Raw genomic sequence first — 113767 nt, forward strand, 5'->3', positions numbered from 1 at the left:
GCAGGGCGCGCTCCGCGAACTCGACGGCGGCGTCGCTCTCGTCGGCCTCGGTCAGGGCGCTCGCGGCCTCCAGCAGTTCGGCGACGACCGTCCTGCCGGCGGGGGCGAAGCTCTCGTGCCAGGCCCGGGTGCGGTCGCGCGGCCCGTCGCCGAGGGCGGCCAGCTCGCGGTGACGGTCGCGCCGATGGTGCGGTTCGAGGCTCCAGTAGTGGTAGGAGCGCAGCAGGGGGTCGTGCATCCGCACCACCTGGCCGTGCACGTCGACGAACCCGGAGTAGAGCAGCTCCTCCAGCGCGTCGATGCGCTCGACGTCGTCGCCCGTCAACCGCCCGACATCGCTGAGGGGAGCCATCGCGACGTCCTCGGCCACGGCCCGGGCGGCGGGGGAGAGCGTGGCCACGCGCACCGCCGAGACCGCCTTCATGGCCCGCGGCGGCCGCATCGGCAGCACGAGGGCCTCACGGCCGGCGATCTGGTCAGGGGTGAGGGCGTGCGCCGACTGCTCGACCACGAGCGGGTTGCCGCCGCTTCGTGCGGCGAGGATCTGCACGGTGCCGGCGTCGGCCGACGGTCCGAGCTCGCCCTGCACCAGCTCGGCCGCCTCGGCGAAGCTCAGCGGGGCGAGCGGCGACTCGCGGAAGGCGAGCATGTGGTCGCGGGCGAGCCGCTGGGCGGTTGCGACGACGCGCAGTCCGGTGCCGGCGAGCCGGCCGGCCATGAAGCCGATCAGGGTCTGGCTGATCTCGTCCATGCGGTCGAGATCGTCGATCAGGACGAGCAGCGGCGGCAGCCCGAGTCCACGGAGCATGGTCAGCAGATCCCGTGCCGCGGCGAAGACCTGCTGCGGCTCGGTGGAGCGCAGGGTGAACCGCCCGGCGAACTCCACCGCCCGGGGATCGTCGATCGACGCGAAGACGGCGGTGAACCCGGAGAGCGGCCAGGCCGACTCGGCGGGATTGGTCTGCACCAGCACGGCGCGGAGCGACGATCGTGCGAGCGCCTCCGTCATCAGCCGCGTCTTGCCGATGCCGTGCTCGCCCGTGAAGACCAGTGCCCCTCCTGCGCTCGACGCCCCGAGACGCGCGATCGAATCCAGCTCGACGGCTCTGGCGAGGAATTGCATGCAGCGCTCCAATCGGTCGGATGAGCGTCACATCGAGTCGAGAGTGCTCCAGCGTCCCCCAGCGAAGTTGTCGACAGTCGTCACGAAGTTTCCGCTATTCTGCTCGCTCGGGCGTGTCGGCGAAAGGAAAACCCAGGTCCTGCACAGAACTGATGTGGAAAACCGCACCGTGCCCGCACTGTTTCCGTTGCGGGAAAGATGCGTGATCGGCCGACTCACCCGCTGTTACCGTCGCCCCTGGAGCGCCCTTCGCGTTCCGCCGTCGTCGCCGCCGCAGGGGGGCCGGCGCCGGCTCCGACGCAACAGGGGGTCGACGATGACCGAGTCCACAATCCGTTCCCGGCGGTTCACCGCCGGCCTGCTCTCCGTCGCGCTGGCCGCGGCAGCCCTGGTGGGCGCCGTGGTCGCCGCGCCGGCCCAACCCGCCCAGGCGGCCGGCAGCACGGTCGTCTCGCTGACCTTCGACGACGGCAACGCCGACCAGCTGGCGGCCGCCGCCACCATGAATGCGAAGGGCCTGAAGGGCACCTTCTACATCATCTCCGGCTACGTCGACCAGCCCGGCTACCTGACCCGGCCCCAGGTGGGAACCATCGCCGGCGCCGGCAACGAGATCGGCGGCCACACGGTGCACCACCTCGACCTGACGACCCTCGGGGCCGACGACGTGAAGCGCGAGGTCTGCAACGACCGCGTCAACCTCACGAACTGGGGCTACCCGATCACGAGCTTCGCCTACCCCTTCGCCTCGGTGAACCCGGCGGTCGAGCAGGCGGTGGCGGACTGCGGCTACAACACAGGGCGCGGTCTCGGCGACCTGAAGACGGCTCCGGGCACCCCCTGCGCCGACTGCGGGGTCTCGGAGACCCTCCCTCCCGCCGACCCGATGCTCACCGCGGCGGCCGACCAGGTCGACAGCACCTGGGACCTGGCCCGTCTGCAGTCCACCGTCACCCGGGCCGACGCGGCCGGGGGCTGGGTGCAGCTGACGTTCCACCACATCTGCGCCTCGGCCTGTGACACCTCACCCGAGAACGCCACGATCAGTGCGGCGCTGTTCGACCAGTTCACCACCTGGCTCGCCGAGTGGCAGGCGGGCGGCAACGGCACGGTAAAGACGGTGCAGCAGGCGGTCGGCGGAGCGGTCAAGCCCGTCGTCGCGGGCCCTCCGCTCGCTCCGGCGCCCGGCCCCGGCGAGAACGGCGTCGCCAACCCGAGCCTGGAGACCCCGGGTGCCGTCGCGAACATCCCGCAGTGCTGGTGGGGCTCGAGCTTCGGCTCCAACTCTCCCGTGTTCAGCACCGTCACCCCGGGCCGCACCGGCGCCACCGCCGAGAAGGTCACCGTCACGAACTACGTCGACGGCGACGCGAAGCTCCTCGCCCTGTTCGACGAATCCGGATGCTCGCCCACCGTCACCCCTGGTGCGACCTACTCTCTCCGGGCGTTCTACATGTCCACCGCGAACACGCAGTTCGCCGTCTACACCCGTGACACCCTGGGCGTCTGGACGTACTGGACGTCGAGCCCGCTGTTCACCCCGGCGACCATCTACACCGAGGCGAACTTCACCACCCCCGCCATCCCCGCCGACGTCACCGGCATCAGCTTCGGACTGAACATCACGGCCAACGGCGAGCTGATCACCGACGACTACGCCCTCTACGACAGCAACGGGGCGCCCCTGCTGGCGATCAGCCCCCTGCTGCCGACCGTGACCGGAACCGCGCAGGTCGGCGCGGTGCTCACCGCGACGGTCGCCCCCTGGGCTCCGGCCCCGGTGGCGCTGAGCTACCAGTGGAAGCGCAACGGAACGGCCATCCCCGGTGCCACCGGGCTGAGCTACGTGCCCACCTCCGCCGACGTCGGAGCGACGCTCACCATCGCCGTCTCGGGCACCAAGGCCGGCTACGCGCCGCTGACCGCGACCTCCGCCGCCACCGCGGCGGTGCAGCCGGCCGACGCGAAGACGGTGCGCTACGACGGTGCCGACCGCTTCGCCACGTCGGCGGCGGTCTCGGCCGGTGTGTTCGCCCCCGGGGTGCCGGTGGCCTACATCGCCTCGGGTGAGACCTTCGCCGACGCGCTCTCGGCCGGCCCCGCCGCCGGAGCGCAGGGCGGCCCGGTGCTGCTCGTCACCAAGAACGCCGTTCCCACGGTGATCGCGGCCGAGCTCGCCCGGCTGAAGCCGGCGAAGATCGTGGTGCTCGGCGGCACCGCGGCGATCGCGGAGAGCGTCGTCACCTCACTGAAGGGCACTGCGCCGACCACCCGCGTCGCGGGTGCCGACCGCTTCGCGGTCTCGGCGGCCGTGTCGAAGGCGGTCTTCGCCCCGAACGCCCCCGTGGTCTACGTGGCCTCCGGCGCGAACTATCCCGACGCCCTGTCGGGCGGCGCCGCGGCCGGGCTGAAGAAGGCCCCGCTGCTGCTGGTGACCCCGACCTCCGTGCCTGCCGCCATCGCGACCGAGCTGGGGCGGCTGAAGCCCGCGAAGATCGTGATGCTCGGCGGCACCGTGTCGCTCTCGCCCGCGGTCGAGAAGGCCCTGAAGGCCATCGCCCCCACGACCCGCATCGCGGGCGCCGACCGGTTCGTCGTCTCGGCGGCGGTGTCGGCGGCGACGTTCACCCCGGGCGTGCCCGTGGTCTACCTGGTGTCGGGTCAGAACTTCCCCGACGCCCTGTCCGGAGCAGCCGCAGCGACCAAGCAGGGCGGACCGGTGCTGCTCGTCACCCGGGACAGCATCCCGGCGGCCGTGAAGGCCGAGCTCGACCGGCTCAACCCGGGCGCGATCGTCATCGTCGGCGGCACCCAAGCGGTGTCGGCGGCGGTGGCCACGGCCGCGGGGTCGTACGTGTCCTGACACGCACGGCTCGCGCGACGCGGCCGGCCGGCGGTCATCCCTGCGGGGGTGCCGCCGGCGTCCGTGCGTCGGGGCCCGCCTCTGCCCGACAGCAGTTGGACCGAGGGCCCCCCGCATGCCAGGATGCTGGTAGCGCTCTCAGCCCGCGTCCACGCCGGATTCAGGGGAACCGGGCGCGAGAGGACCACTGCGTGACCCCCAGCCCTGCCCCGGTCACCGGACGCACCGCCCTCGTGGTCGACGATTCCGCCGACCAGGGTGACCTGCTCCGTCTGCACCTGGAGCGTCTCGGCTACGAGGTCGTCCTCGTCGTCACGGCCGAGGCCGCGATCGAGTCCTACCGCCGGCTGGCTCCCGCCGTGGCGATCATCGACCTCATGCTGCCCGGCATCGACGGCTGGCAGCTGGTGCGCACGATGAAGCAGGAGGTGCCCGACTGCGTGCTCGTGGTCACCTCGGTGCTGGGTCTCGAGGAGTTCCCGATCGTCGACGGCGTGCTGCCGAAGCCGTTCACCGCCGCCGACGTCGCGAGGACGCTCGCACTGCTCTTCCCGGCCGCATCCGCGACCGGCGAGACCGACCACGATGGGGGACAGGGACGATGAAGGTTCTGATTGCCGACGACGACGCCGATCTGCGCGACCTGGTCTCGATAGCCGTCGAGAAGGCGGGCTACGAGGTCGCCGCCGCCGTCGGCGACGGTCTCTCCGCGTGGGAGGCCCTCAAGGCCGACGAGATCGACCTCGCCGTGCTCGACATCTCGATGCCGGGCCTGACCGGCCTCGAACTGGTGGAGCGCATCCGCGCCGACGACGAGCTGCGCGAGCAGCACGTGCTGATCATCACCGCGAACGCCCAGCCGAGCACCGCCGAGGCGGTTCACCTCGCGGGAGCGAACGGCCTGATCACGAAGCCGTTCCAGGTGCGCGAGCTGGTCGACTTCATGCGCGGCGTGGCCGACCGGGTCTGATGGACGGGCAGAGGAACCCGGCGACCGTCCGGGTGGCTGCGTCCGGCGTGTCCGGTCGCCGCCGGGGCGGCTCGTTCGGCTCGTGGTCGCCGCTGCTGAAGCAGGTCGCCGCGCTCGTGGCGTTCGTGCTGGCGAACCTCGTGCTGCTCTCGCCCGTCGTGGTGGAGGTCGTGCCGGCGCTCGTGGTCGCCGCCGACCTGCTCGTGCTGGCCGCCGCGGCGTTCGCCTTCGTGCTTCCGCGCACGCGTCTGTCGCCCGGCTGGGAGCTCGCGGTGCCCGTCGCGACGTTCGCCGCGGTCGCGCTGCTGCGTCTCGGCACCGACGGTCAGGCATCGCCGTTCGGGGCCCTGATGGTCATCCCGCTGGTCTGGATCGCGTCGGAGCCCGGCCTCCGCTCGGTGATCTTCGCCGCCGCGGGTGTGGTGGCGACCATCTCGTTGCCGTTCCTCCTCGGCGTGTCCGTGGTGGTCAGCCCGGCGGATGCCGTGCGCCTGGTCTTCACGCCCGTCGCCTTCACCATCGCGGCCGTGCTGATCAATCAGATCGCCCGGGTCGTGAACCGGCGACTCGTCCAGCTCGAGGAACTCAACGCCGAACGCGACCGGCTCGTCGAGACCCTCGAACGCGCCAACCGTGCGGCCCGCAAGCGCGAGCTGCAGGCCATCAACGCGAACGCCCTGCTCGACGGCGTCTGGAACGACATCACCGGGCACGCCATCATCGGGACCGACGGGGCCGGACTCGTCACCGTCTGGAACCCCGGGGCCGCGTCGCTGCTCGGGTACTCCGCGAAGGAGGCGATCGGGCGCCTGAACATCACCGAGCTGCACCGCCGCGAGGAGCTGCGCGACTTCGAGGGGCTCGTCGGCACGGCCCGGTCGGGTCACCGCGACGTGCGGGACTGGACCTATCTGCGGAAGGACGGCACCGGCTTCCCGGCCCAGGTCTCGATCGCCGAGCGGCTCGACGAGGAGGGGGAGCCGGCCGGTTTCGTCTTCGTCGCCACCGACGAGACCGACGCCAAGGAGATCGAGCGTCTGAAGGACGAGTTCGCCGGGCTCATCTCGCACGAGCTCCGCACGCCGCTCAGCTCGATCCTCGGCTACGTCGAGCTGCTGCGCTCCGACGACGACGAGCCGCTCAGCCGGCTGCAGGAGAAGTACCTCGGCGTGGTCGACCGCAACGCCCGCCGGCTGCTCCAGCTCGTGGGCGACCTGCTGTTCACGGCCCAGGTCGACTCGGGCGGCTTCCGGGTGCAGGCCGTGCCCACCGATCTGCCTGGTGCGCTGCGCGCGGCCCTCGAGAGCGCGCGGCCCGTGGCCCAGGCCGCCGGCGTCGAGCTGCGCTCGGAGATCCCGCCGGGAGCGCTCGTGCTAGGCGCCGATCCCGTGCGGCTCGGTCAGGCCGTCGACAACATCCTCTCCAACGCGGTGAAGTTCACGCCACGGGGCGGTTCGGTCACCGTGGCTCTGGAGACCGGCGCCGACGAGGCGCGGATCGTCGTCAGCGACACCGGGTTCGGCATCGCCGAGCACGAGCTGCACCGTCTCTCGGAGCGCTTCTTCCGGGCGGGCACCGCCACGAAGAACGCGGTGCAGGGCGTGGGGCTCGGGCTCACCATCACCAAGGCCATCGTGACCGCGCACGGCGGCCGCGTCGACATCGCGAGCGTGCTCGGCGAGGGCACGTCGATCACCATCGCGCTGCCGAGGGCGGGCGTCGGTGCGCGCGGCGTCAGTGCGAGTGCCTCCCGGACGTGACGGTCACCGCCCGGAACCCCTCCGGGCCCGCGGCCCGCCAGCGGTGCCGGATGCCGGCGCCGAGGGCCAGCGTGCCGCCGGCGGAGAGCCGATGCACCGTGCCGTCGCCGAGGTCCACCTCGAGCGCGCCCCCGAGCAGGTAGAGGAACTCCTCCTCGTCGTGCGCGGCGAACTCGGCGAAGCGGGGCTCGCCCGCGACCGCCGCCTCACCCACGATCTCGGTCGCGAACAGCCCGCCCGGCAGCTGGGCGAGCTGCCAGACGGTGAGCTCTCCGGGACGACCGGCGGATGCGCGGCCCTCCGCCTCGACGTGCACGACGTCGACGCCGGCCGCCGTGACCCTGCTCCCGGCCGGGCGGGCGAGCAGCGACCCCGACGGCACGCCGAGGGCCTCCGCGAGGCGGGCCAGCGTGGCGAGTCCCGGCCGGGCGTGGCCGCGCTCGACGAGGCTCAGGAAGGGCTGCGACACCCCGGTGGCCTCGGCCAGGCGCACCATCGTCAGCCCGGTGTCCTGCCGCAGGCTCCGGATGCGCGCGCCCATCGCCACGGCGTCGTCATCCAGCGGCCGCGTCGACCGCTCCGCCCCGCCCGTGCTGTTCATCCGCCCGAAACCTCCGGTAACACCGCCGAAAAATATTTATGGCATAAATATAGCCATGCAGCCCCTCCTCTTCGGCATCTTCCAGTACATCGGCCCCAACGGCACCGTCGGTTCGGCGTGGCAGCACCCCGACGACACCTCGGCGGAGTTCACGAAGCTCTCCCACTGGACCGCGCTCGCGAAGAAGTTCGAGGAGGCGCGCCTGGACTTCCTGTTCCTGGCCGACAGCTACGGCTTCCCGGCCCTGGAGGGTCAGCTGATCCCGGCGTCGGTGCGCGAGGGCCGAGGCATCCCGCACGGCGACCCGATGCCACTCGTCTCCGCCCTCGCGGCCGTCACCGAGAAGCTCGGCTTCATCCTGACCACCTCGACGACGGTGGAGCCGCCGGCGGCCAACGCCCGCCGTTTCGCGACCCTCGACCACTTCACCGACGGCCGGATCGGCTGGAACATCGTCACCGGCTCCTCGGGTGCCACCGCCGCGGCCCTGATGGGCAACGAGCTGATCCGGCACGACCTCCGCTACGACATGGCCGACGACTACGTCGACGTCAGCCTCACCCTCTGGGAGAGCTCCTGGGAGGACGACGCGCTGGTGCTCGACAAGGCGGCGGGCGTCTACGCCGACCCGGAGAAGGTGCACCTCGTGCACCACGAGGGTCCGTACTTCCGCACCGACGGCATCCTGAACCTCCCGCCGTCGCCGCAGCGCACGCCGCTGCTCGTGCAGGCGGGGGCCTCCGGTCGCGGGCGCGAGTTCGCCGGCCGCAACGCCGAGGCGGTCTTCGTCGGCGGGGGAGAGCCCGCCACCGTCGCGGCGAACGTGACGGGCATCCGGGAGAGCGCCGTGGCTGAGGGCCGTCCGGCCGACGCCGTCAAGATCCTGGTCGGAGCCCTGTTCATCACGGCGCCGACGAGTGAGGAGGCCTGGGCCAAGCACGCCACGATGCTGGCGATGTCGAGCGACGAGGGGGCGGCCGCGATCTACGCCGGCAACACCGGCATCGACCTGCTGGCGCTCGATCCCGACAAGCCGATCGCCCAGACCGAGACCGAGATGGGGCAGTCGAACCTCGAGCGCTACCTCGGCAAGGACGGCAAGCCGGCGCCGCTCGTGCGCGACATCCTCGAGAACTTCCGGCGCACCGGCATCAACGGCAGCGTGTTCGTCGGCAGCCCCGACGAGGTCGCCGACCAGATCGAGGAGTTCGTCGCCGTGACCGGTGTCGACGGCTTCCTGATCCAGCCGCACCTCACGCCCGAGACCTACGACGACCTGATCGAGCTGCTGCTGCCGGTGCTGCGGGAGCGGGGGCTCGCCCGCGACGAATACGCCGGCGACACCCTGCGGGAGCGGTTCTTCCCCGAGGGCGGGCCGCACCTGCCCGGCACGCACCGGGGACACGCCTTCCGCGCGGGGCGCTGACCGCACCCGGCTGAGCTCTCCGGGGCGAGGCCCGCCGAGACGAGGCCCTACGGCGCGAGGCCCTACGGCGCGAGGCCCTCGAGCACGTCGTTTGACGGTACGAAGAAGGTGGTGCCGGTCACCGGGGTCGAGACGTCGAGCATCCGGTCGTACGAGCCGACGGGGTCGCCCACGTACATCTGGCGCAGCATCTGCTCGATCACCCAGAGCTCGCGGGCGTAGCCGATGAAGTAGGTGCCGAACTCGCCGGCCCCCGGCCGCCCGAACGGCATGTTGTCGCGCAGGATGTCGTGCTCCACCCCGTTCGCGTCGACCACGGTCGCGAGCCCCTTGTGCGACTTGCGTGCTCCGGGCTCGTCCTCCAGCTCGACGTTGTCGAGCTTCGTGCGCCCGATGATCCTCTCCTGCAGCTCGACCGGCAGCGCGTGCCAGGCGTCGAGGTCGTGCAGGTACTTCTGCACGACGACGTAGCTGCCGCCGGCGAAGGCCGCGTCCTCCTCGCCGACGATCGACCAGTGGGCCATGCCGGCGCCCGTGGGGTTCTCGGTGCCGTCGACGAAGCCGAGCAGGTCGCGGGAGTCGAAGTAGCGGAAGCCGGTGGTCTCGTCGACGACCGTGACGGCGTCGCCGAGCTTGCCGAGCAGCAGGCGTTCCAGCTCGAAGGCGAGGTCGGCCCGCTCGCTGCGGATGTGGAAGAGCAGGTCGCCCGGGGTCGAGGGGGCCGTGTGCACCGGACCGCGCACCTCGAAGAAGCGCCGCAGCTGCGCGGGACGGGCATCCTGACCGAAGCGGTCCCAGGCGTCGGAGCCGATGCCGACGTTGCAGGAAAGGTGCCCGTTGAGGTCGCGGAAGCCGACGGCGCGCACGAGTCCGCCGATGTCGGAGATCACGTCCCGCACGCGTTCGGCCGCCTCGTCGCCCTCGGCGATCGAGACCACCAGGAAGATGGCCGAGGTCGACAGGGGCGCGTCGACGCTCTGCGGCTGGATGGGGGTGCGGTCCCACGCTTCGTCGTGCATGCGGAAATCCTATTGGCTTGACATCCGAATACTACCGATATATCGTAAAGCTATCGCGAACAGTCGCGACATTCAGATTTGATCACGAAAGGCGGATGCTCATGCGACGCATTCATCACACCCCCTCCTTCGAGCGCTCTCCCCACGGGCACGGCCCCGGCAGCGGTTTCGGTCCCGGCTTCGGCCCCGGCGGCTTCGGTGGCGGCTTCGGCCCCGGCTTCGGGCCGCGCGGCGGCCGCGGCGGCCGGGCCCAGCGCGGAGACGTGCGGGCGGCCATCCTGTCGCTGCTCGCCGAGTCGCCCTCGAACGGCTACGGCCTGATCAAGGCCATCGCCGAGAAGACCGGCGGAGTCTGGCGCCCCAGCCCCGGCTCCATCTACCCCACCCTGCAGCAGCTCGTCGACGAGGAGCTGATCGTCTCCACCGGAGACGGCCGGCGCACCGAGTTCGAGCTGAGCGACTCCGGGCGGGCCTACGTGGCCGAGCACGGCGAGGAGCTCGAGCGCGCCTGGCAGGCCACCGCCGGCCAGTCGCCCGCCGACCAGGAGTTCCAGGCCAGCGCCGCGAAGCTCCTCGGCGTGCTGCACCAGTTCCGCACGGCGGCCACCGACGAGCAGCGCGCTCAGGCCGTCGAGAAGATCGACGAGGCGCGCCGCGCCCTCTACCTCATCCTGGCCGAGTAGTCGGCGGCCCCAGCTAGGGCATCCTCCCGATGTCCGCCCACCGCCTCAGAGAGCAGTCTCGATCCATCGACAACGATGGAAGGCGGTGGTCCCATGATGATCAGCGAGTACAGCTTCTCCTGGCTGCGCGAGGCCGAGGAGGACAGGCTCCGGCAGGAGCTCGAGCGCCGGCGCGTGATCGCCGAGCGGCTCGAGGAGGCGCGGCACGAGCAGCCGGTCACCCACGGCCGGGCCCGCGACGACCGCCGCACGGCGGGATCGGCACGGGTGTCACCGGCCGGTGGCACGATGTAGGCATGCAGTCCAGCTCGTTGATCGGCCGCGAGGGCGACCTCGCCTCGCTCGAGGCGGCCCTCAGCCGGGCCGTCGCGGGCGACGCCGCGACCGTGCTCGTGGGCGGAGAGGCCGGCATCGGCAAGACGCGGCTGGTGACCGAGTTCGCCGCCCGGCTGCCCGAGGGCACCGTGCTGGTGCGCGGCCAGTGCGTCGACCTCGATCGCGACGCACCGCCCTACGCGCCGCTGATCGCCGCGCTCCGTGCGCTGGTCGCGACCTTCGGCGTCGACGTCGTGCGCGAGTCGGCCGGCCCCGGGCGCGACGCCCTCGCGGTGCTGCTGCCCGAGCTCGCCACCGGGGAGCCGGCGGGCAGCGGAGGGCCCGATCGGCTCTTCGACGCGGTCGCCACCGCGCTCGAGGCCCTGTCGCGCCGGCACGCGCTGATCGTGGTGATCGAAGACCTGCACTGGGCCGACCAGGCCACGCTCGGGCTGCTGCGCTTCCTCATCCGCGTTCTCGAGCGCGCGGGGCTCGTGCTGCTGCTCACCTACCGCAGCGACGAGCTCGGCCGGGGGCACCCGCTCCGGCCCCTGATCGCCGAGCTCGACCGCAGCCGGCGGGTGGAGCGCCTCGAACTGGCCCGGCTCAGCCGCCGGCAGGTTCGCCGGCTGAGCACCGAGCTCCGCGGGGCACCCCTCGACGGGGCCGAGCTCGACGAGGTGGTGCAGCGCACCGACGGCGTGCCGTTCTTCGTCGAAGAGCTGCTGCGCGGTGGCCTCGGCCCGGTCGAGAGCCTGCCCGACACCCTGCGCGAGCTGCTGCTCGCCCGCTACGAACTGCTCGCCGACCCCACCCAGCGGCTGCTGCGCCTGATCGCCGCCGGGGGAGTGCGGGTCGAGCACGAGCTGCTGTCCGCCGTGGCCGAGGTTCCGGCCGAGAGCCTCGACGAGGCGGCCCGCGAGGCCGTGCAGGCCGGGGTGCTGCTCGTCGACGAGACGGCCTACTCCTTCCGGCACGCGCTCGTGCGCGAGGCCGTGCACGACGAGCTGCTGCCTGGTGAGCGCGTGCGCTTCCACACCCGCTACGCCGAGGCCCTCGAACAGCGCTCGGCCACCCCGGGCGCCGACGCGGCGGCGGTCTCCTACCACTGGATGGCGGCGCGAGACCTCCGCGCTGCCTTCACCTCCTCCCTCGCAGCCATGCAGCAGGCGCGGCAGAGCTTCGCCAGCGCCGGGGCGGCCCGGCTCGGGGAGCGAGCGCTCGAGCTCTGGGAGCGTGTGCCCGACGCCGAGCAGCTGGCCGGCCGCAGCCGCATCGAGCTGCTCGCCGAGACGGCGTACGCCCTCCGCGACGCGGGCGAGAGCGAGCGGGCAGGCGACCTGATCGACGAGGCGATCGCGGCCTCCTCGCCCGAGCGTGCCGAGGAGTACGCACGGCTGCTGCGCGGCAAGGCCTCCTTCCTCGCCAACATCGGCGAGACCGGGTCGATCGAGCTGCTGCGGCGGGCGCTTGACGTGCTCGAGGGGCGGCCGCGCAGCGTGCTGCGGGCGAACGTCCTCGGCGAGCTCGCCGCGCGGCTCATGCTGGCCGCCTGCTTCGGCGACGCCGTGCAGACCGCCGACGCGGCGTTCGCCGAGGCCGAGGAGGTCGGGTCCCGGCCGCGCATGTCGGTCGCGGCGAACATCCGGGGCATCGCCCGCGTCGCCGCCGGCGACGTCGACCGGGGGCTGGCCGATCTCGAGCTCGCCGGCGGTCTGGCCGACGGCGACGACTCGGCGGCCATCCGGCACCTGATCAACGCCTCCGACGCGCTGAGCCTGCTCGGCCGCTACGAGGAGGCCGTGCAGGTCGCCGAGAGCGGGGTCGAGCAGGCCAGACTGCGCGGGGTCGAGCGCACCTCCGGCGCCATGCTGCTCTCCAACGTCGCCGCGCCGCTGTTCGCACTCGGGCGCACGGCGCGGGCCGACAAGGTGCTCGACCGTGCGCTCGAGCTCGACCCGCCCATCGGCTTCAGCGCCCACCTGCAGCGCCTCAAGCTGCAGTCCACGCTCTGGTCGGGCGACGTGCAGCGTGCCGACCGCCTGCTGCGCGGCTGGCGAACCGGCCTCGGGCTGCAGCGGCGCATCGAGGTGCAGTCGCAGCTCGGGCTGGCGGCGGTCGCCGGAGAGATCGCCCTCGAGAACCGCGCGGTGTCCGAGGCCTGGGCCGAGGTGCGGCTCCTGCTCGAGCCCGGCCGGCGCGGCTTCGCCGCGTACGACCTGCCGCTCGCCGCCATCGCGGCCCGGGTGCTAGCCCGGGCCCGGGCGACGGGCACCGCGCTCCCCGACGATCCCGCCGAGGCCGAGCGGGCGCTCCGCCGGGTACTGGCGGGCGCTTCGTCGTGGCCGACCGCCGCGGTGCACGTCGCCGTCGCCGAGGCCGAGCTCGGCGGTCCCGACGGGGCGGGCTCCGAGGTCGCCCTGTGGGAACGCGCGGCCGAGCCCGCCCTGCACCGTGCCGGGGCGCCGGCCGCCCTGCGCCCCTACGCCCTGCTCCGCTTCGCCGAGGCACTGGCGGGGGAGGGCGGGCGGGCCGAGGCGCGCCTGCGGGCCGAAGAGGCCCGCTCGTCCGCCGCCGCCATTGGGCTCGGGCTCGTGGTGCAGCGCGTGTCGGAGCTCGAGCGGCGGATGGGGCTGGTCCGTCCGTCCGGCCGTCCGGCGGCCGGTCCGGCAGCCGGTTCGCCCGCCCGCGGTGTCGAAGACGATCTCACCGATCGCGAGCGGCAGGTGCTCGAGCTGCTCGCCCGGGGCCTCAGCAACCGCCAGATCGCCGAGACGCTGTTCATCAGCGCGAAGACCGCGAGCGTGCACGTGTCGAACATCCTGCGCAAGACGAACACCTCCACCCGCACCGAGGCGGCGTTCCTGGCGCGCTCCTTCGCGGGTCGCCGAGCGATCTAGGGCAGATGCCCGATGAGGGGCGGCCGCCTCAGAGCGCACGCTCGGGAGACCGGTTCGACTCCTCCCGAAGGCAGGTCCCCCATGATCGTCGTCACCATCGTCCTCGCCGGCCTGATCGTCTGGGCCGTCGGCGCCACCGTCGTCGTGCTCCGGCGCGACGGCTACCGTCCCGCGCCCGCGCAGACCGACGAGCCGAGCTCGTCGAGCACCGCGAACGGCGCCTCGATGTGGGCGAAGTGGCCGGCCGTCCCGACCACCGTCACCGACGAGCCGGGCATGAGCCGGTCCAGGCGGCTGTCGTCGGCCTCGGCCGAGAACGCGTCCCGGCTGCCGCGCAGCACGCGCACCGGAGCCGTGATGCCGGCCCACCGGGCCGGGTCGTAGCCGGCCGCCACCCGGGCGGCGATCGTGAACGCCTCCGGCCTGACCTCGCGGGCCAGGGCCGACGCGACGCCGGGCGGGATCTCGGCGGGGCGGGCGAACAGCGGCGCGACCACGGGGCGCAGCACGTGCATCCGGTCGAGCCCTCGCAGCAGCAGTGAGGCGGTGCCGCCCGCGCGGGAGAAGGCGGTCATCACGCCGAGCAGCCCCACGAAGGCGGGCTCCCGGCCGAACCAGCGGAGCGGGTGCCGCGCGGCCTCCATCAGCGACGGACCGGTGGGGGAGACCACGACGACCGACTCGGTGCGGGCCGGATCGCGGGTGGCGAGCTGCAGGGCGATCAGCCCGCCCATCGAGTGGCCCACGAGGTTCCAGGAGCGGTAGCCGAGGGCCTCCACCGCATCCCGCACCGCGCCGGCGTAGGCGTCGGCGGTGAGCGCCGATCGGCCGTTCGACAGGGGCCGATCGGGCAGCGGCGAGTCGCCCCAGCCCGGCAGGTCGACCACGACGAGGTTCGCCGGGCGGCAGCCCTCGGCCGCTGCGGCGAGGAGCAGCGGGGTCCACGTCGTCCACGACCCCGCGGCACCGTGCAGCAGCACGGTGGCCGGGCCGTCGTCGCGACGCTCACCGGCGTGCAGCACCACGGGACCCACCCGCGTGCGCACCTCCCGGCGCCGCAGCCCGACCCGGGCGGGGTCGAGGACGAGCTCGAAGGGTGCATAGACCTCGCGGAGGGACGACGATCGCGATGGTGCCACTTCGTTTCTTCGGAGCGGGGCACGGATCGGATTGGCGGAGCGACTAGCGTAGATGGACGACCGGCCGGAGGCCCCGGCATCCTTCCGACGATCGGAGCCCGCGTGCGACGTGCTGCCGCCCTCGTCCGACTCGCGGTGGCGGTCGTCGCGGTGGTGGCCCTGGTCTTCGACGTCGAGTACACGCTGGGCTTCAGCACCTTCTCGACGGTGAACTACTTCCTCTACTTCACCTTCCAGAGCAACGCCGTGAACGTGCTGGTGCTGGCCGCGTCGGGCGTCGCGATGCTGCGGCCGGGGCGCGCACGCCGGCGCGGGGGCGTCTCGGCGTGGGCGGGGAGCATCCGGGGCATCGTCACGACCTACGTGATCGTCTCGGGCATCGTCTTCGGCACCATCGTCACGCAGGCGTCGAGCCACCAGTACCGCATCGAGGTGCCGCTCTCCAGCCAGGTGCTGCACTTCTGGATCCCGGCGTACCTCGTCCTCGACTGGATCGTCGGCATCGGCCGGCCGCGCCTGCTCTGGCGCACGGTGCCGATCTCGCTCGGGTTCCCGATCGTCTGGGGAGTCTTCACACTGATCCGAGGCTCGATCGTCGGCTGGTACCCGTACTTCTTCCTCGACCCGAGCCAGGTCAGCCCGCCCGAGTTCGTGTTCTACGCGGGCATCGCGCTCGCGCTGTTCGCCGGCATCACGGCGCTGCTCGCCTGGCTCAGCCGGCTGCCGTCGGCTCCGGAGTGGCGGTCGCGGTGGCTCCGGCGGCGGGGTCGATGAACGGCACGAGGGTCGCCAGGGCCGCCTCGACGAACTCGCCGTCGCCGAGGGCCGCACCCACCGGCACATCGTCGGCCGCGGTCAGCCCCACCAGGATCGCCTGACCCGTCGAGGGCAGCAGGTTGATCCACTCGGCCACCACGGCGGTGTCGTCGATCACCGAGAGCACGGTCGCGTCGGTCGACCAGAACGGCTCGTCGAAGCGCAGCCAGAGCTGCTCCAGCTCACCCACGCCCAGGGCGTCGATCGCGTCGAGGGTCGGCTGTGGCAGTGCAGGGGCGAACTCGATCGCCCCGGTCTTCAGCACGCCTAGCGGCACGGTGACGACGACCCGGTCGACGTTCAGCGACTCGCCGCGGCCGAGCCTGAGGCTCACGCCGTCGTCGTCGTAGCCGATGCGGATGACCGTGCTCGAGAGCACCACGTCGAGGTCGTCGAGGGCGGCCTCCACGATCGCGTCGAGCCCGCCGACAACGAGCCGCGGCGTGTCGGGGTCGGTGTCCGACCCGTCGGCGCCCCCGGCCGACGCGGGCTCGGCCACCCCGTAGGACGCCGAGAGCTCGAAAACGGTCGCACCTGCGCGGGTGGCCACGGCGGTGTCGAGGTAGTGGGCGAGCCGGTCGGCGGGGGAGACGCCGTCGGCGTCCGGCTCGGTGGGCACGTCCTCGGCGCCCGACGCCGACAGCGCCGAGGCCAGCGAGACGTCGGCCGCCTGGGAGCGGGCCCACGCCACGGCGGCGGCCACCGCATCCGGCCCCACCGTGCTCGGCGGGTCGACCTCGCCCGAGGCCGTGCGCACCTCGGAGACGCTCGCGAGGCCCAGGGTGTCGACGTCGGACGCGAGCAGCGCGTCGTCGAGCGCCGGACCGGAGACCGTCGGCGATCCGAGCTCGACCGGGAACGGCCATCCGCTCTCCGTGCGGGTCAGGATGCGCCCGCCCACCCGGTCCCGCCCCTCGAGCACGACGACGTCGAAGCCGGCGTCGGCCAGCGCCCGGGCGGCGGTCGCCCCCGCGAGCCCCGCGCCGATCACGGCGATGCGCTCACCGTCGTCGGCGATCGCACGCACGCGCTCGGCCGCTGCAGCACCCGACTCGAGGGCTCCCTGCAGGGTTCCCGGATGCTCCGACGCCACGGCCTCACCCGCGAAGACGACCCGGTCGCCCACGGTCTCGCGGAGCGTCGCCCGGTCGCCGGGCCCCGCGCCGACCGGCGTGCTGCTGAACGAGCCGAGCGAGAACGGGTCGGAGGACCAGGAGCTCCGGAGGTAGGCGGCCGGGCGCGGGACGGGGGAGAGCGGCGTCGGCGCGAGCGACGCCGAGGGCGACGGCGTCGGCCGGGGGGCGTCGGGAGTGCAGGCCGTCAGGGCGGCCAGCGACAGGGCCGACACGGCCCCTGCGAGGAAGGTTCGTCGCTCGATTGCCAATTCTGCGGTGCCGTTTCTGCTTCGGTGAGCCCGTGCGGTCACCTCAACGTTAGCCGACGCTGTAATGATGGGGAGATGATCTCCATCGAGCTCGCCCGCGCGCTCCGCACCGCCGGGCTCCGCTGGCACCCCCGCTCGGGCGACGGCTTCGTCATCGAGACGGCCGAGGCGGGCGGCGAGGTGTACACGGTCAGCGAGATGACCGTCGAGGTGCACGAGCATCCGGGCGGAAGCCTGATCGGCTTCAACGGAACCACGGAGTGGGCGCTCGACTCGGTCGACCTCGGCGACACGCTCTGGCTGCCGCGCGAGGACCAGCTCCGGGAGCTGCTGCGCGACGGCTTCGTCTCGCTCACCACCGAGCGGGTCGACGGCGACGCGCTCTACCTCGTGACCGCCGTGATCCGGGGCGACGAGCGCCGCTACGAGGCGCTCAGCGCGGCCGACGCCTACGGCGAGGCTGTGCTCGACCTGATCGTGCGCAGTCTGGTGGCTGACGACGAGGCGGGTGTCGGCGGGGAGTCATAGGGTGAAGGGATGACGGAGAACACAGTCCCCACAGTCACCCTGAACAACGGCACCACCATCCCCCAGCTCGGCTTCGGCGTCTTCAAGGTCGATCCCGACAAGACGAACCGCGTGGTGCGCGACGCCCTCGAGGTCGGTTACCGCCACCTCGACACGGCCCGCATCTACCACAACGAAGAAGGCGTCGGCCGGGCCGTGCGCGAGTCGGGCATCGCCCGCGACGAGCTCTTCATCACCACCAAGCTCTGGAACGACGACCAGACCCGTCCGGCCGAGGCCTTCGAGAAGAGCCTCGCCCGCCTCGGCACCGACTACGTCGACCTCTACCTCATCCACTGGCCCACCCCCGAGCGCGACACCTACGTCGACGCGTGGCGCGGGCTGATCGAGATCGCGCAGTCCGGCCGGGCCAAGGCCATCGGCGTGTCCAACTTCACGATCGACCACCTCGAGCGCCTGATCGCCGAGACCGACGTGGTGCCGGCCGTCAACCAGGTCGAGCTGCACGTCGACTTCCAGCAGGCCGAGCTGCGGTCGTTCGCCGCCGAGCAGGGCATCGCCATCGAGGCCTGGGGCCCGCTCGGCCAGGGCAAGATCAACGAGTCGCCCGAGCTCGCCGCCATCGCCGAGGCGCACGGCAAGTCGGTGCCGCAGACGATCATCCGCTGGCACCTCGACATCGGCGACATCGTCATCCCGAAGAGCAACGACAAGGGCCGCATGGCTCAGAACTTCGACGTGCTCGACTTCGAGCTGTCGGCCTCCGAGATCGCCACCATCGCCACGCTCGACCGCGGCGAGGACGGGCGCAACGGCACGAACCCGATCGAGTTCAACTAGCGGTGTCGGCGCTCGTCCTGCGGGGGAACCACGGGACGAGCGCCGACGTCGTCCGGCGATAGGCGTCGTACTGGGGGTACTTCCCGCGGGAGATGCTCTCGGTGAAAATCGTCGAGCCGATGAAGACGACGGTCAGCAGCAGGGGCCCGAGCGCCGAGAACTGCAGCACGGTGCCGGCCGCCACGGCGCCGACGCCGAAGAAGAGGTACCACTGGGCCAGCTCGAAGAAGTAGTTCGGGTGCCGGCTCAGGCGGAAGAGCCCTCGGGTCAGGAACGGCTTGTCTCCGGTCGCTTCCCCGGCCGTTCCAGCCGCGTGCTTCCGAAGATGGAAGCGCCACTGCTGCTCGTCGGCGATCGTCTCGCCCACGAGCGCGGCGGCGAACAGCACGAGCAGCACGATGTCCAGCAGCCCGAACGGGGTCGCGCGATTCTGGTAGGCGAAGTAGGCCGGCATCGCGATGAGCCACAGCACGAGGTTCTGGAAGCCCGCGATGAACAGCAGGTCGAACACCTGGAAGGCGGGGGCGGGCATCCGCTTCTTCAGGATGCTCCAGCGGTAGTCCTGGCCTCCTCGGCCGTAGCCGCCCTTGCGCGCGAAGTTGAACGTCAGTCGGGCGCCCCAGAGCGTCACGACGGAGGCCATCAACATCAGCCGCAGATCGGTGAAGCCGGTCGCGCCCGCGAATATCCAGACGTAGAGCACCGGGACGATCGACCAGATCCGGTCGACCCAGGAGTACTCGCGCGTCACCAGGGAGAGCACCCAGGTGACCAGCACGCTCGCGATCAGCACCCAGACCGAGGCCATCAACGGGATCATGCTCGAATAGTAGGGCACCCGCGGCCGCCCGCTCGGAGAATTCGCGGGTTCTGCACCCCTCCCCATCGACTACGCTGGACGGAGCAAGGAGGGCAGCAGGATGACGAGCAACGTGAACGACGACCGCACGACCCGGATCACCGTGCCCACTCCGACGGGTGACACCACTCTCTCGCTGACCGGTGAGTTCGCCGCGCAGCTGGCCGCGCTCGAGGGCGGTGTGAGCGGCGAGGAGCTCGACTCCATCGCGGCGCTGCCGTCGGGTTCGGCGCTGCTGATCGTGCGCCGCGGCCCCAACGCGGGCGCCCGGTTCCTGCTCGACACCTCGACCACCACGGTCGGCCGGCACCCCAACGCCGACATCTTCCTCGACGACGTCACCGTCTCGCGCCGGCACGCGGAGTTCTCCCGCCACGGCCACACCTTCATCGTGCGCGACCTCGGGTCGCTGAACGGCACCTATGTCGGAGGCGCGCGGGTCGAAGAGGCGCTGCTCGACGACGGGGCCGAAGTGCAGATCGGCAAGTTCCGGCTCACGTTCTACCCGTCGCGCATCGACGTCGTCACCGCCGCGGGAGAGTAGTGCCGAACGCCGCTCCCGCGCCCGGGCAGCAGCCCGCGGCGCCGCTTCTCGGCATCGGTCAGGTGCTCGCGAGGCTGACGACCGAGTTCCCCGACCTCACCCCCTCCAAGCTCCGCTTCCTCGAGGAGCGCGGGCTCGTGCATCCGGCCCGCACCCCCTCGGGCTACCGCAAGTTCTCGCAGAACGATCTGAGCCGGTTGAAGCTCATCCTCACGATGCAGCGCGACTGCTACCTGCCGCTCGCCGTCATCAAGGACTACCTCGCCGACGTCGACGCCGGGTTGAACCCTCCGATGCCGGGCGCGGCGCTGCCGGGCGGCGCCTCCATCCTGCAGACGGGGCGGCGGCTCAGCCGCGAAGAGCTCACCCGCGAGGCGGGCGCGACGCCGATGCTGGTGCAGGATGCGTTCTCGGCCTCGGTGATCACCCCCGCCGAGACCTATGGCGAGGATTCGCTGATCGTGCTGAAGGCCCTCGTCGAGCTGCAGCGCAGCGGCATCGAACCGCGGCACCTGCGCGGGTTCCGGCAGGCGGCGGAGCGCGAGCTCGGGCTGATCGAGAGCGCTCTGATGCCGGTCGCGCGACGCCGCGATCCGTCGAGCCGCGTCAAGGCGGCCGAGCTGGCCGTCGAGATCGCGGGGCAGCTCGAGGTGGTGCGGTCGAGCCTCATCCGCTCGGCGCTCAGCCGCATCGTCCCGTGACACGATCCGGTCACGATCTCTCGCGCCGGCGCGACACGCCGGGGCTGCAAACGGCGCGGTCGTTGCCCCGGGAGGTCTGCGTCGATAGCGTTGACGTGATGCATCCGGTTCCGGGTGCGCCCGACGACGGAAGGCCCCGATGAGCGAGCTCAGCCAAGGCGACGATTCTCGCTACGACCTCGGCCTCCTGTTCACCGACGGACTGCCCGACCTCGACGACGCGAACGGCTACCGCGGCGCCGTCGCGGCCCGCGCCGCCGGTATCACCTACCGTCAGCTCGACTACTGGGCGCGCACCGCGCTCGTCGAGCCCACCGTCCGCGGAGCGGCCGGATCCGGCTCGCAGCGCCTCTACGGCTTCCGCGACATCCTCGTGCTCAAGCTCGTGAAGCGCCTGCTCGACACCGGAATCTCGCTGCAGCAGATTCGCACGGCCATCAACCAGCTGCGCGAGTCGGGCATCAACGACCTCGCTCAGACGACGCTCATGTCCGACGGCGCCAGCGTCTACCTCTGCACCTCCAACGACGAGGTCATCGACCTCGTCAGCCGCGGCCAGGGCGTCTTCGGCATCGCCGTCGGCAAGGTCCTCCGCGAGGTCGAGCACTCCCTCGTCGACCTCGACTCGGTCGTCACCGACCCGGCCGACGAGCTCGCGGCTCGCCGCGCCTCCCGCAAAGCCGTCTGAGCCGGTTCCCGCCTTTCCTGCCGTTCAGACGACGGTGGTGAGCACTCCGCCGTCGGCCCGGAGCGCTGCTCCGTTCGTGGCCGATGACCTCGGGCTCGCCAGGTAGGTCACCAGTGCCGCGATCTCGGACGGTTCTATGAACCGCTCGAGCAGCGACGTGCGGTTCTCGGCGGCGATCGCGGCTTTGAGGTGCCCGGCCGGTACACCCTGGCCGCGCGCGATGCGGTCGACCGCCTGGGCGACACCGTCGGAGTAGGTGGGGCCGCCGAGAACGGAGTTGACGGTGACCCCGGTTCCGCGCGTGAGCTTCGCCAGGCCGTTGGCAACGGCCAGCTGCGCCGTTTTCGTGGCGCCGTAGTGCACCATGTCGGCCGGCACGTTCACGCCCGACTCGCTGCTGATGAAGAGGATCCGGCCCCAGTCGCTCTCGAGCATCCGGGGCAGCAGATGCCGGGACAGCACCACCCCGCTCATCACGTTCACGCCCGAAGTAGCGTCGCCACTCCTCGTCCAGGACATCGTCGAAGGCCGCCACCTCGAACAGCCCGACGTTGTTCACCAGGATGTCGACCTCGCCGAGCGCGCCCAGGAGCCGGGCCACCTCGTCGGGACGCTGTATCGAAGGATGATCGACGACACCTCGTCAGGTGAGCTGGCCGGCGACGACCTGCAGACATGGGCCGGGCTCGCCACCCTGCTCGAATGGCTGCCGTCCGCGCTCGACGCGCAGCTGCTGCGGGACTCGGGCATCACGCATTTCGAGTACGGCATCCTCTATGCACTGGCGGAGGCCGACGAGCGCACCCTGCGTATGAGCGTGCTCGCGGGATTCGCGAACAGCTCCTTGTCGCGACTGTCCCGCGCCGTCACCCGCCTCGAGAATCGCGGCTGGGTCACCCGCCACCCCGACCCCGCCGACGGCCGCTACACCCTGGCCGTTCTGACGGCGGCCGGTGTGGAGACCTGCGCCCGGGCCACTCCCGGCCACGTGCAGACCGTGAACCATCTCGCCCTCGACCGCCTCACGGCCGCCCAGAAGCGCCAGCTCCAGGCCATCACCCGTCGCATCCTCCCCGCCATCGCCCCCGACACGGGGTGGAAGCCACCGACCGCCCACGCGGCCCGCGACTGAGCCCCCGACGCGGCCGGCTAGGCCTTGAGGTCGGCGTATTCGCCGACGCGGCCCGTGCGCATGACGCGCTCGAGGAGGAGGTCGAAGTTGCGGGCCATCTCCTGGGCTCCCTCGCCCGGCCAGACGTGCAGGGGCTTGGCCGCGCCCTGGGCCTGCTGGAGGGAGGTGCGCTCGGGCAGCTGGGGCGAGAGCACCAGCGGGCCGAACATGTCGCGGAGCTCCTTGATGCGGAACTGGTGCTCGAGCGACTGCGACCGCACGCGGTTCACGATGATGCCGAGGGGCTGCAGACGGGGGGAGAGGCCGCGGCGGATCTCCTCGATCGCGCGCAGGGCGCGGTCGGCGGCGGCCACCGAGAACAGGCCGGGCTCGGTCACGACCGTGACGCGGTCGGATGCGGCCCAGGCGGTGCGCGTGAGCGCGTTCAGCGACGGGGCGCAGTCGATCAGCACGAGGTCGTACTCGCTCTCGACGGTGGCCAGGGCCTCCTCGAGCTTCCAGATGTCGCGGATCGACGGGTGCGGACCGTCGAAGTTGAGGGCGGAGGGGCTGCCGATCAGGACGTCGATCTTGCCGCCGCGGTCTTTCGTCCAGCCCGAGGGGGCGATGGCCGCCCGCACGACCTTCTCCTTGGGAGAGGCCAGCACGTCGGCCACGTTGAGGTGGCCGGCGACACGGATGTCCATGCCGGTGGACACGTCGGACTGGGGGTCGAGGTCGACCACGAGGGTGCGGAGACCCTTGGCGAACGCGGCGGAAGCGAGCCCGAGCGTCACTGTGGTCTTGCCCACACCCCCCTTGAGGGAAGAGACGCTGAGTACATGCACAGTCGACAACGTTACCTTCACTAGGCTTTGACTACCTAACTGTTCGCTGTACGCGCATGCGCCTCGAAAGGTCTCCATGTTCACGAAGATTCTGGTCGCCAATCGCGGGGAGATCGCGATCCGCGCTTTCCGGGCCGCGTACGAGCTGGGTGCGAAGACCGTCGCGGTGTTCCCGTACGAGGATCGCAACTCGATGCACCGCCTCAAGGCGGACGAGGCGTACCAGATCGGTGAGGTCGGGCATCCGGTGCGCGCCTACCTCGACGTGAGCGAGATCATCCGGGTGGCGAAGGAGTCGGGCGCCGACGCGATCTACCCCGGCTACGGCTTCCTGTCGGAGAACCCCGAGCTCGCGAAGGCGGCCGCCGAGAACGGCATCACGTTCATCGGCCCTGGCGAGCACGTGCTCGAGATGGCGGGCAACAAGGTCACGGCGAAGGAGCACGCGATCGCGGCGGGGGTGCCGGTGCTGAAGTCCTCGCCGGCGACGACCGACCTCGACGTGCTGATCGCCGCGGCCGACGAGATCGGCTTCCCGGTGTTCGCGAAGGCCGTCGCGGGCGGCGGCGGGCGGGGGATGCGCCGGGTCGAGACCCGCGAGGAGCTCCGGGGTGCGCTCGAGGCCGCCATGCGGGAGGCCGACAGCGCCTTCGGCGACGCCACGATGTTCCTCGAGCAGGCGGTGCTCAGGCCCCGGCACATCGAGGTGCAGATCCTGGCCGACTCGACGGGGGAGACCCTGCACCTGTTCGAGCGCGACTGCTCGGTGCAGCGCCGCAACCAGAAGGTCGTCGAGATCGCCCCGGCGCCGAACATCAGCGACGAGCTGCGCGAGGCCCTGCACGCGGATGCGATCACGTTCGCGAAGTCGATCGGCTACGTGAACGCGGGCACGGTCGAGTTCCTGGTCGACACTGTCGGCGAGCGGGCCGGTCAGCACGTGTTCATCGAGATGAACCCGCGCATCCAGGTCGAGCACACGGTCACCGAAGAGGTCACCGACGTCGACCTCGTGCAGTCGCAGATGCTCATCGCCTCCGGCAGCACCTTCGACGAGCTCGGGATGCACCAGGACGACATCGTGCTGCACGGCGCCGCCCTGCAGTGCCGCATCACCACGGAGGACCCGACCGCGGGCTTCCGCCCCGACACCGGCAAGATCGCCGCCTACCGCTCGCCGGGCGGCGCGGGCGTGCGGCTCGATGGCGGCACCGTCGACGTCGGCGCGCAGATCTCACCCCATTTCGACTCGATGCTCGCGAAGATGACCTGCCGCGGCCGCGACTTCCCGGCCGCCGTGCGACGGGCGCGCCGCGCTCTGGCGGAGTTCCGCATCCGGGGCGTGTCCACGAACATCCCGTTCCTGCAGGGAGTGCTCGACGATCCGTCGTTCGCCGCCGGCGACCTGAGCACGAGCTTCATCGAGGAGCGGCCGCAGCTCTTGGCCGGGCATCCGTCGAAAGACCGGGGCACGAAGATCCTGAACTGGCTCGCCGACGTCACGGTGAACCAGCAGAACGGGCCGCGCACGGTGACCGTGCATCCGGTCGACAAGCTGCCCGCCGTCGATCTCAGTGTTCCCGCCCCCGCCGGCAGCCGGCAGAGGCTGCTCGAGCTCGGCCCGGTCGGGTTCGCCGAGGCGCTGCGGGCGCAGACCGCCCTCGCGGTGACCGAGACGACGATGCGGGATGCCCACCAGTCCCTCCTCGCGACCCGCGTGCGCACCCGCGACCTCGTCGCGGTCGCGCCCTACGTCGCCCGGCTCACCCCCGAGCTGTGGAGCGTCGAGGCGTGGGGCGGCGCGACCTACGACGTGGCGCTGCGCTTCCTGGGGGAGGACCCGTGGGAGCGCCTCGCCGTGCTGCGGGAGGCCCTGCCGAACGTGGCGATCCAGATGCTGCTCCGAGGCCGCAACACCGTCGGCTACACCCCGTACCCCACCGAGGTGACCGACGCCTTCGTGCGCGAGGCCGCCGCGACCGGCGTCGACGTCTTCCGCATCTTCGACGCCCTCAACGACGTGAACCAGATGCGCCCCGCGATCGAGTCGGTGCTCGCCACCGGCAGCACGATCGCCGAGGTCGCCGTCTGCTACACCGGCGACCTCCTCGACCCGGCCGAAGACCTCTACACCCTCGACTACTACCTGCGCCTGGCCGACGAGATCGTCACGGCCGGCGCGCACGTGCTGGCGATCAAGGACATGGCGGGGCTGCTGCGCCCGGCCGCCGCCGCGAAGCTCGTGTCGGCCCTCCGGGAGCGGTTCGACCTGCCGGTGCACGTGCACACGCACGACACCGCGGGTGGGCAGCTCGCGACGCTGCTCGCCGCCAGTGCGGTGGGCGCGGACGCGGTCGACGTGGCCAGCGCACCGATGGCCGGCACCACGAGTCAACCGAGCGCATCCGCTCTGGTCGCCGCGCTCGCCCACACCGAGCGCGACACCGGTCTGTCGTTGAGGGCCGTGAGCGACCTCGAGCCGTACTGGGAGGCCGTGCGCCAGGTCTACCGCCCGTTCGAGTCGGGCCTCGCGGGCCCCACGGGCCGTGTCTACAACCACGAGATCCCGGGCGGGCAGCTGTCGAACCTGCGTCAGCAGGCGATCGCGCTGGGTCTCGCCGACGACTTCGAGCGGGTGGAGGACCTGTACGCCGCCGCGAACAAGATCCTCGGCCGCATCCCGAAGGTCACCCCCTCGTCGAAGGTGGTCGGCGACCTCGCCCTGCACCTCGCGGCGGTGAAGGCCGACCCGGCCGACTTCGAAGAGAACCCGGGCAACTACGACATCCCCGACTCGGTCGTCGGCTTCATGGCCGGCGAGCTCGGCGAGTTGCCCGGCGGCTGGCCCGAGCCGTTCCGCACCAAGGTGCTCGCGGGCCGCGACGTGAAGGTCGGGGTCACCCCGGTCGACGACGCCGACCTGGCCGCGATCGCTCCGGATGCCGACGGCCGCGAGCGGCGTGCGACCCTGAACCGGCTGCTGTTCCCGGCCCCGACCCGCACCTTCGAGCAGCTGCGCGAGCTGTTCGGCGACCTCTCCGTGGTCGACACCGTCGACTACCTCTACGGCCTCCAGCAGGGCACCGAGCACGTGGTCGAGATCGCCCGCGGCGTGCGCCTGTTCGTCGGCCTCGAGGCCATCGGCGAGGTCGACGAGAAGGGTGAGCGCACCGTCATGACGACCTTGAACGGCCAGCTGCGCCCGGTGAACGTGCGCGACCGTTCGGTGAAGGTCGAGACCAAGACGGCCGAGAAGGCGGATGCGGCCCAGCCCGGGCAGGTGCCGGCTCCGTTCTCCGGCGTCGTCACCGTGAAGGTCGCGGTGGGCGACACCGTCGCCGCCGGCGCCCCGGTCGCGACCATCGAGGCGATGAAGATGGAGGCCGCGATCACCACCCCGATCGCCGGCACCGTCTCCCGCCTCGCCATCCCCACCACCCAGCAGGTCGAAGCCGGCGACCTGATCGCCGTGGTGACCCCCGCATCCTGAGCACCCACCCCCGTCATCTTCGAAAGAGAACCACCGCTGTGACTGTTCGCGAGATCCGCCTGTTCGGCGACCCCGTGCTGAAGACCGTGTCCGACCCGATCGTGGAGATCGACGACCGGGTGCGCGCCCTCGTCGAGGACCTGCTCGACAGCGTGAAGGTGCCCGGCCGGGCCGGTGTGGCCGCCGCGCAGATTGGGGTCAACCTCCGGGCGTTCAGCTACAACGTCGACGGTCAGGTCGGGTACATCCTGAACCCCGTGCTCGTCGAGACCTCGGGCGAACCCGAGCTCGTCGACGAGGGCTGCCTCTCGGTGCCCGAGCTCTGGTTCAAGACGAGCCGGTACCCCTACGCGAAGGCGCGCGGCATCGACCTCGACGGCAACGAGGTCGTCGTCGAGGGCACGGGCGTGCTTGCGCAGGCGCTGCAGCACGAGACCGACCACCTCGACGGCCTGCTCTACCTCGACCGTCTCGACAAGCCCACCCGCCGCGAGGCCATGCGGCAGGTGCGCGAGTCGAACTGGTTCTGACCGGTGTGGTGCAGGGGCGACGGATGCGCGGCCCCTGCACCGGGGTCTGACGACCCTCCGGCTCAGAACACTGTCCGGCTCAGAAGACCAGGGACTGGCCCTCGGTGGCCGGGGCCGCCGAGTAGATGCCGTCGACGACCGCCGCGTAGTCCTTGAGGATCACGTTGCGCTTGATCGACATCTTGGGCGTGAGGTGCCCGCTGTCCTCGGTGAACTCGTCGGTGAGCACCACGAACTTGCGGATCGACTCGGCCCGCGAGACGAGGGCGTTCGCCGTGTCGACGGCGCGCTGGATCTCGGCCAGCACCGCCGGGTTGACGGCCGCCTCGGTGAGGCTCATCGTCGCATCCTGGCCGTTGTTGTTCAGCCACACGGGCAGCATCTCGGAGTCGAGCGTGATCAGCGCCGAGATGAAGGGGCGCTGGTCGCCGACCACGACGACCTGGCCCACGACCGGGTTCGCGCGGATCGGGTCCTCGAGCACGGCCGGGGCGACGTTCTTGCCGCCGGCGGTGACGATGATCTCCTTCTTGCGGCCGGTGATGGTGAGGAAGCCGTCGTCGTCGAGGGTGCCGATGTCGCCCGTCTTGAACCACTCCCCGTCCATCACCTCGGCGGTCGCCTCGGGGTTGTTCCAGTAGCCCGCGAACACGTTGACCCCCTTGATCAGGATCTCGCCGTCGCCCGCGAGCTTCACCGCGACGCCCGGCAGCGGGGGGCCGACGGTGCCGATCTTGAACTGCTCGGGCACGTTGACGGTGGCCGGCGCGGTGGTCTCGGTGAGGCCGTAGCCCTCGAGGATCTTGACGCCGAGGCTGCGGTAGAAGTGACCGAGGTGGTGGCCGAGCGGGGCCGAGCCCGAGACGGCGTACTTGACGCGTCCGCCCAGGGCGGCCCGGAGCTTGGACAGCACGAGCCGGTCGAGCACGGCGAAGCGCAGCTTCAGCCCGAGCGGCACGTGCCCGGCGTCCAGCGCCTCGGAGTGCTGCACGGCGACCGCCGCAGCGGCCCGGAAGATCTTGCCCTTGCCGCCGGCCTCGGCCTTCTGCTCGGACGAGTTGTAGACCTTCTCGAACACGCGTGGCACCGCGAGCAGGAAGGTCGGCTTGAACGACCCGAGGGCCGGCAGCAGGTTCTTCGTGTTCGACTCGTGGCCGACCTTCACGCCGCTGTACACCGACAGCACCGAGATGAAGCGCGCGTAGACGTGGGCGGTGGTGACGAACAGCAGCGTCGACGACCCGGGCGCGAGCACGTCGGCCATCGAGACCGCGGCGTTGCGGCTCAGCTCGACGAAGTTCGAGTGGGTCAGCACGCAGCCCTTCGGGCGCCCCATCGTGCCCGAGGTGTAGATGAGCGTGGCCAGGTCGGAGCCCTGGGCGAGGTTGCGCCGGCGCTCGACCTCGTCGTCGGACACCGCACCCCCCGTCGCCGCGAGCTTGTCGAGGTCTCCCAGGTCGACCTGCCAGACGCGGGTGACCAGCGGCAGGTCGGCGTGGATCTCGTCGAAGCGGGCGAAGTGGTCGGCCGTCTCGACGATGATGGCGGTCGCACCCGAATCGCTCAGGTTCCACTGCACCTGGGCGGGGGAGGACGTCTCGTAGATCGGCACCAGCACGGCACCGGCGAACCAGGTCGCGAAGTCGATCAGCGTCCACTCGTAGCGGGTGTGGCACATCAGGCCGATCTTGTCGCCCGGCTCGATGCCGGCCGCGATCAGGCCCTTGGCGACGGCCTTCACCTGGGTGAGGAACTCGGCGGCGGTGATGTCGCGCCAACCGCCGTTCTCGGGCACCGCGAACAGCGGCTGATCGGGGGCCTTGCGCACCCGCTCGACGAGCAGGTCGGTGACGTTCGCCCCCGGGTCGGCGGCGACGGCGGCAGGATTCTCGTACTGGTCCACGGCAGCTCCTTCGGTACCGGTCAGGTTCTTCTCCTCTACACTCTACTTGGTGCGCTCGGGGCTTCCCTGGGCGCACGTTTCGCCCGGTCGGAAGGAACCATCCATGCGCGCCATCGGCATCGACATCGGCGGCACGAAGATTGCCGGGGCCGTCGTCGACGAGTTCGGCACGATCGTCAAGCACGACCGCACGCCGACCATCGCGGCCGAGCCGCAGGTCATCGAGGACTCGGTCGTGGCGATGGTGCAGAGCCTGGCCGAGGGCGAGGAGATCGCCGCGGTCGGCGTGGCCGCCGCCGGCTTCATCGACGCCTCCCAGTCGGTCGTCTACTACGCCCCGAACATCAACTGGCGGAACGAGCCGTTCCGCGAGAAGCTGCAGGACCGTCTCGGCATGCACATCATCGTCGAGAACGACGCGAACGCCGCCGGCTGGGCCGAGTTCCGCTTCGGCGCGGGGCGGCTCGTCAGCGACATGGTCATGCTCACCATCGGCACGGGCGTCGGCGGCGCGATCGTCAGCGGTGACCGCCTGTTCCGCGGGGGCTTCGGCGCCGGCGCCGAGCTGGGGCACATGCGGGTGGTGCCGGGCGGTCTGCCCTGCGGATGCGGGGCCCACGGCTGCATCGAGCAGTACGGCTCCGGCCGAGCGCTGCTCCGGCTCGCGAACGAGCTGGCCGACGCGGGCGGCATCGGTCAGGTGCTGGCCTCGGTGCGGCAGCGGAAGGGCGTGCTCACCGGTCAGGACGTCAGCGAGCTGGTGACCATCGGCGATCCCGGCGCCCTGTCCGCCCTCCGCACCCTCGGCACCTGGATCGGCCAGGCCTGCGCCAGTCTCGGCGCGGTGCTCGACCCGCAGCTGTTCGTGATCGGCGGCGGGGTCGCCCAGGCCGGCGACCTGCTGCTCGACCCCATCCGCCAGTCGTTCCTGGAGAGCCTGCCGGCTCGCGGGTACCACCCCGAACCCTCGTTCGCGATCGCCGAGCTCGTCAACGACGCCGGTGTCGTCGGCGCCGCCGACCTCGCCCGTCAGTACGCAGAATCGATCTGAGCGTGTTCTACTTCCTCGCGAAATACCTGCTGATCGCCCCGGTGCTGAAGACGCTGTTCCGGCCCTGGGTGATCGGGCTCGAGAACATCCCGGCCTCCGGCGGCGCCATCCTCGCCTCGAACCACCTCTCGTTCAGCGACTCGGTGTTCCTGCCCGTGGTGGTCGACCGGCAGGTGTCGTTCCTCGCCAAGAGCGAGTACTTCACCGGCAAGGGCCTCAAGGGCTTTTTGGTGCGGCTGTTCTTCATCGCGTCGGGCCAGCTGCCGATCGACCGCGCGGGCGGCAAGGCCTCCGAGGCGTCGCTGAACACGGGCCTCCGGGTGCTGGCGCGCGGCGACCTGCTGGGCATCTACCCCGAGGGCACCAGGAGCCCCGACGCGAAGCTCTACCGCGGCCGCACCGGCGTCGCGCGGATGGTGCTCGAGGCGCATGTGCCGATCATCCCGGTCGCCATGATCGACACCGAGAAGGTCATGCCCATCGGCACGAAGCTGCCGAAGATCCGCCGGATTGGCATCGTCATCGGGGAGCCACTAGATTTCAGTAGGTTCGAGGGACTGGAATCAGACCGGTTCATCCTCCGCTCCGTGACCGACGAGATCATGTACGAGCTGCACCGCCTGGGAGGCCAGGAATACGCGGACGTCTATGCGACTTCGGTCAAGGAGAAACGCGTGCGACCGCGCGCCACCGCCAAATAGATACAGGGAATCCAAACCAGTGGTAGATCCAACAGAGCAAATCGTCGAAGCGGATGAATCGGTGATCGCGGGTCTGGACTATTGGCGCACCCTCCCGGTGAAGCAGCAGCCGTCCTGGCCCGACCAGACCGCCGTCGAGGCCGTCTCGCGCGAGATCGCCACGCTGCCGCCGCTCGTCTTCGCGGGCGAGGTCGACAACCTGCGCTCCCGGCTCGCCACGGCGGCCCGGGGCGAGGCGTTCCTGCTGCAGGGCGGCGACTGCGCCGAGACCTTCGCGGGGGCCACGGCCGACCAGATCCGCGACCGGGTGAAGACCATCCTGCAGATGGCCGTCGTGCTCACCTACGGCGCCTCGATGCCCGTCATCAAGATGGGCCGCATGGCCGGCCAGTTCGCCAAGCCGCGTTCCAGCGACACCGAGACCCGCGACGGCATCACGCTGCCCGCGTACCGCGGCGACATCGTGAACGGCTACGACTTCACTCCCGAGTCGCGCACCGCGAACCCGAAGCGCCTGCTCGACGGCTACCACATGGCGGCCTCGACGCTGAACCTCATCCGCGCCTTCACCCAGGGCGGCTTCGCCGACCTGCGCCAAGTGCACATGTGGAACAAGGGCTTCACCTCGAACCCCGCCAACGTGCGCTACGAGCAGCTCGCCGGCGAGATCGACCGCGCCGTGAAGTTCATGGTCGCGTGCGGAGCCGACTTCGAGGCGCTGAAGCGCACCGAGTTCTACGTCAGCCACGAGGGCCTGCTGTTCGACTACGAGCGGCCGATGACGCGCATCGACTCGCGCACGGGAACGCCGTACAACACCTCGAGCCACTTCATCTGGATCGGGGAGCGCACGCGCGAGCTCGACGGCGCGCACGTCGACTTCCTGTCGCGGGTGCGCAACCCGATCGGCGTGAAGCTCGGCCCGACCACGACCGGCGACGACATGCTGCGCCTGATCGACAAGCTCGACCCCGAGCGCGAGCCCGGCCGTCTGACGTTCATCACGCGCATGGGCGCGGGCAAGATCCGGGATGCGCTGCCCCCGCTGCTCGAGGCCATCAAGTCGAGCGACGCGCTGCCGCTCTGGGTCACCGACCCCATGCACGGCAACGGGCTGACCACGCCGAACGGCTACAAGACGCGTCGCTTCGACGACGTGGTCGACGAGGTCAAGGGCTTCTTCGAGGCGCACCGCGCGGCGGGCACGCACCCCGGCGGCATCCACGTCGAGCTCACGGGCGACGACGTCACCGAGTGCCTCGGCGGCTCGGAGCACATCGACGAGGCCACCCTCTCGACGCGCTACGAGTCGCTCTGCGACCCGCGCCTGAACCACATGCAGTCGCTCGAGCTCGCCTTCCTGGTGGCCGAGGAGCTCAAGGTCTCGAGCGCCGCCCGCGCCTGACCCTCAGGCCCCCGGCGACTTGCCGGAAAACGCCCTTCCGGAGCTCGGATAGGGCGTTTTTCGGCAACTCGCCTGAGGCGCGCGGCTAGAAGACGCTGAAGGAGACCGTGAGGGAAGAGCCTCGGGGGAGGCTCGTGCCCGGCGCCGGGTCGGTGGCGCTGATCTTGAAGGCGTCGGGGAGGGCGTCGGCGACGGCGTTGTAGCGGAGGTCGAAGCCGAGCTCGACGAGCTTCGGCTTGGCGTCGGCCCAGGACTGGCCGACGATGTCGGAGGGCACCGTGACGGGCTCGGGGCCGCGCGAGATGTCGAGGGTGATCGAGTCGCCCTGGTGCACGATGTCGGAGGGCAGCACGGCGTTGTAGACCTGGCCCTCGGGCACCTCCTCGTTGAAGTCGGAGGAGCCCTCGACGCCGACGAGGCCGACGGCCGACAGGGTCGCCTGCGCCTCCTCGAGCGTCTGGCCGATCACGCCGGGCACCGGGCCGAGCGAGACCACGAGCGTCACCGGCTGCTGCTCGCCGTACTCGGCTCCGAGCTGGTTGCCCGCCGTGTCGAGCGCTGCGAGCACGACACCGGCCTCGACGTCGCCGTTGAACTGCGTCTGCGAGTCGGTGTTCGTGAACCCGGCCTCCTCGACGGCGGCGCGCGCCTGGTCTTCCGGGATGCCGGTCAGTGTCGGCACCGCGAGCATCGCGGGCCCGGACGAGACGAGCACCGCGACGCCCGAGCCGGTCTGCACGCTGCTGCCCGAGGCGGGATCGGTGCCGATCACCGATCCGGCCGGAACCGTGGGGCTGGTGGCGGGGGTCTGCGACGCCTCGAGGCCGAGGCCCTGCAGGGTGGCGACCGCCGCATCCGGAGCCTGCGAGCTGACGTCGGGCACGGTGAGCATGGCGCCGGGCCCGGCGGCGAAGTACCAGGCGCCCGTTCCGAGTCCGGCGGCGACGAACAGGATGAGCGCGAACACCCAGAGGCCCCGCCGGCGCCGGCGCGCCGACTTGGTGGCGAGCTTCTGGCGGGTCTCCGAGTGCGAGCCGCTGTCGTTCAGCGCCGCGAGCGAGCCGGGCGAGCCGGGGGCACCGGGCGGGATCGGACCGGTCGGCGGGATGAGCGGCGCACCGTAGGCCGTGGTCTCACCGGTCGCCCCGCCGACCGCGGTCATCTGGCCCGTGCGGCGGCGCGACTCGAGCACCTGCGTCTGCGCGTGGTCGAGGTCGGCGTCGAAGGTCTCGGGCAGCACCACGGTGCGCGCGGTGGAGTTGCCGACGGGCCGCGCCCCGACGATCTCGCGCTCGGCCTCGCGCAGCCGCTCGAGCATCTCGCGCGCGTCGCTCGGCCGATCGTCGGGGCTCTTCGCGGTGGCCCAGAGCACGAGGTCGTCGAGCTGCTCGGGCACGCCGGGCTGCGCGGCGCTCGGCACGGGCATCGGGTCGTTCGCGTGCTGGAACGCGATGGCCATCGGCCGCTCGCCCACGTAGGGCTGCGCGCCGACGAGCATCTCGTACATCATGATGCCGGCCGCGTAGATGTCACTGCGGGCGTCGGCCGTGCCGCGGGTGAGCAGCTCGGGGGAGAGGTAGGCGATGGTGCCGAGCAGGGCCTGGCCGGTCGCGGTGTTGGCCGAGACGGCGCGGGCGAGACCGAAGTCGCTGATCTTGATGCGGCCGTCGTCGGCCAGCAGCACGTTCTCGGGCTTCAGATCGCGGTGCACGATACCGGCCTTGTGGGCCGCGGCGAGGCCGCCGAGCACCGCGTCCATCACGTCGACGGTCTGCTCGGTGGTGAGCTTTCCGTAGTCCTTCAGCAGGTCGCGCAGGGTGACTCCGGGCAGATACTCCATGACGAGGTACGCCATGTCGCTGTCCTGGCCCTGGTCGAAGACGTTCACGACGTTGGGGTGCGCGAGCCGGGCCGCCGAGCGGGCCTCCTGCACGAAGCGCTCCTTGAAGACCGCGTCGTCGGCGAGATGGCCGTGCATGATCTTGATGGCCACCTGGCGCTCCAGGCGCAGGTCGGTGGCGAGGTACACGGTCGCCATGCCGCCGCGCGCGATCCGCGAACGCACCGAGTAGCGGCCGTCGATGAGACGTCCGATCATCGGGTCGGGCGGGGCACTTGTCACAGATCCGAGTCTAGAGAGGGGGGCATCGCCCTGGCCGCATAGACACCGGCCGATCGGGCATCCGGATGCGCATTTTTATGCATTCGTGATCAGACCCGATTGCGGGCGGCGCCCCGGCGCGTGGCAATCTGTACTCGTGACTGATCTGCCCGCCACCGGATGGCTGACCGTTCCCGACCTCGTCGACCTGCTGGGGCTCACGCCGAGCAAGGTGCGGCGCCTGATCGAAGACCATCACCTGGTGGCGACCCGCCGCGACGGCGTGCTCTCGGTGCCCGCGGAGTTCATCCGCGACGGCGAGCCGCTGACCGAGCTGCGGGGCACCATCATGGTGCTCGCCGACAACCGCTACGAGGACGACGAGATCCTGGAGTGGCTGCTCTCGCCGAACGAGCTGCTCGACGCGACGCCGATCGCCGCGCTGCGCGCCGGCCGCAAGGCCGAGGTGCGCCGGATCGCCCAGGCCCAGGACTTCTAGCCGGCCGCGGCCCGCCCGCTACGCCTGCCGGTTCACGAGCCGCTTCGCGAGGCTCGTCAGCTCGGCCTTCGCGGTGTCCCCGAGCGGCGCCCGGTCGAGCTCGTCGAGCGCGGTGCGCAGGCGCCGCGAGATCATGCTCTCGACCTCCGTGACGGCGCCCGTGCCCACCATGGTCTGCTGGAGCATCCTGATCTGCCCCTCGTCGAGCTCGGGGTCGCCGATCAGCTCGTCGAAGAGCCGCCGCGACGAGGGGTCGAGCCGCGAGCGGGTGAGCGAGACGAGCACGGTGCGCTTGCCCTCCCGGAGGTCGTCGCCCGAGGGCTTGCCTGTGAGCTCGGCGTCGCCGAAGACACCCAGCACGTCGTCGCGCAGCTGGAACGCGATGCCGAGCGGGAGCCCGAAGCGCCGCAGCGCATCCGTCTGCTCGGGAGAGCTGCCGCGCATCGACGCCCCGATCACGAGCGGCGCCTCGACGCTGTACTTCGCCGACTTGTAGACGATCACCCGTTCGGCGCGCTCGAGCGAGGTCTCGGGGTCAGTCGTCGCCCAGGCCCGCTCCTCGAGCAGGTCGAGGTACTGGCCGAGGGTGACCTCGGTGCGCATGGTGTCGATCGCCTCCCGTGCGGCGAGGTGGGTCTCGAGCGAGGGGGCGCCGAGCACGGCCCGGGCGATCAGCTCGTCGCTCCACGCGAGCAGCAGGTCGCCCAGCAGGATCGCGCTGCCCTCGCCGAAGGTGCGGCGCGAGCCCTGCCAGCCGCCGTCGGCGTGCAGCGACTCGAAGCGGCGGTGCGCCGAGGGCATGCCGCGCCGCGTGTCGGAGTTGTCGATGATGTCGTCGTGCACCAGCGCGGCGGCGTGGAAGAGCTCGAGGCCGGCGCACAGGTCGACCAGCGAGTCGAGCTCCTTCTCGCCCGGCACGGCCGAGGAGGCGGCGGCGGGGGACACCGCCCGCCAGCCCCAGTAGCAGAAGAGGGCTCTGAACCTCTTGCCGCCGCTGAGAAGATCCCGCGAGAACCGCGAGAAGGGGGCGAGGTCGGGGGCCACACGACCGAGAATGGACTCGCGCGATGCGAGGAACTCCACGATCCGAGCATCGACGAGATTGACTAGGCGCGGGCTTTCCATCACTCGCCTAGCCTAGCTAGACCCCGCGCACTACAATCAGCAAGTATCACGCGTCGGTCCCGAGCCTGAGGTGAAATAGGATGCCGCTTTCGGAGCAAGAACAAAGACTCCTCGATGAGATGGAGCGCAGTCTCTACCACAACGACGCCGACTTCGTGTCGGCCGTCAGCGGGGCGCGAGGCCGACTCAACTACGGCGCGCTCGTGCTGGGAATCCTGGTCGGGATCCTGGGCTTGGGTGTCGTCATCGTCGGCGTGGTGCTGCACCAGCCGCTGATCGGTCTGGCCGGCTTCGTCGCCATGTTCGGCGGCGTGCTGCTGGCCCTGCGACGCACCTCCCGCGGGCCGGCCCCCAAGGCCCCGCTCGGCGGAACCCCCACGGCGGGTCGCGGCGGCGCCACGGCCTCGTCGAAGTCGGGTTTCATGGATCGACTCAACGACCGCTGGGAGCGACGCGACGACGATCGCGGCGAGTAGGGCTCAGCCCTCCCTTTTCCTCCCCTGAAGAAGACCGGCCCTCGGGCCGGTCTTCTCGTTTGTACGGCGACCGGCCCTCGGGCCGGTCTTTTTTTATGCCTGGATGCCCGTCCCGCCCGCCCATCTCCCTCCATTCCCCTCCACCCCGAACTTCCGCACTCTGACGCGGATGTTTTTGCATTTTGGCCCACATTGACCCCGAATGTCGTAGGTATGTGGAAGGGAGTGGAGTAAAGTGGAGGTCAAGCCCACACATTCTGGCCGGAGAGAACGGGGAGGTAGATGTTCCTTGGCACCTACGAACCCAAGCTCGACGACAAAGGGCGCATCATCCTCCCGGCGAAGTTCCGGGACGAGCTGGCCGGGGGCATGGTCGTGACGCGCGGCCAGGAGAACTGCCTGTACGTGTTCTCCACCCGCGAGTTCGAGAACCTGCACGAGAAGATCCGGCAGGCTCCCGTCACCAGCAAGCAGGCCCGCGACTACCAGCGCGTGTTCCTTTCCGGCGCCAGCGCCGAGACGCCCGACAAGCAGCACCGGGTCACCATCCCGGCTCCGCTCCGCAGCTACGCCGGCCTCGACCGCGACCTCGTCGTCATCGGCGTCGGCTCGCGCGCCGAGATCTGGGACGCCACGGCCTGGGCCACCTACCTCGAGGCCCAGGAGGCCGCGTTCTCCGACACCGACGAGGAGGTGATCCCCGGCCTCTTCTGAGTCGTCGTCCCTGACTCCCAGCCGTTCATCGCCCTGGCGCACTTCCCCGGTGCCAGGTCGGACGCCCTGCCGCACTTCCCCGGCGGCAGGTCGGAACGGACGGGGATCAGGGACTGCGAAGCACCGGCCGCATCACCATGACCGACTACTCCGGCATCCACACCTCGGTTCTCCTCGAACGCTCCATCGAGCTCCTCGGCCCGGCCCTCGGCCGTCCGGGAGCAGTGCTCGTCGACTGCACCCTTGGGCTCGGCGGCCACTCCGAGGCGTTCCTCGAGGCCTTCCCCGAGCTGCACCTCGTCGGCCTCGACCGCGACCCGAACGCCCTCCGTCTCGCGGGGGAGCGGCTCGAGCGCTTCTCCGACCGCATCGACCTCGTGCACTGCGTCTACGACGAGATCGACGAGGCCCTCGAGGGGCTCGGCATCGACGAGGTCGACGGCGTGCTGTTCGACCTCGGCGTCTCGTCGATGCAGCTCGACGAGGTCGAGCGCGGCTTCTCCTACTCCAAGGATGCGCCGCTCGACATGCGCATGGACGACACGGCCGCCTTCACCGCCGCCGAGATCGTCGCCACCTACTCCGAGGCCGACCTCCGCCGCATCTTCCGCGACTACGGCGAGGAGAAGCTCGCCGACCGCTACGCGCGCTTCATCGTGCGGGCCCGTGACGAGGCGCCGATCCTCCGCTCCGGTCAGCTGGTCGACATCATCCAGGCCGCCACGCCGGCCAAGTTCTCGAACTCCGGCCACCCCGCCAAGCGCGTCTTCCAGGCCCTCCGCATCGAGGTCAACGCCGAGCTCTCGGTGCTCGAGCGGGCCCTACCCAAGGCCATCGACGCCCTGGTCGTCGGCGGACGCATCGTGGTGCTCGCCTTCCAGTCGCTCGAAGACCGCATCGTCAAGCGCGAGCTCACGAAGCGGGCCGCCTCGACCGCCCCCGCCGGGCTGCCGGTCGAGCTGCCCGAGCACCGGCCCGAGCTGAAGCTGCTCGTGCGCGGCGCCGAGCTCGCCGACGACGACGAGCGTGCCCGCAACCCCCGTTCCATCCCCGTCCGCCTCCGTGCAGCAGAACGAATCAGGAGGATCGCATGACGAACCTGGCCAGTGCATCCATGAGCCGCCCCCGCGCCGCCTTCGCCCAGGCGGTCGCGGTCGAGCCCGACTTCGACCTCGACCTTCCCGGTGTCGGGCACCCGATCGCGCCCCGGCGCATCCAGGTCGTGCCGACCCGCCAGCAGCGCCGGGCCCGCCCGAAGATCGCCTACGCGGCCGTCGTGGTCACCGGGGTGCTCGCCATCGTCATCACCCAGCTCATGCTGTCGATCGGACTCTCCGACGGCGCCTACGAGATCTCCTCGCTGCAGCAGCAGCAGAAGGAGCTCGACCGCACCAACCAGACGCTGAGCGAGCAGTACGACTCGCTGTCCTCGCCGCAGAACCTGGCCGCCAGCGCCGAGTCGCTCGGCATGGTCGCCAACAGTGCGCCGGTCTACCTCCGTCTCTCCGACGGCGCCGTGCTCGGCTCGCCAGTCGCCGCCGGCGCCACGGGCTCCGTCACCGGCGGGCAGTCGCTCATCCCGAACGCCTCGCTGAACCCCGTGACGGGCACCGCGGCGACCCCGGCCGACGCCGCGGCCGCTGCGGCGGCCGGAGCGGCGGCGGATGCCGCGGCCACCGCCGACACGGCGAGCGCGCCTCCCGTGGCCGAGGCCCCGGCCGACGTACCGTGGACGGGTGCTCTTCCCTCCCCGACGACCCGCTGATCCCCGGCGCTCGTGAACACCGCCGCGAACCGCACCACCCGGCGTCGCGCCGCTGTGGCCGTCGTCGCCGTGATGGCCGTCGTGGCGGTCTTCGTGATCCGGCTGGTGAGCATCCAGATCGTGCAGGCCGACACCCTGAACGCCGAGTCGTTCGACAAGCTCTCGGCTGAGACCACCTCCTACGGCCTCCGCGGCGACATCGTCGACGAGGACGGCACGGTGCTCGCCACCACCGTGCTGCGCTACGACGTCACCGCCTCGCCGAAGTCGGTCACCGATTTCGAGCGCACGGGCGACGACGGCAAGACGGTCGACGTGACGGCGCTGCAGGCCGCCGGCGAGATCGCCGCGATCATCGGCCAGACCCCCGAGCAGGTCTACGGCACCCTCACGGCCGACCCCTCCTCGAACCACGTGGTGGTGGTGACGGGCATCGACGTCGACGCCTTCCGCGCCATCCGCGACCTCCAGATCCCGTGGCTGTACTACGAGTCGAATCCCGTGCGCACCTACCCGAACGGCGCCGTGGCGGGCAGCGTCGTCGGTTTCATGGGCGAGGACCCGAACGCCGACGCCGACGCGGCCGACACCGCCGAGAGCGAGGACGAGGTCGGACTCTCCGGCGTCGAGCAGATGCAGAACCAGTGCCTCACCGGCACCGACGGGGTCGAGACCTACGAGCGCGGGGCCGACGGCGTCGCGATCCCCGGCTCGAGCCAGACCGTGGTGCAGGCGCAGCAGGGCGGTACCGCGGTGCTCACCCTCGACAGCGACCTGCAGTGGTTCTCGCAGCAGGCACTGCTGGCGCGCATCCAGGAGACCGGAGCCGCCTGGGGCACCGTAGTGGTGCAGGAGGTCAAGACCGGCAAGCTGCTCGCCGTCGCCGACTACCCGAGCGTCGACCCCAACGACATCGACGCCACGCCGGCCGACCAGCGCGGCTCCATCGCCTTCCAATCGCCGTTCGAGCCCGGCTCCACCTTCAAGGCTCTGACGGCGGCCTCGGTGCTCGACGCCGGTCTCGCGAACGTGGGCACCCAGGTCGAGGCGCCCTTCATCTTCACCGACGCCAACGGCGCGTCGACCCGCGACAGCGAGTTCCACGTCGACCCGCTGCGGCTCACCTTCGCCGGCGTCATGCAGGAGTCCTCGAACACGGGCACCGCGATGCTCGGCGAGCTGCTCTCGAGCCAGCAGCGCTACGACTACATCGAGAAGTTCCACATGACGAAGCCCAGCGAGGTCGGTTTCCCGGCCGAGTCGGGCGGCATCCTCGCCCCGTGGGACGAGTGGGACGACCAGACCAACCTCACCACCACCTTCGGCCAGGGCGTGTCGAACACGGCCATCCAGATCGCGAGCCTCTACCAGACCCTCGGCAACGGCGGCGTGCGCCTGCCCGTGCAGCTGCTCGAGGGCTGCAGGACCGAGGACGGCACGGTGACGGGCGCTCCGGATGCGACGGGCGAGCAGATCGTGCCGGGCACCGTCTCCACCGATGTCGTGAACATGCTCGAGACCGTCGTCTCGGGTGGCTACGCCTCGAAGGAGCTGTCGATCCCGGGCTACCGGGTGGCCGCGAAGACCGGAACGGCGCAGATGAGCGACGGCTCGGGAGCCTACGGCGACAGCTACATCACCTCGGTCGCCGGGCTCGCTCCGGCGGAGGACCCGCAGTACGTCGTTTCGGTCACCATCGCGAAGCCCGTTACCATTGAGTCGGCCCTGGCTGCGGCGCCGGTCTTCCAGAAGATCATGTCGCAGGTGCTGAAGGAGAAGCGCGTGCTTCCCTCCACCGTTCCTTCGCCAGACCTGCCGACGACGTATTGAGCACCAAGGAGACCAGTGGCTGATCGGGGTTCTTCGGCGCTTCGACCCGAGCATCCGATCGAGCGGTCCCTGCCGCATCTCGTGGAGGAGTTCGGCCTCGAGCAGCGCGGCCTGCCCGTCTCCGAGGTCGTGTCGGGCATCACTCTCTCCTCGCACGACGTCGTTCCGGGCGACCTCTACGTGGGCCTCGCCGGCAAGCGGCACCACGGGGCCCGGTTCGCCGAGGCAGCCCGGGAGGCGGGTGCCGTCGCGATCCTGACCGACGACGAAGGCGCCGAGATCGCGGCCGATGCCGGTCTGCCGATCATCGTCACCCCCGAGCCGCGGCTCGCGCTCGGCGAGCTCGCGGCGTGGATCTACCGCACCCGCGAGGAGCCGCCGACGATGTTCGGCGTCACCGGCACGAACGGCAAGACGAGCGTGGCCTACCTGCTCGAGGCGATCCTCCGCCAGCTCGGCGTCGTGGCCGGCATCAGCACCACCGCCGAGCGCCGCATCGGCGACGAGGTCATCGTCTCCAAGCTCACGACCCCCGAGGCCACCGAGATCCACGCGATGCTGGCACGGATGCGCGAGGCCGACGTGCGCTCGGTCGTGCTCGAGGTCTCGGCGCAGGCCATCACCCAGCACCGCGTCGACGGCATCGTCTTCGACGTGGTCGGGTTCACCAACCTCACCCACGACCACCTCGACGACTACGAGACCATGGACGTCTACTACGCCGCCAAGCGGGAGCTGTTCCAGCCCGACCGCGCCCGGCGCGGTGTCGTGATGGTCGACGGCGACTGGGGCGGCCGGCTCGCGCAGGAGTCGCGCATCCCGATCACCACGATCGCCACCGACCCGGCGGCCGACGCGGAGTGGACGCTGACGATCGACGAGGAGCGCCCGGAGCGCACCACGTTCACCCTGCGCGGCCCCGACCACCGCACGCTGACGACCTCGGTGCCGCTGCTCGGCGCCTACATGGCGGCCAACGCGGCCCTCGCCATCGTGATGCTGGTGGAGTCGGGCTTCGACCTCGACGCCATCGCGCACGCGCTGAACATCGCGCACGACGCCGAGGGCACCGAGATCCACGACGACGGCTTCGTCGCGGGCATCGACGTGTACATCCCGGGCCGGGCCGAGAAGGTCTCCGGCGAGTCGGGCCCCATCGTCTACATCGACTACGGCCACAGCCCCGACGCGTTCACCTCGACGCTCGAGTCGATCCGCCGCGTCTCCGACGGCCGCGTCATCATGCTGTTCGGCGCCGACGGCGACCGCGACCCCTCCAAGCGCGAGGAGATGGGCGCGATCGCGGCCCGGCTGGCGGATGCGGTGGTCGTCACCGACTTCCACCCCCGCTTCGAAGACCCCGCCTCCATCCGCGCCGCGCTGATCGCCGGGGCGAAGAGGGCGGTGCCCGACCGCGAGATCCACGAGGTGCCCGACCCGCGGGCCGCCTTCCGCACGGCGCTCTCCCTCGCGGGCGAGGGCGACGTCATCCTCTACGCCGGCCCCGGTCACGAGGACTACCACGAGGTCGCGGGGGAGCGCATCCCCTACTCGGCCCGCGACGACGCGCGCAGTGCGCTGCACGAACACGGATGGCTCTGACGACATGCTCGATCTCACACTGACCGAGATCGCGGAGGCGCTCCAGGGCGAACTCGTGATCACCGACGCGGCCGCCGACGCCGGGTACTCCCCGGCGACGGTGGTGAACGGCACCGTCGACACCGACTCCCGGCTGATCGGCGAGGGTGACGTCTTCGTCGCCAAGCGCGGCGAGTTCGACGACGGCCACCGCTTCGTCGGCGCCGCCGTGGAGTCCGGCGCCGCCCTCGTGGTGGTCGAGCACGCCTTCGCGGACGCCGAGCGCGAGGCGGGCCGGCAGCTGCCCGTCGCCCAGATCGTCGTCGACGACTCGGTGATCGCTCTGGGCCACTTCGCCACGGACGTCGTGAGCCGGGTGCGTGCATCCGGAAACCTGAAGATCGTCGGCATCACGGGGTCGAACGGCAAGACGACCACCAAGAACCTGCTGCGCGCCGTGCTCGAGCGCGTCGGCGAGACCGTCGCCCCGCGCGACTCGTTCAACAACGAGGTGGGTGCGCCGCTGACCATGCTGAAGCTCACGCCGACCACCCGGTTCCTCGTGGCCGAGATGGGCGCGAGCGGGAAGGGCGAGATCACCCGGCTGATCCGCATGGCGAAGCCCGACGTCGGCGTCGTGCTGACGGTCGGCCTCGCGCACGCCGGCGAGTTCGGCGGCATCGAGACGACGCTGGCGACCAAGACCGAGATGGTGATCGACCTCGACGAGAGCGACGTCGCCGTGCTCAACCGCGACGACGCCCGGGTGGCCGGCATGGCCGGGAAGACCCGCGCCCGTGTGCTGTGGTTCGGCCTCGGCGACGACTCCGAGGTGCGCGCCACCGAGATCGAGGCGAGCGCCTCGGGCACGACCTTCATCCTGCACCTGCCCGACGGGCAGTCGCGCCCCGTGCGCTTCGCCGTTCTCGGGGAGCACCACGTGATGAACGCCCTCGCGGCGGCCTCGGCCGCGCACGTGCTCGGCGTCGCCATCGACGACATCGTGGGCGCGCTCGAGACCGTGACCCGCGCCGAGCGCTGGCGCATGGAGGTGATGGGCGGCGGTGACCGCCCCACCGTCATCAACGACGCCTACAACGCGAGCCCCGACTCCATGGCGGCCGCCCTGAAGACCCTCGCCCAGATCGCCGCCCCCGGGCAGCGCACGGTCGCGGTGCTCGGCGAGATGAGCGAGCTCGGGCCGTACTCCGTCGAGGAGCACGACCGCATCGGCCGGATGGTCGTGCGGCTGAACATCGGCAAGCTCTTCGTCGTGGGCGAGGGCGCCCGTGCCATCCACCTCGCCGCCGAGCACGAGGGATCGTGGGGCGGGGAGGCCGTCTTCGCGGCCGACGCCGACGAGGCCTACGCGCTGATCGCCGCCGAGCTGCGGCCCGACGACCTCGTGCTGGTGAAGTCGTCGAACTCGGCGCGCCTGCGCTTCCTCGGCGACAGGATCGCGGAGGCGACGACATGATCACCCTGCTCGCCTCGGCCTCGATCTCGCTCGCGTTCTCACTCTTCCTGACACCGGTGTTCATCCGGCTGTTCAAGCGCTTCGCCTGGGGCCAGTTCATCAACGTCGACACCCCCGACGCCCACCACGTGAAGCGCGGGACGCCCACCATGGGCGGCATCGTGATCATCCTCGCGGTGCTCTTCGGCTACTTCGTCTCGGCGCTGGCCACCCAGGAGATGCCGACGATGTCGGGCCTCCTGGTGCTGTTCCTGATGACCGGGCTCGGCATCGTGGGCTTCCTCGACGACTTCCTCAAGGTGCACAAGGAGCGGAGCCTCGGCCTCACGCCCTGGGCGAAGATCACCGGACAGGTGATCGTCGGCGTCGTGTTCGCGCTGCTCGCGATCCAGTTCCCGAACACCCAGGGCGAGACCCCGGCCTCGACGCAGATCTCGTTCATCCGCGACCTGCCGTTCGACTTCCTGTCGTGGGGCCTCATCGTCGGCACCATCGCCTTCGTCATCTGGATCTGCGTGATGGTGATCGCGACCTCGAACGGCGTGAACCTCACCGACGGTCTCGACGGGCTGGCGCCCGGGTCGAGCATCCTGGCCATCGGCTCGTTCATCGTGATCGGCTTCTGGCAGTTCAACCAGTCCTGCGCCAACGCCACGCTCGACCTCGACGTGCTCGACAAGTGCTACGACGTGCGCGACCCGCTCGACCTCGCGGTCGTGGCGGCGAGCATCGTCGGCGCGCTGATCGGCTTCCTCTGGTGGAACACCAACCCCGCCAAGATCTTCCTCGGTGACACCGGCTCGCTCGCCCTCGGCGGCGCGCTGGCGGCCCTCGCGATCCTGTCGCGCACCGAGCTGCTGCTCATCCTGATCGGCGGCATCTTCGTGATCGTCGCCGGCCAGGTCGCCGTGCAGCTGACCTACTTCAAGCTCACCAAGGGCAAGCGCATCTGGCGGGCGAGCCCGCTGCACCACCACTTCGAGATGAAGGGCTGGGCCGAGGTCACCATCGTGGTGCGCTTCTGGATCATCGCCGGGCTCTTCGTCGCGGGCGCCGTCGGCTCGTTCTACCTCGAGTGGCTCTCCCGATGACCGCGGAGCGCCTCGACGGCCTGACCAGCTGGCACGCCGACTGGAGCGGCCTGCGGGTCGCCGTGCTCGGCCTCGGGATGACCGGCTTCTCGGTGGCCGACACCCTCACCGAGCTGGGCTCCTCGGTGCTCGTCGTCGCCGCGAAGGCGTCGAAGGAGTACTCCGACCTCGTGCCCGTCATCGGCGCCCGGCTCGAGCTGGCCCCGTCGGGTGAGATTCCGGATGCGCTCGTCGAGCACGATCCCGAGCTGGTCGTGGCTTCTCCCGGCTACCACCCCGACGACGCCCTGATCGCGTGGGCCGAGTCCCGCGGCATCCCGGTCTGGGGCGACGTCGAGCTCGCCTGGCGCCTCCGCGACAAGGTCGTGAACCCGCAGACCGGCAGGCCCGCCGACTGGATCGCCGTGACCGGCACCAACGGCAAGACCACCACCGTTCAGCTCACCGCCTCGATGCTGCTGGCCGCCGGGCACCGCGTGGCCCCGTGCGGCAACATCGGCATCCCGGTGCTCGACGCGATCCGCGACCCCGAGGGCTTCGACGTGCTCGTGGTCGAGCTCTCCAGCTACCAGCTGCACTCCACCTCGAGCATGTCGCCCTGGGCGTCGGTCGTGCTGAACGTCGCCGACGACCACCTCGACTGGCACGGTTCGTTCGAGGCCTACGCCGCCGCCAAGGCGCGCGTCTACACGGCCACCCAGGTGGCCTGCGTGTACAACAAGTCCGACGAGCTCACGATGCGCATGGTCGAGGAGGCCGAGGTCGTCGACGGCGCCCGGGCCATCGGCTTCGGGCTCGGCGTGCCCGGACCGAGCGACTTCGGCATCGTCGACGGCATCCTCTGCGACCGCGCCTTCCTCGAGGAGCGCCGCGACTCGGCGCTCGAGATCGCCACGGTCGAGGAGCTCGCCCTGCGCGGACTCGGCGCGCCCCACACCGTCGCCGACGTGCTGGCGGCCGCGGCCCTGGCCCGCAGCTACGGCATCTCGGTCGAGGCCGTGCGCGCCGCCCTCGCCGGCTTCAGCCTCGACCGTCACCGCATCGAGCACGTGGTGAGCGCCGGGGGAGTGACCTGGGTCGACGACTCCAAGGCCACCAACCCGCACGCCGCCGCCGCCTCGATCAAGGCCTACCCCTCGGTGGTCTGGGTCGTCGGCGGGCTCCTCAAGGGCGTCGACATCGACCCGCTGGTCGCCTCCTCGGTGGCCTCCAGCGGCCCCGACGGCACCGCCCGCGTGCGGGCCGTCGTGGTGATCGGCGTCGACCGCAGCGAGGTGCTCGCGTCCATCCGGCGACACGCGCCGGAGCTTCCGCTGTTCGAGGTCGATCACGAAGAGACTGAGGACGTGATGACCGCGGCGGTCGCCCTGGCGGCCGGTGCGGCTCTGCCCGGAGACGTCGTGCTGTTGGCCCCGGCCGCGGCATCGATGGACCAGTTCGCAGACTACGCCGACCGCGGTGACCGATTCGCGGAGGCTGTGCGCAAGCACGTGGGAGGTACAGACGGTGACCACGACGCCCTCCCGGAGCCTCCCGCGGCCCACTGACCGCCCGCGGCTCGACGGCGGCCCCCGTTCGGCCCGCATCTCGCTCGGCCAGGTCTTCACGGCCGAGTCGGGCAACTACTTCCTGCTGCTCGGCACCACGCTCTTCCTGGTGCTGCTCGGCCTGGTGATGGTGCTCTCCTCGAGCTCGATCGACTCCTACGTCGGCCGGCAGGGCTTCTTCGGCGTGTTCTGGAAGCAGGGCATGTTCGCCCTGATCGGCATCCCGCTGATGCTCGTCATCTCACGCCTGCCCATCCGCTTCTTCAAGCGCTGGGCCTGGGTCGCGATCTTCGTGGCGGTCGGCGTGCAGCTGCTCGTGTTCACGCCGCTCGGCATCGAGGTCGGTGGCAACCTGAACTGGATCGGCATTGGCAGCTTCAACTTCCAGCCCTCGGAGCTGGTGAAGCTCGCCCTCGTCATCTGGATGGGCTCGATCCTGACGAAGAAGGAGCCCCTGCTCGGGCAGCTCGGCCACGTCGCCATCCCCATCCTCCCCGTGGCGGGCGGCGCCATCCTGCTCGTGCTTCTCGGCGGCGACCTCGGCACCGTGATGATCATGGCGGGCCTCGTCTTCGGCGCGCTCTTCTACGCCGGCATCAAGCTCAGGATGCTCTTCCTCCCCGTCATCGCCGGAGCCCTCATCGCCGTGGTCGTCGCCTTCTCCAGCGAGAGCCGCACCACGCGCATCATGGCCTTCTTCACGGGCGGCGGGGCGGACTACGAGGGCACCGACTGGCAGGCGCAGCACGGCCTCTGGGCGCTCGCCAGCGGCGGCGTCTTCGGTGTCGGCCTCGGCAACTCCCGCGCCAAGTGGTCCTGGCTGCCGGCCGCCGACAACGACTACATCTTCGCCATCATCGGCGAGGAGCTGGGGCTGATCGGCGCGGTCGTGGTGCTGCTGATGTTCATCGCGCTGGCCATCGCGTTCGTGCGCATCATCCGCTCGTCGACCGACATGTTCTCGCGGGTCGCCACCGGCGCCGTGATGGTGTGGCTGATCGGCCAGGCCTTCGTGAACATCGCCGTGGTGCTCGGCGTGCTGCCCGTGCTCGGCGTGCCGCTGCCGCTGATCTCCTCGGGCGGCTCGGCGCTGCTGACGACCCTCGCCGCGATCGGGATCGTGCTCGCCATCGCCCGCGAGAACTCCCAGGGCGAGCAGGCCGCCCGATGACGACCTACCTGCTCGCCGGCGGCGGCACCGCGGGCCATGTGAACCCGCTGCTCGCCACGGCCGACGAGCTGCGCCGCCGTGAGCCCGATGCGACCGTGCTCGTGCTCGGCACCGCGGAGGGCCTCGAGGCCCGGCTCGTGCCCGAGCGCGGTCACGAGCTGCTCACCATCCCCAAGCTCCCGTTCCCGCGGCGGCCGAACGGAGCCGCCCTGCGGTTCCCGGATGCCCTGCGCCGCACGATCGCGCAGGTGGCCTCACTCATCCGCAGCCGGGGTGTCGACGTCGTGGTGGGCTTCGGCGGCTACGCCTCCGCGCCGGGCTACCTCGGGGCGCGGCGCGCCCGGGTGCCGTTCGTGATCCACGAGGGCAACGCCAAGCCCGGGCTCGCCAACGTGCTGGGCGCCCGCTTCAGCCCCTACGTCGGCGTCAGCTTCGCCGCGACCCGGCTGCCGAACGCGACGCTCACGGGCATGCCGCTGCGGCGCGAGGTGACGGCCCTGGCCGACCCGGGTGTGCGCGCCGCCGCCCGCCTCGAGGCCGCCGCCGCCTTCGGGCTCGACCCCGCCCGGCCGACACTCCTCGTCACCGGCGGATCGCTCGGCGCGCGCCGCATCAACGCGACGGTCGTCGCCTCGGCGCCCGCGCTCGTCGATGCCGGCTGGAACGTGCTGCACATCGCGGGGAACCAGTCCGAGGTCGCCGATCCGGGCCTGCCCGGCTACGCGTTCGTGCACTACTGCGACCGGATGGACCTCGCCCTGGCGGCGGCCGACCTCGCCGTCTCGCGGGCCGGCGGATCGACGGTGTCCGAGCTCGCGGTGGTCGGCGTGCCGTCGGTGCTCGTGCCCTACGCGGTCGGCAACGGCGAGCAGCGCTTCAACGCACTCGACCTCGTGAACGCGGGCGGGGCGAGGATCGTGCCCGACGCGGAGTTCCTGCCCGAGCGGGTCTCCGCGGAGCTCGTGCCCCTGCTCGGCGATCGGTCGCGCATCGATGCGATGGCGGCCGCCGCGCGCTCGGTCGGCATCCCCGACGCGGCCGAGCGGCTCGTGCAGCTCGTCGGACGCGCGCTGGCCGGTGACGGGGGCGGGCGCCGGTGAGCGTAACGTTGTGTCGGATGTCCGGCAGCACCGAACATCCGAGGACCCCGCCCCACCGAGCACTCCGCACCCGATCAGAAAGGGCATGAACCCGTGATCAAGCCCGACCTCAGCCTCCCCATCCCCGAGACGCTCGGCGCCGTGCACTTCGTGGGCATCGGCGGAGCGGGCATGAGCGGCATCGCCCGGCTGTTCCAGGCCGCCGGCCTGACCGTCACCGGGTCCGACCGCAGCGACTCCAAGACGGCGGCGAAGCTGCGCGCGCTCGGCATCCCCGTGGCCGTCGGCCACGACGCCGCGAACGTCGGCGACGCCGACACCCTCGTCGTCACCAGCGCGCTCTGGCCCGACAACCCCGAGTACCTCACCGCGCAGGAGCGCGGGCTGACCGTGCTGCACCGCTCGCAGGCCCTCGCCTGGCTGACCAACCGCAAGCGCCTCGTCGCGGTCGCCGGCGCCCACGGCAAGACCACTTCGACCGGCATGATCGTCACCGGCCTGATCGGGCTGGACGCCGGGCCGAGCTTCGTCAACGGCGGGGTCATCTCCGAGCTCGGCACCAGCTCGGCCTTCGGCGACGGGGAGCTGTTCGTCGTCGAGGCCGACGAGAGCGACGGATCGTTCCTGCTCTACGACACGGCGGTCGCCCTGATCACCAACGTCGACCCCGACCACCTCGACCACTACGGCTCGGTCGAGGCCGTCGAGGACGCCTTCGTGACCTTCGCCGACGCGGCCTCCGAGCTCGTCGTCATCTCCTCCGACGACGCCGGCGCCCTGCGGGTGAAGAAGCGGCTCGCGCACCAGCGCGTGCTCAGCTTCGGCGAGGCGGCCGACGCCGACCTGCGGGTGCACTCGATCCAGACCGACGGGCCCGTGCGCTTCACCCTCGACTACGAGGGCGTCAGCTACCCGGCAGGCCTGCGGGTTCCCGGCCACCACAACGCGATCAACGCGGCCGGCGCGGTCGCCGTGCTGGTCGGTCTCGGCTTCGCTCCGGATGCGGCCATCGCCGCGGTGGGCGCGTTCGGCGGCACCGGCCGGCGGTTCGAGCTGCACGGCATCGTCGGCGGCGTGAGCGTCTACGACGACTACGCCCACCACCCCACCGAGGTCGACGCGGCGCTGACCGCCGCGCGCACCGTCGTGGGCGAGGGCCGGATCATCGCCGTGCACCAGCCGCACCTGTACAGCCGCACGAAGCTGATGGCGGGGGAGTTCGCCGAGACGCTCGAGCGAACCGCCGACTACACGATCGTGCTCGAGGTCTGCGGGGCCCGGGAGGACCCGATCCCCGGCGTCACCGGGGAGCTCGTCTCCTCGCGCTTCGACGACGCCTCGAAGGTCGCGTACGTCGACGACTGGGAGCGCGCCGCCGAGCACCTCGCCGGCGTGGCGCGCCCGGGTGACTTCGTCGTCACGCTGGGCTGCGGCGACGTCAACCTGATCGTGCCGCAGCTGCTCGAGCAGCTGGAGTCCCGCTCGGTCGCGGGCGTCGCCGGGGAGTGAAGCGGCCTCCGGGCATCACCCCGCCCCCTCCACCTCCGCCGCCGGCCGCCGAGCCGCCGGCGGAGCGGCCGAAGCGGGCGCCGCGCGCGTCCCGGGCGACCCCGGACGTCCGTCCGGCGGCCCCGTCGCGCCCATCGCGCTCGTCGGCCCCGTCGCGCTCGTCGGTCGCGTCCGGCGATCCGGACGCGACGGTGCCGATCGACCTGACGCAGCCGATCGATCTCACCCAGCCGCTCGGCCGGACGCGCTCGGTGAAGCTGCCCACGGGGGGCCCCGCATCCACGACCGCGCCGGGCACGGCGAAGCCGGCCTCGCGGCCCGCGCCGGCGACGAACGCCGATGCGAAGCGGCAGCTGCGCAAGGCCACCGCCGCCCGGCGCCGTTTCGAACGCTCCGAGGCCCGCCGGTTCACCCAGCGCTCCCGGCGCCGGCGGATCACCTGGATGATCGTGGGCGGTACGCTCGCGGGCCTCGTGCTCGTCGTGCTGCTCACCGCCTATTCCCCGCTGCTCGCCGTGCGCCAACTCGCCGTCGAGGGCACCACCCGGCTCGACCCCGCGGCCGTCGGCACCGCGCTCGACGACCAGCTCGGCAAGCCGCTCGCCCTCGTCGACTACGGCGCGATCGAGCGCGACCTCGCCGGGTTCCCCTACATCGAGTCGTACTCGGTGGAGGCGCGCCCGCCCGACACCCTCGCCGTGCGCGTCGTGGAGCGTCGCCCCGTCGCACTGCTGCAGACCGCCACGGGCTTCGACCTGATCGACGCGGCGGGCGTCGTCGTGCAGCAGTCGGGGGAGCGCATCCCCGGCTTCCCCGTGCTCGACCTCACCGGCACCGAGATCGGCAGCCCGGGCTTCCAGGCCGCCGCGGCCGTGCTGATGTCGCTGCCCGACACCCTGCTGGCGCAGGTCGACCGGATCAGCGGCACCACGCCCGACAGCGTCACGATGGTGTTCGCCGGAGCCGGCCAGCGGGTCGTCTGGGGCGACGCCGAGGAGAGCGAGCTGAAGGCCCAGATCCTGCAGAAGCTGATCGCGACGCAGGATCCGGCGCTGCCGGTGGAGTACGACGTGTCGAGCCCGCAGAGTCCGGTCATCCGCTGACGGGCGCGGATCCGACGGATCCGATCGCGACACGCGGCGGTATTCGCAGCCGTGGGGAGCATCCTCCCGTAGCGTCGTCGTAGGAAATACATACTCGGAATAACTTTAACTTTCAAGTCGAACTTTAAGGTTCCAGCGGAGGCCGGACGTGACTTCAAACCAGAACTACCTCGCCGTGATCAAGGTCGTCGGTATCGGCGGCGGTGGCGTCAACGCCGTCAACCGCATGATCGAACTCGGGCTCCGCGGAGTCGAGTTCATCGCCATCAACACGGATGCGCAGGCGCTCCTGATGAGCGACGCCGACGTCAAGCTCGACGTCGGCCGCGAGATCACCCGCGGCCTCGGTGCCGGGGCCGACCCGGAGGTCGGCCGTCGTGCGGCAGAAGACCACGCGGAGGAGATCGAGGAGGCCCTCGCGGGCGCCGACATGGTCTTCGTCACCGCCGGAGAGGGTGGTGGAACGGGCACCGGAGGCGCGCCCGTCGTGGCCCGGATCGCGAAGTCCATCGGCGCGCTCACCATCGGTGTCGTCACGAAGCCCTTCGGCTTCGAAGGCAAGCGTCGCGCGGCGCAGGCCGAAGACGGTGTCGCCACCCTGAAGAACGAGGTCGACACCCTCATCGTCGTGCCGAACGACCGCCTCCTGGAGATCAGCGACCGCGGCATCAGCATGCTCGAGGCCTTCTCGACGGCCGACCAGGTGCTGCTCGCCGGTGTGCAGGGCATCACCGACCTGATCACCACCCCCGGCCTGATCAACCTCGACTTCGCCGACGTCAAGTCGGTCATGCAGGGCGCGGGCTCCGCGCTGATGGGAATCGGCTCGTCGAGGGGAGCCGACCGCGCCATCAAGGCCGCCGAGCTCGCCGTGGCCTCGCCGCTGCTCGAGGCGTCCATCGACGGCGCCCACGGCGTGCTGCTGTCGATCCAGGGCGGCTCGAACCTCGGAATCTTCGAGATCAACGACGCCGCGAAGCTCGTGCAGGACGCGGTGCACCCCGAGGCGAACATCATCTTCGGTGCGGTCATCGACGACACCCTGGGCGACGAGGTGCGCGTCACCGTCATCGCCGCCGGGTTCGACGGCGGCGAGCCGAACGCGAACACCCCGGCGGTCGAGTCGCGTCGCGGCAGCTTCGTCGGCAACGCCGAGGAGGTCGACCCGTTCGGCCGCGGCGGCGCCGGCACGGCGACCCTGCGCCGCGACCAGCGCGCCGAGCCCGCCGAGGAGGCGCCCGCCGCCGCCCCCGCCCCGGCTCAGCACTGGTCGACCCCGTCGGCCGACCTCGGCCTCACCGGTGCCGTCGCACTCGACCCGGCCTCGGAAGACGACGACGCCGACCTCGACGTCCCGGACTTCCTCAAGTGACCGACTTCCTCGAGTAGTGACCGAGCCCACTCCCGCGGAGCGGGTCGAGCGCGTCGAATCCGAGATATCGGAGGCGGCGCGCTCCGCCGGTCGTGCTCGCGACGAGCTGACCCTCATCGCGGTCACCAAGTTCCACCCGGCGTCGCTCGTTCGCGAACTGCACGCCGCCGGCCTCCGCGACTTCGGCGAGAACCGCCACCGGGAGGCGCGCGAGAAGGCCGCCGAACTCGCCGACCTCGAGCTCGGCTGGCACTTCGTCGGCCAGCTGCAGACCAAGAAGGCCCGCCAGGCCCGCGAGTACGCCTCGGTGCTGCACTCGCTCGACCGGGAGGCCCTCGTCGACGCCCTGGCCGTCCCCGCCGAGGGCGACGGCCCGCTCGACGCGTTCCTGCAGGTTAACCTCACCGACGACCCCGAGCGCGGGGGAGTGCGGCCCGAGGAGGCGGAGGCCCTCGCCGAACGGGTGGCCGGCGCATCCGGACTGCGCCTGCTCGGCGTGATGGCGGTCGCGCCCCTCGACGAGGAGCCGCGTGCCGCCTTCGCCCGGCTGCGGACGGTCGGCGACCGTGTGCGCACCGTCGTGCCCGAGGCGCGCTGGATGTCGGCCGGAATGTCGAACGACTTCGCCGAGGCGATCGCCGAGGGCGCGACACACCTGCGCATCGGGACGGCAATCACCGGAAATCGCCCGCCCCGCGATTAATCTCGGGGTAGGAAGAACACGCACCCAACCGGAGGTTCCGATGGCCAACCCGCTCCGCAAGACCATGGTCTACCTGGGACTCGCCGACGAGGAGCTCGACTACGAGACTCCCGCCGCCGAGCCGCAGCGACAGGCGCCCGTCGCGCCCGTGCCGCATCCCCAGGCAGCTCCCAGCCAGGCTCCGGCGCCCCAGGCCACCCGCGCCCCGGTCACCCCCCTCCGCAAGACCTCGCACACCTCTCAGACGAAGAATGTGGCTCCTGCTGAAATGAACGAAATCCTCACCGTGCACCCCAAGCAGTACAAGGATGCCCAGGTCATCGCCGAGAACTTCCGCGAAGGCATCCCGGTCATCATGAACCTGTCGCAGATGACGGATGCCGATGCGCGCCGTCTGATCGACTTCGCCGGCGGCCTCTCGCAGGGCCTCTACGGCAAGATCGAGCGCGTCACCAGCAAGGTCTTCCTGCTCTCGCCGTCGCACGTCTCGGTCTCCGGGGACGCCGGTGGCGAGGCCCGTGCGGAGTCGTCCTTCTTCGTCCAGTCATAATTGCTGAGTGGGTTCACTCGTAGCGATCATCGCGACCGTCGTCTATTTCGCGCTGCTGCTGTACTTCTTCCTGATGTGGGGTCGATTCATCCTCGACCTCGTCCGGACGGTCCGCCGTGACTGGCGGCCCACCGGCGCGCTCCTGGTGGTGGCGGAGGCGGCCTACACGGTCACCGACCCTCCCATCCGGTTCTTCCGGCGCATCATCCCGCCGCTGCGCGTGGGCCCCGTGGCCCTCGACTTCGGCTGGAGCATCGTGATGCTCATCGTGATCATCGGCCTCTCGGTCACGGGCTTCCTGCGCGCATCCTGAGGCTCGGCCATGTGCCCCGACCGGGGGCGCATGTAGTCTGAAAGCACTCGCACCGCCCCGATCGACCCGTTCATGGGACGTTCGCCAGGAATGTTGCTACGGTTAGCAACGCGTTATCACTGTCTGTCAGAGCAATAAAGGTGGAAGACCATGGCGTTAACTCCGGAAGATGTTGTTAACAAGAGATTTTCTCAGACCAAGTTCCGTGAAGGATACGACCAGGACGAGGTCGACGACTTCCTCGACGAGGTCGTGGTCGAGCTCCGTCGTCTGACGCAGGAGAACGAGGAGCTGAAGGCCCAGCTCGAGAGCGGCTCCGCTCCCGTCGCCGCCGCTCCCGCCGCTGCGGAGGAGACCCCGGCCCCCGCGCCCGTCGCCGAGGTGCCCGCTCCCGTCGCCGCGGCTCCCGCCGCCGTCCCCGCGCCGGCTCCGGCCGCCGAGGTCGAGGACGAGTCGGTCTCCACGACGAACCTGCTCCAGCTGGCCCGTCGTCTGCACGACGAGCACGTCAAGGAGGGTGCCGACAAGCGTGACGCCCTCATCGCCGAGGGTCACGCCACCGCCGCGCGCATCGTCGCCGAGGCCGAGACCAAGCAGCGCAACGAGCTCGCCCGACTCAACCAGGAGAAGGCCGGCATCGAGCACCGCATCGACGAGCTGCGCACCTTCGAGAAGGACTACCGCGCCGGCCTCAAGAGCTACATCGAGGACCAGCTGAAAGACCTGACCTCCTCGAGCGTCGACAACGAGAAGACCCCGTCCTCCAGCTTCAGCGGCTTTGGCGGATAGTCGGACCCAGAAGGCTCGCCCCCGGGTACTGATCGTTCTGGCGGTCGTCGCAGCTGCGGCGATCGCCATCGATCAGTTCACGAAGTTCCTCGTGGTCTCGAACCTCGAACTGGGTGAGGTCGTCCCCGTCGTGGGCGACCTCATCCAGTTCCGTTTCGTGAAGAACTCCGGCGCCGCCTTCTCGATCGGCAACGCGTACACCTGGATCTTCTCGATCCTGGCGGCCGCCGTCACCGTGGTGATCATCTGGTTCGCCCGCCGCATCCGTTCGCTCGCGTGGGCCTGGGTGTTCGGGCTGCTGCTCGGCGGCACGATCGGCAACCTGATCGACCGGCTGTTCCGGGAGCCCGGCTTCGGCGTCGGTCACGTCATCGACTTCCTCACCATCCCGCTGCTGCCGGCGATCTTCAACGTCGCCGACGTGTGCATCTCGGGCGCCATGGTGCTGTTCCTGATCCTCACCCTCCGCGGGGTGGGGCTCGACGGCACCCGCGGCGAGAAGCCCGCGGTCTCTTCGGAGGCCGAGCCCGAGGCCGGGGCCGAGCCCGAGGCCGCGCCCGGGGCCGACCCTCTGGCCGAGCCGGAGAAGTCGTAGCGATGGAGTCCCGCACCCTTCCCGTCCCCGACGGCCTCGACGGCACCCGCGTCGACGCCGGCATCGCCAAGCTGCTCGGCTTCTCGCGCACCTTCGCCGCCGAGGTCGTCGACGCCGGCAGTGTCAGCGTCGACGGCCGGCCGGTCGGCAAGAGCGACCGGCTGCGGCGCGACACCTGGCTCTCGGTCGAGTGGGCTCCCAAGGAGGAGCCGCGCATCGTGCCGGTGATCGTGCCCGAGCTCGACGTGGTCTACGACGACGACGACATCATCGTGGTCGACAAGCCCGTCGGGGTGGCCGCGCATCCCTCGGTCGGGTGGGACGGCCCCACCGTGCTCGGCGCCCTCGCCGGCGCCGGCTACCGCATCGCCACGAGCGGCGCTGCCGAGCGAGCGGGCATCGTGCACCGCCTCGACGCGGGCACGAGCGGCCTGATGGTCGTCGCGAAGAGCGAGGAGGCCTACACCTGGCTGAAGCGCCTCTTCCACGACCGCGAGGTCGACAAGATCTACCATGCCCTGGTGCAGGGCCACCCCGACCCCTTCGCAGGCACCATCGACGCCCCGATCGGCCGGCACCCGCGGTCCGACTGGAAGTTCGCGGTCACCGCCGACGGCAAGCACTCCATCACCCACTACGAGACGCTCGAGGCGTTCCGGGCGGCGACGCTGCTCGAGATCCATCTCGAGACCGGGCGCACGCATCAGATCCGGGTTCACATGGCCGCCCAGCGGCATCCGTGCGTCGGCGACTCGACGTACGGCGCCGACCCGGTGCTGTCGGCGCGGCTCGGGCTCGCCCGGCAGTGGCTGCACGCGATGCGGCTGGGCTTCGTGCATCCGCGCACCCGCGAGTACGTCTCGTTCGAGAGCCACTACCCGGCCGACCTGCAGCACGCGCTCGACGTCGTGCGAAACGACTAGGCGGCCCCAGGGCTGGCCGGCCTCAGGGCTGGCCGGCCGCAGGGCTGCTCGGCCTCAGGGCAGCAGCACCACGAGCTTCGTCGCCGAGACGCCGGCGCGCATCCGGTCGAGGGCGGGCTGGATGCTCGGCAGCCCGGTTCCCACCACCTCCGCCCGGGGCAGCACCCGGTGGCGGCCCTCGGCGAGGGCGGCCGGGAGATGGTCGGTCCAGAGCATCCGGCCCACCTCGTTCGAGGCGAGCGTGCTGCCCCAGACGAAGCGCGCGCGGATGCCGTGACGGAGGCAGCGCAGCTGGAGCGCGGCGTTGCCCGCGACGAGGCGCGCGATCATGGCGGCGCGGCGGCGGGAGAGGCCAGGACGGCGGGGCTGGTCGAAGAACGAGACCGAGGGGCTGGCGAGGGCGACCCGCTTCGCCCCGGTGGCGGCGGCGATCGCGACGCACGGCTCAGCCGACCCGGTCGCGATGGCGAGTACGCCGGCCACCGGCTGCCCGCCGACGGCCGTGACCACCTTCGCCACCACGTCGCGGTCCCGGTAGTCGATCGTCGCGTCTGCGCCGAGCTCGCGCAGCAGCGCGTGGTTCGCGGGGGAGGCGGTGGCGACGACGCGGTAGCCGGCCGCGACCGCGAGCTGCACGGCGTTCAGGCCGACGCTCGTCGCGCCGCCCCACACCACCACCGTCTCCCCGCGCGGGGTCACCTCGCCGGGTGCGGTCTGCGGATGCGCGAGCCCGAGCTGGTCGCTCTGGAAGAGTGCCACGGCCGCCGTCGAGACCGCGAGGGGCAGCGCCGCCGCGTCCTCGAAGGACGAGCCGGCCGGGATCGGGGCGGTCAGCGCCTCCTCGAGCAGGACGTGCTGCTGGAAGCCGCCCTCTCCGACGTGGTCGCGGCCCTTCTCGATACCCAGGGCGTAGCCGACCACGCGGTCGCCCTTCGCGAACCGAGTCACCCCGGCGCCCACGGCGACCACCTCGCCGGCGACATCCTCGCCGAGTACGGCGGGGGCGTCGAGCCAGCGGTACATCATCCGGCCGTTGGACTGGATGACGGCGTCGAGCGGGTTGATCGCGACGGCGCGCGCTCGCACGACGAGCTGGGTCGGGCCGGCGACCGGGAAGGGCGACTCGCGCACGGTGACATCGGCATAAGGAGTGTCGAGCCAGGCGGCGGTGTTCGGGGGAGTGCTGACGGGCATCCGGTTCTCCAGAGGGGTTCGGTCGAGCGGGACGGGTGATGACATCGCGTGTCATAGACATGATGACACGGAATGTCGTAAAGTGGGCGGATGACGAGATGGGCTCCGGACGCGGCACTGCGGCTGGAGGCGGCGGCGCTCGATCTCGTGGAGGAGCAGGGCTATGCGGCCACCACGGTGCCGCAGATCACGGCACGGGCGGGGCTGACCACCCGCACCTTCTTCCGGCACTTCGCCGACAAGCGGGACGTCTTCTTCCTGCGCGACCGCGAGTTCCCGAGGGTGGTCGCGGAGGCGCTGGAGGACGTGCCCGCCGGGGCGGACGCGCTCGACGTGGTGCGACAGGGGCTCGCCCGCGCCGTATCGCCGCTGGAGGGGTGGCGCGAGCTGATCCTCCGGCGTCGGGCGGTCATCCGGGCGGAGGACCAGCTGCGGGAACGCGAGCTGCTGAAGTCGGCGCACCTCGCCGACGCGATCGCGGGCGGCCTCGTCGCTCGTTCGGTGCCGCCCGGGCGCGCGCGGCTGATCGCCTCGCTCGCCGTGCTCGTGTTCGACCGCTCCCTCGACTCCTGGCTCGACGCACCGCCCGGCCGCCCGCTCGCCGCCGCGGTCGACGCCTCCTGGAACGAGCTCGAGGCGCTGCTCGCGACTCGGGAATGAGCGGGCCGAGCGGCCGGGTCAGTCGGCGGGAGCCGCCGCCGGGGCGGGGTGGGGGACCCCGCCCCAGCGCTGGGCCGTGCGGTGCTCGTGCAGGGCGCGCTCGGCGTGCAGGGCCGGGTAGATGCCGAGGAAGACGGCCATCGGCGCGAGCAGGCGCACGTCGTGGATGCCGTGGGCGGCGTAGGTGCGCTGGAAGCGCTCGACGTAGTAGAGGTAGTCGCGCGGCGAGGAGTCGAGGCGGCGGGCCGACATGCCCACCGTCATCGCCGAGACGTAGCCGACCTTGAGGCCCTTGAGGGCGAGGTGCACGGCCAGGTCGATGTCCTCGTGCATGAGGTCCTCACGGTCGGCGCAGACGTCGCCGCGCACGGCCAGCCAGGCCTCCTTCGTGATCGCCATGTTCGTGCCGAAGAGGAAGACGTAGTCGCCCGCGAGCTTGACCTGCAGCTTCCGGAAGGCGTCGTCGGCGTGGTGGCCGAAGCGCCGCATCGGCATGTCGTAGTACTCGACCGGTCCGCTGGCCGCCACGAAGTCGCCGGTCGAGAAGGCGAGCTGCACCTGCTCCACCCAGTTCGGCGCGAGGGCGGTGTCGGCGTCGATGCGGCCGATCACGGTGCCGGTCGCGGCGTCGAAGCCGGCGTTCCGGGTGGGGGTGATGCCCTGCTCGGCGTCCTGCTCGATCAGCCGGATGTTCGCCTCCGGGAACGCCTGGATCATCGCCTCGACCGCCGCCCGCGTGCCGTCGGTCGAGCGGTTGTCGACCACCACGATCTCGTGCGCGGGCACCGTCTGCTCGATCGCGGCGACGAGGCAGTGACGGATGCCCGCCTCCTCGTTGTACGCGGGGATGACGATCGACACCGTCGGCAGCGCGGCGGCGGGGAGCGGGGAGAGGCTGTCGGTCACGTCGGATCCTTCGATCGGGAGCGGGGCGGGGACGCCGGTCGGTGCCGTCAGTCTGGCAGAGCGCGGGCACCGGGCGACAGGTGCAGATGATCGTTGGGCTGCGAGTGCGCGGGGGCGGGCATCCGGAGCAGTAGCGTGGGCGGGGTGAGCGAGTCGGGCGACCGGATGACGTCGGAGGACGTGAGTGCCCTGGTCGCGCGCCTGACCGACGCCGAGAAGGTCGCGCTGACCGCCGGGGCCGACGCGTGGACGACGGTGGCGGTGCCGCGGCTCGGCATCCCGGCGCTGAGGCTCGGCGACGGCCCGCACGGGGTGCGGCGGCCGCGCGACGGGTCGGGGCTGTCGATGTTCGACTCGCATCCGGCGACCTGCTTCCCCACGGCGGCGGCGCTCGGGGCGAGCTGGGACGAGTCGCTCGTCCGCGAGGTCGGCGCGGCCCTCGGTCGGGAGGCCGCCGCGCACGGCATCGGGGTGCTGCTCGGGCCGGGGGTGAACCTCAAGCGCACGCCGGTGGGCGGGCGGAACTTCGAGTACTTCTCGGAGGATCCGCTGGTCTCGGCCCGGCTCGGCGCCGCCTGGGTCGAGGGCGTGCAGGCCACGGGCGTGGGGGCGTCGCTGAAGCACGTCGCCGCGAACGACACCGAAGAGCGGCGGTACGGCATCGACGTGGTGGTCGACGAGCGGGCCCTGCGGGAGCTGTACCTCGCGCCCTTCGAGCACATCGTGCGCACGGCGCGGCCCGCCACCGTGATGGCCGCCTACAACCGGCTGAACGGCGAGCACTGCACCGAGTCGCGGTGGCTGCTGACCGGCGTGCTGCGGAGCGAGTGGGGGTTCGACGGGGTGGTCGTTTCCGACTGGGGGGCGTCATGGGATCGGGCGACGTCGATCCCCGCGGGCACCGACCTGAGCATGCCGGGGCTCGGCCGGGGCGACGACACCCTCGTGCGGCGGTCGCTGGCGACGGATGCTCGGCCCGGGTCGCTCGGACGGGGTGCGCTCGACGCGGCGGCCGCGCGCGTGCTGCGGCTCGTCACGGCGCACGCCGGCGCGGCGGTGGGGGCGCCGGAGCCCGACCTCCGGGCCCATCACGAGCTGGCGCGGCGCGCGGCGGCGGCGGGCACGGTGCTGCTGCAGAACGACGGGGTGCTGCCGATCCGGGTGGGGGCGAGCGTCGCGGTGATCGGAGCCATGGCGGCCGAGCCGCGCTACCAGGGGGCGGGGAGCTCGCACGTGGTGCCGACCCGGCTCGACACGCTGCTCGACTCCCTCCGCGCCGCGGTCGGAACCTCAGCCGGAGCGGGTGGCGGGGCGACGGCAGCGGGCGGGGTCGGGCGGGGCGCGCATCCGGGAGCCGTGGTGTTCGCCACGGGGTACGACGGGGCCACGAATCGGGCGAGCGACGCGCAGCTGCGGGAGGCGGGGCGGGTCGCCGCCGCGGCCGACGTGGCCGTCGTGGTAGTGGGACTGCCCGAGACCTACGAGACCGAGGGCGTCGACCGCGAGCACCTGCGGCTGCCCGTCGACCACGATCGACTGGTCGAGACGGTGCGGGCGGCGAATCCGCGCACGGTCGTGGTGCTGCAGAACGGGGCACCCGTCGAGCTGCCGTGGCGCCGGGACGTCGCGGCGATCCTCGAGGGCTACCTCGGCGGACAGGCGGGCGGCAGCGCTCTCGCCGAGGTGCTGCTCGGGCTGGCCGAACCGGGCGGACGCCTGGCCGAGACCTTCCCCGAGCGCTACCACGATCATCCGCTCGCCCACCTGCCGAACGGCCCCGCGACCGTCGAGTACCGCGAGAGCCTGTACCTCGGCCACCGCTGGTTCGACAGCGCCGGCGAGGACGTGGCGTTCTGCTTCGGCCACGGCCTCTCGTACACGCGCTTCGCCTGGGGCGAGCCGGTGATCGAGCGGGGCGACGACGAGGTGACGGTGCGGGTCACCGTGACGAACACGGGGGAGCGCGCCGGCTCCGAGGTCGTGCAGCTGTACCTGCACGACGGCTCGGCCGAGACCTTCCGGCCCGAGCAGGAGCTGCGCGGCTTCGCGAAGGCGACGCTCGAGCCCGGAGCGAGCGAGACGCTCACGCTGACGCTCGGGCGCCGCGCGTTCTCGTGGTGGAACCCCTGGGCATCCGCCTGGCAGCTCTCGCCGGGCCCGTTCGAGCTGCGGCTCGGCCGGTCCTCGCGCGATGTCGTGCACCGGCTCGCGATCACGGCGCCGGGCGAACCCGCGCGCCCGGCCGCGCCCGCCGAGGTACCCCGGGCCTACCGTGCGCCGTCACGCGCGCTCGGGTTCCCACGCGCCGACTTCGAGCGGATGCTCGGCCGCTCCCTCCCGCCGAACGACCCGGCCCCGCCCGGCCGTTTCACCCTCGACACTGCTCTGGGCGACATGCAGGGCACCCGCGCCGGGCGTCTGCTGCTCGGCGCCGTGCACTCGCAGGCGCTGAAGACGCTCGGCGCGCCGGACGCCCCCGGCGTGCACGCGGCGGCGGGGGAGGTGGTGGCGCAGCTGACATTCCGGATGCTGCCCACCGTCACCGACGGCCTCCTCGGCCGCCGGCGCACGCTGTGGCTGCTCGGGGTGATGAACGCTCTCAGTCGCGCAGGTCGTCGGGCGCCTTGTCGCCGAAGGGCTGCCCCTCGTCGGGCTCGAGGATCTCGGAGCTGAAGTCGCGCCAGTCGGGCTGCGCGTCGCCGGGGGCGGCGGCGGCGTCGGGCTCGGCGGTGTCCGCGTCGTCGGGGATGCCCTCCTCGAGAATCGCGCCGTCGGGGTCGGGCGAGGCAGGGACGCCCGCGAACTCGATGCCGGTCTGGTCGGGGTCGCTGGGAAGGGACATGGTGTTCTCCATTCGTGGTGGGTGGGAGGTGGTGGTGATCAGTGGGCGAAGGGGAGGGACGCGGCGAGGCGGCGGCCGTAGTCGGAGATCGCCCGGCCCACGGGCAGGCGCTCGGCGTCGTAGCGGGCGAGGGCGCGGCCGAGCGGCAGCGCGTCGAGCAGGGCGCTGAGCGCCATGGCGTCGCCGGCAGCCTTCGCCGCCCCCATCGCCGTGTGCGGGCGCACCACCACGGCGGCGTCGCCGAGGAGCACCACCCGCCCCTGGGTGAGTCGCGGGGGCACGTAGTCGAAGATCGCCTGGAGGAAGGGCCGCGGCTCCGCGGCGACGGCGTCGGCGAAGGGCGGCGGGAGCTCCCGCGTCGCGGCCGAGACGAGGTCGTCGCGGAGGGGCGACGGCAGCTGTCCGGGAGCGAGGGACACGTCGGTGGGTGGGCGGCCGGCCGACTCCATGAGGGCGGCGAGGGCATCCGGAGCCATCGGACGGTACCAGACCCAGTTGTAGCGCCGATCGCCCCGCGTGATCTCACCCGCCGGGCCCGGCACGAGGTAGCCGAGCAAGTGCGAGCGCGGGCCGGTGAAGAAGCCGAAGCGCTCGAGCAGCACCGAGCCGGCGGCGGCGGGCAGCGCCGACTCGGGCACCAGGCCGCGCCAGGTGACATAGCCGGCGGGGGAGTTCGCGGTGCGGCCGGGGGCGACGGCCTCGCGGGCGACGGAGCCGAGGCCGTCGGCGCCGATGACGAGGTCGAACGCCTCGCGCCGGTCGCCCTCGAGCTCGATCACGGCCTGCTGCTCGGTGCCGTGCACGCTGCGCACCCGGCTGGCGAGCCGGTACGCGTCCCTCGGCACGGCGGCGCGGAGCACCTCGTAGAGGTGGTCCCAGGAGAGCTGCGTCTGCGGGGTCGGATCGCGGTGCACCACGCCGCCCTCGCGGTTCAGCGTGATGCGCTCGTGGGCCACCACGCCGATCCGCCCGGCGTCGTCGCGGCCGATCAGGTGCAGCAGCTCGAACAGCTCCTGCTGTGCGACGAGGCCCGCCCCGCGGCGGGCGAGGCCGTGCTCGGAGCGCTCGAGGACGGTGACGCGATGGCCGGCCCTGCTGAGCAGGGAGGCGGCGAACAGGCCGCCGATCGAGCCGCCGACGACCGCGATGTCGAGGCGCGGCGGGGTGCCCGGCGTCGTCGTCATTCCAGTCGGTCGGTGTCGCGGTTCGAGCCGTGGGCGCCGTGGTGCTCGGAGCCGTGGTGCTCGGACCCGTGGTGCTCGGACCCGTGGTGCTCGTGATGCTCGCCGCGTCGTCGTCCGCCGTAGCGCAGGCCCGCTTCGACGGCCTCCTCCTTGGTGCGGAACGGCCCGCTGACCGTGCGGGACTCCCCGGCCTCGCGGTTGTACCAGGAGCCGTCCTGGTGGTAGGTCTCGACGTCGTCCTGCGACATGGTTCCTCCTTCGTCGGAGGCTCCTGTCTACCCCGCGGGACGGGCCGCGTCTTCCGACCGTGGTCGGAAGAGCATGCACACCCCGCCGGGCCGGAGGGAGCGCGCTCTGGACTTCGGGGCCGGCTGTCGCGAAGATCGACGCATGAGCACCGCACGCACCCCCACCGGTCGCCGCGAGCCCCGCGGCGGGGCCGATGCCCTCGTGCTCGAGCGGGCGTTCCCGGATGCGGCCGAGACGGTCTGGGCCGCCATCACCGAGCCGGCCCGCCTCGAGCGCTGGATCGGCACCTGGTCGGGCGACCCGGCCACCGGCACCGTCGACTTCGCGATGACGGCCGAGGGCGACGACGTCGCCGCCGAGCCGGTCGAGGTCTCGGTGTGCGAGACGCCGTCGCGCCTCGCGGTGAGCCTCGGCGAGGGCTGGCGCCTCGAGCTCACGCTCGCGGCAGCCGCCCCGGGCACGGTGCTCACCTTCGCCCACCTGGTCGACGATCCTGACGCCATGGCCGACGTCGGGCCCGGCTGGGAGTACTACCTCGACCGGCTCACGGTCGCCCTCGCGGGCGGCGAGGTGGCGGACATCCGCTTCGCCGACTACCACCCCGCCCAGTGCGACTACTACCGGGAGCTCTTCGCGAGCTGACCGTTTCAGCGCTCAGATCGCAGCCGATGTCGGAGGTGCCGGGTAGGAAGGGATCATGACCTCCGGAGCACGCGCCGCCGACGAGCGCACGCGGTGGGTGTTCGCGGGGCAGCTGGGGCCGCTGTTCGACGACGGGGGGCCCATGATGATCGTCGAGGCGCGGTCGGTCTTCGGGCGGCGGCCGATGCACCGGGCGAAGGCCCATCTGCTGCTCTCGGCGATGCGGCACCGCGCCGCCGAGCTGGGCGAGCGGGTCGAGTACCACCGGGTCGAGCGCTACTCCGAGGCCGTCGACGGCCGTGACGACCTCGAGGTGATCGACCCGACGAGCTGGGCCGCCCGCCGCTTCGTGCGCCGCCGCGGCATCGCGGTGCTGCCGAGCCGGGGCTTCGTCACCTCCGAGGCCGACTTCGCCGTCTGGGCCGCGACGCGGGCGGGCAAGCGGCTGCTGATGGAGGACTTCTACCGCACCGTGCGCGAGCGAACCGGGCTGCTGATGCGCGGCGACCAGCCCGAGGGCGGCCGCTTCAACTTCGACCACGACAACCGCACCCCGCCGCCGAAGAACGCGGCGCGTCTCGGGCTGCCCGACCCGCGGTGGCCGGTCGAGGACGAGATCGACCAGGAGGTGCGCGCCGACCTCGACGCCTGGCAGTGCGACGGCCGCGTCACCCTCGTCGGCGACGACGGGCCGCGGCGCTTCGCGGCCACCCCTGCCGAGGCCGAGCGCGCGCTGGCCGACTTCGTCGAGTCGCGGCTGAACGACTTCGGCCCCTTCGAGGACGCCATGCTCGACGGGGACTGGACGATGGCGCACTCCCTGCTCAGCGCCCCCATGAACCTCGGCCTCCTCGATCCGCTGCAGGTCGTCGAGACGGTCGTGGCCGAATACCACGCGGGCAACGCCCCGCTGTCGAGCGTCGAGGGCTTCACCCGGCAGATCATCGGCTGGCGTGACTACGTCTGGCACCTCTACTGGCACCTCGGCGAGGGCTATCGCACGGGCAGCAACGCGCTCGGCGCGCATCAGCCCCTCCCGGAGGCCTTCCGGCAGCTCGACCCGGCGGCCATCGAGGCGAACTGCCTGCACGAGACCATCGACGGCATGCGGCGGCACGGCTGGGCGCATCACATCCAGCGGCTGATGGTGCTCGGCAACTGGGCGCTGCAGCACGGCTACGACCCGGTCGCGCTGAACGACTGGTTCGTCGACATGTTCGTCGACGGCACGCCCTGGGTCATGCCCGCGAACGTGATCGGCATGTCGCAGCACGCCGACGGCGGCATCGTCGCCACCAAGCCCTACGCCTCGGGCGGGGCGTACATCGCGAAGATGTCCGACTACTGCGGCAGCTGCGTGTTCGACCCGAAGGTGCGGCTCGGCGAGAACGCGTGCCCGTTCACCGCGGGGTACTGGGCGTTCCTCGACCGGGTCGAGCCGCGCATCCGGGGCAACCACCGCATGGCGCAACCGCTCGCGGGGCTCCGCCGGCTCGCCGACCGCGACGCCGTCGTCGACCAGGAGCGTCACCGCGACCGCTGGTGAGCACCTGAGCACGCCGACCCGGTAGCCTCGGCTCAGCGTGCGACGACGGACGATCGAAAGGGACGCAATCGATGACCTGGCCCACCGGTGAGATGCCCGTGCTGCGGATCGAGCCGGGGCGGGTGACGCCCGGCACCGCCGCCGTGCCGCCCGAGCGTGCGGGTGAGGTGCTCGTCGAGGTGGCGTTCCTCGGCATCTGCGGCACCGACCTCGACCTGCTGCGGGGCGACAGTTACTTCGTGCGGGAGGGGCTCGCCGAGTATCCGCTGATCTTCGGGCACGAGTTCACCGGCACGGTCGTCGCCGTGGCCGACGGGGTCGAGGCGGTGGCGCCGGGCGACCGGGTGGTCGGGCAGACCGTCGTGACCTGCGGGGCGTGCACCCCGTGCCAGGCCGGGTTCCGCGACGGCTGCGAGCACCGCCAGGAGGTCGGGCTCGTGGGGCGGCAGGGGGCGGCGGCGCGGTACGTGTCGATGCCGTCCACGTCGGTGACGCGACTGCCCGAGGAAGCCTCGCTCGCGGAGGCGGTGCTGATCGAACCCGGGGTGACGGCGGTGAACGCGGTGCTCAGCACGGGAATCCGCTTCGACGACCGCGTCGCGGTTCTCGGCACCGGCACTCTCGGCCTGCTGGCCCTGGCGGTCGCGCTGCGCGTCACCCCGCACGTCGACGTGATCGGCTCGAGCGAGGCCGGCCTCGCGCTGGCGCTCGAGCTGGGCGCCGAGCGGGCACTGCGAGCGGATGCGGTGGTCGCCGGTTCCTACAGCGTCGCCATCGAGGCGGCCGGCCGGGCGAGCGGGGTGGCGATGCTCGGGCGCATCCTCCGCCCCGGGGGCCGCGCGGCGCTCGTCGGCGTGGTGGCGGGCGGGGTGCCCGACTTCGATCCGGCGCCGATCACGATGAAGGGCCTCACCGTGCACGGCATCTTCCACGGCCTCGACCACTACGGGCGGATGGCCGAGCTGATCGCCACCCCCGGGTTCCCGGCGGCGCAGCTGATCGACCGGGTGCTGCCCTGGCACGAGGCCGAGGCGGCCTTCGCCGCGCTCACCGCGGGGGAGCGTCGCCGCCCGAAGGTGCTGCTCGACCTCACGACGATGCGCTGACGGCCGCGGCGCGCTGGCCGCCGCGGGGTGCTGTCGGCCAGGTTGTACCGGCCGCCGAGATGCGCCGCCCCTACTCCTCGACGGCTCCGCCGAGGCGACGGAGATGCTGGCGGAACGTGAGGCCCGTCGTGTCGCGGTCGTCGAGGTAGGCGGCGAAGCGGGTCTGCTCGCGCAGGGACGTGCCCCCGCGCATCCGCTCGGCCTGGCGCCGCTCGGTGTTGCGGATGCCCGCCGCGACCCCCGCCACCTCGTCGGCGGCCGCGCGCGGCACGAGCACGATGCCGTCGTCGTCGGCCAGTACGAGGTCGTCGACCGTGACGAGGTGCGAGCCGAGCCGCGCCGACACGAGGGCCTCGGGCGCTTGCGGGTCGAGCCGCAGGGGCCCGGTCGGCAGGCTGCCGGCGCTGAACACCGGGAGTCCGATCTCGCGCAGTTCGGCGGTGTCGCGGTGCAGGCCCCAGATCACGATCGCGGCGAGACCCGCCTGCGCCACCTCGAGGGCCACCAGGTCGCCGACGCAGGCCTCGTCGTCACGCCCGCCGTTGTCGACGACCAGCACCTCGCCGGGCCGGGCCAATGTGAGCGCCTCGAGGAAGACGTCGACGCTGCCCGAGTGCCGCACCGGTCGCGCGGGCCCGGCGACTCGGCGCCCCGGCAGCAGCGGCCGGACCCCGGGCGGCGCGCACCGCACCGGCAGCCCGAGCCGCACGAGCGCGTCGGCGACGTGCGCCGTGGTGAGCTGGCCGAATGCGGTGGAGTCGGAAGCAGGGACGTCGTCGACGGCCATCACGGCCCTCCTCGGTTCGCTGTGGTGCGGGGTGCAGGGTGCGCCCACGCTATCGGCCCGCCCATTCCGGACCGGGTATGCAGACCCGATTCAGGATCGGGAAGCGGGGCGGGACCGAGGGTCGCTAACCTGGGGGCACGACGAAGGGCGGTGCGCCGTGAGCGCAGCACAGGACGGCGGCTTCTCGGCCGAGGAGCGCGCGGCGATGAAGAGCCGGGCGGCCGAACTGAAGGCCGAGGCCCGCAGCGGCAAGGCGGCCGAGAAGGCCGCGGCCGACGCGGCGGCGGTCGAGGCGAAGATCGCCGAGATGCCCGAGCCCGATCGGGTGATGGCCGAGCGGCTGCAGGCGCTGGTCGCCGAAGCGGCACCCGCGTTGCAGCCCAAGCTCTACTACGGTCAGCCCGGCTGGGCGAAGAGCGGCAAGGTCGTCGTGTTCTTCCGCAGCGGGCTGATGGACAAGGCCCGGTACTCCACGCTCGGCTTCAGCGAGAACGCGGCACTCGACGACGAGACCGGGCTCTGGCCCACCTCCTACGCCCTCGAGCGCCTCGACGACGCCGCGGCGGCGCGCATCCGCGACCTGATCGTGACGGCGGCCGCCTGACCCCGGGCACCGGGCTGCTCTACCCTGGAGAGGTGGCGCACCGGTGCCGCAGACAGCGACGGGAGAACCATGGCGCACCGCATCTTCCAGACCCCGTTCGCGGCCGTCTACCCGCACTACCTGGCGAAGGCCGAGCGCAAGGGCCACACGAAGGCCGAGGTCGACGAGGTCATCCGCTGGCTCACCGGCTACGACCAGGAGGGCCTCGACCGCGCCGTCGCCGAGCAGACCGACTTCGAGACCTTCTTCGCCGGGGCACCGGCCCTGAACCCGAACGCCGGGCTGATCACGGGCCTGATCTGCGGCATCCGGGTCGAGGAGATCGACGACCCGCTGATGCAGCGGATCCGCTGGATGGACAAGCTGGTCGACGAGGTCGCCCGGGGCAAGAAGATGACCTCGATCCTGCGGAGCTGACCGGGTGACGAACCCCGCCCCGCCGTTCCCCTCCGCCCGCCCCGCCCGTCGCCCGCCGCCCGGCTGGCCGTTCTGGCTCGCCTTCGCGCTGCTGATCGTGCCCGGCCTGATCGCCCTGTCGGCCCTCGGGGGCGCCCACGACGCCGCGGTCGACCGCCTCGCCCAGGTGCGCGACGTGGTCGACCGCGATGTCGTGGTCACCGGCACCCTCGTCGACGTCGAGACGAACTCGGGCCTGCCGACGAACCAGGGCCAGTACGAGGCCGTGATCCCGGATGCGCGGGGCGGCCCCGGCACGACCGTGACGCTCGGTGGCGACGACCACTGGGGCTTCCCGCCCGACCCCGACCACCCGGCACGGCTCGACTTCCTCGTGGTGCTCGACGACCCGCCTCACGCGATCGCGCACGGCCCGGTCGGCACGGTCGCCGCGGTCACCCCCGCCACGGTGGCGGACGCGGAGCAGAGCGTCGACCGCACCCGCGTCGTCTGGATCGTGGCCGTCGTCGTCTTCTGGGCCGCCGTCGTGACGCTGCCCGCGCTGGCGATCCTGTTCTCGGTGCGCCGCCGCCGGGCTCGCGCCACCGGGCGACGGATGCCCGTACCGCGCCTCTGAGGGAGCACCCGCGCCGCTCATCCCTTCGGAAGAATGCCGCGCCGATCCACCCACGGGGCCCGGGCCGCCCCCTACCGTGAGGGCATGCCTCCCGTCATCGCACGCCTCCGCCCCCTGCTCGAACCGGCCGTCGGCCTCGTCTTCCTGCTGCTCTGGATCCAGGCGGAGATCGGCCGGGCGCATCCCACCGGCTCCTGGATCGTGCTCGCCGTGTACGCGGCGGCCATCGCCCTGTCCCGCCTCGCCCCGCTGGCGTCGCTGGCCGCGGTGGCGGCGGTGCCGGTGCTGCAGCTTCTCGGCGTTATGGCGCCGCCGGAGTCGACCACGTGGCCGATCGCGTTCGCCGGGATCGCGGCCGCCTACGCCACCGGCCGCTCGCCCCGAGCCGTCGTGCGCTGGATCGGTCTCGCCGGCGGGGTGCTCGTCTCGGCCGTGCTCGGAGTCGTGCTCGTGAAGGTCGGCGACTGGCGCAGCTGGACGGGTCTCGCCGGAAGCGGCAACGGCTCGGACCTCGGGCCCTCGGGCAACCCGAGCGGCGTGCAGTTCGCGGTGCTGCTGGGCGCGGTCGCCCTGCTCGGCTGGGCGCTGGCCTGGTCGATCGGCCTCGGGCTGCAGCTGGCCGAGCGCCGCCGCCACGACCGGCAGCGGCTGCTCGAGACCGAGCGCGAGCTCGTGACGATCGACGCCGAGCGCCGCAGTGCGCTCGAGCGCACGGCGATCGCCCACGAGGTGCACGACGTGCTCGCCCACTCCCTGACGGTCGTGATCGCGGTGGCCGACGGCGCCCGGTACCTCCGCGAGGCGAAGCCCGGGACCGCCCCGGTGCGCACCGACGATGCCCTGCGCGAGATCGCCGGGGCCGCCCGCTCGGCCCTGGTCGATCTGCGGGGCCTCCTCGAGGGTCTCCGCGACGATCCGGGCGGCGACCCGCTGCAGCCCCGCCCGGCCCTGGCCGATCTCGGCGCCCTGGTCGACCGGGTCGCCGCCACCGGGATGCGGGTGCACCTCGAGCAGCTCGGCGAGCCGCGGCCGCTGACGCCCACGCAGGAGCTCAGCGTCTACCGCATCGTGCAGGAGAGCCTGACCAACGCGTTGAAGCACGGTGGCGCGCATCCGGTGGCCGCGGTGTCGCTGTCGTGGGACGGCGACGGCGACGGGCTGGCGCTGACGGTGGTGAGCCTCGGCGTCCCGGCGCCGGCGGAGGACGGTGCCGCGGCGGTGCAGCGCTTCGGCATCCGGAGCATGCGCGAACGCGCCGAGCTCGCCGGGGGCTGGCTCACGGCCGGCCCCGAGAGCGACGGCGAGTACGTGGTGACCGCCTTCATCCCGCTGGCCGCCGACCGCGAGCCGATCTCGGCGGGCGCGGCGGGGGCGATCGCGTGAGCGCCATCCGCGTGGCCGTCGCCGACGACCAGGAGCTGTTCGTCTACGGGCTCCGCATGCTGATCGAGAGCCAGTCCGACCTCGAGCTGGCGGGCACCGCGCACGACGGTGCCGAGGCGGTCGCGCTCGTCGACCGCACCCGGCCCGACGTGGTGCTGATGGACATCCGGATGCCCGCCCTGAACGGCATCGAGGCCACCCTGCGCATCACGGCCGGCACCGACAGCCAGGTGGTGATGCTCACGACCTTCCAGCAGGAGCAGGCGGTGTTCGAGTCGCTGAAGCACGGCGCGAGCGCGTTCGTGACGAAGGACGTGGCCCCCGAGGTGCTGCTCGACACCATCCGCGCGGTGCACGCGGGCGACGCCCCGCAGTCGCCCGTGACGGGTCAGGGCTCGCTGACCGCTCTGGTGCGCGCTCGGGCCGAGGCGCCGGCGACGGTGACGACGGATGCGCGGCCCGCCCCGCAGGCGCTGGCCGCCCTCTCGCCGCGCGAACGCGAGATCTACCTCCTGGCGGCCACCGGTCTCCGCAACGCCCAGATCGCGGCGGCGACCTTCGTCAGCGAGGCGACGGTGAAGTCGCACATCCGGAGCGTGCTGGCGAAGCTCGGACTGTACTCGCGGGCGCAGATCGTCGTGCACGCCTACGAGCACCGGCTGGTGAGCTGACGGCAGCTCAGACGGCCCAGCCGAGGTCGCGCAGCCAGGCTGCGGCCTCGTCGGGCCAGCGCGACGGCAGGCCCGAGCCCTCGGCGAGTCCCAGACCGTGCGCTCCGGACGGGTGCACGTGCACGGCATGCGGCACCCCCGCCGTGGCGAGCGCCCGCGCGAGGTCGTAGACCGGGCGCACGTCGACCGCCTCGTCGTCGGCGGTGTGCCAGACGAAGACCGGCGGCGAGGCCGGCGTGACCAGCAGCTCGAGCGACGTCGCCTGCCGCAGCTGTTCGGAGGGGTGCTCGCCGAGCAGCACGTCCCGTGAGCCGCTGTGGCTCGGCGCGACCATCGACACCACCGGATAGCAGAGGATCGCGAGGTCGGCGACGCCGCCCGGCTCGCCCTCCTCGGGTGCCAGAGCGGCGAGGCCCGCCGCGTGGCCTCCGGCGCTGAAGCCCAGCACCCCGACCCGTGAGGCGCCGGCCGCCCGCACCCGGCGGATCTCGGCCCGCACGGCCTCCAGCGGCCCGGGATGCTCGGTCAGCACCGGGTACCGGAAGACGCTCGATGCCACCCCGACCCCGCGCAGCCACTCGGCCACGGGCTCGCCCTCGTGATCGGCGAGCATGCGGTAGCCGCCTCCGGGCAGCACGATGACGTGGTTCTCAGGCATCCGACCACGCTAGCCCAGCACCGGACGACGGGGTCCGCATCCGCCCGGGGTGTGCTTCAATGAGATCAGTCGGCGCTGACCCCTGTTCGAGGGTGGCGCCGTCTGCGGACGTCGGTCATCGAAGGGGATGCACGGTGACAGCTTCAGGGGCGGGCGGCTCGGGCCGCGTGGGTCTCCTCGACTTCGTGCGGCGCGCCGGGCAGACGACTCGGCGGTCGATCGCCGAGCACACGGGGCTCTCCCGCAGCGTCGTCGCGCAGACCGTCTCCGAGCTGATCGAACGCGGGCTCCTGGTCGAGCGCAGCCCGGCCGCCGCGACGACACGGGGCCGGCCGACCGCGGTGCTCGAGCTCGCGCGCCAGCCCGGCGTGGTGCTGGCCTTCGACATCGGGCACCGGCACGTCACCGTCGCCGTCGCCGATCTGCACGGCCGCGTGCTGGCCGAGCCCCGGGTCGACCTGGTGGTCGACGACGGCGCGGCCCCGACGATCCGTGCGCTTCGACGGCTCACCACCCACGCGCTCGCCCGAGCGGGAGCCGCCGTCGGCGACGTGGCCGCCCTGGGGGTGTCGTTCCCCTACCCGGTGCTGCGGCCGAGCGGTGCGGTCCGGGCGCCGGCCGCACTGCCGGGCTGGCAGGGCGTGACGGCCGAGACGGTGCGGCCGGCCGGGTTCTCGGGCCCGATCGTCGCCGACAACGACGCCAACTTCGGGGCCTGGGGCGAGCGGATGCGCGGCGGTACGGCCCTCGACGACATGCTCTACGTCAAGCTCGGCGACGGTATCGGCGCCGGCCTCGTGGTGGGCGGGCGGCTGCTCGCGGGAGCGCGCGGCACCGGAGGGGAGATGGGCCACATCCAGGTCGAACCGGGCGGCCTGCTCTGCCGCTGCGGCGGGCACGGCTGCCTCGAGACCGTGGTCGCCGCGAGCCTGCCCGACGAGCACCTCGCCGGGCTCCGGGTCGGGCGCGCCATCGCCCAGCTCTGCACCTTCGTCGACACCTCCATCGTCGTGCTGGGCGGGCGCTTCGGCGCTGCCGGCGGCCCGCTCGTCGAGGGTGTGCGCGAGGCGGTGGCGCGGTTCTCGCCTCCGGGGGAGTCACGGGTCGAGGTGAGGGTCGCCGCGCTGGGGGCGCGGGCGGAGCTGGTGGGCATCGTCGACCGCACGGTGTCGGCGGCCTGGGCATCCGGAACCGCACAGACGGGATCGATGGCGCATTCGTCCTGGGACCGGACGAATTCACCGGCTGTACTGGAGCATCCGTTCAGAGACGAACGGGTGTCGTAGGTCATGAAGGAGTGACAGTGCCCGCAGTCGGTCAGAGGTCCGCCGCTATCCGAGAATCCCGACGTCGGCCCTCGCGCCCCCGGCTCGCCCGCGGTGCTCTCGCCGCCGCTCTCGTCACCGCACTTCTCGGCACCGGCCTCGTCGCCGGCGGTTCCGCCGCGACGGCCGCGGAGCCCGACCTCGCCCGTGCCGGCACCACGACGGCCTCGGCCTCCCAGAACGACAAGGACGGGGACTTCCCGGCCTCGAACGCCACCGACGGGAACGACACCACCCGCTGGGCGAGCGGCAACGGTCCCGACGAGGACACCACCTTCACCGCGAGCCTGACGAGCGACCTCGGCTCGGTGGCGACCGTCAGCGGCGTCACCATCACCTGGGAGGCCGCGTTCGCAGCCGCCTACGACGTGCAGGTCGCGACGTCCGCCCCCGAGGACGAGGCGAGCTGGAGCACCGCCGCCTCGGAGACGGCGGGCGCCGGTGGCACGGAGGAGCTCGTCTTCGACGCCCCCGCCCAGGCTCGGTACGTGCGGCTCGCGATGCTGAAGCGCACCGCCGCCACCTGGGAGGCGCCGGTGCTGCACTGGTACGGCTACTCCGTCTACACCTTCGCCGTGCACGGCACCGTCGCGGTGCCGACCGCCGGCTTCGACCATCAGGCGATCGACGTCGCCGCCGGCTCCGACGCGGCGGTCGACGTCACGGTGAACAGCCCCGCCGACACCGACCAGACCGTGCGTGTCACGAGCGCCGACGGCAGCGCCGTCGCGGGCACCGACTTCACGGCGGTCGACCAGGTCGTCACCGTGCCGGCCGGCGAGACCTCGGCCGCGGTCACGATCCCGACCGTGTCGCAGGGGCCGCTGACGCCCGTGCGCACCTTCACGCTGCAGCTCTCCGACCCGTCGGACGGGATCACGCTCGGCTCGCGGGACACCGCCGTGGTGAGCATCCGCCCCACCGGCGAGCTGCCGAACGACGGCCCCCGCACCGTGCTGCACGACTTCGAGTCGGGCGTGCCGGCCGGCTTCACGACCTGGTCGAGCACGGATGCGCTGAAGCCCGTTCTGACGACGGCCGCCGATGACACCGTGCCCGGCGCCGCCGCGGAGAACCAGGTGCTGGTCGCGACCGTGTCGGGCGAGCCGACCGCGTCGGACTGGTTCGGCTTCACGAACGACACCGCCGCGAGCGACTGGTCGGCCGCGGACGGTTTCGGCTTCTGGTTCCTCGGCACCGGCAGTGACCGCACCCTCGGCTACGAGGTGAAATCGGACGGGAAGCTGTTCGACCGCACCGTCGTCGACGACAGCGTCGGCTGGCGCTGGATCGGCGTGCTGTTCACCGAGCTCCGGGTCAAGGGCTCGCCGGACGACCCGGCGCGCTTCGACCCCTCGGCCTCCACCGGCTTCGCCGTCACCCTCACCGGGCTCGGCGCGGGCAGCTGGGCCTTCGACGACGTCGCCGTCTTCGAACGCGTCACGACCCTCGAGGACTTCCAGGGCGACGTGCCGCTCAGCACCTCGGCCGACCCGATCGGCTTCTTCACCTGGGGCTCCGCCGAGGGGCTCGCCAGCATGGCCGTGACCGCGCAGGAGCGGGGCGACGTGCCCGACAACCGGGTGCTCTCGGGCGACTACCTGATCCCCTCCGGCGGCTACGCCGGCTTCAGCGACAACCTCGCCTCCTCGCAGAACTGGAGCAGCTACCAGGGCATCCGCTTCTGGTGGTACGCCTCCCAGGCCTCGAACCCGGCATCGCCGACCGCCGGCGACGACATCAAGGTCGAGCTGAAGGACGGCGGCCCCGACGGCGAGCACTCCGAGCTCTGGACCGCCACCTTCAAGGACAACTGGGGCAGTTCGACGAGCCGCTGGAAGCTGGTGGAACTGCCGTTCAGCGCGTTCTCGATCGGCTCGTACCAGCCGGGCAGCGCCGAGACCCAGAACGGCTCGCTCGACCTGACGAGCGCCTGGGGCTTCGCCGTCACCTTCACCCCGGGCAAGGCGACCAGCACCGGCTGGGCCGTCGACGACGTGCAGCTCTACGGCACCCCCGAGCAGGCGGCGAACCTCACCGTCGGCACCTCGCAGGCCGTCTACCTGCTGAACCCCGGCGACACCGCCCAGGTGGGCGTGACCGTGTCGACCTCGAACGGCGAACCGCTCGATCAGGCCGTCGCCGTCGACTACGGCCCCGGCGCGGGCACCGCCGAGATCGGCACGCACGTCGCGGAGTTCGGCGGCACCCTGGAGTTCCCGGCGGGAACCGCCTCGGGGGAGACCAGGAGCTTCGACGTGACGGCGCTGCCCGCCGGATCCTCCGGCGACCAGGCCCGCGCGGTGCCGGTGGTGCTGGACGCCGACGGCGCGCAGCTGCCGCCGGACGCGCCGAAGGTCGTCGTGAACGCCTACGGGCTGCCCTACCTCGACGAGTCGCTGCCGACGGCGGCCCGCGTCGACGACCTGATGGGCCGGATGAGCCTGGCGGAGAAGGTGGGGCAGATGGCGCAGGCCGAGCGCCTCGGCCTGACCTCGCCGAGCCAGATCGCCGACCTCGGTCTCGGATCGATCCTCTCGGGCGGCGGTTCGACCCCGGCCGAGAACACCCCGGAGGCGTGGGCCGACATGGTCGACGGCTTCCAGGCGGAGGCGCTGTCGACCGCGCTGCAGATCCCGCTGCTGTACGGCGCCGACGCCGTGCACGGGCACAGCAACGTGCTCGACGCGACGATCTTCCCGCACAACATCGGTCTCGGCGCCACCCGCGACCCCGCCCTCGTGCAGACGCTGGCCGAGGACACCGCGATCGAGACCAAGACCACCGGCGTCAACTGGGCGTTCGCCCCCTGCCTGTGCGTCACGCGCGACGAGCGCTGGGGCCGCAGCTACGAGTCGTTCGGCGAGGATCCGGCGCTCGTGACCGCGTTCTCGGAGGCCGGCATCGTGGGCCTGCAGGGCGAGGATCCGACCGACAAGACCGCCGCCGACGAGGTGCTCGCGACCGCGAAGCACTGGGTGGGCGACGGCGGCACCGGGTACGACGCCTCGAAGGCCGGGAACGGCTACCCGATCGACCAGGGCCTCACGGTCTCGCCCTCGCTCGAGGACTTCATGACGACGCACGTCGACCCCTACCTTCCGGCCATCGCCGCCGGGGTCGGCAGCATCATGCCCTCGTACTCGGGAGTCGACATCGCCGGGTCGGGTGACGTGCGGATGCACGAGAACACCGCCCTGAACACCACCCTGCTGAAGGGCGAGCTCGGCTTCGAGGGCTTCCTGATCAGCGACTGGGAGGGCATCGACAAGCTGCCCGGCGGAACGTACGCCGAGAAGGTCGTGCGCTCGGTCAACTCCGGACTCGACATGGCGATGGCGCCGTACAACTTCGGCGCCTTCATCACGAGCGTGACCGACGCGGTGACCACCTCCCACACGATCGACCAGAGCCGGGTCGACGACGCGGTCCGCCGCATCCTGACCCAGAAGTTCGAGCTCGGCCTGTTCGAGAGCCCGTTCTCCGACCGCAGCGAGGCCGGTGCCTTCGGCGGAGCCGACCACCGGGCCGATGCCCGCGAGGCGGCCGCCGAGTCGCAGGTGCTGCTGAAGAACGACGAGGTGCTGCCGCTGGCCGACGACGCCTCGCTCTACGTCGCCGGCTCCAACGCCGACGACCTGGGCAACCAGATGGGCGGCTGGACGATCTCGTGGCAGGGCGGCTCGGGCCCGACGGCCACGACCGGCACGAGCATCCTCGAGGGCATCCGCGAGGTGGCTCCGGATGCGGCGGTCACCTTCTCGGAGGACGCGTCGGCCCCGATGGAGGCCGGCCAGGTCGGCGTCGTGGTCGTCGGCGAGACGCCGTACGCCGAGGGGCAGGGCGACGTCGGCAACAACGGGCACAGCCTGTCGCTGACCGAGGCCGACCGCACGAGCATCGACCGCGTCTGCGCGGCGATGGACTGCGTCGTGCTCGTCGTCGCGGGCCGCACCCAGCTCGTCACCGACCAGCTCGCCGAGATCGACGGCCTCGTGGCCTCCTTCCTGCCGGGGAGCGAGGGCGCCGGCGTGGCCGACACGCTGTTCGGCGACGTGCCCTTCACCGGGCGGCTGCCGCTCAGCTGGCCGGCGAGCGCCGAGCAGGTGCCGATCAACGTGGGAGACGACGACTACCAGCCGCTCTACGCCTACGGCTGGGGCGAGCGAACGGATGCTCCGCGGGAGCGCCTCTCGGTCCTCGCCGAGGCGCTGCCCGCCGACTCCGCCGCGCGGGCCGCGGTCGAGGCGCTCGTCGCCCTGCCGGTCTGGACCGACGCCGGAGCGGTGATCGACTCCGACGAGGCGCGGGCCGCGGTGGCTCAGGCGGCCGCGGACGCCGCCGCGACGTTGACCGGCACCGCCGCCTTCCCCCAGGCCGATCCGGTGGTCTCGGTGGTGCGCGATCTCGCACAGGCGGCGATCGTCGCCGGGAGCGCGGTGACGGGCGACGCCTCGGCCGCCGTGACCGCCGACGCGGAGCACGTGCTGCTCGGCGGTGACCCGGTTCAGGCCGTGACGCTCCTGGCCTCGGTGTTCGGGGCGACGGTCGTCGACCCCGGTGAGGAGCCCGGGGAGCCGGGTACGCCTGGTGATCCTGGAACCCCGGGGCCGGGCACCGGCCCGGGCCAGGGCCAGGGCCCCGGAACGGGCGGCCCGGGTTCGGGCGAGGCCGGAGGCTCCGGCCCCGGCGGCGGGCTGGCCGCCACCGGGAGCCAGGCGGCCGTGGTCGTGCTGGCCGCGCTGCTGGCGCTCGGTGCCGGAGCCGGTCTGCTGCTGACCCGCCGTCGCCGGCGCCGCGCCTAGGGGAGTACGACGCCGTCGGCGTCGCGCCGGCCGGGCCTAGCCCGCGTCCGGCGCGACGTCGATGAGCACCTTGCCCACGGTGCCCTGCTCGACGGCGTCGTGCGCCTCCGCGGTGCGCTCGAGCGGGAAGCGCGTGAGCGGCAGCCCGTTCTCCTCGCCGACACCGAGGGCACCGTCGGACAGGGCGGCGGTGATGTCCTCCGCGGCGGCGGACAGGGCATCCTGCCCCACCGTGTAGAGCAGCAGGAACTGGTAGCGCGCGTTGATGGCGAAGTGCCCGCGCACGTCGAGGGTCACCTCGTCGCCGCCGTCGTTCGCGTACACGGCGATGCTGCCGTGGTTCGCGAGCACCCGGGAGTTCAGGCCCGCGTTCCGGGCGGGGGAGACCTCGACGACGAGGTCGACGCCGTCGGGCGCGGCCTCGCGGATGCGGTCGGCGGCGTCGTCGGTGCGGTAGTTCACCACGACGTCGGCTCCGGCCGCTCGCGCGAGCTCGGCCTTGGCATCGGAGGAGATGGTGGTGATCACCGTCGCGCCGGCCCAGTGGGCGAGCTGGATGGCGGCGTGCCCCACGGCCCCGGCTCCGCCGGCGACGAGCACGGTGCGGCCGTCCAGCGCGCCGGGGGCGAGCCTCGCGGGGCCGGACTCGTGCACCGTGAGCGCGCGGTGGGCGGTCATCGCCGGCACGCCCATCGAGGCGCCGACGTCGAAGGAGGCGCCGTCGGGCAGCGGCACGACCCGCTCGACCGGCAGCACGGTGAACTCCTGGGCCGTGCCGCCCGGTCGCTGGTGGGCCGAGAGGAACGACCACACGCGGTCCCCGGGCGTGAAGGCGGTGACCCCGGAGCCGACGGCGTCGACGACACCCGCCCCGTCCTGGTTCGGGGTCTGTTCCGCGGCAGCGGCCGCGCCGCCGCCGCTGCGGTTCTTCCAGTCGGTGGGGTTCACGGCCGACACGACCACCCGCACGCGCACCTCACCGGGGCCCGGTTCGGGCACCGGGCGCTCCTCGAGGCGCAGGACGTCGGAGGGGCCGGTCTCGGAATACACGATCGCTCTCATGCCCCCATCCAACTCCTGGACGGGGGTGGTGCATTCCCCGTTCAGGCGGCGCGCAGCACCTGCTCGGCCGAGACGGCCGCCCGGTGCCCGAGACTCCGGAGCGCCTCGGGGTCGCGGCCCATCCGCGAGAGCTGGATCAGCGCCTGCGAGAGCGCGACGATCTCCGCCGCCGACAGCGCGAGCTCGGCTGGGTCGAGCGGTCGTGGAGCGGCCGTGCCGAGGGCGCGGGCGACCGCCGCCTCCATGGCGTCGACGGTGCGGGTGCTGATGGCCGCGATCTCCGGGTCGGTGCCCAGCTCGGAGACGGTGTTGAGCATCAGGCAGCCGCGCCGGTCGGGGTGGGACAGGCAGTCGTCGACGATCGCGTCGAAGTAGGCGGCGACGGTCTCCTCGAGGCCGGGGCGGGGGACGACGAAGACCGACTCGACCACGGCCGCGCGCCGGGTGCAGTAGCGCCGGTAGGCGGCGAGGAAGAGCTCCCGCTTGCTGCCGAAGGCCTGGTAGAGGCTGCCATTGGCGACTCCGGAGGCGGCCGAGACCTCGGCGAGTGAGGCGGCCCGGTAGCCGTGCACCCAGAAGACCTCGATCGCGGCATCGAGGAGCGCCGCCTCGTCGAAGGCCCGAGCCCGTCCCATGCGCCCACGCTACCGGACGCTCGTCGGCCCCTCGTGACGTGCCACGATGGAGTGTGAGCGGGATGGATGTGGCGTGGCTGTCGGCCGACGCCGGGGTCGTCGAAGCGGCGATGGCCGAGGAACGGCGTTCGGAGCGGCCGCGCTGGCTGCCGAACCGCCGGCAGCTGCTGGTGCACGTCAACACCTGCCTGCTGATCTGGTACCTCGCGATCGTCCTGCTCACGGTCGGTGTGCGGGTCGACACGGCCCAGGACGGCACCGTCCGCGTCGCCGACGTCGTCACTCTCGCCGGTGCGGCGATCGTGCTGGCCATCTGGCTCGCCGGCACCGTGCTGCTGCGGCGCTGGGCCGCGCGTCCGCCCTCGGCGCGTGCCCGTCTCGCGGACTGGCGGCGCACGCTCACCGCCCTCGCCAACGGCTTCGAGTCCCGTCCCACCCAAGGCGCCCCCTTCGCGTCGCTGATCACCACCGGCGGCCGACCGCTGGCGTCGGGCGGTCACGGGCGCGCGCCGGGCAGCCGGGTGACCGCGTATCCCCGGTACGTCGCCCCGGGTGCGGAGTTCGGCATCCTGCGTGGCGGCCCCGGGCGATCCGGCGACCACTGGCACTACCTCAGCGTCACGCTGCCGGCTCCGCTGCCGCACCTCGTGCTGGACGCCACGGCGAACGACCACCCGCTCGAGTCCGACCTGCCGACCGGCGTCGACCGCAGTCAGCTGATCCGGCTCGAGGGCGGCTTCGACGAGCACTTCCGGGTGTACTCGCCGGTGGAGTACCGCACGGGCGCCCTCTACGTGCTCACCCCCGACGTGATGGCGGCACTGATCGACCACGCCTCGGACTTCGACGTCGAGATCCTCGACGACCGGCTGGTGATCTTCCGGCCCGGGCCCGCCGACTTCGACGACCCGGCCACCTGGCAGACCGTGGGGGCTCTGCTGGCCGAGGTCGTGCCGCGCATCGTGCGGAAGGCCGAGCGGTTCTACGACGAGCGGGTGCCCGGGCAGGAGACGCCACGGCTGCTCGCCCGCCTCGAGGCCGAGCGCGAGCATCCGGAGCTGCCCTGGATCGAGCCGGTGCCCCGGATCGGCCCCGACGGCCGCCGCCTGGCCCTCCGCGACGGCTGGAGCGCCACGAAAGCGGTCGTGGGCGCCGTCGGCTGGCTCGCCCTGCTCGTGCTGCTCTACCCCGTGCCGGGCGTCTTCGCGTTCGCCGGCCTCATGTCGATCGTCGACGGGCGGTAGCAGACCCGCACAGGTTCGCTCGCGCCCGCCCGGGCCCCCGAAGGGGGAACTGACGCTCGAGCGCAGGTGCCCTATCCTGTGACGAGTCGCGCAGGGGGCGCGCCTTCTCCTGAGAGGCCCGTCATGCCCGAGTGGTACACCCTGGGTGTCGTCGCCCTCGTGATCGTGGCGGTCGTCGTCGTGATCGTGCGATTCCGCGTCAACCCGGTCATCGCGCTCGCCCTCGGCGCCGCCGCGATCGGTCTGCTCACCGGCCTCGGGCCCGTCGACACCGTCTCGACGATGACCCAGGGCTTCGGCGACGTGATGATGGAGGCGGGCATCCTGATCGGCTGGGGCGTGCTGATCGGTGCCATGCTGAACGAGCTCGGAGCCATCACCCGGCTCGTCGAGAGCCTGATGCGGGTCTTCGGGCGACGCGGCATCCCGTACGCCCTGGGGCTGTCGCTGGCCACCTACCTGCAGACGATCTTCGTGGACGTGCTGATCGTGATCGCGGCTCCGCTCGCCCGGCGGATCGCCCCGCGGCTCGGCCGCGTGGGCACCGGCATCGTCGGGGTGACCTTCGCGGTCGGGCTCGAGATGGGCATCGTGATGATGGTGCCCGGCTTCGCCGCGGTCGCCCTCGCGGGCCTGCTCGGCGTGCCGCTCGGCGTGATGATGCTCGGCGGCTTCGCGGTGGTGGCGCCGACCGTGGTGCTGACCATCGTGCTGATGTCGCTGTTCTTCCGGCTCGGGTTCTGGAACCCCGAGCGAGACGAGCAGGTCGTGGTGCGCGACGACGACGAGGCGGTCGCCTCGGTCTCCACCGGGGGTGCGGCTCAGGCGGTCGCGACCGGACACGACCCGTTGGTGAGCACCGAGACGGGATCGGTGCGCACCCGCGTCGGCGGCGTGCCCCGAGGCCCGGCGGGCAGCCGGCCGGTCGACCGCGAGGAGCGCGAGCAGCCTTTGCTGCTGCTGTTCGCCCCGATGCTCGTGGCCCTGCTGCTGATCGCGGCCCAGGCCGTGCTCTCGGTCGCCGGGATCGAGGTGCCGACGATGCAGTTCCTCGGCAGCCCGGTGATCGCGCTGCTGCTCGCCGTCATCGCGACCGGCGTGATCGGGCGGGCCGCCGTCGGCACGAAGCGCATCGAGAAGGCGGTCGTCAAGGGCTTCCAGGACGGCGGCCAGATCTTCCTGCTCACCGGCATCGGCGGCTCGCTCGCCGCCGTGATCGCGAAGGGCGACCTCGGCGCGGTGCTGCAGGGCTACTTCTCGGCGACCTCGTTCGCGCCGCTGCTGCTGGTCTGGGCGATGGCGGCCGTGCTGCACATCGCGGTCGGCTCGGTCACCCTCTCGGCCATCACCGCCGCGGGCATCATCGCTCCGGTGGCGGCGACCATGGGGCTCGACCCGCTGCTGATCGCGCTGGCCGCGGGATCGGGCGCGCTGTTCTGCATCCACGTCACCTCCAACACCTTCTGGCTGCTGCAGACCTTCCTCGACCAGTCGGTGCGCGGCACCCTCAAGACGGTCACCGTGGGCGTCTCGCTCGCGTCGGTGATCGCGCTCGGGATGACCCTGCTGATCTCGCTCGTGCTGCTCTGACCCGATGAGCCGACAGCGCGCGGGGGCGCGTTCCTACTTCGCCGTGCAGGCGGTGGCCGGTGCCGTCTGGTGGCTGATGGTGTTCACCCTGCCGTGGGTGCGGGAGGCGACGCTCGGCGGCCTCGACCCGGTGGCGGTCGCGGTGCTCGACGTGCCGCTGTTCGTCGTCGCCTCGGCCGTGGCCGCCATCGGGCTCCGGGTCGCCGCGGCGATCGCCGCCGGGTGGACGGTGCTCGTCGCCGTCGGTCTCGCGGGCTACGCCACGGCGACGGGGGAGGCGGGCTGGGGCGTCGTCGCCATGGCGCCCGCCGCGGCCGGCTCGGTGCTGGCGGCCTGCGTGCTGGTGCTCGGCCGCGTGCCCACCTCGTGGCTCGTGCGGGGCCCGTTCGCGTTCCACCCGGCCCCGAGCCGCCCCGGCCGGGCCCGCAACGTGCTCACGACCTTCGCCCAGATCGTCGTCTTCTGGGGCGTCTGCCTCGTCGTCCTGCCGCTCGTCGTCGCCGCGCTCGAGGAGCGCTGGCAGCTCACTCCGGCGCTCCCGCCGCTCGCCACCTCGCTCGTGTCCGGCGCGGGCGCCGTGCTGCTGGTTCTCGCCAGCGCCCTCGGCGTCTGGTCGGCGGTGACGATGTCGACCCTCGGCGACGGCACGCCGCTGCCGATGGCCTCGACGAACCGCCTCGTGATCGCCGGCCCCTACCGCTGGGTGCGCAATCCTATGGCGGTCGCCGGCATCGCCCAGGGCGTCGCCGTCGGCCTGCTGCTCTCGTCGTGGCTCGTGGTGGTCTACGCCCTGGCCGGCTCCCTCGTCTGGAACTACGCCATCCGCCCCTTCGAGGAGGCCGATCTCGAGCGGCGCTTCGGTGCCGCGTTCGACCGCTACCGCCGCGCCGTGCGCTGCTGGCTCCCGCGCGTGCCGAGGGCCGCGCGGGAGCCGTCGCCGCCCGCTAGGAGGAGCGGAGCGACAGGTACTTCGCGATGAGCGACTTCGTCGAGGAGTCCTGCTCCTCGAGCGCAGCCTGGTCGCCGTCGACCGCCGGGGCGATCTGCAGGGCGAGCTGCTTGCCGAGCTCGACACCCCACTGGTCGAACGAGTCGATGCCCCAGATGGTCCCCTCGGTGAACACGATGTGCTCGTAGAGGGCGATCAGCTGACCCACGACGCTCGGCGTGAGCGCCGGCGCGAGGATCGACGTCGTCGGCCGGTTGCCGCTGAACACGCGGGCCGGGACGACCGCCTCGGCGGTTCCCTCGGCGCGCACCTCCTCGGCCGTCTTGCCGAAGGCGAGGGCCTTGGTCTGGGCGAAGAAGTTCGCGAGGAACAGCGCGTGCACGTCGGCGCCCGGCGCCACCGCCGCGCCGTCGCCGACCTGGTCACGCAGCCCGTGGGCGGGGTTCGCCACGGCGATGAAGTCGGCCGGGATCAGTCGTGTGCCCTGGTGGATCAGCTGGTAGAAGGCGTGCTGACCGTTGGTGCCGGGCTCGCCCCAGAAGATCTCGCCGGTGTCGGTGGTGACGGGGGAGCCGTCCCAGCGCACGCTCTTGCCGTTGGACTCCATGGTGAGCTGCTGCAGGTAGGCCGGGAAGCGGTGCAGATACTGCGCGTACGGCAGCACCGCGTGGCTCTGCGCGCCGAGGAAGTTCGAGTACCAGACGTTCAGCATGCCCATCAGTACGGGCACGTTCCGCTCGAGCGGGGTGGTGCGCATGTGCTCGTCGATGGCGTGGAAGCCCGCCAGGAAGTCGCGGAACCCGTCGGGCCCGATCGCGATCGCCACCGAGGTGCCGATGGCCGAGTCGACCGAGTACCGGCCGCCCACCCAGTCCCAGAAGCCGAAGGCGTTCTCGGGGTCGATGCCGAAGGCGGCGACCTTGTCGAGCGCGGTCGACACGGCCACGAAGTGCTTGGCGACGGCGCCCGTCCGGGCCTCGTCGCTGTCGTCGATGGCTCCGGATGCGGTCAGCCGCTCCCACAGCCACTGACGCGCCAGTCGGGCGTTGGTCAGCGTCTCCAGCGTGCCGAAGGTCTTCGAGGCGACGATGAACAGCGTCGTCTCGGGGTCGAGGTCGGCGGTCTTCTCGTAGATGTCGGAGGGGTCGATGTTCGAGACGAAGCGCACCGCGAGTCCGGCCTGCACGTAGGGCTTCAGCGCCTCGTAGACCATCACGGGCCCGAGGTCGGAACCGCCGATCCCGATGTTCACCACGGTCGCGATCCGCTTGCCGGTGACACCGGTCCACTCGCCCGAGCGCACGCGGTCGGCGAAGGCGTAGACCTTGTCGAGCGTGCCGTGCACCTCGGCGTCGATGTCGGCGCCGTCGACCACGAAGCCCGCCGGCGGCTCGAGACCCTCACCGTCCGCGGTCCCGCCATCCGGTCGCCGCAGGGCCGTGTGCAGCACGGCCCGGTTCTCGGTCACGTTGATGTGCTCGCCCGAGATCATGGCGCGGTAGCGCTCGGCGACCCCGGCGTCCTCGGCCAGCTGCAGCAGCTGAGCCAGGATCTCGTCGGTGACGAGGTTCTTCGACAGGTCGACCGTCAGGTCGGCGGCCTGGAAGGTGTACCGCTCGGCACGGTCGGGCTCGGCGGCGAACCAGCCCCGCAGGTCGGGCTCGAAGCCGTCGGCGGTGCCGAGGAGGGCCCTCCACGCGTCGGTTGAGGTCGGGTCGAGGGGCGCCGATTCGGCCATGTTCTCTCCTGAGGATCGTCCGTCGCGCCGGCTAGACCGGGACGCGCTTGCCTTCGAATCTACTGCCGGTGCGGGCACGCGCCCAGACGAAGAAGCCGATCAGGGTGAACACACCGTAGAAGAGGTACATGAACGCCGAGGCGTAGTAGCCGGCGCCGATCAGGAGCGGCACGCCGACCACGTCGACGGCGACCCAGATCAGCCAGAACTCCGTCCAGCCCTTGGCCATGCCGTAGGTCGCGAGCAGCGAGCCGACGAACACCCAGGCGTCCGACCAGACCGGCTCGTAGGAGCCGAGCGCGGTGAACACCGGGGTCAGCAGCGCCGTGCCGCCGACGAGTCCGACGGCCAGCAGGATGCGCGTGCGCCCGCTCGCCCAGCGGGGCACGACCGCGGCTCCCGTCTCGCCGCGCGCCTTCCGCCACTGGTACCAGCCGTAGACCGACACGATGATGAACATCACCTGCCGCCCCGCCTGCCCGAACAGGTTCACGGGGTTCGGCGTGCCGAACACGGCGCCGAGGAACACGGTGAACAGCAGCACGTTGCCGACGATGCCGACGGGCCAGGCCCAGACCTTGCGACGCATGCCGCCGAGCGCGCTGGCGAGGCCGAACACGTTGCCCACCACCTCGCGCCACAGCACGGTCTGGTCGCCGATGTGCAGCTGGGCGTCGAAGAGCCACTCGATCACATTCACGAGCCCTAGAACGGCGGCGGATGCTCGGGCATTCCCCATCCGCGCGCCGTCGTCCGCCCGCCGGCCGCCCCGTTCGCTACCCTGAGCACCAGACACCGGGCGCCACCCGGCCGGCAGGGGGACCAGACGCATGCTCACCGACGTACTCACCGTTCTCCTGGCCGTCGTGTCGGCGGTGCTCGTGGGCTTCGTGGCCCGGCGCATCCTGGACACCCCGGTCGGCTGGCCGCGCAGCATCGTCGTCGGCCTGATCGTGTTCGCCACGGGGCTGCCGTTCGCCTCGTGGCTCGTCGACCAGACCGGGCTGCTGCCCGACGGCCAGACCCGCGAGCTGCGCGTCGCCCTCACCGTGCTCGCCGTCGTGCTGCTCGCGGTCGCGTGGGTGTTCGCCCTGGGGGTCGGCGTACTGGTCGCGCTCGAGGCGATCGTGCCGACGCGTCCGCTGCCGAACCCGATCGACGTCGTGCGCGCCGCGGTCCGCCGGCGGAAGCGCACCCGGCGCTACCTCGCGATCGTGGGCATCGCCACGCGCCACGGCGCCGGCTGGCTGTTCCACGGCCACTCGCGCATCCAGCACGAACTGACCACGAGCGAGCAGCGGGCGCAGGCGCTGGTCGCCACGATCAACGAGTCGGGCGTCACCTTCGTCAAGCTCGGCCAGGTGCTCTCGACCCGCCGCGACCTCGTGCCCGAGCCCTACCTCAGCGCGCTGGCCTCCCTCCAGTCGGGGGCGACGACGCTGCCGTGGGAGACCATCCGGCCGGTCATCGAGGAGGCCCTGGGCGCCCCGCTGGAGACCGTGTTCGCGTCGGTCGATCCCGAGCCGCTGGCCGCGGCATCCGTCGCCCAGGTGCACCGGGCCGTGCTGCTCGACGGCACGGCGGTGGTGGTGAAGGTGCAGCGGCCCGCCGCGCGGGCGCAGGTCGAGGCCGACGTCGACATCATCGTGCGCCTCGCGCACCGCGCCGAGGAGCGCACCCAGGCGGGGCACGACCTGCGGCTGGAGTCGGTGGCCCGCGGCTTCACCGGCACGCTCCTCGACGAGCTCGACTACCGCATCGAGGCGACGAACGTCGAGATGATCCGCAGCACCCTCGAGCACGCCGGCGCCGACGACGGGCACGGGCACGACGTGACGATCTCGGTGCCGCACGTCTACCCGGCGGCGTCGGGCACGCGGGTGCTGACGATGGACCTGGTGGCCGGCGTCCCGCTCAGCAGCGCCGCCGACGAGCTCTCGTCGCTCTCGACGGAGGCTCGGCAGGCCCTCGCGAACGGGCTGATGATGACCGTGCTCGAGCAGATCCTGGTGCACGGCGTCTTCCACGCCGACCTGCACCCGGGCAACGTCATCCTCACCCCCGACGGAGCGCTCGGACTGATCGACTTCGGGGCGGTCGGCATCATCGAGCGCAGCCAGCGCAGCTACCTCACCGCGCTCATGCTCGCGGCCGTCAGCGAGGACGACATCGCCGCGACCGAAGCGCTGCTGCTCATCGTCGACGTTCCGGCCGACGCCGACCTCGACGCCCTGCGGCACGACGTCGGCGTCGTGATCACGACCGAGCGGTTCCGGCCGAAGGGCAGCCAGTCGATCTTCACCCGCCTGCTCGACGTCATCCGCCAGCACCACATCGCGCTGCCCGGCGACCTCGCCTCGGCCTTCCGCAGCTTCGCCACCCTCGAAGGCTGTCTCAAGGTGCTCGACCCCGGCTTCGACATGTTCGAGCAGGCGCTGCCGATGGTGCCGAAGCTGCTGCGCCGCGACCAGTCGCTCCGCCGCACCGTCACCAGCGTGCAGGCGCAGGCCGCCGTCGGCGCCGCGCGGCTGCGCACCCTGCCCGGGCGTCTCGACGCGCTGCTCTCCGGCGTCGAGGACGGCACCTTCTCGCTCAAGCTCAAGGCGTTCAGCGACGACGCCGGTCAGGGCTTCGTGCAGTCGATCGCCTCCGAGCTCGTGGGCACGCTCATCTCCATCGCGGCGGTCGTCATCGCCCTTGTGCTGATCGTCACCGACTCGGGGCCGCTGCTCACCGAGGGGCTGCGGTTGTTCGACCTGTTCGGGGCGTTCATCGGGTTCCTCGGCTTCCTGGGGCTGCTGCGGGTCGTGCGGCAGATCATCGTCCGCCGGCGGCGCTGACCGGCCCGCTCGCCGGCCGCGGCTCGCCGAACCACCGTCGCAGCGCCCGTCCGAGCGCCGCCTCGTCGTCGCCCGCCCACGCGACCCGGCCGTCGGGGCGCAGCAGCAGGGCGGGGGCGGGCAGTGCCGCTGCGTCGTCGCCGGGGAGCGCCACCAGATCGGCCCGGTCGGTCCAGCCCTCGAGCGTGAGGGTGCCCGTGCCGTCGAGCAGCAGGCCGCGGCCGGCGCGGGTGAGGTCGTAGAGGCGGCGGTTGCCGCCGAGCGGGAGGTCGCGCATCCGTCGCCCCACCAGGTCGAACGGGTCGTCGTCGCCCTCGCGCGGGGCGTAGCGGATGCCGAGGCCGCTGACCCGCCCGGCGACCAGCCGCGCTACGTCGTCGAGCTGCAGCAGCTCGCCGAGCAGCTGCCGCACCGCCTGCGGCCCCGGAGCGGGGGAGAGCAGCTCGCTCTGGGCGCGCGTGAGCGTCAGCACCTCCTCGGCGACCGGCCGCCGTTCGGCCTCGTAGCCGTCGAGCAGCCCGGCCGGCGCCCAGCCGGCGACCTCGGCGGCGAGCCTCCAGCCGAGGTCGAAGGCGTCCTGCAGGCCGAGGTTCAGGCCCTGGCCCCCGAGCGGCGGATGCACGTGCGCCGCGTCTCCCGCCAGCAGCACCCGGCCCGCCCGGTAGCGCTCCGCGAGGCGCGTGGCGTCCGTGAAGCGGGTCAGCGAGCGCGGCTCGCGCACCCCGAAGTCGGTGCCGGCGTAGGCGTGCAGCTGCGTACGGAACTCCTCGAGCGTCGGCGGCACGGTGCGGTCCTCGGCGACCGAGGCGGCAGGCACGACCGCGCGGTGCAGCCCGTCGCCAGCGGGCCCGATGCCGAAGCCGCGGTGGGTGCGGCGCACCTCGGCGGAGATGCGGGCGACCTCCTCGGGCGCGACCGAGCCGTCGAGCTCGACCTCGCCGAGCAGCCACTCGGTCGAGGCGGCCTCGCCCGGGAAGCCGATGCCGGCCAGGCGCCGCACCGTGCTGCGCCCGCCGTCGCAGCCGACCAGCCAGCGGCCGCGCAGCCGGCCGCCGTCGGTGAGCAGCACGTTGACGCCGTCCGCATCCTGCTCGAAGGCCTCGAGCACGGCACCGCGCCGGAGCTCGGCCCCGAGCTCGACCGCCCGTTCGGCGAGCAGGCGGTCGGTCGTGGGCTGCGGGATGCCCAGCACGTAGTCGTGGTCGGAGTCGAGCTCCACCGTGGCGCCCTCGAGCCCCGCGAGACCACGGCCGGCGCCGGGGTAGCGCTGTCCGTGCGCCAGGAAGCGGTCGAGGAGCCCGCGCAGAGCGAGCACCTCGACGCTCCGGGCGTGCAGGCCGAGCGACCGCACGGCCGGGTTCGGCTGCGCCTCCCGCTCGAGCACCACCACGTCGACCCCGTGCAGCCGCAGTTCCGCGGCCAGCATCAGCCCCGTGGGCCCTCCTCCGCTGATGATCACGTCGTGCATCCGCTCCTCCTCCTGCCGCCCCTTGCCCGGGCGGCCCGCCATTCTGCCTGGTCGGAGGGGCCTTGCGGCAAGCCCCGTGCCCTCCGTTATCCTGGAGATGCGGGCGCGGCAAGGGGTTGGCCGGCGCGCGCACTCGTCGCATGCTGGGGCCATGACCGACGACACCCCGTTCCAGAACCCCGCCCACGGCACCGACGACGACACGCAGCTCGACGAGATCGAGACGGCGGCGAGCGTCGACGAGGTCGCCGAGGAGGTGCGCGACGCCATCCGCCACGGCGAGGTGGAGGACGACGTCTCCGACGTGCTCGAGGAGCGCCTCGAGGAGGTCGGCGTGCACCTGCGCCCCGAGACCATCGACGACATCGCCGACGACATCGAGAACGACGTCTCCCACTGACCCCGGCTGCCGCCAGCGGCTGATCCCGGCGGCTGATCCCGGCGGCGGCAAGGGACCGGCGGGTCAGCCGTTCAGGTTCTGGACCGCGTAGTCAGCTTCCTCGGGCGTGAACTTCTCTCCGTACTCACTGGCAAGTTGATCGCGGATGGCCTCTGGGGACATGGCCATCGTCTCCTGGTACTCCCGAGCCTTGAGCAGGGCGTTCTTGTTCCAGTCCGCGGTCATGGTGTCGACGGCGTACTGAGCCGCCTCTGCCGAGAACTGCTCGCCGTACTCGGACGTCAGCTGGTCGTAGATGCCCCTCTTGCTCATGTGCATCAGCTCGGAGTAGCTGATCGCTTTGATGAGTGCCGATCCGTACTCCACCGGCACCGAGGGGGCCGCTTCAGGCTCCGGCGCGGCGGGTGCTGGCGGCGCGGGCTCCACCGGCGCGGCGGTAGGCGTGGCGACGGCGGCCTCGGTCTCGGTCGGCGATGGGCTCGGCGACGGTGATTTCGCGGGTTCCTCGACCACGATCGACACCGGATCCTTGACGGAGGAAGAGTTCACGGCGGCACCCAGACCTGCCGTGACACTGATGGACGCCAACACCGCGATGCCGCCCGTCACGAGGCCCGCGACAGCCATTCCCTTTGACTGCTGCTTGCGCAGCGCGAGGACGGCGAGCACCACCGCGGCGATGCCGACGAGGGCTCCGAAGATCGGCACCAGTCCGAACAACAGTGCGACGATCCCCACGATGAGGGCGGCGAGGGCCAGCGCGATGGGGCGCGCGGCGCCGGTCGCCGGTTGAGGCGCGACCGGCGGAATGGTGGCCGTCGCGGTGGCCTGAGCGACCGGGGTCGCGGAAGCTCGCACCTGGTCCGACCAGTTCGTCCCGTCCCAGTAGCGGTCAAAGCCCGCGTTCTGGGCGTCGGGGTACCAGCCTCCGGGAGGCAGATCGGTGGGGTTCGACATCGTGACCTTCTTCGTTGGCGGGGTTGAACGGTGACGGCCCGCACCTGGCTGACAACGCACCCCCGGTCGGCTCATGAAAGCTACAGGTGACGAGCATGGTTGGGTAAGTCCCCGATCAGGGGCCGTCCAGCGAGACCGAGGCCCCGCCAGCAGAGTGCCGCGTCAGGCAGAGGTCGGCGCGGGTCAGCGGGAGGTGTCGGCGCCGAAGGCGACGCCGAGGGCGAAGAGGGTCGAGACCCCGTAGTGCTCCATCGCGGCGGCGACGCGGCGGCGGCCCGTACGGGGGTTGATGCCGAGCTGGCGGGAGGCCGTCTCGAGGGTGACGCCCTGGCGCATCAGCACGAGCAGCGGTGCCCACGGGTTCTCGGCGGGCTCGGCCGGCGTCGCGCGCTGCCAGAGCAACTCGAAATACTGCTCCGCCATACCGGCGAGCGCCGCGTTCCGCACGCCGAGCACGCTCGTCGGCCGGCCCTCGCCCCAGTCGAACGGCAGCGCGAGCTGGTCGCCGTCGACCCAGAACCAGCTCGGCGGCGCGTCGAGCAGGCGGTAGTCGACGCCGACGCCGCGGTAGGCGACCATGCGCTGCTGGGCGAGCGGGTCATCGCCGGCCCAGGTCGGCATGATCACGCGCACCCGGTCCTTGCCCGCCATCGCCCGGCCGAAGCGCGCCGCGCGCTCGGGGTCGGGCTTCAGGAAGCGGTCGACCTCGGGCAGCAGAGCGTTCAGCGTTCCGGTGTCGTGCCGCGCCGTGTCGAACCAGAGGTCCTCCGACGCGTGCTTGCCGTGCCGGATGCTCACCGGCACGGGGTCGCCCGACGACTCGCCGACGGCCCAGTGCCGCAGCAGGGAGGGCAGCTCGGCGACCACCGCCTCCATGTCGGCGAGAGCGGTCTCGGCGCGCCGGCGCAGCTCGGCCGAGTGGTCGGCCACGGTCTCGGCGGCCCACGACGCCGGGTTGACGTAGGCCAGCTCCGTGCATCGGCCGCCGACGAGCCCGCGAGCGCGGAACAGGTCGACTCTGGCGCGCGCCTCGTCGGCGGGCAGGTGCGCGAGCGCCGCCACGTCGTCGATCGTGGCGGGCCGGCCCCGCAGGATCACGGCCAGCAGTGTCTCGTCGTCCATGCCGCCCCTCGTGGCCCGGTGCAGTCCGTGGCCCGGTGCACTCCGACGGGCACCCACGGATCGAGCGCCGTCGGCTCATCGTGGCCTCCAGCGGCCACGGGCGCAAGCCGGGCAGGGCGCGGATGCCCGTTTCCGGACATCCTCCGTCGGGAACGCCGCCCGATCCGGCGCCGGGCGACCGGTTCCGTTCGCATCGCGACAGGGTCCGCCGGGCCGACCCGCACGGTGGAAGGCTCGGACCATGGGCGGTCTACCGGTGTGCGACGTCGAAGTGGTCTACAGCGTGCTCGGCATCGACCCGGCTCGCCCCGAGCTGCTGCGCACGCTGCTCGCCCTCGGGCCGACCACGGTCGAGGCCGCTGCCCGTGCCGCGGGCCTCAGTGACGGCGCGGCCCTGCAGCGCGACGTCGACGAGCTGGTGGCCGCCGGCCTCGTGCACGAGACCGCCGACGCGGGAGAGCGGCTCTTCACCGCCGATGCCACCGCCATCGAGGCCATGTTCCACTCCCTCTGGCGCCACATCGACCGCTTCGGCATCTGAGCCGGCGCCGCCCGCCAGGTGACCGGCGGCCCGCTCATCCCGCGCCGCCGGACGCCAGGTGGTCGGCGGCCCGTTCATGGCGCGAGCGAAGCCCGCATCGCTTCACGCCACGGGGCGACCGTCGCCCCGGGTGCCGTGGGTCACGCCGCCACGCGGAACGTGCTCGCGAAGCGGTCGAGCAGCTCCCCGCGACCGCCGAGCACTTCGACCACGCCGGTCTCGATGGCCTGCCCTGCCTCGAGCTCGCCCGTGATCAGCCGGCGGATGCCCGGGCCCGCCGCGAAGGCGAGATCGACCGGCCCCACGCCACCGAGCCCACTCCCTGACGCGTCGCCGCCCGGCGTCACGTCGAGCTCGTCCCCGTCGACCCGGATGAGCAGATCGACCGCCCCGAACCGGCCTGCGTAGGACGTCGTCGGCAGTTCGAGGGCCGTTCGTGGCCGGAAGGCGCTCCGCAGGTCCATCGTCATCGACTCGGCCGTGATGAGCTGCTCCTCCCGCGGCTCGTCCATCGCCTTGAACCCCCAGGCCCCGAGCGCGAGCACCACCGGCTCGAGCTCGCGGCCGTAGGGGGTCAGCTCGTACACGATGACCCGCGACCGCGGCGCCCGGCGGATCACCCCTGCCGCCTGCAGCTCCTTCAGCCGCGCGGCGAGGATGTTGCTCGGAATGCGGTGCAGCCCCGCCGCCAGCTCCCCGTACCGGCGTGGCCCCACGAGCAGATCGCGCACGATCAGCAGTGCCCAGCGCTCACCGACGAGCTCCATGGCCCGGGTGATGCCGGAGTACTGCCCGTAGTCGCGCGCCGCCACGAGCGCGTCAGGCCTGCTGGCCGAGGAACGCCTCGGGCCCCTTCTCGGCCGCCACCGGCTCCATCCAGCCGAACTCGAGGATGTTGCCGTCGGGGTCGGTGAGCTGGCGCTGGTACATGAAGCCGTAGTCGGACGGGGCCTGCGCCTCGGTGCCGCCCGTCGCGAGACCGGCCTCGGCCCGCGCATCCACCTCGTCGCGGGTGTCGAAGAAGATCGCCGTCGAGACCGAGGGGCTCACCGAGGGGTCTCCGATGGGCAGCTCGGTGAAGGTCTGGAAGTAGTCGCGGGTGAGCAGCATGAAGGCGCTGTGGTCTTTCTCGATCACGACGCAGGCGGCGTTGTGGTCGCTGAAGAGCGGATTCACGGTGCCGCCGATCGCGGTGTAGAACGCCTTGGCGCGCTCGAGATCGGTGACGGGCAGGTTCACGAAGAGAGAGGTCATGACGTCGATACTTGCAAAAAACAAGTGCGGGGTCAACAGCGAATTCCGAGCTCGAGTAATGCATGGCCGCATATGATGTGATGCATGACAAGTGATGTGGGAGCCCAGCTGAGGAAAGGGGTCGTCGAGTACTGCGTGCTCGGCCTCCTCCAGCAGGCGCCCGCGTACGGCTGGAAGATCTCCGAGCGGCTCACCTCGCTCGGCCTGATCGGCAGCATCGGCACGCTCTATCCGCTGCTCGCGCGCCTTCGGGCTCAGGGCCTCATCGTCAGTCATGCCGATTCGCCCGACTCCGCCCGGCCGCGCAAGTACTACACGCTCACCGCGGCGGGGGAGGCCCAGCTCGACGTCTTCCGCCGGCAGTGGCAGCCGTTCGCAGCCGCCGTCGACGCGGTGATCTCCCCTGAATCCACCCCCACTGAACAGACCACGACCGAAGGACGATCATGACGAGCACCACCGAGCCCCTGAGCGGTGCTGCACGCCGCTACCTCCGCGAGCTGGAGACCGCGCTGGCCACGGCGCCCGCCCCGCTCCGCGCGGAGATCGTGGGCGACATCGAGAGCGAGCTGAGCGGGCTCGACGAGGCGCAGAGCAGTGTGCGGATCGCCGCTCTCGGCGATCCCCGCGCGATAGCCGCCGACGCCGTCGCCGAGAACCGCACGGCGCCCGAGCTGCTGCCGGTCTCGAGGACCTACCCGACCCTGACAGCGATCGTGCTCACGGTCGGCTGGTACCTCGTGCCCGTCGTCGGCTGGATCGCCGGCCTCGTGATGATCGGCATCGGCGACCGCTGGTCGGCCGCGACGCGCCGGAACGCCATCCTCGCCTCGGTCGGCGGCGCCGTGCTGGCCGTGCTCGCGCTGCTCGTCTTCCGGGCGACCGAGCTGTGGCTGCCCGGCCTGATCGCGTTCGGCGTCATCCCGCTGCTCGTCAACATCTTCGTGGGCTCGTCCCTGCGCAGCCATTGGGGCGAGGTGGAGCGCCGGCCGTGAGACGGCAGCCGTCCGGGCCGGGCGGAATGCGCATCCGCTCGTCGCTGTTGCACACCCCGTGACCGCACAGAACCGCAAGAACATCGGCTTCCTCTCCTTCGGGCACTGGACGCCGTTGCCCCAGTCGAAGACCCGCAGCGCCGCCGACGTGCTGCTGCAGTCGATCGACCTGGCTGTGGCGGCCGAGGAGCTGGGGGCCGATGGCGCCTACTTCCGCGTGCACCACTTCGCCCGCCAGCTCGCCTCGCCGTTCCCGCTGCTCGCCGCGGTCGGCGCCCGCACCTCGACCATCGAGATCGGCACCGGCGTGATCGACATGCGCTACGAGAACCCCTTCTACATGGCGGAGGACGCGGGTTCGGCCGACCTCATCTCGGGCGGTCGACTGCAGCTCGGCATCAGCCGGGGATCACCTGAGCAGGTCATCGAGGGCTACCGCTACTTCGGTTACCGGCCCGGTGACGGTCAGGACGACGCCGACCTCGCCCGCGAGCACACCCGGGTCTTCCTCGAGGTGCTGAAGGGCGAGGGCTTCGCCGAGCCGAACCCGCGGCCGATGTTCCCGAACCCGCCGGGGCTGCTGCGCCTCGAGCCGCACTCCGAGGGTCTCCGCGAGCGCATCTGGTGGGGCGCGGCGTCGAACGCGACCGCGCGCTGGGCCGCCGAGCTCGGTATGAACCTGCAGTCCTCGACCCTCAAGGTCGACGAGACGGGTCAGCCGTTCCACGTGCAGCAGGCCGAGCAGATCCGCGAGTTCCGGGCGGCGTGGGCGGATGCGGGCCACGACTTCCAGCCCAGGGTCTCGGTCAGCCGCAGCATCTTCGCCATCACGAACGACCTCGATCGCGCCTACTTCGGTGGCGGGGGCGACAGCGAGGACCAGATCGGCAACATCGATGCCAGCATGCGCGCCATCTTCGGCCGCAGCTACGCCGCCGAGCCGGAGCGCCTCGTGGAGCAGCTCGCGAAGGACGAGGCCATCGCCGAGGCCGACACCCTGCTGCTCACCGTGCCGAACCAGCTCGGCGTCGAGTACAACGCGCACGTGATCGACGCGATCCTCACGGAGGTGGCCCCGGCCCTCGGCTGGCGCTGAACCGGCACCGGCGGCGTGGATGCCGCCGGTGCAGGTTCCCTATTTCGCCGCCGTGTAACCGCCGTCGGCCAGGATCGTCTGCGCGGTGATCGCCCTTGACTCGGGCGACGACAGGAACACCACGACCTCGGCGATGTCTGCCGGCTCCATCAGTCGCCGCTGCGGCGTCTGAGCGATCCAGGCATCCATCGTCGCGGGATCGGCCGAACCGACGTCCTTCAGCAGCTCGGTGTTCGTGTAGCCGGGCGCCACGGCGTTCACGCGGACGCCGTGCGGTGCCCACTCGACGGCGAGCGTGCGGGTGAGGGCGGCGATAGCAGCCTTGGTCGCGTCGTAGCCCACGTGCACCTCGGGCCGGGTCGCCGAGAAGGCGGCGATCGAGGAGATGTTGACGATCGTGCCCTCCGTCTCGATCAGCGCGGGCGCGAACTCGCGGCAGACGTAGAAGGTGCCGGAGAGATTGAGGTCGAGCACCTTCGTCCACGCCTCGTCCGAGTGCTCGATGCTCGGACCGTTCAGCGACATCCCCGCGCAGTTGACGAGGTGGTCGACCCGCGAGAATCGCTCGAGGGACGCCCGCGCCAGTTGCGCCACCGACGAGGAGTCGGTGACGTCGGCGGCGAGCCCGAGTGCCTCGACGCCGAACTCGTCAGCGATCTCCATCGCGGTGCGCTCGGCCGCGTCGGGCCGGATGTCGGCTATCACGACCGAGGTCCCGCGGCGGGCGAACCCGACGGCGATCGCCCGTCCGATCCCGCCGGCCGCTCCCGTGATGACGGCGGTGCGTGTGGCTTCGGTCATGTGATCCTCCTCGATCGGGATGGGCGTCGACGGATGCCCGACAGCACCGTCCACGTTCCAGCATGCCACAGGGCGTCAAGTGGCAATGAACAGGTTGACATCTCGAGTCGTCCTGTGTTCAGTAGAGCTGTTCGTGTTCACAGATACGGGACAGATCCCGGGGGAAGCAGCGGCAATGGCGCCAACAGATCTACTCGAGATGCGCGGTATCACCAAGGACTTCCAGGGTGTGAAGGCTCTCGACGGTGTGAGCATCGATCTCCGCCCGAACGAGGTGCTCGCCGTCTGCGGCGAGAACGGCGCGGGCAAGTCGACGCTGATGAAGGTGCTCAGCGGGGTCTATCCCCACGGCAGCTTCAGTGGTGAGATCCGCCTCGACGGCGAGCCCGTGGAGATGACCGGGGTCGCGCAGAGCGAGCGACGCGGCATCGTGATCATCCACCAGGAGCTCGCGCTGACCTCGACGATGTCGATCGCCGAGAACATCTATCTGGGCAACGAGGTGCGTGGTCGTCTCGGCTTGATCGACTGGGAGGAGACCAGGCGCCGGGCGGCGGAACTGCTCGCGACGGTGGGACTCGATGAGAACCCGTCCACCCTCGTCTCCGATCTCAGCGTCGGCAAGCAGCAGCTGGTCGAGATCGCGAAGGCGTTCAGCAAGGACGTGCGCATCCTGATCCTCGACGAACCGACGTCCGCTCTCACCGACGAGGAGTCCGAGCACCTGCTCGGACTCATCGCCGATCTGAAGCAGCGCGGCATCGCATCCATCATCATCAGCCACAAACTGAACGAGATCGAGCGGATCGCCGACCGTGTCACCGTGATCCGCGACGGGGCCGTGGTGGAGACGCTGCCCAAGGCCGAGATCACCCAGGCCCGGATCATCCGGGGCATGGTCGGGCGAGAGCTCAACCACCTCTTCCCCGAGCGGGTCGCGAAGACCATCGGCGAGGAGGTGCTCCGCGTCGAGTCCTGGACGGTGCAGGACGTGGCCGACCCGTCCCGGGCACGCGTGCGGAACGCGAACCTGGTCGCCCGGGCCGGCGAGATCGTCGGTGTCTGCGGCCTCATGGGCGCCGGGCGCACCGAGCTCGCGCTGAGCGTCTTCGGCCAGTCGTACGGCGCCGGATTCTCGGGCGACATCTACGTCGACGGTGTGAGGCGCGACGTCTCCACCGTCAGCAAGGCGATCTCGGCGGGGATCGCCTACGTGACCGAGGACCGCAAGACCCTCGGCCTCCACCTCGACGACGACGTCGTGCAGAACATCGCCTTGCCGAGCCTCCCGCGCCTGCGGCGCCGGGGCTTCGTCGACGAGGACGCGGAGATCGGGGCCGCGAACCGGTTCAGGGAGTCGATGCGCATCAAGACGCCGTCGATCTTCGCGCCCGTCGGGCAGCTGTCGGGCGGCAATCAGCAGAAGGTCGTGCTGAGCCGGTGGATCTTCACCGATCCTCGCGTGCTCATCCTCGACGAGCCGACGCGGGGCATCGACGTCGGAGCCAAGTTCGAGATCTACACGATCATCCAGGAGCTCGCCGCGAGCGGGAAGTCGGTCGTGTTCATCTCGTCCGAACTCCCCGAGCTGCTGGGCATGTGCGACCGCATCGTCGCCATGCACGAGGGCGAGATCACCGGCGAACTGCCGATCGATCGTGCGACGCCCGAGAAGCTCATGGAGCTCATGACCCTCGAGAGGAAGACCGATGACCAGTAGCCAGACGACGACGAGGCCGAAGCCGCCTCGCGTTCGGGAGACGTTCTCCGCGCGGGGAGCCCGCTTCCTCAACCGGTACAGCATGGCCGTCGCCCTGGTGCTCGTCGTGGTGGTGTTCGCGTTCACCACGAAGGGCATCCTGCTGCGCGATCAGAACATCTCCAACCTGGTGGTGCAGAACGGGTACATCCTGATCCTCGCGATCGGCATGGTGATGGTGATCATCGGCGGACACATCGACCTGTCGGTGGGTTCCATCGCCGGATTCGCGGGCGCGGCGGCGGCGATCCTGATGGTGCAGTTCCAGGTGCCGTGGTGGATCGCCCTGATCCTCAGTCTCGTGGTCGGCGGCCTGGCCGGCGCCTTCCAGGGCTTCTGGGTCGCCTACGCGAAGGTGCCCTCGTTCATCGTCACGCTGGCCGGGATGCTCATCTTCCGTGGGCTGACCATCGCGCTCATCGGTGCGAGGAACATCGGCAACCTGCCGGAGCCGTTCGTCTTCCTGGGGGCCGGCTACGTCAGCACCGGGGCGGAGTCGGGCCCCGACCTGCTCACGCTGGGGATCGGCGTGCTCATCGTCGCCGGCATCGTCGGCTGGCAGGTCGTCTCGCGTCGCCGCACGGTGCGGCACGGCGAGAAGCCGGGCAACCTCATCTCCTTCATCGCCGGGCTCGTCGTCGTGTCGGCGGCCATCCTCTGGCTCAGCTACTCCCTGGCCAGCTTCCGCGGGCTGCCCGTGGTGCTCATCATCCTCGTCGTGCTCGGTGTGGGATACACGGTCCTGATGACGAGGACGGTGATCGGCCGCCACATCTACGCCGTCGGCAGCAACCGTCAGACCGCACAGCTGTCGGGGGTGAAGGATCGCCGGATCGACTTCTTCCTGTTCGTCAACATGGGCGTTCTCGCCGCGCTCGCGGGTGTCATCATCACCGCCCGGCTCAATCTCGCGACCTCCGGCGGCGGAACCGGGCTCGAGCTCGAGGCGATCGCCGCTGCCTTCGTGGGAGGGGCCGCGGTGGCCGGCGGGACCGGGTCGATCGCGGGAGCGCTCGTCGGTGGACTCACCATCGGCATCATCAACAACGGCATGTCGATCATGGGGCTCGGCACGCAGTGGCAGCAGACGGTGCTCGGCGTCGTCGTGCTGCTGTTCGTCGCCTTCGACATCTGGAACAAGGGCCGTCGCACCCGTCGCTGAGACGGTTCGAGCAGGCCGAACACACCCTTACCGAGAGAGAGACGAGGACAGCATCATGGCGAAGACATCAGGTGGACGGCGATCCACGATCAGGGCGATCCTGGGGCTGGCGGTGGCGACCGCCACGGTCGCCGTCGGGCTGACCGGCTGCAGCGCCGACGACGGCGGAGCGGGCGGCGGCGCCGGCGGCACCGTGGGCATCCTGATGCCCGGCGTGCAGAGCGTGCGCTGGCAGATCGAGGCGGAGACGATGACCGAGGGCTTCAAGGAGCGCGGGTACGACACCGCGGTGCAGTTCGCCAACGACGACGCGCCCACGCAGGTGCAGCAGATGGAGGACATGATCACGCAGGGCGTCAACGCGCTGATCGTCGTGGCCGTCGACGTGCAGTCGCTCGGGGGTCCGCTCGCCGATGCGAAGGCCGCGGACATCCCGATCCTCTCCTACACGCGGTTGCTGTCGGACACGGAGGCGGTCGACTACTACACGACCTTCGACTACAAGGCCTACGGTGCGGCCAGCGGCCACTCCATCCTCTCGGCTCTGGGTGTCGAGGATGCGGACGGCAACCCGACTGGCGAGAAGGGTCCGTTCACGATCGAGATCGTCAACGGCAGCCCGACCGACTCGGTCGCCTACGACATGTGGGCCGGCTACGAGGAGACCCTGCAGCCCTATGTCGACGAGGGTGTGCTGGAGATCCCGTCGGGGCAGAGCACCTTCGATCAGTCCTCCACGCTCAACTGGACGGGTGAGGGGGCGCAGAGCCGGATGGAGAACATCATCACCTCGACCTACTCCGACGGCACGAAGCTCGACGCCGTCTGGGTGCCGTTCGATGGCATGACCCGCGGTGTGATCGCCGCGCTCAAATCGTCGGGCATCCAGCCCGGCACCGAGGCCTGGCCGATCCTCCCGGGTGGTGACGGTGAGCTCGACTCCATCAAATCGATCCTGGCGGGGGAGCAGTACAGCTCCGCGTGGATCGACGTGATCACCCTGGCCGACGGCGCGGTCACGATCGTGTCCGACGTGCTCGACGGCGGGGACTGGCCGGAGCCCGACACGACGACCGACAACAACTCGATCGATGTGCCCACGAAGCTCTCGCCCGTGGTGAACGTCACGAAGGACAACGTGCAGGAGGTCCTCGTCGACAGCGGCTTCTACACGGCGCAGGAGCTGGGCCTCTGAGTCGACTTCCGACCGTCTTCCGGGCCTGACGCCGAGGGGCCCCGCGGAACCGCCGCGGGGCCCCTCGGCGCACGGCCGGCATCTCGGCGAGCTACGACAACGGCGTGCTGAGCGTCGTCAGCCCGGTCAGCGAGCGCGCGAAGCCGCGCACGATCGCGGTGCAGAGCTCGGGGGCGGATGCGCGTTCCGCCGACGAGCCGCGGAAGACGCTCACCCGCTGAGCGCTCCCGGCGCCGAGCGACTGCGGGGCCCCCGATCGAGTCGGGCGGCCCCGTCCGCTTCGGCAGCGCCTGATCCGCGGCAGCCCCTTCCGCTCCCAGTCGGCGGCGCGGTAGAACGGGACCATGAGCGATGCGATCTCCCCGCGTGAGTTCCGGCAGTCCGAGGGCACGGGGGACTGGCGGGTGGTCGGCGACGGCGCCCGAGCTCTCTTCCGCACCGGCTCGTTCACGCGCGGTGCCGCCCTGGTGGCGGCGATCGCCGAGCTGGCCGACGCGGCCGATCACCACCCCGACATCGACCTGCGCTACGGCGCCGTCGCGGTGCGGCTGATCAGCCACGACGTCGGAGACATCAGCCGGCGCGACTTGGCGCTGGCCCGCGCGATTTCCGCCGCGGCTGCCGAGCAGGGCCTCGCCGCCGACCCCTCGGCCGTGCAGAGCCTGCAGATCGCGATCGACGCCGTCGACGTGGCGGCGGTGCGGCGGTTCTGGCAGGCGGTGCTCGGCCACGATCCGGTCGACGACGCCGATCTCAGCGACCCGCTGGGGGTCCTCCCCAACGTCTGGGTCCAGCAGATCGACGCCGCGCGTCCGGAGCGCAACACGGTGCACCTCGACCTCTACGTGCCCACCGACGTCGTCGAGGAGCGCCTCGCGGCCGCCCTCGCCGCCGGAGGCCGCGTCGTGAACGACGAGAACGCCCCGGAGTGGTGGACGCTCGCCGACCCCGAGGGCAACGAGGTCGACCTCGCCCCCTGGCGCGACGACAGCCCCTGGAAGTAGCAGGCGGGCGGCGCGCGCCGGAGCGACCGGCGACGGCCCGTCGGCCGGGCGCCCGCTGAGCTCCCGTGCCGGGTCTAGACCCCGACGCGGCGGAACGCGTCGAGGCTGATGCCCGCGTCCAGCACGACCTTCGCCCACTCCCGCGCCGTGTGCAGCGAGTGGTCGCGGTAGTTGCCGCACTCGAGGGCGGACACCGCCGGGATGTCCGACTCGACGGCCTCGTCGGCGATGAACCGCAGGCTCGACGTCAGCGCCGCGACCACGTCGGCCACCTCGGGCTCGCCCCACATCAGCAGGTGGAAGCCGGTGCGGCAGCCGAACGGGGAGATGTCGATCACCCCGTCGATGCGGTCGCGCAGCAGCCCGGCGAGCATGTGCTCGAGGGTGTGGATGCCCGCGGTGGGGATCTCCTGCACGTTCGGCTGCGTCAGTCGCACGTCGAAGTTCGTGATGGTTCCGCCGCCCGGTCCGTGCTCGACGCCGATGCGGCGCACGTACGGCGCCAGCACGGCGGTGTGGTCCAGGGTGAAGCTCTCGATCTCAGCCATCAGGTCCTCCTCGTGAACGCGTCGAGGCGTTCGATCATCTCGTGCAGTGTGCGGTCGTCGGTGACGAGTCCGATGCGGATGTGCCCGGCGCCCCGGGGGCCGAAGCCGTCACCCGGGGCGACGGCGATCCTCTCCTCGGTGCGGAGCCGGTCGGCGAAGGCGACCGCGTCGGGAGCCTCGCCCGTGGCCGCCGGGAGGCGCACCCACACGAAGAACGTACCCGCCGGAGCCTGAACATCCCAACCGATCCTCCGGAGGCCCTCGACCACGAGGTCGCGCCGTCGCTGATAGACGCCGATGAGCTCCTGGGCGGCTTCCTGCGAGCCGGCGAGCGCGGCGGCGGCCGCCTCCTGCGAGGCCCCGAACATCGTGCTGAACGCGGCGGCCTGGTAGTGCCGCATGGCCGCGATCAGTGAGGCGTTACCCGCCGCGAAGCCCACCCGCCAGCCGGCCATGCTGTAGGTCTTCGAGAGCGTCTGCGTCTCGACCGTGACCGTGTGGCCGACGTCGACCGCGAGCGCCGAGAGGGGCCGGCGGCCGTCGTAGCCGAGCGACGCGTAGGCGAAGTCGTGCACGAAGGCGGCGCCGGTGCGCAGCGAGAACGCGACGGCCTCCTCGAACGCGCCCCGGGTCGCGAGCGCGCCCGTGGGGTTGTTCGGGTAGTTCAGCATCAGCAGGGCCGCGCGCTCGAGATCGGCGACCGCGGCGAAGTCGGGCTGGTAGGCCGGCTCGACGAGCGGCAGCGGAACGATCCGCCCGCCCGCGAGCTCGGCCGCGGACGCGTACATCGGGTACCCGGGGTCGGGCAGCACGAGCGTCTTCCCGGGGTCGACGCGGGAGAGGACGGCCGCCATGACGGCCTCGTGCGACCCGTGGAAGACCGCGACCTCCGCCTCCGGATCGATCCTCACGCCGTGGTCGTCGAGGTAGCGCCGCGCCACCGCGTGCCGGAAGGACTCCCGCGCCCGGTACGCGGGGTAGCGGTGGTTGATCGGTCGCGCGACCTCGTGCTGCATCGCGGCGACGATGTGCTCGGGCGTCGGGAGGTCGGGATTGCCCTTGGAGACGTCGATCATCCGCGGCCCGGGCTCGGCAGTGAGCCGGAGGATCTCCCGGTCCATCTCGCCCCAGAAATTCGCGGGCAGCGCTCTGACCCGTGCCGCCGGCTCGAAGTCGACCATGCTCACCGCCTCCGGTAACGGCGCGCGACGACGGTGCCGAGCAGTTGGATGCCCTGCACCAGCACGATCAGCGTCACCACCGTGATCACCATCGCGAAGCCGTCGTAGCGCTGGTAGCCGTAGGAGAGGGCCAGGTCGCCGATGCCGCCCGCGCCCACGGTGCCGGCCATCGCCGTCGCGTCGAGCAGGCCGACCGACGCGATCGTGACCGCCAGGATGAGCGAGCCGCGCGCCTCGGGCAGCATGAACCGCCAGAACACCTGCAGCGGTGAGGCGCCCATCGAGCGCGCGGCCTCGATCACTCCACGGGGGACCTCGAGCAGCGAGTTCTCCACAAGTCGTCCGATGTAGGGCGCGATCATCACCGTGAGGGGCACGATGGCTGCCCAGACGCCGATGCTGGTGCCCACCAGCAGGCGCGTGAACGGGAGGATGGCGACGAGCAGGATGATGAACGGAAGCGAGCGGATGAGGTTCACCACGACGGCGAGCCCGAGGCTGATCGGCCGGTTCTCGAGCACCCCGCCCGCGCGGGTGAGCGCGAGCACGGCCCCGATGATCACACCGAGAACCGAGCCGAGCACGAGCGAGACGCCCAGCATCTGCAGGGTCTCGCCGAGCGCTTTGAGGAACAGCTCGGGGGTGATCAGCGTCCACTTCTCGTCGTTCACGCGTGCACCTCCTCGATCTGCACGACCCGCTCGGCGAGGTAGGCGCGGGCGGCCGCGACCTTCTCGGCGGGGCCGGTCACCTTGACGATCATCTGACCGACGGTGTGCTCCTGGATGGAGGTCATGTCGGCGTGCAGCATGTTCACCGCGACGCCGAAGCCGGTGATGAGGTCGGAGAGCAGCGGCTGGGTCACCTCGTCGTCGACGAGGAGCATCCGCCACAGCCCCTCCGAGCCGAGGTGCTCGACCACGCGCGCCGGCAGCCCCTGCGGCACGACGGTGGTGACGAAGTCGCGGGTGATCGGCGAACGCGGCCGCAGGAAGGTGTCGAGCACCGGCCCCTGCTCGACGATCTCGCCGTCGGCCATCACGGCCACCTGGTCGGCGAGGTCCTTGATGACGTCCATCTCGTGGGTGACCACGAGCACCGTCGTGCCGTACTCGCGGTTGACGTTCCGCAGCAGCTCGATGATCTGTGCCGTCGTCGTCGGGTCGAGGGCGCTGGTCGCCTCGTCTGAGAGCAGGATGCGCGGGTTCCGCACGAGTGCCCGGGCGATGCCCACCCGCTGCTTCTGCCCGCCCGAGAGTTCTCCCGCGAAGCTTCCCGCCTTGCCCGAGAGGCCGACGAAGTCGAGCACCTCCTCGGCCCGGGCGCGGGCCTGGTCGGCCTTGACGCCGTCGAGCCGCAGCGGCATGGCGACGTTGTCGCGCACGCGCACGGTGTCGAGCAGGTTGAACTGCTGGAAGATCATCCCGGTGCGCTTCTGGGCGGTGCGCAGCTGCCGGCCGCGCAGGGCGCCCATGTCGACGCCGTCGACCAGCACCCGGCCCGAGCTCGGCCGTTCCAGGCCGTTGACGAGACGGATGAGCGTCGACTTGCCGGCGCCGCTGTAGCCGATCACACCGAACACGGTGCCGGGCGGCACCTCCAGTTGCACATCGCGGAGCGCGGAGGTCGTCGTCCTCCGGTCGGGGGAGAAGCTCTTCGACACGCCCTCGAAGACGATGCCGCCCTCGGGGCCCGCCTGCGATCCGCTCAATTGAACCATTCGGGCAGGTTGTACCCGTCGTACTGCGGGTCGGAGGTGACGTAGTCGATGAACTCCGGCGACTCGTAGGCCTTCTTGATCGCCTGCGCCCAGTCGGAGTCGACGTCGGAATCCCGCACCGTGACCACGTTCGAGAACTCGATCGGCTGGTCCTCCACCGCGAGGGCGTCGTCGTAGTCGAGGCCTCCGGCGATGATGAAGTTGCCCTGGATGGTGGCGTAGTCGACGTCTTGCAGCGCCGGAACCTGCTGGGCGTTCTCGATCGCGGTGATCTGCAGGTCGTGCGGGTTGTCGGTGATGATCGAGAGGTCGGCCGTGTTGGGGTCGTCGACGTCGTCGAAATCGATCAGTCCGGCGTCGCGCAGGATGAGCAGGCCGCGGTACAGGTTCGACGGGGCGTTCGGCACGGTGACGGTCGCCCCCTGCTTCACGTCGTCGAGCGACGTCGACTTGCCGCCGAACAGCGCCATCCGCGGGGTCGGCACCTGCACGAGCGCCACGTTGCTGAGCCCCTCCTGCGCGTTGACGAAGTCCATGTAGACCGGGTGCTGGATGATGTTGGCGTCGATCTCGCCCTCCGACACGGCGACGTTCGTCACGATCCCGTCGGTGAAGTCCTGCTCCTCGACGCTGTAGCCCTCCGACTCCAGGATGGGCAGGATGCCGCCGTCGAACATCTCCTTGTAGGGGCCGGGGTTGAAGCCGATCGCGATGTCGGTCTTCTCGGCGGCGCCGGTGCTCTCGGCGGGCTCGCTGCCGCTCGAGCCGCTGCTGCACGCGGTCGTGCCGATCAGCAGTGCGGCGGTGGCCGCCCCCAGGAGTGCGAATCGAACGGCTTTCATGATGACCTCTTCTGCGGCGTTCGGCAGCCGCGGAGCAAGGCTAGCCAGCGGGTAAGCGCCTGCCGAACTCGGCCGGTCACATATCGCAACAGTCCGCCGGCGAAGTGCTCCGCGACACGCCGACGGGTCGGTGCGGGCGACGTTTAGACTTGGACCCCACGCCGAGACAGCCGGAGAATCAGTGCCCTCGAACGACTCCTTCGTGCACCTGCACGTCCACAGCGAATACTCGATGCTGGATGGCGCGGCCCGCGTGAAACCTCTGATCGAGGCCGCTAAAGAGCAGGGGATGCCCGCCGTCGCGGTCACCGACCACGGCAACGTCTTCGGAGCCTACGACTTCTGGCGGACGGCCACCGAGGCCGGCATCAAGCCCATCATCGGCACCGAGGCGTACCTCACCCCTGGCACCCACCGCACCGACAAGACGCGCATCCGCTGGGGCAACGGCGGAGGCGACGACGTCTCGGGTGCCGGTGCGTACACGCACATGACCCTGCTCAGCGAGTCGACCGAGGGCATGCACAACCTCTTCCGGCTCTCCTCCAAGGCGTCGATCGAGGGCTACTACTTCAAGCCACGCATGGACCGTGAGCTCCTCAGCCAGTACGGCAAGGGCCTCATCGCCACGACCGGATGCCCGTCGGGCGAGATCCAGACGAGGCTCCGTCTCGGCCAGTACGACGAGGCCGTCAAGGCGGCGTCGGACTTCCGCGACATCTTCGGGAAAGAGAACTTCTTCGCCGAGATCATGGACCACGGCCTCGAGATCGAGCGCCGGATCATGCCCGACCTGATCCGGCTCGCCAAGCAGCTCGACCTGAAGCTCGTCGCCACCAACGACCTGCACTACACGCACGCCCACGACGCCACGAGCCACGCCGCCCTGCTCTGCGTGCAGTCGGGCTCGACCCTCTCCGACCCGAACCGCTTCAAGTTCGACGCCGACGAGTTCTACCTGAAGTCGGCGGCCGAGATGCGCCAGCTCTTCCGCGACTACCCCGACGCCTGCGACAACACGCTGCTCATCGCCGAGCGCTGCGAGGTCGCCTTCGACACCGACGCCAACTACATGCCGCGCTACCCGGTGCCCGAGGGCGAGACCGAGGCCACCTGGTTCGAGAAGGAGGTCGAGGCGGGGCTGAAGGAGCGCTACCCCGACGGCGTCACCCAGGAGGTGCGCGAGCGCGCCGACTACGAGGTCGGTGTCATCAAGGGCATGGGCTTCCCCGGCTACTTCCTCGTCGTGGCCGACTTCATCAACTGGTCCAAGCGCAACGGCATCCGGGTCGGCCCCGGCCGTGGCTCCGGCGCCGGATCGATGGCGGCCTACGCCATGAAGATCACCGACCTCGACCCGCTGGTGCACGGCCTCATCTTCGAGCGGTTCCTCAACCCCGACCGCGTCTCGATGCCCGACTTCGACGTCGACTTCGACGACCGGCGTCGCGGCGAGGTGATCAAGTACGTCACCGAGAAGTACGGCGACGAGCGCGTGGCGCAGATCGTCACGTACGGCACCATCAAGGCCAAGCAGGCCCTGAAGGACTCGGGGCGCGTGCTCGGCTTCCCGTTCAGCATGGGCGAGAAGCTCACCAAGGCGATGCCGCCGCCCATCATGGGCAAGGACATCCCGCTCTCCGGCATCTTCGACAAGGCGCACCCGCGCTACAAAGAGGCCGTCGACATCCGCAACGTCATCGAGATGGACCCGGAGGCCCGCACCGTCTTCGACACGGCCCTCGGCATCGAGAACCTCAAGCGCCAGTGGGGCGTGCACGCGGCCGGCGTCATCATGTCGAGCGACCCCCTGATCGACATCATCCCGATCATGAAGCGGGAGCAGGACGGCCAGATCGTCACCCAGTTCGACTACCCGGCCGCCGAGGCCCTCGGGCTGATCAAGATGGACTTCCTGGGGCTCAGAAACCTCACGATCATCGACGACGCGCTCGACAACATCCGCGCGAACCGCGGCGAAGACCTGGTGCTCGAAGACCTGACACTCGATGACAAGCCCTCCTACGAACTGCTCGCCCGCGGCGACACGCTCGGCGTCTTCCAGCTCGACGGCGGGCCCATGCGCGGCCTCCTCCGGCTGATGAAGCCCGACAACTTCGAGGACATCTCGGCGGTGCTCGCGCTGTACCGCCCGGGCCCGATGGGCGCCGACTCGCACACCAACTACGCCCTCCGCAAGAACGGCATCCAGCCGATCACGCCCATCCACCCCGAGCTCGAGGAGCCCCTGCGGGAGGTGCTCGGCGGCACCTACGGCCTGATCGTCTACCAGGAGCAGGTGATGTCGATCGCGCAGAAGCTCGCGGGCTTCACGCTCGCCCAGGCCGACCTGCTGCGCCGCGCGATGGGCAAGAAGAAGAAGAGCGAGCTCGACAAGCAGTACGCGGGCTTCTCGAAGGGGATGCACGACAACGGCTACTCCGAGGCCGCCGTCAAGACGCTGTGGGACATCCTGCTGCCCTTCTCCGACTACGCCTTCAACAAGGCGCACTCCGCGGCCTACGGCGTCATCTCCTACTGGACCGCCTACCTCAAGACGCACTATCCCGCCGAGTACATGGCCGCGCTCCTCACGAGCGTCGGCGACTCCAAGGACAAGATGGCGATGTACCTCTCCGAGTGCCGCCGGATGGGCATCAAGGTGCTGCCGCCCGACGTCAACGAGTCGATCGGCTTCTTCACCGCCGTCGGCACCGACATCCGCTTCGGCATGGGTGCGGTGCGGAACGTCGGGATGAACGTCGTCGAGCTGATCAAGCAGGCCCGCGAGGAGAAGGGGGCCTTCACCTCCTTCGGCGACTTCCTGAAGAAGATCCCGCTCGGCGCCACGAACAAGCGCACCATCGAGTCGCTGATCAAGGCGGGCGCGTTCGACTCGCTCGGCAACACCCGCCGGTCGCTGATCGAGGTGCACGAGGGCCTGATCGACAACGCGGTGTCGCAGAAGCGCAACGAGGCCAACGGCCAGGTGGGCTTCGACTTCGACTCGCTGTGGGACGCGCCCGAGGAGGTGCACGACATCCCGGCGCGCCCCGAGTGGGCGAAGCGCGACAAGCTCGCGTTCGAGCGGGACATGCTCGGCCTCTACGTCAGCGACCACCCGCTGGCCGGCCTCGAGGTGGAGCTGGCGAAGCACGCGTCGACGAGCATCCTGGACCTGCTCGAGTCGGACCACGTGAACGACGGCGACCAGGTCACGGTGGCCGGGCTGATCACGAGCGTGCAGCACCGTGTGGCCAAGCAGTCGGGCAACCAGTACGGCATGATCACCGTCGAGGACTTCGGCGGCGAGATCACCGCGATGTTCATGGGCAAGACCTACCAGGAGTTCGGGCCGGCGCTCACGAACGACGCCATCGTGGTGGTGCGCGGGCGCGTGTCGATGCGCGACGACGGCATGAACCTGCATGCGTACAGCCTGTTCCAGCCGGCGCTCTCACAGGTCGGCGGCTCGGGGCCGCTGCACATCTCGCTGGCCGAGACGCGCGCGACGACCGACACGGTGCAGGCGCTGAACGACGTGCTCATCCGGCACGCGGGCGACACCGAGGTGCGCCTGAGGCTGATGAAGAGCGACAACGTGCGGGTGTTCGAGGTGCCCTACCAGGTGCGCGTCACGGCCGACCTCTACGGCGAGCTGAAGTCGCTGCTCGGGCCCAACTGCCTGGTCTGAGCGCCCGGCGCAATGGGGAGTAGTCCCCACTCTCGCAGGCTGCACTCCCGGCCGAGGCGTGCGAGGATTCGGGTGGGTTCGAAGGGCCCGATGCACCGGGGAAGGGGACGGCCGAGATGACGGGTGGGTTCTGGGGGGCCGACGCCGACCAGCTCCGCGCACTGGCGAAGGACTTCGACCAGAAGGCGACGCAGCTGTCGGGCATGGCGAGCACGCTCACCGCGTCGATCAACGGCACCAGCGCCTGGTCCGGTCCGGATGCGGCCCTGTTCAAGCAGGACTGGAACAGCACCTACCGGGTCTCGCTCTCGAGTGCGAACCAGGCGCTCGTCGCGGCGGCATCCGCTCTGGTGAAGAACGCGGACGAGCAGGAGCAGGCCAGCTCGGTCGACGGCGGGGGCGTGCCCGGGGGATCGGGGCCGGGTGGCGACGGGCAGGGCGACGACCAAGGGGACAGCCCCTTCCCCGGGGCGAACGGCTCGGGCAGCGGCGAGACGGATGATGACGGCTCGCTGCTCGACGACATCCTGAACAGCCCCGTGGTCGGGTCGCTGCAGGACTACCTCGACGCGGCCGGGATCGTCGGCGGCATCGATGCGCTGCTCCAGCTGCGTCTCGGCGGGGCCTTCTCGTCCCTCGACGCGGCGCTGGACTTCCGGGCCTTCGCCAGCGGCTTCAACACGGCGAGCGACTTCTTCGGAGGCAACAACTGGGGGTCGCTCACCCAGGGTCTCAGCAACGTGCTGGGCGACGGCGCCCTGGCGAGCCGCGTGGGCTCGGCGGCGGAGTTCCTCGGAACGGCCGGCAAGGTGCTCGGTCCCGCCGGCGTCGTGCTCGGCTACGCCGGGGCCTACAACAGCTACCAGAACGGCGACTACGTGCGCGCGGGCTACGACGGGGTGGCCACCACCATCGGTGCGGTCGCCCTGTTCACGCCTCCGCCGGCGAACCTCGTGCTCGGCGCCGTCTCAGGCGGGATGGCGCTCGGCGGCCTCCTCTACGACAACGTCCCGGTCTTCCACGACGCGGTCGACAACACGGCCGAGGCCATCGGCGACGCCGGCGAGGCCATCGCCGAGGGCGCCCAGGACTTCGCGGAGGGCGTCGCCGACGTGGCGGAGGACCTGTGGCCGTGGTGAGCGCCGCGGCGCCTGACCGCCTTTCCCCCACCACCCGCCTCACGACCATGGACCGCCTCACGACCAGCGGCCGCCTCACGACCAGCGACCGCCTCATCACCAGGGAGCAGAGATGACCGACACCCGTACCCGGGACGCAGCCGAGCCCGCCGCCCAGCCCGTCGACGCCCCCAGCTACGGCGCCGGCGAGCTCGCCTATGCCCTGTCGCTCGCCGAGGGCCCCCCGCGGGCGCAGGCCGAGCGCTTCCTTCAGGTCAAGCCCGGCTTCGTCACCGACCAGACCGCGGCACTCGGCGCGTCGAGCCTGGTGGCTCGCGGCGAGCTGACCGTCGACGCAGACGTGCTCGAGCCGCGCGGCGGCATCCGCCTGCTGATCGTCGCGATCCAGACGGCCGTGCGCTGGACCGAGATCGCGATGATGAACGAGGGCGACGTCGAGGCGGCGGTCTACCTCCAGACGCCCGGGCTGTCGATGCTGCTCTCGCCCGCCGCGATGAGCACGTGGACCATGGTGGTCAGGGCCCCTGACTACACGGATGCCCAGTTCCTGGCGCGTCTCGTCACCGACAACGCGGCCCGGCATCCCCTCGGCACCGCGTACTTCGGCACGGAGCTGCTCGGTTCGCCGAAGCACCACCTCTTCGTCAGGCCCAGCGCGGAGCCGGATCCCTTCGGTCGTCGCTGGGATCTCGCCGACGCCGAGGCGCCAGGCGACGGCCGCACCGACGACGTCGGTGACGCCGCCCTGCTCGACCGGCTGGCCGCGTTCACCGCGCTCCCGGCCGCATGAGCGAGCCCGGCCCCCGCCCCGACCGCCTCCCGCCGGAGCCGTTCGCGTGGATGAGCACCAACCCGTCATCCGGACGCTTCCGCATGACTCTGAAGAAGCCGCTGAGCGAAGCGCTCCTGGGTGTTCTCCTGCTCGTCGTCGGCATCCTGTTCGGGGTCTCGGCGATCGGCAAGGAATCCGCAGGCGCCGCCGTGGTCGGCGTCGGTCTGCTGATCCTGGCGGGCGGGGCCGGCGTGATGCTCCTGGTGATCGCCGGGGCGCGGGCGCGCTGGTTCCGGGCCTTCGAGCGGATGCACGGCCGACCGCCGTTCTGAGGCAGCCGCCGTCCGCTCCGTCGGGGGCAGGCCACTCTTCGGAGCCGTCCGCCCGCCGGTAGGCTGTTACCGCCATGATCCGAACGATTGACCTCCGCGGCCAGACCCCCACCCGATCCGAGTTCGTGCAGCTGGTTCCGCGCGCCGACACCGACGTCTCGGTGGCCCACGAGGCCGCCGCCGCCCTGGTCGAGGCGGTGCGGAGCGACGGTCTCGTCGCCCTCCGCGACCAGGCGCGCCGCTTCGACGGCGTCGAGCCCGAGCACGTGCGGGTGCCTCAGCAGCACATCGACGAGGCGGTCGCCGAGCTCGACCCCGCCGTGCGTGCCGCCCTCGACGAGGCGATCGTGCGCGTCCGCCAGGCCACGGCGGCCCAGATCCCGGATGCGCGCACCACCGAGCTGGCCTCCGGCGCCGTGGTCCAGCAGCGCTGGCAGCCCGTCGACCGTGTCGGCCTCTACGTGCCCGGCGGCAAGGCCGTCTACCCCTCCAGCGTCGTGATGAACACGGTGCCCGCCCAGCTCGCCGGCGTCGGATCGATCGCCATCGCCTCCCCGCCCCAGCGCGAGTTCGGCGGCCGCGTGCACCCCACGATCCTCGCGGCGGCCGGTCTGCTCGGCGTCACCGAGGTCTACGCCATCGGGGGAGCGGGCGCGATCGGCGCCCTCGCCCACGGCGTCGACGAGATCGGGCTCGACCCGGTGCAGGTCATCACCGGCCCGGGCAACGTCTACGTGGCCGCCGCCAAGCGGGTCGTGCGCGGCGTCGTCGGAATCGACTCCGAGGCCGGCCCGACCGAGATCCTCATCGTCGCCGACGGCACAGCCGACCCAGCCTTCGTCGCCGCCGACCTGGTCAGCCAGGCCGAGCACGACGAGCTCGCCGCCGCGGTGCTCGTCACCGACTCGCCCGCCCTGGCCGAGGCCGTGCTCGCGCAGCTCGACGGCGTGGCCGCCTCGACCAAGCACGCCGACCGCGTCGCCGTCGCCCTCGACGGCCCGCAGTCGGCCGTGGTGCTGGTCGACTCGATCGAGCTCGCCGCCGCCTTCAGCAACGCCTACGGGCCCGAGCACCTCGAGGTGCAGGTGGCAGATCCGGATGCGGTGCTCACCCTCCTGACGAACGCCGGCGCCATCTTCGTGGGCGCCTATTCGCCGGTGAGTCTCGGCGACTACCTCGCCGGGTCGAACCACGTGCTGCCGACGGGCGGGCAGTCGCGCTTCTCGTCGGGGCTCGGGGCGTACACCTTCCTCCGGCCGCAGCAGGTCATCCGCTATTCGTCGTCGGCCCTGCGGGAGGTCGCCGACCGCATCGTCGCGCTGGCCGAGGCCGAGAACCTGCCGGCGCACGGTGAGGCGGTCACGGCCCGGTTCGCGCGGTAGTCCCAGCCGCTCCGACACGGCTCCGCTCCTGCACCGTGCCGCGGGGCGGCCGTGTTCTCCCCAGGCGTGTGCGGTGCGGCCGGGATGCCCGTGCGAGCCGGTACCCTGGAAGGGCCATGTTCTGCCCTTACTGCCGCTACCCCGACTCCCGCGTCGTCGACTCGCGCACCACCGACGACGGCCTCGCCATCCGCCGCCGCCGTCAGTGCCCCGACTGC

General features: G+C 71.6%; 106 protein-coding genes (2 of these 106 running past the window's edge). 72 read left to right on the forward strand and 34 right to left on the reverse strand.

From position 1 onward, the window contains the following. Positions 1-1123 carry the 5' end (the start) of a helix-turn-helix transcriptional regulator gene (locus BJ984_RS11875; protein ID WP_179548200.1) on the reverse strand. 1514 nt of this gene lie to the left of the window's left edge, so the window shows 1123 of its 2637 coding nt (coding positions 1-1123); it begins with the start codon at positions 1121-1123; its stop codon lies off the left edge, out of view. A 316-nt stretch (positions 1124-1439) separates the two neighbouring features. Here BJ984_RS11875 and BJ984_RS11880 point away from each other — a divergent pair, with 316 nt between their 5' ends. The 4 genes from BJ984_RS11880 to BJ984_RS11895 all read left to right on the forward strand — a co-directional run bounded on the left by BJ984_RS11880 (position 1440) and on the right by BJ984_RS11895 (position 6716). Beyond that, positions 1440-3986: a cell wall-binding repeat-containing protein gene (locus BJ984_RS11880; protein ID WP_179548201.1), complete on the forward strand. Its 2547-nt coding sequence runs from the start codon at positions 1440-1442 to the stop codon at positions 3984-3986. 191 nt (positions 3987-4177) lie between these two features. After that, a complete protein-coding gene (locus BJ984_RS11885; RefSeq protein ID WP_179548202.1) occupies positions 4178-4591 on the forward strand; it encodes a response regulator in 414 nt (137 codons plus the stop codon). After that, positions 4588-4956, forward strand: a complete 369-nt coding sequence (locus tag BJ984_RS11890) for a response regulator (RefSeq protein WP_179548203.1) — start codon at positions 4588-4590, stop codon at positions 4954-4956. The genes BJ984_RS11885 and BJ984_RS11890 overlap by 4 nt, the downstream gene beginning before the upstream one ends. Further along, entirely contained in the window at positions 4956-6716 is a 1761-nt protein-coding gene (locus tag BJ984_RS11895; protein WP_179548204.1) for a sensor histidine kinase, read from the forward strand. The genes BJ984_RS11890 and BJ984_RS11895 overlap by 1 nt, the downstream gene beginning before the upstream one ends. Here BJ984_RS11895 and BJ984_RS11900 read toward each other — a convergent pair. After that, entirely contained in the window at positions 6691-7317 is a 627-nt protein-coding gene (locus BJ984_RS11900) for a helix-turn-helix domain-containing protein (RefSeq protein WP_179548205.1), read from the reverse strand. The two genes, BJ984_RS11895 and BJ984_RS11900, sit on opposite strands and share 26 nt — an antisense overlap. Before the next feature lie 55 nt (positions 7318-7372). On the opposite strand from BJ984_RS11900, the gene BJ984_RS11905 reads away from it, so the two are divergent. Beyond that, entirely contained in the window at positions 7373-8743 is a 1371-nt protein-coding gene (locus BJ984_RS11905) for an NtaA/DmoA family FMN-dependent monooxygenase (RefSeq protein WP_179548206.1), read from the forward strand. 62 nt (positions 8744-8805) lie between these two features. Here the strand turns inward: BJ984_RS11905 and BJ984_RS11910 are convergent, their stop codons facing one another. Beyond that, positions 8806-9762: a Dyp-type peroxidase gene (locus BJ984_RS11910; RefSeq protein ID WP_179548207.1), complete on the reverse strand. Its 957-nt coding sequence runs from the start codon at positions 9760-9762 to the stop codon at positions 8806-8808. A 101-nt stretch (positions 9763-9863) separates the two neighbouring features. Here BJ984_RS11910 and BJ984_RS11915 point away from each other — a divergent pair, with 101 nt between their 5' ends. From BJ984_RS11915 to BJ984_RS18950, 3 genes are all read left to right on the forward strand, one after another. Further along, positions 9864-10445 (forward strand): PadR family transcriptional regulator, encoded by a 582-nt coding sequence (locus BJ984_RS11915; protein WP_173180774.1) that lies wholly within the window; start codon positions 9864-9866, stop codon positions 10443-10445. Positions 10446-10538: 93 nt separating this feature from the next. Beyond that, entirely contained in the window at positions 10539-10739 is a 201-nt protein-coding gene (locus tag BJ984_RS11920; RefSeq protein ID WP_179548209.1) for a hypothetical protein, read from the forward strand. Between the two features lie 2 nt (positions 10740-10741). Next, complete coding sequence (locus tag BJ984_RS18950; RefSeq protein WP_179548210.1) at positions 10742-13660, forward strand: helix-turn-helix transcriptional regulator; 2919 nt, start codon at positions 10742-10744, stop codon at positions 13658-13660. A gap of 161 nt (positions 13661-13821) precedes the next feature. Here BJ984_RS18950 and BJ984_RS11930 read toward each other — a convergent pair whose 3' ends face one another. Then, positions 13822-14799, reverse strand: coding sequence for an alpha/beta fold hydrolase (locus BJ984_RS11930; RefSeq protein WP_179548211.1), 978 nt, complete (start codon positions 14797-14799; stop codon positions 13822-13824). 102 nt (positions 14800-14901) lie between these two features. On the opposite strand from BJ984_RS11930, the gene BJ984_RS11935 reads away from it, so the two are divergent. Continuing rightward, a complete protein-coding gene (locus BJ984_RS11935) occupies positions 14902-15573 on the forward strand; it encodes a Pr6Pr family membrane protein (RefSeq protein ID WP_179548212.1) in 672 nt (223 codons plus the stop codon). Here the strand turns inward: BJ984_RS11935 and BJ984_RS11940 are convergent. Further along, entirely contained in the window at positions 15512-16999 is a 1488-nt protein-coding gene (locus BJ984_RS11940) for a flavin monoamine oxidase family protein (protein ID WP_179548213.1), read from the reverse strand. The two genes, BJ984_RS11935 and BJ984_RS11940, sit on opposite strands and share 62 nt — an antisense overlap. 75 nt (positions 17000-17074) lie before the next feature. On the opposite strand from BJ984_RS11940, the gene BJ984_RS11945 reads away from it, so the two are divergent. Together BJ984_RS11945 and BJ984_RS11950 are read left to right on the forward strand one after the other, a co-directional pair. Beyond that, entirely contained in the window at positions 17075-17527 is a 453-nt protein-coding gene (locus BJ984_RS11945) for a pilus assembly protein CpaE (protein WP_179548214.1), read from the forward strand. Positions 17528-17536: 9 nt separating this feature from the next. Next, positions 17537-18367 carry an aldo/keto reductase gene (locus BJ984_RS11950; protein ID WP_179548215.1) on the forward strand — a complete coding sequence of 277 codons (831 nt, stop codon included), beginning with the start codon at positions 17537-17539 and terminating at the stop codon, positions 18365-18367. Here BJ984_RS11950 and BJ984_RS11955 read toward each other — a convergent pair. Next, positions 18360-19187 carry a DUF1295 domain-containing protein gene (locus tag BJ984_RS11955; RefSeq protein ID WP_218870056.1) on the reverse strand — a complete coding sequence of 276 codons (828 nt, stop codon included), beginning with the start codon at positions 19185-19187 and terminating at the stop codon, positions 18360-18362. The two genes, BJ984_RS11950 and BJ984_RS11955, sit on opposite strands and share 8 nt — an antisense overlap. 100 nt (positions 19188-19287) lie before the next feature. On the opposite strand from BJ984_RS11955, the gene BJ984_RS11960 reads away from it, so the two are divergent. From BJ984_RS11960 to BJ984_RS11970, 3 genes are all read left to right on the forward strand, one after another. After that, complete coding sequence (locus BJ984_RS11960; RefSeq protein ID WP_173180782.1) at positions 19288-19770, forward strand: FHA domain-containing protein; 483 nt, start codon at positions 19288-19290, stop codon at positions 19768-19770. Then, positions 19770-20471, forward strand: a complete 702-nt coding sequence (gene ftsR / locus BJ984_RS11965) for a transcriptional regulator FtsR (protein WP_179548216.1) — start codon at positions 19770-19772, stop codon at positions 20469-20471. Before BJ984_RS11960 ends, ftsR begins: the two co-directional genes overlap by 1 nt. Positions 20472-20610: 139 nt before the next feature. Continuing rightward, on the forward strand, positions 20611-21159 hold the full coding sequence (locus BJ984_RS11970; RefSeq protein WP_173180784.1) for a MerR family transcriptional regulator: 549 nt from the start codon (positions 20611-20613) through the stop codon (positions 21157-21159). A gap of 24 nt (positions 21160-21183) precedes the next feature. On the opposite strand, the gene BJ984_RS11975 is transcribed toward BJ984_RS11970, so the two are convergent. Further along, on the reverse strand, positions 21184-21633 hold the full coding sequence (locus BJ984_RS11975; RefSeq protein WP_246306737.1) for an SDR family NAD(P)-dependent oxidoreductase: 450 nt from the start codon (positions 21631-21633) through the stop codon (positions 21184-21186). Positions 21634-21784: 151 nt separating this feature from the next. Between BJ984_RS11975 and BJ984_RS11980 the strand changes: the two genes are divergently transcribed. Beyond that, positions 21785-22291: a MarR family winged helix-turn-helix transcriptional regulator gene (locus tag BJ984_RS11980; protein WP_179548217.1), complete on the forward strand. Its 507-nt coding sequence runs from the start codon at positions 21785-21787 to the stop codon at positions 22289-22291. 17 nt (positions 22292-22308) lie between these two features. Here the strand turns inward: BJ984_RS11980 and BJ984_RS11985 are convergent, their stop codons facing one another. Next, positions 22309-23118: a ParA family protein gene (locus BJ984_RS11985; RefSeq protein WP_173180787.1), complete on the reverse strand. Its 810-nt coding sequence runs from the start codon at positions 23116-23118 to the stop codon at positions 22309-22311. A gap of 76 nt (positions 23119-23194) precedes the next feature. Here BJ984_RS11985 and BJ984_RS11990 point away from each other — a divergent pair, with 76 nt between their 5' ends. Together BJ984_RS11990 and def are read left to right on the forward strand one after the other, a co-directional pair. Continuing rightward, positions 23195-26608, forward strand: a complete 3414-nt coding sequence (locus tag BJ984_RS11990; protein WP_179548218.1) for a pyruvate carboxylase — start codon at positions 23195-23197, stop codon at positions 26606-26608. Between the two features lie 38 nt (positions 26609-26646). After that, on the forward strand, positions 26647-27138 hold the full coding sequence (gene def / locus BJ984_RS11995; RefSeq protein WP_179548219.1) for a peptide deformylase: 492 nt from the start codon (positions 26647-26649) through the stop codon (positions 27136-27138). 79 nt (positions 27139-27217) lie between these two features. Here def and BJ984_RS12000 read toward each other — a convergent pair whose 3' ends face one another. Then, positions 27218-29041 carry an AMP-dependent synthetase/ligase gene (locus BJ984_RS12000; RefSeq protein ID WP_179548220.1) on the reverse strand — a complete coding sequence of 608 codons (1824 nt, stop codon included), beginning with the start codon at positions 29039-29041 and terminating at the stop codon, positions 27218-27220. Positions 29042-29144: 103 nt separating this feature from the next. Between BJ984_RS12000 and BJ984_RS12005 the strand changes: the two genes are divergently transcribed. From BJ984_RS12005 to BJ984_RS12015, 3 genes are all read left to right on the forward strand, one after another. Continuing rightward, positions 29145-30092: an ROK family glucokinase gene (locus BJ984_RS12005; RefSeq protein ID WP_179548221.1), complete on the forward strand. Its 948-nt coding sequence runs from the start codon at positions 29145-29147 to the stop codon at positions 30090-30092. Positions 30093-30094: 2 nt separating this feature from the next. Next, positions 30095-30793: a lysophospholipid acyltransferase family protein gene (locus BJ984_RS12010; protein WP_179548222.1), complete on the forward strand. Its 699-nt coding sequence runs from the start codon at positions 30095-30097 to the stop codon at positions 30791-30793. A 61-nt stretch (positions 30794-30854) separates the two neighbouring features. After that, positions 30855-32198, forward strand: a complete 1344-nt coding sequence (locus tag BJ984_RS12015; protein ID WP_271206579.1) for a class II 3-deoxy-7-phosphoheptulonate synthase — start codon at positions 30855-30857, stop codon at positions 32196-32198. A gap of 85 nt (positions 32199-32283) precedes the next feature. Here BJ984_RS12015 and pknB read toward each other — a convergent pair whose 3' ends face one another. Then, positions 32284-34320: a Stk1 family PASTA domain-containing Ser/Thr kinase gene (gene pknB, locus BJ984_RS12020; protein ID WP_179548223.1), complete on the reverse strand. Its 2037-nt coding sequence runs from the start codon at positions 34318-34320 to the stop codon at positions 32284-32286. A gap of 136 nt (positions 34321-34456) precedes the next feature. Here pknB and BJ984_RS18710 point away from each other — a divergent pair, with 136 nt between their 5' ends. After that, positions 34457-34798, forward strand: coding sequence for an Rv2175c family DNA-binding protein (locus BJ984_RS18710; protein WP_271206578.1), 342 nt, complete (start codon positions 34457-34459; stop codon positions 34796-34798). Between the two features lie 18 nt (positions 34799-34816). On the opposite strand, the gene BJ984_RS12030 is transcribed toward BJ984_RS18710, so the two are convergent. Next, on the reverse strand, positions 34817-35926 hold the full coding sequence (locus BJ984_RS12030; protein WP_179548225.1) for a polyprenyl synthetase family protein: 1110 nt from the start codon (positions 35924-35926) through the stop codon (positions 34817-34819). A gap of 77 nt (positions 35927-36003) precedes the next feature. Here BJ984_RS12030 and BJ984_RS12035 point away from each other — a divergent pair, with 77 nt between their 5' ends. The 20 genes from BJ984_RS12035 to BJ984_RS12130 all read left to right on the forward strand — a co-directional run bounded on the left by BJ984_RS12035 (position 36004) and on the right by BJ984_RS12130 (position 56532). Continuing rightward, positions 36004-36399 (forward strand): DUF3040 domain-containing protein, encoded by a 396-nt coding sequence (locus tag BJ984_RS12035; RefSeq protein ID WP_173180797.1) that lies wholly within the window; start codon positions 36004-36006, stop codon positions 36397-36399. A gap of 282 nt (positions 36400-36681) precedes the next feature. Next, complete coding sequence (gene mraZ, locus BJ984_RS12040; protein ID WP_179548226.1) at positions 36682-37113, forward strand: division/cell wall cluster transcriptional repressor MraZ; 432 nt, start codon at positions 36682-36684, stop codon at positions 37111-37113. Between the two features lie 137 nt (positions 37114-37250). Then, positions 37251-38207, forward strand: a complete 957-nt coding sequence (gene rsmH, locus BJ984_RS12045) for a 16S rRNA (cytosine(1402)-N(4))-methyltransferase RsmH (RefSeq protein WP_179548227.1) — start codon at positions 37251-37253, stop codon at positions 38205-38207. Continuing rightward, on the forward strand, positions 38204-38878 hold the full coding sequence (gene ftsL, locus BJ984_RS12050; RefSeq protein WP_179548228.1) for a cell division protein FtsL: 675 nt from the start codon (positions 38204-38206) through the stop codon (positions 38876-38878). The genes rsmH and ftsL overlap by 4 nt, the downstream gene beginning before the upstream one ends. 12 nt (positions 38879-38890) lie before the next feature. Beyond that, positions 38891-40708, forward strand: coding sequence for a peptidoglycan D,D-transpeptidase FtsI family protein (locus BJ984_RS12055; RefSeq protein WP_179548229.1), 1818 nt, complete (start codon positions 38891-38893; stop codon positions 40706-40708). 15 nt (positions 40709-40723) lie between these two features. Continuing rightward, positions 40724-42310, forward strand: a complete 1587-nt coding sequence (locus BJ984_RS12060) for a Mur ligase family protein (RefSeq protein ID WP_179548230.1) — start codon at positions 40724-40726, stop codon at positions 42308-42310. 4 nt (positions 42311-42314) lie between these two features. Further along, a complete protein-coding gene (locus BJ984_RS12065) occupies positions 42315-43766 on the forward strand; it encodes a UDP-N-acetylmuramoyl-tripeptide--D-alanyl-D-alanine ligase (RefSeq protein WP_179548231.1) in 1452 nt (483 codons plus the stop codon). Continuing rightward, entirely contained in the window at positions 43763-44857 is a 1095-nt protein-coding gene (gene mraY, locus BJ984_RS12070) for a phospho-N-acetylmuramoyl-pentapeptide-transferase (protein WP_179548232.1), read from the forward strand. The genes BJ984_RS12065 and mraY overlap by 4 nt, the downstream gene beginning before the upstream one ends. Further along, positions 44854-46404: a UDP-N-acetylmuramoyl-L-alanine--D-glutamate ligase gene (gene murD / locus BJ984_RS12075; RefSeq protein ID WP_179548233.1), complete on the forward strand. Its 1551-nt coding sequence runs from the start codon at positions 44854-44856 to the stop codon at positions 46402-46404. The genes mraY and murD overlap by 4 nt, the downstream gene beginning before the upstream one ends. Next, positions 46364-47575, forward strand: a complete 1212-nt coding sequence (gene ftsW, locus BJ984_RS12080) for a putative lipid II flippase FtsW (protein ID WP_309298951.1) — start codon at positions 46364-46366, stop codon at positions 47573-47575. The genes murD and ftsW overlap by 41 nt, the downstream gene beginning before the upstream one ends. Next, positions 47572-48675 (forward strand): undecaprenyldiphospho-muramoylpentapeptide beta-N-acetylglucosaminyltransferase, encoded by a 1104-nt coding sequence (murG, locus tag BJ984_RS12085; RefSeq protein WP_179548235.1) that lies wholly within the window; start codon positions 47572-47574, stop codon positions 48673-48675. The genes ftsW and murG overlap by 4 nt, the downstream gene beginning before the upstream one ends. A 93-nt stretch (positions 48676-48768) precedes the next feature. After that, entirely contained in the window at positions 48769-50184 is a 1416-nt protein-coding gene (murC, locus tag BJ984_RS12090; protein WP_179548236.1) for a UDP-N-acetylmuramate--L-alanine ligase, read from the forward strand. A gap of 191 nt (positions 50185-50375) precedes the next feature. Further along, positions 50376-51287 carry a cell division protein FtsQ/DivIB gene (locus BJ984_RS12095; protein WP_179548237.1) on the forward strand — a complete coding sequence of 304 codons (912 nt, stop codon included), beginning with the start codon at positions 50376-50378 and terminating at the stop codon, positions 51285-51287. A gap of 148 nt (positions 51288-51435) precedes the next feature. After that, entirely contained in the window at positions 51436-52659 is a 1224-nt protein-coding gene (gene ftsZ / locus BJ984_RS12100) for a cell division protein FtsZ (RefSeq protein WP_179548238.1), read from the forward strand. Positions 52660-52675: 16 nt separating this feature from the next. Further along, entirely contained in the window at positions 52676-53362 is a 687-nt protein-coding gene (locus BJ984_RS12105) for a YggS family pyridoxal phosphate-dependent enzyme (RefSeq protein ID WP_179548239.1), read from the forward strand. A gap of 40 nt (positions 53363-53402) precedes the next feature. Further along, positions 53403-53912 carry a cell division protein SepF gene (locus BJ984_RS12110; RefSeq protein ID WP_179548240.1) on the forward strand — a complete coding sequence of 170 codons (510 nt, stop codon included), beginning with the start codon at positions 53403-53405 and terminating at the stop codon, positions 53910-53912. Positions 53913-53919: 7 nt separating this feature from the next. Further along, positions 53920-54225, forward strand: a complete 306-nt coding sequence (locus tag BJ984_RS12115; RefSeq protein ID WP_271206576.1) for a YggT family protein — start codon at positions 53920-53922, stop codon at positions 54223-54225. 150 nt (positions 54226-54375) lie between these two features. After that, positions 54376-55014, forward strand: coding sequence for a DivIVA domain-containing protein (locus BJ984_RS12120; protein ID WP_179548241.1), 639 nt, complete (start codon positions 54376-54378; stop codon positions 55012-55014). After that, positions 55004-55609 carry a signal peptidase II gene (gene lspA, locus BJ984_RS12125; protein WP_246306460.1) on the forward strand — a complete coding sequence of 202 codons (606 nt, stop codon included), beginning with the start codon at positions 55004-55006 and terminating at the stop codon, positions 55607-55609. Before BJ984_RS12120 ends, lspA begins: the two co-directional genes overlap by 11 nt. 2 nt (positions 55610-55611) lie before the next feature. After that, on the forward strand, positions 55612-56532 hold the full coding sequence (locus tag BJ984_RS12130; RefSeq protein ID WP_179548242.1) for an RluA family pseudouridine synthase: 921 nt from the start codon (positions 55612-55614) through the stop codon (positions 56530-56532). A 54-nt stretch (positions 56533-56586) separates the two neighbouring features. On the opposite strand, the gene BJ984_RS12135 is transcribed toward BJ984_RS12130, so the two are convergent. After that, positions 56587-57771 (reverse strand): zinc-binding alcohol dehydrogenase family protein, encoded by a 1185-nt coding sequence (locus BJ984_RS12135; RefSeq protein ID WP_246306461.1) that lies wholly within the window; start codon positions 57769-57771, stop codon positions 56587-56589. Between the two features lie 45 nt (positions 57772-57816). Between BJ984_RS12135 and BJ984_RS12140 the strand changes: the two genes are divergently transcribed. After that, positions 57817-58386 carry a TetR/AcrR family transcriptional regulator gene (locus BJ984_RS12140; protein WP_179548243.1) on the forward strand — a complete coding sequence of 190 codons (570 nt, stop codon included), beginning with the start codon at positions 57817-57819 and terminating at the stop codon, positions 58384-58386. A gap of 18 nt (positions 58387-58404) precedes the next feature. Here the strand turns inward: BJ984_RS12140 and BJ984_RS12145 are convergent, their stop codons facing one another. Further along, positions 58405-59292, reverse strand: coding sequence for a glycosyltransferase family 2 protein (locus BJ984_RS12145; RefSeq protein WP_271206575.1), 888 nt, complete (start codon positions 59290-59292; stop codon positions 58405-58407). A 144-nt stretch (positions 59293-59436) separates the two neighbouring features. Here BJ984_RS12145 and BJ984_RS12150 point away from each other — a divergent pair, with 144 nt between their 5' ends. Further along, a complete protein-coding gene (locus BJ984_RS12150; RefSeq protein WP_271206574.1) occupies positions 59437-61965 on the forward strand; it encodes a glycoside hydrolase family 3 C-terminal domain-containing protein in 2529 nt (842 codons plus the stop codon). Here the strand turns inward: BJ984_RS12150 and BJ984_RS12155 are convergent. From BJ984_RS12155 to BJ984_RS12165, 3 genes are read right to left on the reverse strand one after another with little or no spacing between them, the layout of a single operon-like run. After that, complete coding sequence (locus BJ984_RS12155) at positions 61892-62134, reverse strand: hypothetical protein (protein WP_179548246.1); 243 nt, start codon at positions 62132-62134, stop codon at positions 61892-61894. The two genes, BJ984_RS12150 and BJ984_RS12155, sit on opposite strands and share 74 nt — an antisense overlap. Before the next feature lie 38 nt (positions 62135-62172). Beyond that, positions 62173-63318, reverse strand: a complete 1146-nt coding sequence (locus BJ984_RS12160; RefSeq protein WP_179548247.1) for an FAD binding domain-containing protein — start codon at positions 63316-63318, stop codon at positions 62173-62175. After that, complete coding sequence (locus BJ984_RS12165) at positions 63315-63566, reverse strand: DUF2188 domain-containing protein (RefSeq protein WP_179548248.1); 252 nt, start codon at positions 63564-63566, stop codon at positions 63315-63317. The genes BJ984_RS12160 and BJ984_RS12165 overlap by 4 nt, the downstream gene beginning before the upstream one ends. A 142-nt stretch (positions 63567-63708) precedes the next feature. On the opposite strand from BJ984_RS12165, the gene BJ984_RS12170 reads away from it, so the two are divergent. The 3 genes from BJ984_RS12170 (at position 63709) to BJ984_RS12180 (ending at position 66861) form a co-directional block, all read left to right on the forward strand. Next, the gene (locus BJ984_RS12170) at positions 63709-64209 is read left to right on the forward strand and encodes an SRPBCC domain-containing protein (protein ID WP_179548249.1); all 501 of its coding nucleotides are present in this window, start codon (positions 63709-63711) and stop codon (positions 64207-64209) included. Between the two features lie 55 nt (positions 64210-64264). Continuing rightward, the gene (locus tag BJ984_RS12175; protein ID WP_179548250.1) at positions 64265-65755 is read left to right on the forward strand and encodes a cryptochrome/photolyase family protein; all 1491 of its coding nucleotides are present in this window, start codon (positions 64265-64267) and stop codon (positions 65753-65755) included. Between the two features lie 71 nt (positions 65756-65826). Further along, positions 65827-66861, forward strand: coding sequence for a zinc-dependent alcohol dehydrogenase (locus BJ984_RS12180; protein ID WP_179548251.1), 1035 nt, complete (start codon positions 65827-65829; stop codon positions 66859-66861). Between the two features lie 70 nt (positions 66862-66931). On the opposite strand, the gene BJ984_RS12185 is transcribed toward BJ984_RS12180, so the two are convergent. After that, positions 66932-67648: an RraA family protein gene (locus BJ984_RS12185; RefSeq protein ID WP_179548252.1), complete on the reverse strand. Its 717-nt coding sequence runs from the start codon at positions 67646-67648 to the stop codon at positions 66932-66934. A 157-nt stretch (positions 67649-67805) separates the two neighbouring features. Between BJ984_RS12185 and BJ984_RS12190 the strand changes: the two genes are divergently transcribed. From BJ984_RS12190 to BJ984_RS12210, 5 genes are all read left to right on the forward strand, one after another. Next, positions 67806-68252, forward strand: a complete 447-nt coding sequence (locus tag BJ984_RS12190) for a DUF1801 domain-containing protein (RefSeq protein ID WP_179548253.1) — start codon at positions 67806-67808, stop codon at positions 68250-68252. Between the two features lie 69 nt (positions 68253-68321). Then, positions 68322-68669, forward strand: a complete 348-nt coding sequence (locus BJ984_RS12195) for a DUF2200 domain-containing protein (RefSeq protein WP_179548254.1) — start codon at positions 68322-68324, stop codon at positions 68667-68669. A 4-nt stretch (positions 68670-68673) separates the two neighbouring features. After that, the gene (locus BJ984_RS12200) at positions 68674-69285 is read left to right on the forward strand and encodes a hypothetical protein (RefSeq protein ID WP_179548255.1); all 612 of its coding nucleotides are present in this window, start codon (positions 68674-68676) and stop codon (positions 69283-69285) included. Between the two features lie 84 nt (positions 69286-69369). Next, on the forward strand, positions 69370-70668 hold the full coding sequence (locus tag BJ984_RS12205; RefSeq protein ID WP_179548256.1) for a sensor histidine kinase: 1299 nt from the start codon (positions 69370-69372) through the stop codon (positions 70666-70668). Then, on the forward strand, positions 70665-71339 hold the full coding sequence (locus tag BJ984_RS12210) for a response regulator (RefSeq protein ID WP_179548257.1): 675 nt from the start codon (positions 70665-70667) through the stop codon (positions 71337-71339). Before BJ984_RS12205 ends, BJ984_RS12210 begins: the two co-directional genes overlap by 4 nt. A 7-nt stretch (positions 71340-71346) precedes the next feature. Here BJ984_RS12210 and BJ984_RS12215 read toward each other — a convergent pair whose 3' ends face one another. Beyond that, on the reverse strand, positions 71347-71997 hold the full coding sequence (locus tag BJ984_RS12215; protein WP_179548258.1) for an alpha/beta hydrolase: 651 nt from the start codon (positions 71995-71997) through the stop codon (positions 71347-71349). 134 nt (positions 71998-72131) lie between these two features. Here BJ984_RS12215 and BJ984_RS12220 point away from each other — a divergent pair, with 134 nt between their 5' ends. Both BJ984_RS12220 and BJ984_RS12225 read left to right on the forward strand, forming a co-directional pair. Beyond that, positions 72132-73283, forward strand: a complete 1152-nt coding sequence (locus tag BJ984_RS12220) for an ROK family transcriptional regulator (protein ID WP_179548259.1) — start codon at positions 72132-72134, stop codon at positions 73281-73283. A 17-nt stretch (positions 73284-73300) separates the two neighbouring features. After that, a complete protein-coding gene (locus BJ984_RS12225; protein ID WP_179548260.1) occupies positions 73301-78127 on the forward strand; it encodes a glycoside hydrolase family 3 N-terminal domain-containing protein in 4827 nt (1608 codons plus the stop codon). A gap of 36 nt (positions 78128-78163) precedes the next feature. On the opposite strand, the gene BJ984_RS12230 is transcribed toward BJ984_RS12225, so the two are convergent. Then, positions 78164-79189 (reverse strand): NADPH:quinone reductase, encoded by a 1026-nt coding sequence (locus BJ984_RS12230; protein WP_179548261.1) that lies wholly within the window; start codon positions 79187-79189, stop codon positions 78164-78166. A gap of 41 nt (positions 79190-79230) precedes the next feature. Then, positions 79231-79824 (reverse strand): TetR/AcrR family transcriptional regulator, encoded by a 594-nt coding sequence (locus BJ984_RS12235; protein ID WP_179548262.1) that lies wholly within the window; start codon positions 79822-79824, stop codon positions 79231-79233. A 53-nt stretch (positions 79825-79877) separates the two neighbouring features. Between BJ984_RS12235 and BJ984_RS12240 the strand changes: the two genes are divergently transcribed. From BJ984_RS12240 to BJ984_RS12250, 3 genes are all read left to right on the forward strand, one after another. Further along, a complete protein-coding gene (locus BJ984_RS12240; protein ID WP_179548263.1) occupies positions 79878-81068 on the forward strand; it encodes a hypothetical protein in 1191 nt (396 codons plus the stop codon). A 123-nt stretch (positions 81069-81191) separates the two neighbouring features. Continuing rightward, positions 81192-82658, forward strand: a complete 1467-nt coding sequence (locus BJ984_RS12245) for a GntP family permease (RefSeq protein ID WP_179548264.1) — start codon at positions 81192-81194, stop codon at positions 82656-82658. Positions 82659-82662: 4 nt separating this feature from the next. Further along, positions 82663-83637: a methyltransferase family protein gene (locus BJ984_RS12250; RefSeq protein ID WP_179548265.1), complete on the forward strand. Its 975-nt coding sequence runs from the start codon at positions 82663-82665 to the stop codon at positions 83635-83637. Here BJ984_RS12250 and pgi read toward each other — a convergent pair. Beyond that, positions 83603-85345: a glucose-6-phosphate isomerase gene (gene pgi, locus BJ984_RS12255; RefSeq protein WP_179548266.1), complete on the reverse strand. Its 1743-nt coding sequence runs from the start codon at positions 85343-85345 to the stop codon at positions 83603-83605. The genes BJ984_RS12250 and pgi overlap by 35 nt on opposite strands. Positions 85346-85376: 31 nt before the next feature. Beyond that, the gene (gene pnuC, locus BJ984_RS12260) at positions 85377-86045 is read right to left on the reverse strand and encodes a nicotinamide riboside transporter PnuC (protein WP_179548267.1); all 669 of its coding nucleotides are present in this window, start codon (positions 86043-86045) and stop codon (positions 85377-85379) included. Between the two features lie 130 nt (positions 86046-86175). Here pnuC and BJ984_RS12265 point away from each other — a divergent pair, with 130 nt between their 5' ends. Then, a complete protein-coding gene (locus BJ984_RS12265) occupies positions 86176-88185 on the forward strand; it encodes an ABC1 kinase family protein (RefSeq protein WP_179548268.1) in 2010 nt (669 codons plus the stop codon). On the opposite strand, the gene BJ984_RS12270 is transcribed toward BJ984_RS12265, so the two are convergent. After that, positions 88163-89653, reverse strand: coding sequence for an FAD-dependent monooxygenase (locus BJ984_RS12270; RefSeq protein WP_179549447.1), 1491 nt, complete (start codon positions 89651-89653; stop codon positions 88163-88165). The two genes, BJ984_RS12265 and BJ984_RS12270, sit on opposite strands and share 23 nt — an antisense overlap. 151 nt (positions 89654-89804) lie before the next feature. Here BJ984_RS12270 and BJ984_RS12275 point away from each other — a divergent pair, with 151 nt between their 5' ends. After that, complete coding sequence (locus BJ984_RS12275) at positions 89805-90053, forward strand: hypothetical protein (protein ID WP_218870061.1); 249 nt, start codon at positions 89805-89807, stop codon at positions 90051-90053. Between the two features lie 63 nt (positions 90054-90116). Here the strand turns inward: BJ984_RS12275 and BJ984_RS12280 are convergent, their stop codons facing one another. Both BJ984_RS12280 and BJ984_RS12285 read right to left on the reverse strand, forming a co-directional pair. Next, on the reverse strand, positions 90117-91010 hold the full coding sequence (locus BJ984_RS12280; RefSeq protein ID WP_179548269.1) for an Ltp family lipoprotein: 894 nt from the start codon (positions 91008-91010) through the stop codon (positions 90117-90119). Between the two features lie 183 nt (positions 91011-91193). Further along, the gene (locus BJ984_RS12285) at positions 91194-92132 is read right to left on the reverse strand and encodes a hypothetical protein (RefSeq protein WP_179548270.1); all 939 of its coding nucleotides are present in this window, start codon (positions 92130-92132) and stop codon (positions 91194-91196) included. 241 nt (positions 92133-92373) lie between these two features. Between BJ984_RS12285 and BJ984_RS12290 the strand changes: the two genes are divergently transcribed. Beyond that, positions 92374-92673 (forward strand): ArsR/SmtB family transcription factor, encoded by a 300-nt coding sequence (locus tag BJ984_RS12290; protein WP_179548271.1) that lies wholly within the window; start codon positions 92374-92376, stop codon positions 92671-92673. A gap of 140 nt (positions 92674-92813) precedes the next feature. Here the strand turns inward: BJ984_RS12290 and BJ984_RS12295 are convergent, their stop codons facing one another. Both BJ984_RS12295 and BJ984_RS12300 read right to left on the reverse strand, forming a co-directional pair. Then, positions 92814-93485 (reverse strand): winged helix-turn-helix transcriptional regulator, encoded by a 672-nt coding sequence (locus tag BJ984_RS12295; RefSeq protein WP_179548272.1) that lies wholly within the window; start codon positions 93483-93485, stop codon positions 92814-92816. A gap of 7 nt (positions 93486-93492) precedes the next feature. Then, positions 93493-93927 (reverse strand): VOC family protein, encoded by a 435-nt coding sequence (locus BJ984_RS12300; RefSeq protein ID WP_173180848.1) that lies wholly within the window; start codon positions 93925-93927, stop codon positions 93493-93495. Positions 93928-94011: 84 nt separating this feature from the next. On the opposite strand from BJ984_RS12300, the gene BJ984_RS12305 reads away from it, so the two are divergent. From BJ984_RS12305 to BJ984_RS12315, 3 genes are read left to right on the forward strand one after another with little or no spacing between them, the layout of a single operon-like run. Continuing rightward, entirely contained in the window at positions 94012-94377 is a 366-nt protein-coding gene (locus BJ984_RS12305; RefSeq protein ID WP_179548273.1) for a PadR family transcriptional regulator, read from the forward strand. Continuing rightward, positions 94374-94922: an HAAS signaling domain-containing protein gene (locus BJ984_RS12310; protein WP_179548274.1), complete on the forward strand. Its 549-nt coding sequence runs from the start codon at positions 94374-94376 to the stop codon at positions 94920-94922. Before BJ984_RS12305 ends, BJ984_RS12310 begins: the two co-directional genes overlap by 4 nt. Positions 94923-94980: 58 nt before the next feature. Further along, positions 94981-96018: an LLM class flavin-dependent oxidoreductase gene (locus BJ984_RS12315; protein ID WP_271206573.1), complete on the forward strand. Its 1038-nt coding sequence runs from the start codon at positions 94981-94983 to the stop codon at positions 96016-96018. Between the two features lie 39 nt (positions 96019-96057). Here BJ984_RS12315 and BJ984_RS12320 read toward each other — a convergent pair whose 3' ends face one another. Continuing rightward, positions 96058-96819, reverse strand: coding sequence for an SDR family NAD(P)-dependent oxidoreductase (locus BJ984_RS12320; RefSeq protein ID WP_179548275.1), 762 nt, complete (start codon positions 96817-96819; stop codon positions 96058-96060). A gap of 199 nt (positions 96820-97018) precedes the next feature. Here BJ984_RS12320 and BJ984_RS12325 point away from each other — a divergent pair, with 199 nt between their 5' ends. From BJ984_RS12325 to BJ984_RS12335, 3 genes are read left to right on the forward strand one after another with little or no spacing between them, the layout of a single operon-like run. Further along, positions 97019-98539 (forward strand): ATP-binding cassette domain-containing protein, encoded by a 1521-nt coding sequence (locus BJ984_RS12325; RefSeq protein WP_271206572.1) that lies wholly within the window; start codon positions 97019-97021, stop codon positions 98537-98539. After that, entirely contained in the window at positions 98529-99740 is a 1212-nt protein-coding gene (gene mmsB, locus BJ984_RS12330; protein WP_179548277.1) for a multiple monosaccharide ABC transporter permease, read from the forward strand. Before BJ984_RS12325 ends, mmsB begins: the two co-directional genes overlap by 11 nt. Positions 99741-99795: 55 nt before the next feature. Next, complete coding sequence (locus tag BJ984_RS12335; RefSeq protein ID WP_179548278.1) at positions 99796-100935, forward strand: substrate-binding domain-containing protein; 1140 nt, start codon at positions 99796-99798, stop codon at positions 100933-100935. A gap of 91 nt (positions 100936-101026) precedes the next feature. Here BJ984_RS12335 and BJ984_RS18955 read toward each other — a convergent pair whose 3' ends face one another. Then, a complete protein-coding gene (locus BJ984_RS18955) occupies positions 101027-101149 on the reverse strand; it encodes a hypothetical protein (protein WP_271206571.1) in 123 nt (40 codons plus the stop codon). Between the two features lie 130 nt (positions 101150-101279). On the opposite strand from BJ984_RS18955, the gene BJ984_RS12340 reads away from it, so the two are divergent. After that, entirely contained in the window at positions 101280-101939 is a 660-nt protein-coding gene (locus BJ984_RS12340) for a VOC family protein (RefSeq protein ID WP_179548279.1), read from the forward strand. Positions 101940-102013: 74 nt separating this feature from the next. On the opposite strand, the gene BJ984_RS12345 is transcribed toward BJ984_RS12340, so the two are convergent. Genes BJ984_RS12345 through BJ984_RS12365 form a run of 5 tightly spaced genes read right to left on the reverse strand, consistent with a single transcriptional unit; the run spans position 102014 to position 106230 of the window. Next, positions 102014-102487 (reverse strand): S-ribosylhomocysteine lyase, encoded by a 474-nt coding sequence (locus tag BJ984_RS12345; protein WP_179548280.1) that lies wholly within the window; start codon positions 102485-102487, stop codon positions 102014-102016. After that, on the reverse strand, positions 102487-103668 hold the full coding sequence (locus tag BJ984_RS12350) for an aminotransferase class I/II-fold pyridoxal phosphate-dependent enzyme (protein WP_179548281.1): 1182 nt from the start codon (positions 103666-103668) through the stop codon (positions 102487-102489). Before BJ984_RS12350 ends, BJ984_RS12345 begins: the two co-directional genes overlap by 1 nt. 2 nt (positions 103669-103670) lie before the next feature. After that, a complete protein-coding gene (locus tag BJ984_RS12355) occupies positions 103671-104339 on the reverse strand; it encodes a methionine ABC transporter permease (protein ID WP_216851405.1) in 669 nt (222 codons plus the stop codon). After that, positions 104336-105379, reverse strand: a complete 1044-nt coding sequence (locus BJ984_RS12360) for a methionine ABC transporter ATP-binding protein (RefSeq protein ID WP_218870063.1) — start codon at positions 105377-105379, stop codon at positions 104336-104338. Before BJ984_RS12360 ends, BJ984_RS12355 begins: the two co-directional genes overlap by 4 nt. Next, entirely contained in the window at positions 105376-106230 is an 855-nt protein-coding gene (locus tag BJ984_RS12365) for a MetQ/NlpA family ABC transporter substrate-binding protein (RefSeq protein ID WP_179548283.1), read from the reverse strand. Before BJ984_RS12365 ends, BJ984_RS12360 begins: the two co-directional genes overlap by 4 nt. 232 nt (positions 106231-106462) lie before the next feature. On the opposite strand from BJ984_RS12365, the gene dnaE reads away from it, so the two are divergent. The 6 genes from dnaE to nrdR all read left to right on the forward strand — a co-directional run. After that, the gene (gene dnaE / locus BJ984_RS12370; RefSeq protein WP_218870391.1) at positions 106463-109924 is read left to right on the forward strand and encodes a DNA polymerase III subunit alpha; all 3462 of its coding nucleotides are present in this window, start codon (positions 106463-106465) and stop codon (positions 109922-109924) included. A gap of 116 nt (positions 109925-110040) precedes the next feature. Next, complete coding sequence (locus tag BJ984_RS12375) at positions 110041-111063, forward strand: WXG100 family type VII secretion target (RefSeq protein WP_179548285.1); 1023 nt, start codon at positions 110041-110043, stop codon at positions 111061-111063. Positions 111064-111175: 112 nt separating this feature from the next. Then, entirely contained in the window at positions 111176-111853 is a 678-nt protein-coding gene (locus BJ984_RS12380; RefSeq protein WP_179548286.1) for a hypothetical protein, read from the forward strand. 83 nt (positions 111854-111936) lie between these two features. Next, entirely contained in the window at positions 111937-112167 is a 231-nt protein-coding gene (locus BJ984_RS12385; protein WP_179548287.1) for a hypothetical protein, read from the forward strand. A gap of 74 nt (positions 112168-112241) precedes the next feature. Next, positions 112242-113549 (forward strand): histidinol dehydrogenase, encoded by a 1308-nt coding sequence (gene hisD / locus BJ984_RS12390; RefSeq protein WP_179548288.1) that lies wholly within the window; start codon positions 112242-112244, stop codon positions 113547-113549. 116 nt (positions 113550-113665) lie between these two features. After that, on the forward strand, positions 113666-113767 hold the beginning of the coding sequence (gene nrdR / locus BJ984_RS12395; protein WP_179548289.1) for a transcriptional regulator NrdR. It continues 390 nt past the right edge of the window; 102 of the gene's 492 nt are visible here — the first part of the coding sequence; it begins with the start codon at positions 113666-113668; the stop codon falls past the right edge of the window.

This window comes from Herbiconiux flava (assembly GCF_013409865.1).
Taxonomy (GTDB): Bacteria; Actinomycetota; Actinomycetes; order Actinomycetales; family Microbacteriaceae; genus Herbiconiux; species Herbiconiux flava.

Bases quoted from the DNA above. Each gene is read 5' to 3' on its own strand.
- BJ984_RS11880 (WP_179548201.1), top strand. From the start codon at position 1,440: ATGACCGAGTCCACAATCCGTTCCCGGCGGTTCACCGCCGGCCTGCTC.
- BJ984_RS11890 (WP_179548203.1), top strand. From the start codon at position 4,588: ATGAAGGTTCTGATTGCCGACGACGACGCCGATCTGCGCGACCTGGTC.
- BJ984_RS11895 (WP_179548204.1), top strand. From the start codon at position 4,956: ATGGACGGGCAGAGGAACCCGGCGACCGTCCGGGTGGCTGCGTCCGGC.
- BJ984_RS11900 (WP_179548205.1), bottom strand. From the start codon at position 7,317: ATGAACAGCACGGGCGGGGCGGAGCGGTCGACGCGGCCGCTGGATGAC.
- BJ984_RS11905 (WP_179548206.1), top strand. From the start codon at position 7,373: ATGCAGCCCCTCCTCTTCGGCATCTTCCAGTACATCGGCCCCAACGGC.
- BJ984_RS11910 (WP_179548207.1), bottom strand. From the start codon at position 9,762: ATGCACGACGAAGCGTGGGACCGCACCCCCATCCAGCCGCAGAGCGTC.
- BJ984_RS11915 (WP_173180774.1), top strand. From the start codon at position 9,864: ATGCGACGCATTCATCACACCCCCTCCTTCGAGCGCTCTCCCCACGGG.
- BJ984_RS11920 (WP_179548209.1), top strand. From the start codon at position 10,539: ATGATGATCAGCGAGTACAGCTTCTCCTGGCTGCGCGAGGCCGAGGAG.
- BJ984_RS18950 (WP_179548210.1), top strand. From the start codon at position 10,742: ATGCAGTCCAGCTCGTTGATCGGCCGCGAGGGCGACCTCGCCTCGCTC.
- BJ984_RS11945 (WP_179548214.1), top strand. From the start codon at position 17,075: ATGATCTCCATCGAGCTCGCCCGCGCGCTCCGCACCGCCGGGCTCCGC.
- BJ984_RS11950 (WP_179548215.1), top strand. From the start codon at position 17,537: ATGACGGAGAACACAGTCCCCACAGTCACCCTGAACAACGGCACCACC.
- BJ984_RS11955 (WP_218870056.1), bottom strand. From the start codon at position 19,187: ATGATCCCGTTGATGGCCTCGGTCTGGGTGCTGATCGCGAGCGTGCTG.
- BJ984_RS11960 (WP_173180782.1), top strand. From the start codon at position 19,288: ATGACGAGCAACGTGAACGACGACCGCACGACCCGGATCACCGTGCCC.
- BJ984_RS11970 (WP_173180784.1), top strand. From the start codon at position 20,611: ATGAGCGAGCTCAGCCAAGGCGACGATTCTCGCTACGACCTCGGCCTC.
- BJ984_RS11975 (WP_246306737.1), bottom strand. From the start codon at position 21,633: ATGAGCGGGGTGGTGCTGTCCCGGCATCTGCTGCCCCGGATGCTCGAG.
- BJ984_RS11980 (WP_179548217.1), top strand. From the start codon at position 21,785: ATGATCGACGACACCTCGTCAGGTGAGCTGGCCGGCGACGACCTGCAG.
- BJ984_RS11990 (WP_179548218.1), top strand. From the start codon at position 23,195: ATGTTCACGAAGATTCTGGTCGCCAATCGCGGGGAGATCGCGATCCGC.
- BJ984_RS12005 (WP_179548221.1), top strand. From the start codon at position 29,145: ATGCGCGCCATCGGCATCGACATCGGCGGCACGAAGATTGCCGGGGCC.
- BJ984_RS12035 (WP_173180797.1), top strand. From the start codon at position 36,004: ATGCCGCTTTCGGAGCAAGAACAAAGACTCCTCGATGAGATGGAGCGC.
- mraZ (WP_179548226.1), top strand. From the start codon at position 36,682: ATGTTCCTTGGCACCTACGAACCCAAGCTCGACGACAAAGGGCGCATC.
- rsmH (WP_179548227.1), top strand. From the start codon at position 37,251: ATGACCGACTACTCCGGCATCCACACCTCGGTTCTCCTCGAACGCTCC.
- ftsL (WP_179548228.1), top strand. From the start codon at position 38,204: ATGACGAACCTGGCCAGTGCATCCATGAGCCGCCCCCGCGCCGCCTTC.
- BJ984_RS12065 (WP_179548231.1), top strand. From the start codon at position 42,315: ATGCTCGATCTCACACTGACCGAGATCGCGGAGGCGCTCCAGGGCGAA.
- mraY (WP_179548232.1), top strand. From the start codon at position 43,763: ATGATCACCCTGCTCGCCTCGGCCTCGATCTCGCTCGCGTTCTCACTC.
- murD (WP_179548233.1), top strand. From the start codon at position 44,854: ATGACCGCGGAGCGCCTCGACGGCCTGACCAGCTGGCACGCCGACTGG.
- murG (WP_179548235.1), top strand. From the start codon at position 47,572: ATGACGACCTACCTGCTCGCCGGCGGCGGCACCGCGGGCCATGTGAAC.
- BJ984_RS12110 (WP_179548240.1), top strand. From the start codon at position 53,403: ATGGCCAACCCGCTCCGCAAGACCATGGTCTACCTGGGACTCGCCGAC.
- BJ984_RS12120 (WP_179548241.1), top strand. From the start codon at position 54,376: ATGGCGTTAACTCCGGAAGATGTTGTTAACAAGAGATTTTCTCAGACC.
- BJ984_RS12130 (WP_179548242.1), top strand. From the start codon at position 55,612: ATGGAGTCCCGCACCCTTCCCGTCCCCGACGGCCTCGACGGCACCCGC.
- BJ984_RS12135 (WP_246306461.1), bottom strand. From the start codon at position 57,771: ATGTCATCACCCGTCCCGCTCGACCGAACCCCTCTGGAGAACCGGATG.
- BJ984_RS12140 (WP_179548243.1), top strand. From the start codon at position 57,817: ATGACGAGATGGGCTCCGGACGCGGCACTGCGGCTGGAGGCGGCGGCG.
- BJ984_RS12155 (WP_179548246.1), bottom strand. From the start codon at position 62,134: ATGTCCCTTCCCAGCGACCCCGACCAGACCGGCATCGAGTTCGCGGGC.
- BJ984_RS12160 (WP_179548247.1), bottom strand. From the start codon at position 63,318: ATGACGACGACGCCGGGCACCCCGCCGCGCCTCGACATCGCGGTCGTC.
- BJ984_RS12165 (WP_179548248.1), bottom strand. From the start codon at position 63,566: ATGTCGCAGGACGACGTCGAGACCTACCACCAGGACGGCTCCTGGTAC.
- BJ984_RS12170 (WP_179548249.1), top strand. From the start codon at position 63,709: ATGAGCACCGCACGCACCCCCACCGGTCGCCGCGAGCCCCGCGGCGGG.
- BJ984_RS12175 (WP_179548250.1), top strand. From the start codon at position 64,265: ATGACCTCCGGAGCACGCGCCGCCGACGAGCGCACGCGGTGGGTGTTC.
- BJ984_RS12180 (WP_179548251.1), top strand. From the start codon at position 65,827: ATGACCTGGCCCACCGGTGAGATGCCCGTGCTGCGGATCGAGCCGGGG.
- BJ984_RS12185 (WP_179548252.1), bottom strand. From the start codon at position 67,648: ATGGCCGTCGACGACGTCCCTGCTTCCGACTCCACCGCATTCGGCCAG.
- BJ984_RS12195 (WP_179548254.1), top strand. From the start codon at position 68,322: ATGGCGCACCGCATCTTCCAGACCCCGTTCGCGGCCGTCTACCCGCAC.
- BJ984_RS12205 (WP_179548256.1), top strand. From the start codon at position 69,370: ATGCCTCCCGTCATCGCACGCCTCCGCCCCCTGCTCGAACCGGCCGTC.
- BJ984_RS12215 (WP_179548258.1), bottom strand. From the start codon at position 71,997: ATGCCTGAGAACCACGTCATCGTGCTGCCCGGAGGCGGCTACCGCATG.
- BJ984_RS12230 (WP_179548261.1), bottom strand. From the start codon at position 79,189: ATGAGAGCGATCGTGTATTCCGAGACCGGCCCCTCCGACGTCCTGCGC.
- BJ984_RS12235 (WP_179548262.1), bottom strand. From the start codon at position 79,824: ATGGGACGGGCTCGGGCCTTCGACGAGGCGGCGCTCCTCGATGCCGCG.
- BJ984_RS12245 (WP_179548264.1), top strand. From the start codon at position 81,192: ATGCCCGAGTGGTACACCCTGGGTGTCGTCGCCCTCGTGATCGTGGCG.
- BJ984_RS12250 (WP_179548265.1), top strand. From the start codon at position 82,663: ATGAGCCGACAGCGCGCGGGGGCGCGTTCCTACTTCGCCGTGCAGGCG.
- pgi (WP_179548266.1), bottom strand. From the start codon at position 85,345: ATGGCCGAATCGGCGCCCCTCGACCCGACCTCAACCGACGCGTGGAGG.
- BJ984_RS12265 (WP_179548268.1), top strand. From the start codon at position 86,176: ATGCTCACCGACGTACTCACCGTTCTCCTGGCCGTCGTGTCGGCGGTG.
- BJ984_RS12270 (WP_179549447.1), bottom strand. From the start codon at position 89,653: ATGCACGACGTGATCATCAGCGGAGGAGGGCCCACGGGGCTGATGCTG.
- BJ984_RS12275 (WP_218870061.1), top strand. From the start codon at position 89,805: ATGACCGACGACACCCCGTTCCAGAACCCCGCCCACGGCACCGACGAC.
- BJ984_RS12280 (WP_179548269.1), bottom strand. From the start codon at position 91,010: ATGTCGAACCCCACCGATCTGCCTCCCGGAGGCTGGTACCCCGACGCC.
- BJ984_RS12285 (WP_179548270.1), bottom strand. From the start codon at position 92,132: ATGGACGACGAGACACTGCTGGCCGTGATCCTGCGGGGCCGGCCCGCC.
- BJ984_RS12290 (WP_179548271.1), top strand. From the start codon at position 92,374: ATGGGCGGTCTACCGGTGTGCGACGTCGAAGTGGTCTACAGCGTGCTC.
- BJ984_RS12300 (WP_173180848.1), bottom strand. From the start codon at position 93,927: ATGACCTCTCTCTTCGTGAACCTGCCCGTCACCGATCTCGAGCGCGCC.
- BJ984_RS12305 (WP_179548273.1), top strand. From the start codon at position 94,012: ATGACAAGTGATGTGGGAGCCCAGCTGAGGAAAGGGGTCGTCGAGTAC.
- BJ984_RS12310 (WP_179548274.1), top strand. From the start codon at position 94,374: ATGACGAGCACCACCGAGCCCCTGAGCGGTGCTGCACGCCGCTACCTC.
- BJ984_RS12320 (WP_179548275.1), bottom strand. From the start codon at position 96,819: ATGACCGAAGCCACACGCACCGCCGTCATCACGGGAGCGGCCGGCGGG.
- BJ984_RS12325 (WP_271206572.1), top strand. From the start codon at position 97,019: ATGCGCGGTATCACCAAGGACTTCCAGGGTGTGAAGGCTCTCGACGGT.
- mmsB (WP_179548277.1), top strand. From the start codon at position 98,529: ATGACCAGTAGCCAGACGACGACGAGGCCGAAGCCGCCTCGCGTTCGG.
- BJ984_RS12335 (WP_179548278.1), top strand. From the start codon at position 99,796: ATGGCGAAGACATCAGGTGGACGGCGATCCACGATCAGGGCGATCCTG.
- BJ984_RS12340 (WP_179548279.1), top strand. From the start codon at position 101,280: ATGAGCGATGCGATCTCCCCGCGTGAGTTCCGGCAGTCCGAGGGCACG.
- BJ984_RS12345 (WP_179548280.1), bottom strand. From the start codon at position 102,487: ATGGCTGAGATCGAGAGCTTCACCCTGGACCACACCGCCGTGCTGGCG.
- BJ984_RS12350 (WP_179548281.1), bottom strand. From the start codon at position 103,668: ATGGTCGACTTCGAGCCGGCGGCACGGGTCAGAGCGCTGCCCGCGAAT.
- BJ984_RS12365 (WP_179548283.1), bottom strand. From the start codon at position 106,230: ATGAAAGCCGTTCGATTCGCACTCCTGGGGGCGGCCACCGCCGCACTG.
- dnaE (WP_218870391.1), top strand. From the start codon at position 106,463: ATGCTGGATGGCGCGGCCCGCGTGAAACCTCTGATCGAGGCCGCTAAA.
- BJ984_RS12375 (WP_179548285.1), top strand. From the start codon at position 110,041: ATGACGGGTGGGTTCTGGGGGGCCGACGCCGACCAGCTCCGCGCACTG.
- BJ984_RS12380 (WP_179548286.1), top strand. From the start codon at position 111,176: ATGACCGACACCCGTACCCGGGACGCAGCCGAGCCCGCCGCCCAGCCC.
- BJ984_RS12385 (WP_179548287.1), top strand. From the start codon at position 111,937: ATGACTCTGAAGAAGCCGCTGAGCGAAGCGCTCCTGGGTGTTCTCCTG.
- hisD (WP_179548288.1), top strand. From the start codon at position 112,242: ATGATCCGAACGATTGACCTCCGCGGCCAGACCCCCACCCGATCCGAG.